The sequence below is a fragment of the Nocardia sp. NPDC004260 genome (assembly GCF_053603155.1).
In genome coordinates this window covers 262,814-378,156 of the sequence record NZ_JBSGEZ010000001.1, presented here as the reverse complement: position 1 = coordinate 378,156, position 115,343 = coordinate 262,814, and the positions used below count along the sequence as shown (strand labels likewise).

General features: G+C 70.2%; 69 protein-coding genes and 1 pseudogene (2 of these 70 running past the window's edge). 36 read left to right on the top strand and 34 right to left on the bottom strand.

Features of this window, described 5'->3' with window-relative positions; genetic code table 11:
• Together ACWEO7_RS01470 and ACWEO7_RS01465 are read right to left on the bottom strand one after the other, a co-directional pair.
• Positions 1 to 766, bottom strand: partial view of an MFS transporter gene (locus ACWEO7_RS01470; protein ID WP_452420012.1) — the 5' portion only. It extends 1,169 nt beyond the left edge of the window; only the first 766 of its 1,935 coding nucleotides appear in the window; it begins with the start codon at positions 764 to 766; the stop codon falls past the left edge of the window.
• 92 nt (positions 767 to 858) lie between these two features.
• Complete coding sequence (locus ACWEO7_RS01465) at positions 859 to 1,632, bottom strand: glutaminyl-peptide cyclotransferase (protein ID WP_452420011.1); 774 nt, start codon at positions 1,630 to 1,632, stop codon at positions 859 to 861.
• Positions 1,633 to 1,679: 47 nt separating this feature from the next.
• Here ACWEO7_RS01465 and ACWEO7_RS01460 point away from each other — a divergent pair.
• Both ACWEO7_RS01460 and ACWEO7_RS01455 read left to right on the top strand, forming a co-directional pair.
• A pseudogene (locus ACWEO7_RS01460) lies at positions 1,680 to 2,382 on the top strand (DUF3027 domain-containing protein); the annotation flags it as partial.
• 1,180 nt (positions 2,383 to 3,562) lie between these two features.
• Positions 3,563 to 6,412, top strand: coding sequence for a sacsin N-terminal ATP-binding-like domain-containing protein (locus ACWEO7_RS01455; RefSeq protein ID WP_452420010.1), 2,850 nt, complete (start codon positions 3,563 to 3,565; stop codon positions 6,410 to 6,412).
• A 6-nt stretch (positions 6,413 to 6,418) separates the two neighbouring features.
• Here the strand turns inward: ACWEO7_RS01455 and ACWEO7_RS01450 are convergent, their stop codons facing one another.
• A complete protein-coding gene (locus tag ACWEO7_RS01450) occupies positions 6,419 to 7,036 on the bottom strand; it encodes a TetR/AcrR family transcriptional regulator (protein WP_452420009.1) in 618 nt (205 codons plus the stop codon).
• 125 nt (positions 7,037 to 7,161) lie between these two features.
• Here ACWEO7_RS01450 and ACWEO7_RS01445 point away from each other — a divergent pair, with 125 nt between their 5' ends.
• Positions 7,162 to 9,222: a neutral/alkaline ceramidase gene (locus ACWEO7_RS01445; protein WP_452420008.1), complete on the top strand. Its 2,061-nt coding sequence runs from the start codon at positions 7,162 to 7,164 to the stop codon at positions 9,220 to 9,222.
• 9 nt (positions 9,223 to 9,231) lie between these two features.
• Here ACWEO7_RS01445 and ACWEO7_RS01440 read toward each other — a convergent pair whose 3' ends face one another.
• The gene (locus ACWEO7_RS01440; RefSeq protein WP_379250503.1) at positions 9,232 to 9,471 is read right to left on the bottom strand and encodes a DUF2530 domain-containing protein; all 240 of its coding nucleotides are present in this window, start codon (positions 9,469 to 9,471) and stop codon (positions 9,232 to 9,234) included.
• 116 nt (positions 9,472 to 9,587) lie between these two features.
• Between ACWEO7_RS01440 and ACWEO7_RS01435 the strand changes: the two genes are divergently transcribed.
• Positions 9,588 to 10,025, top strand: a complete 438-nt coding sequence (locus ACWEO7_RS01435; RefSeq protein ID WP_355074955.1) for a MarR family winged helix-turn-helix transcriptional regulator — start codon at positions 9,588 to 9,590, stop codon at positions 10,023 to 10,025.
• Positions 10,026 to 10,073: 48 nt separating this feature from the next.
• Here ACWEO7_RS01435 and ACWEO7_RS01430 read toward each other — a convergent pair whose 3' ends face one another.
• The 3 genes from ACWEO7_RS01430 to ACWEO7_RS01420 form a co-directional block, all read right to left on the bottom strand.
• Positions 10,074 to 10,301, bottom strand: coding sequence for a hypothetical protein (locus ACWEO7_RS01430; protein WP_450022335.1), 228 nt, complete (start codon positions 10,299 to 10,301; stop codon positions 10,074 to 10,076).
• 198 nt (positions 10,302 to 10,499) lie between these two features.
• Complete coding sequence (locus ACWEO7_RS01425; protein WP_452420007.1) at positions 10,500 to 10,901, bottom strand: YccF domain-containing protein; 402 nt, start codon at positions 10,899 to 10,901, stop codon at positions 10,500 to 10,502.
• A gap of 37 nt (positions 10,902 to 10,938) precedes the next feature.
• A complete protein-coding gene (locus ACWEO7_RS01420) occupies positions 10,939 to 12,141 on the bottom strand; it encodes a GNAT family N-acetyltransferase (protein ID WP_452420006.1) in 1,203 nt (400 codons plus the stop codon).
• 111 nt (positions 12,142 to 12,252) lie between these two features.
• Between ACWEO7_RS01420 and ACWEO7_RS01415 the strand changes: the two genes are divergently transcribed.
• Together ACWEO7_RS01415 and ACWEO7_RS01410 are read left to right on the top strand one after the other, a co-directional pair.
• Positions 12,253 to 13,056, top strand: a complete 804-nt coding sequence (locus ACWEO7_RS01415) for a TrmH family RNA methyltransferase (protein ID WP_452420005.1) — start codon at positions 12,253 to 12,255, stop codon at positions 13,054 to 13,056.
• On the top strand, positions 13,053 to 13,352 hold the full coding sequence (locus tag ACWEO7_RS01410; RefSeq protein WP_452420004.1) for a DUF2537 domain-containing protein: 300 nt from the start codon (positions 13,053 to 13,055) through the stop codon (positions 13,350 to 13,352). Before ACWEO7_RS01415 ends, ACWEO7_RS01410 begins: the two co-directional genes overlap by 4 nt.
• A 25-nt stretch (positions 13,353 to 13,377) precedes the next feature.
• On the opposite strand, the gene ACWEO7_RS01405 is transcribed toward ACWEO7_RS01410, so the two are convergent.
• The 3 genes from ACWEO7_RS01405 to serC all read right to left on the bottom strand — a co-directional run bounded on the left by ACWEO7_RS01405 (position 13,378) and on the right by serC (position 16,754).
• Positions 13,378 to 14,121, bottom strand: coding sequence for a DUF6928 family protein (locus ACWEO7_RS01405; RefSeq protein WP_452420003.1), 744 nt, complete (start codon positions 14,119 to 14,121; stop codon positions 13,378 to 13,380).
• Positions 14,122 to 14,381: 260 nt separating this feature from the next.
• Positions 14,382 to 15,419: a septation protein SepH gene (sepH, locus tag ACWEO7_RS01400; protein ID WP_452420002.1), complete on the bottom strand. Its 1,038-nt coding sequence runs from the start codon at positions 15,417 to 15,419 to the stop codon at positions 14,382 to 14,384.
• A gap of 210 nt (positions 15,420 to 15,629) precedes the next feature.
• Positions 15,630 to 16,754, bottom strand: coding sequence for a phosphoserine transaminase (gene serC, locus ACWEO7_RS01395; protein WP_452420001.1), 1,125 nt, complete (start codon positions 16,752 to 16,754; stop codon positions 15,630 to 15,632).
• A gap of 64 nt (positions 16,755 to 16,818) precedes the next feature.
• Between serC and ACWEO7_RS01390 the strand changes: the two genes are divergently transcribed.
• The gene (locus ACWEO7_RS01390) at positions 16,819 to 17,457 is read left to right on the top strand and encodes a hypothetical protein (protein ID WP_452420000.1); all 639 of its coding nucleotides are present in this window, start codon (positions 16,819 to 16,821) and stop codon (positions 17,455 to 17,457) included.
• 25 nt (positions 17,458 to 17,482) lie between these two features.
• On the opposite strand, the gene ACWEO7_RS01385 is transcribed toward ACWEO7_RS01390, so the two are convergent.
• The gene (locus ACWEO7_RS01385) at positions 17,483 to 18,355 is read right to left on the bottom strand and encodes a polysaccharide deacetylase family protein (RefSeq protein WP_452419999.1); all 873 of its coding nucleotides are present in this window, start codon (positions 18,353 to 18,355) and stop codon (positions 17,483 to 17,485) included.
• A gap of 111 nt (positions 18,356 to 18,466) precedes the next feature.
• Positions 18,467 to 19,615, bottom strand: a complete 1,149-nt coding sequence (locus ACWEO7_RS01380) for a citrate synthase 2 (protein ID WP_364424977.1) — start codon at positions 19,613 to 19,615, stop codon at positions 18,467 to 18,469.
• A gap of 121 nt (positions 19,616 to 19,736) precedes the next feature.
• On the opposite strand from ACWEO7_RS01380, the gene pdxH reads away from it, so the two are divergent.
• The 4 genes from pdxH (at position 19,737) to ACWEO7_RS01360 (ending at position 23,680) form a co-directional block, all read left to right on the top strand.
• Positions 19,737 to 20,429 (top strand): pyridoxamine 5'-phosphate oxidase, encoded by a 693-nt coding sequence (pdxH, locus tag ACWEO7_RS01375; protein WP_452419998.1) that lies wholly within the window; start codon positions 19,737 to 19,739, stop codon positions 20,427 to 20,429.
• A gap of 68 nt (positions 20,430 to 20,497) precedes the next feature.
• Positions 20,498 to 21,778, top strand: coding sequence for an MFS transporter (locus tag ACWEO7_RS01370; RefSeq protein ID WP_452419997.1), 1,281 nt, complete (start codon positions 20,498 to 20,500; stop codon positions 21,776 to 21,778).
• 191 nt (positions 21,779 to 21,969) lie between these two features.
• Complete coding sequence (locus tag ACWEO7_RS01365; RefSeq protein WP_452419996.1) at positions 21,970 to 23,283, top strand: citrate synthase; 1,314 nt, start codon at positions 21,970 to 21,972, stop codon at positions 23,281 to 23,283.
• A 37-nt stretch (positions 23,284 to 23,320) separates the two neighbouring features.
• Positions 23,321 to 23,680 carry an FKBP-type peptidyl-prolyl cis-trans isomerase gene (locus tag ACWEO7_RS01360; RefSeq protein WP_355074928.1) on the top strand — a complete coding sequence of 120 codons (360 nt, stop codon included), beginning with the start codon at positions 23,321 to 23,323 and terminating at the stop codon, positions 23,678 to 23,680.
• Between the two features lie 92 nt (positions 23,681 to 23,772).
• Here ACWEO7_RS01360 and ACWEO7_RS01355 read toward each other — a convergent pair whose 3' ends face one another.
• From ACWEO7_RS01355 to ACWEO7_RS01335, 5 genes are all read right to left on the bottom strand, one after another.
• Positions 23,773 to 24,942, bottom strand: coding sequence for a hypothetical protein (locus ACWEO7_RS01355; RefSeq protein WP_452419995.1), 1,170 nt, complete (start codon positions 24,940 to 24,942; stop codon positions 23,773 to 23,775).
• A gap of 57 nt (positions 24,943 to 24,999) precedes the next feature.
• Positions 25,000 to 26,376 carry a sensor histidine kinase gene (locus ACWEO7_RS01350; protein ID WP_452419994.1) on the bottom strand — a complete coding sequence of 459 codons (1,377 nt, stop codon included), beginning with the start codon at positions 26,374 to 26,376 and terminating at the stop codon, positions 25,000 to 25,002.
• A complete protein-coding gene (locus tag ACWEO7_RS01345; protein WP_452419993.1) occupies positions 26,373 to 27,086 on the bottom strand; it encodes a response regulator transcription factor in 714 nt (237 codons plus the stop codon). The genes ACWEO7_RS01350 and ACWEO7_RS01345 overlap by 4 nt, the downstream gene beginning before the upstream one ends.
• A gap of 122 nt (positions 27,087 to 27,208) precedes the next feature.
• Positions 27,209 to 27,595, bottom strand: a complete 387-nt coding sequence (locus tag ACWEO7_RS01340) for a hemophore-related protein (protein WP_355074921.1) — start codon at positions 27,593 to 27,595, stop codon at positions 27,209 to 27,211.
• A 118-nt stretch (positions 27,596 to 27,713) separates the two neighbouring features.
• A complete protein-coding gene (locus ACWEO7_RS01335) occupies positions 27,714 to 29,774 on the bottom strand; it encodes an AMP-binding protein (RefSeq protein ID WP_452419992.1) in 2,061 nt (686 codons plus the stop codon).
• A 320-nt stretch (positions 29,775 to 30,094) separates the two neighbouring features.
• Between ACWEO7_RS01335 and ACWEO7_RS01330 the strand changes: the two genes are divergently transcribed.
• The 6 genes from ACWEO7_RS01330 (at position 30,095) to ACWEO7_RS01305 (ending at position 37,934) form a co-directional block, all read left to right on the top strand.
• A complete protein-coding gene (locus ACWEO7_RS01330; protein WP_452419991.1) occupies positions 30,095 to 33,946 on the top strand; it encodes an ATP-binding protein in 3,852 nt (1,283 codons plus the stop codon).
• Positions 33,943 to 34,356 carry a roadblock/LC7 domain-containing protein gene (locus tag ACWEO7_RS01325; protein WP_011207200.1) on the top strand — a complete coding sequence of 138 codons (414 nt, stop codon included), beginning with the start codon at positions 33,943 to 33,945 and terminating at the stop codon, positions 34,354 to 34,356. Before ACWEO7_RS01330 ends, ACWEO7_RS01325 begins: the two co-directional genes overlap by 4 nt.
• A gap of 7 nt (positions 34,357 to 34,363) precedes the next feature.
• Complete coding sequence (locus ACWEO7_RS01320; RefSeq protein ID WP_452419990.1) at positions 34,364 to 34,738, top strand: DUF742 domain-containing protein; 375 nt, start codon at positions 34,364 to 34,366, stop codon at positions 34,736 to 34,738.
• Entirely contained in the window at positions 34,719 to 35,321 is a 603-nt protein-coding gene (locus ACWEO7_RS01315) for a GTP-binding protein (RefSeq protein WP_355074914.1), read from the top strand. The genes ACWEO7_RS01320 and ACWEO7_RS01315 overlap by 20 nt, the downstream gene beginning before the upstream one ends.
• 51 nt (positions 35,322 to 35,372) lie before the next feature.
• On the top strand, positions 35,373 to 36,962 hold the full coding sequence (locus tag ACWEO7_RS01310; protein WP_452419989.1) for a carboxyl transferase domain-containing protein: 1,590 nt from the start codon (positions 35,373 to 35,375) through the stop codon (positions 36,960 to 36,962).
• A gap of 114 nt (positions 36,963 to 37,076) precedes the next feature.
• Complete coding sequence (locus ACWEO7_RS01305) at positions 37,077 to 37,934, top strand: aldo/keto reductase (RefSeq protein ID WP_452419988.1); 858 nt, start codon at positions 37,077 to 37,079, stop codon at positions 37,932 to 37,934.
• A gap of 22 nt (positions 37,935 to 37,956) precedes the next feature.
• Here the strand turns inward: ACWEO7_RS01305 and ACWEO7_RS01300 are convergent, their stop codons facing one another.
• Positions 37,957 to 39,060, bottom strand: coding sequence for an NAD(P)-binding domain-containing protein (locus tag ACWEO7_RS01300; protein WP_452419987.1), 1,104 nt, complete (start codon positions 39,058 to 39,060; stop codon positions 37,957 to 37,959).
• A gap of 89 nt (positions 39,061 to 39,149) precedes the next feature.
• On the opposite strand from ACWEO7_RS01300, the gene ACWEO7_RS01295 reads away from it, so the two are divergent.
• Genes ACWEO7_RS01295 through ACWEO7_RS01275 form a run of 5 tightly spaced genes read left to right on the top strand, consistent with a single transcriptional unit; the run spans position 39,150 to position 43,834 of the window.
• Positions 39,150 to 39,878, top strand: coding sequence for an enoyl-CoA hydratase (locus ACWEO7_RS01295; RefSeq protein ID WP_452419986.1), 729 nt, complete (start codon positions 39,150 to 39,152; stop codon positions 39,876 to 39,878).
• Positions 39,878 to 41,020 (top strand): MBL fold metallo-hydrolase, encoded by a 1,143-nt coding sequence (locus ACWEO7_RS01290; RefSeq protein WP_452420030.1) that lies wholly within the window; start codon positions 39,878 to 39,880, stop codon positions 41,018 to 41,020. Before ACWEO7_RS01295 ends, ACWEO7_RS01290 begins: the two co-directional genes overlap by 1 nt.
• 38 nt (positions 41,021 to 41,058) lie before the next feature.
• Entirely contained in the window at positions 41,059 to 41,265 is a 207-nt protein-coding gene (locus ACWEO7_RS01285; RefSeq protein WP_450021020.1) for an antitoxin, read from the top strand.
• Positions 41,266 to 41,313: 48 nt separating this feature from the next.
• On the top strand, positions 41,314 to 43,614 hold the full coding sequence (locus ACWEO7_RS01280) for an ATP-dependent DNA ligase (RefSeq protein ID WP_452419985.1): 2,301 nt from the start codon (positions 41,314 to 41,316) through the stop codon (positions 43,612 to 43,614).
• A gap of 43 nt (positions 43,615 to 43,657) precedes the next feature.
• Positions 43,658 to 43,834, top strand: coding sequence for an antitoxin (locus tag ACWEO7_RS01275; RefSeq protein WP_452419984.1), 177 nt, complete (start codon positions 43,658 to 43,660; stop codon positions 43,832 to 43,834).
• A gap of 42 nt (positions 43,835 to 43,876) precedes the next feature.
• Here the strand turns inward: ACWEO7_RS01275 and ACWEO7_RS01270 are convergent, their stop codons facing one another.
• A complete protein-coding gene (locus ACWEO7_RS01270) occupies positions 43,877 to 44,521 on the bottom strand; it encodes a cysteine hydrolase family protein (RefSeq protein ID WP_452419983.1) in 645 nt (214 codons plus the stop codon).
• A gap of 251 nt (positions 44,522 to 44,772) precedes the next feature.
• Between ACWEO7_RS01270 and ACWEO7_RS01265 the strand changes: the two genes are divergently transcribed.
• On the top strand, positions 44,773 to 46,041 hold the full coding sequence (locus tag ACWEO7_RS01265) for a lipase family protein (protein ID WP_452419982.1): 1,269 nt from the start codon (positions 44,773 to 44,775) through the stop codon (positions 46,039 to 46,041).
• 163 nt (positions 46,042 to 46,204) lie between these two features.
• On the opposite strand, the gene ACWEO7_RS01260 is transcribed toward ACWEO7_RS01265, so the two are convergent.
• The 4 genes from ACWEO7_RS01260 to ACWEO7_RS01245 all read right to left on the bottom strand — a co-directional run bounded on the left by ACWEO7_RS01260 (position 46,205) and on the right by ACWEO7_RS01245 (position 51,935).
• Positions 46,205 to 46,858, bottom strand: coding sequence for an ammonium transporter (locus ACWEO7_RS01260; RefSeq protein ID WP_452419981.1), 654 nt, complete (start codon positions 46,856 to 46,858; stop codon positions 46,205 to 46,207).
• A gap of 668 nt (positions 46,859 to 47,526) precedes the next feature.
• Positions 47,527 to 48,264, bottom strand: coding sequence for an energy-coupling factor transporter transmembrane component T family protein (locus ACWEO7_RS01255; RefSeq protein ID WP_355074890.1), 738 nt, complete (start codon positions 48,262 to 48,264; stop codon positions 47,527 to 47,529).
• Positions 48,264 to 50,390, bottom strand: coding sequence for an ATP-binding cassette domain-containing protein (locus tag ACWEO7_RS01250; protein ID WP_452419980.1), 2,127 nt, complete (start codon positions 50,388 to 50,390; stop codon positions 48,264 to 48,266). Before ACWEO7_RS01250 ends, ACWEO7_RS01255 begins: the two co-directional genes overlap by 1 nt.
• 78 nt (positions 50,391 to 50,468) lie before the next feature.
• Positions 50,469 to 51,935 (bottom strand): flavin-containing monooxygenase, encoded by a 1,467-nt coding sequence (locus tag ACWEO7_RS01245; protein ID WP_452419979.1) that lies wholly within the window; start codon positions 51,933 to 51,935, stop codon positions 50,469 to 50,471.
• A gap of 85 nt (positions 51,936 to 52,020) precedes the next feature.
• On the opposite strand from ACWEO7_RS01245, the gene ACWEO7_RS01240 reads away from it, so the two are divergent.
• The gene (locus ACWEO7_RS01240) at positions 52,021 to 53,082 is read left to right on the top strand and encodes an AraC family transcriptional regulator (protein ID WP_452419978.1); all 1,062 of its coding nucleotides are present in this window, start codon (positions 52,021 to 52,023) and stop codon (positions 53,080 to 53,082) included.
• Here ACWEO7_RS01240 and ACWEO7_RS01235 read toward each other — a convergent pair.
• The 3 genes from ACWEO7_RS01235 to ACWEO7_RS01225 all read right to left on the bottom strand — a co-directional run bounded on the left by ACWEO7_RS01235 (position 53,079) and on the right by ACWEO7_RS01225 (position 55,218).
• On the bottom strand, positions 53,079 to 53,756 hold the full coding sequence (locus ACWEO7_RS01235; RefSeq protein ID WP_452419977.1) for a phosphodiesterase: 678 nt from the start codon (positions 53,754 to 53,756) through the stop codon (positions 53,079 to 53,081). The genes ACWEO7_RS01240 and ACWEO7_RS01235 overlap by 4 nt on opposite strands.
• 68 nt (positions 53,757 to 53,824) lie before the next feature.
• The gene (locus tag ACWEO7_RS01230; RefSeq protein ID WP_452419976.1) at positions 53,825 to 54,610 is read right to left on the bottom strand and encodes a metallophosphoesterase; all 786 of its coding nucleotides are present in this window, start codon (positions 54,608 to 54,610) and stop codon (positions 53,825 to 53,827) included.
• A 170-nt stretch (positions 54,611 to 54,780) separates the two neighbouring features.
• Positions 54,781 to 55,218: a MarR family winged helix-turn-helix transcriptional regulator gene (locus ACWEO7_RS01225; RefSeq protein WP_452419975.1), complete on the bottom strand. Its 438-nt coding sequence runs from the start codon at positions 55,216 to 55,218 to the stop codon at positions 54,781 to 54,783.
• A gap of 51 nt (positions 55,219 to 55,269) precedes the next feature.
• Between ACWEO7_RS01225 and ACWEO7_RS01220 the strand changes: the two genes are divergently transcribed.
• The gene (locus ACWEO7_RS01220; protein WP_452419974.1) at positions 55,270 to 55,872 is read left to right on the top strand and encodes a TIGR03086 family metal-binding protein; all 603 of its coding nucleotides are present in this window, start codon (positions 55,270 to 55,272) and stop codon (positions 55,870 to 55,872) included.
• A gap of 368 nt (positions 55,873 to 56,240) precedes the next feature.
• Here the strand turns inward: ACWEO7_RS01220 and ACWEO7_RS01215 are convergent, their stop codons facing one another.
• The 3 genes from ACWEO7_RS01215 to ACWEO7_RS01205 form a co-directional block, all read right to left on the bottom strand.
• Positions 56,241 to 57,008 carry an RluA family pseudouridine synthase gene (locus tag ACWEO7_RS01215; RefSeq protein WP_452419973.1) on the bottom strand — a complete coding sequence of 256 codons (768 nt, stop codon included), beginning with the start codon at positions 57,006 to 57,008 and terminating at the stop codon, positions 56,241 to 56,243.
• 44 nt (positions 57,009 to 57,052) lie between these two features.
• Positions 57,053 to 58,063 carry an adenylate/guanylate cyclase domain-containing protein gene (locus ACWEO7_RS01210; RefSeq protein WP_452419972.1) on the bottom strand — a complete coding sequence of 337 codons (1,011 nt, stop codon included), beginning with the start codon at positions 58,061 to 58,063 and terminating at the stop codon, positions 57,053 to 57,055.
• Between the two features lie 207 nt (positions 58,064 to 58,270).
• Complete coding sequence (locus ACWEO7_RS01205; RefSeq protein ID WP_452419971.1) at positions 58,271 to 59,539, bottom strand: epoxide hydrolase family protein; 1,269 nt, start codon at positions 59,537 to 59,539, stop codon at positions 58,271 to 58,273.
• A gap of 138 nt (positions 59,540 to 59,677) precedes the next feature.
• Between ACWEO7_RS01205 and ACWEO7_RS01200 the strand changes: the two genes are divergently transcribed.
• A complete protein-coding gene (locus tag ACWEO7_RS01200) occupies positions 59,678 to 60,496 on the top strand; it encodes an alpha/beta fold hydrolase (RefSeq protein WP_452419970.1) in 819 nt (272 codons plus the stop codon).
• Positions 60,497 to 60,584: 88 nt separating this feature from the next.
• Here ACWEO7_RS01200 and ACWEO7_RS01195 read toward each other — a convergent pair whose 3' ends face one another.
• The 3 genes from ACWEO7_RS01195 to ACWEO7_RS01185 all read right to left on the bottom strand — a co-directional run bounded on the left by ACWEO7_RS01195 (position 60,585) and on the right by ACWEO7_RS01185 (position 62,617).
• Positions 60,585 to 61,541, bottom strand: a complete 957-nt coding sequence (locus ACWEO7_RS01195; RefSeq protein ID WP_452419969.1) for a hypothetical protein — start codon at positions 61,539 to 61,541, stop codon at positions 60,585 to 60,587.
• Between the two features lie 90 nt (positions 61,542 to 61,631).
• Complete coding sequence (locus tag ACWEO7_RS01190) at positions 61,632 to 62,261, bottom strand: TetR/AcrR family transcriptional regulator (protein ID WP_452419968.1); 630 nt, start codon at positions 62,259 to 62,261, stop codon at positions 61,632 to 61,634.
• Positions 62,261 to 62,617 (bottom strand): SPW repeat domain-containing protein, encoded by a 357-nt coding sequence (locus ACWEO7_RS01185; protein WP_450020983.1) that lies wholly within the window; start codon positions 62,615 to 62,617, stop codon positions 62,261 to 62,263. Before ACWEO7_RS01185 ends, ACWEO7_RS01190 begins: the two co-directional genes overlap by 1 nt.
• A 216-nt stretch (positions 62,618 to 62,833) precedes the next feature.
• Between ACWEO7_RS01185 and ACWEO7_RS01180 the strand changes: the two genes are divergently transcribed.
• From ACWEO7_RS01180 to ACWEO7_RS01170, 3 genes are all read left to right on the top strand, one after another.
• Complete coding sequence (locus ACWEO7_RS01180) at positions 62,834 to 64,030, top strand: NAD(P)/FAD-dependent oxidoreductase (protein ID WP_452419967.1); 1,197 nt, start codon at positions 62,834 to 62,836, stop codon at positions 64,028 to 64,030.
• 169 nt (positions 64,031 to 64,199) lie between these two features.
• Positions 64,200 to 64,961, top strand: a complete 762-nt coding sequence (locus ACWEO7_RS01175; RefSeq protein WP_452419966.1) for a glutamate racemase — start codon at positions 64,200 to 64,202, stop codon at positions 64,959 to 64,961.
• A gap of 297 nt (positions 64,962 to 65,258) precedes the next feature.
• A complete protein-coding gene (locus ACWEO7_RS01170) occupies positions 65,259 to 65,996 on the top strand; it encodes a DNA alkylation repair protein (RefSeq protein WP_452419965.1) in 738 nt (245 codons plus the stop codon).
• Positions 65,997 to 66,036: 40 nt separating this feature from the next.
• On the opposite strand, the gene ACWEO7_RS01165 is transcribed toward ACWEO7_RS01170, so the two are convergent.
• A complete protein-coding gene (locus ACWEO7_RS01165) occupies positions 66,037 to 67,092 on the bottom strand; it encodes a 2Fe-2S iron-sulfur cluster-binding protein (RefSeq protein WP_452419964.1) in 1,056 nt (351 codons plus the stop codon).
• A 61-nt stretch (positions 67,093 to 67,153) separates the two neighbouring features.
• Entirely contained in the window at positions 67,154 to 67,792 is a 639-nt protein-coding gene (mftR2, locus tag ACWEO7_RS01160) for a mycofactocin system transcriptional regulator MftR2 (protein WP_450020973.1), read from the bottom strand.
• Positions 67,793 to 68,188: 396 nt separating this feature from the next.
• Between mftR2 and mftA the strand changes: the two genes are divergently transcribed.
• From mftA to ACWEO7_RS01125, 7 genes are all read left to right on the top strand, one after another.
• Complete coding sequence (gene mftA, locus ACWEO7_RS01155) at positions 68,189 to 68,287, top strand: mycofactocin precursor MftA (RefSeq protein WP_157170973.1); 99 nt, start codon at positions 68,189 to 68,191, stop codon at positions 68,285 to 68,287.
• A gap of 10 nt (positions 68,288 to 68,297) precedes the next feature.
• Entirely contained in the window at positions 68,298 to 69,860 is a 1,563-nt protein-coding gene (mftC, locus tag ACWEO7_RS01150) for a mycofactocin radical SAM maturase (protein WP_452419963.1), read from the top strand.
• Between the two features lie 231 nt (positions 69,861 to 70,091).
• Positions 70,092 to 71,492 carry a mycofactocin biosynthesis glycosyltransferase MftF gene (mftF, locus tag ACWEO7_RS01145; protein WP_450020971.1) on the top strand — a complete coding sequence of 467 codons (1,401 nt, stop codon included), beginning with the start codon at positions 70,092 to 70,094 and terminating at the stop codon, positions 71,490 to 71,492.
• A 100-nt stretch (positions 71,493 to 71,592) separates the two neighbouring features.
• Complete coding sequence (gene mftG / locus ACWEO7_RS01140; RefSeq protein WP_452419962.1) at positions 71,593 to 73,044, top strand: mycofactocin dehydrogenase MftG; 1,452 nt, start codon at positions 71,593 to 71,595, stop codon at positions 73,042 to 73,044.
• A gap of 125 nt (positions 73,045 to 73,169) precedes the next feature.
• A complete protein-coding gene (locus tag ACWEO7_RS01135; protein ID WP_452419961.1) occupies positions 73,170 to 74,540 on the top strand; it encodes a GAF domain-containing protein in 1,371 nt (456 codons plus the stop codon).
• A 389-nt stretch (positions 74,541 to 74,929) separates the two neighbouring features.
• The gene (locus ACWEO7_RS01130; RefSeq protein ID WP_452419960.1) at positions 74,930 to 92,716 is read left to right on the top strand and encodes a non-ribosomal peptide synthase/polyketide synthase; all 17,787 of its coding nucleotides are present in this window, start codon (positions 74,930 to 74,932) and stop codon (positions 92,714 to 92,716) included.
• On the top strand, positions 92,716 to 115,343 hold the 5' portion of the coding sequence (locus ACWEO7_RS01125) for a non-ribosomal peptide synthase/polyketide synthase (protein WP_452419959.1). 2,737 nt of this gene lie beyond the right edge of the window; the window shows 22,628 of its 25,365 coding nt (coding positions 1–22,628); its start codon is at positions 92,716 to 92,718; its stop codon lies off the right edge, out of view. The genes ACWEO7_RS01130 and ACWEO7_RS01125 overlap by 1 nt, the downstream gene beginning before the upstream one ends.

Sequence of the window (115,343 nt, the reverse complement as noted above, 5' to 3'; positions counted from 1 at the left end):
GCGCGAGGCGGCGACCGCGCTGCAGGCGATCGAGCAGCGGTCCGATCAGCGGGGCGATCACCGCGAACGGCGCGATCGTGATCAGCAGGTACAGCGCGACTTTCGTCTTGCTCTCCGCGGTGGCGCTGGCGAAGAACAAGGTGTTGGCCAGTGCCACCGCGATGGCGGCGTCCAAGGCGAAGTTCGCCATGGTGGCGTAGGTGAGCGCCGTGAGGCCGGACTTGTCCGCGCCGTCGGCCTTGGCCGCGCGCTGGAAGGTCGCGATGCCTTTCTCGGTGAGTTGCCTGCCGCGCATGGCGGCCACGCGGGTGACCGTGAGTTTGCGTGGCATCCGCCGCGCGCCGGCGGCATCGGGGCTCTCGGGTTGCTGGACCTGATCCTGCGCGGCGGTCTCGGGATAGTCGCGTTCGGCGGGGGCCGGTGTTTCGCTGTACCGGGGCGGCTCCGGACGGTGCGGGAAGACGTGCCGAGCCGCGCGGTCGGAGGCCCTCGGCTGCTCGGCGTCGGGCCCGACCGGGAGCGGCTTGGTGGGCGGAGGCTGCCCGGGCCGTGGCGGGTCGCGTCGCGGGCTCGTCGGCGGTCCCGGCTGGTCATGACGCTCAGCGGCGCGTCCGGATCCCGGTCCGAGCGGTGGTAGCGGCCTGCGGCGCCGCGGCCCGTTGGGTGGCGGATATCGGTCGAAACCGGGATGCCGATCGAACGGCGGGACCTCCTCGCCTTCCTGCCGATCACGGTCGGCACCGGAAGGTTCGCGGGGAGTAGTCACGACTCCAATTCTGGCGCACTCTCGGGCTGGGCGTTCACGCGCGCTCCGGGGTGGCGGCGGAAAGTGATCGTCGTCGCGACCCGCGATCGCGCTCAGGCGGGGGCGAAGCGGACCTCGAACATGGTCGGCCAGTTCTTGCCCGTGATCAGGAACCGGTCGGTGCCGGGCAGTTGGGCGATGCCGTTGAGGGCGTCGGCGTCTGCCCGTGCGGTCGCGGGGAGCAGACCGGCGGCGTCGGCGGTCGCCAGCACGGCGCCGGAGTCCGGGTCGATGCGCAGGATCGTGTCGGTGGGCCAGTCGTTGGCGTAGACCGACCCGTCCGCCGCGCATTCGAGCTCGTTGAGGCGTGCGCCGTGGTGACTGTCGAGCTCGACCGAGCCGGTAGGGGCGAAGGTGACCGGATCACGGAAGGTGAGGCGGTCGGTGCCGTCGCTCATCACCAGCCGTCCGTTTCCGGCGCACAGACCCCAGCCTTCGCCGTCGTAGCTCACCCGGCCGCGTTCGGCGAGCGTCGCCGGGTCACGGGCGATGGCCACGCCGTCGTGCCAGGTCAGCTGCCAGAGCGTGGCGCCGGCGAGGGTGATGCCCTCGCCGAAGTACGGGGCGGGCAACTCGGTCCTGGCCAACTCCTCCCCGGTCGTCAGCCGGGACGCGCGCACGCCGGACGCGCCGACCAGCCCGGTGCCCTCGTAGAGCACGTCGCCGTCGACCTCCAGGCCTTGGGTGAACGCCTTCGTATCGTGCGGCCGGGTGGCGATCACCTCGATGTTCATGCTGGGTGCCTGGTCCGCTACGCCGCCGCATCCACCCACGATGAGCAGACCGACCAGCACACTGATGGCCAACGCACGCCGATTGCGTTCCATACGGCAAAATGTAGGCCGTGAGCGCAGTTTCTGTTTCGGAGTCCGGCGTGCGGCCGATTCTGGCCGATGCCGTCGATTTGGCCCGCCGTGCGCTCCTGGAGTTGGAACCGTCGGCCGTCGGCGCACACCTCGGCGTGATCGCCGAGGACGAGAGTGCGGCGACCCACCGATTCGAGGCCACGCTCCCCGGTTACCGCGGGTGGCAGTGGGCGGTCGTGGTGGCCGCCCCGCCCGACGCCGACCACGCGACGGTGAGCGAGTCCGCGTTGCTGCCCGGGCCCGATGCCTTGGTCGCGCCCGAGTTCGTGCCCTGGGAGCAGCGCGTCCGCCCCGGGGATCTGGCGCCCGGTGACCTGCTCGCCCCGCCCGCCGACGACCCGCGCCTGGTGCCGGGCTACGTCGCGACCGGCGATCCGGTGGTGGACGAGGTGGCCTACGAGGTCGGTCTGGGCCGTACCAAGGTGATGAGCAGGGAAGGCCGCGCAGAGGCCGCCGAGCGGTGGTACACCGAACACGGACCCGACTCGGAGATGGCCAAGGCCGCGCCCGCCACCTGCGGGACCTGCGCCTTCTACCTGCCACTCGCCGGGTCGCTGGGCGCCGCGTTCGGTGTCTGCGGCAACGCCATGGGCGCGGACGGGCGCGTTGTCCACGTCGCCTACGGCTGCGGCGCGCACTCGGATACCGAGGTTCCAGCCGGTAACGGGTCGCCGCTGTTCGAGGCGTATGACGACGCGGCCATAGAGGTGATCTCGCTCGAAACCGCCGACTCTCGCGTGGCCCCGCGGGACGCCGACGAAGCGCCGACAACCGAGGACATCGATCCGCACGGTGCGGCCGCCGAGAATGTCGCGGTGGCCGTCGACCAGGGAGTCGCCGAAGGCGCAGCCGTGGCCGGGGATGCCGCTGCGCCTGCTGGAGACGTCTCGACTGGCGAGGATGCCGCGGTCGTCGAGAACCCAGTAGTCGCCCAAGATGCGGCCTTCGCCCAAGACGACGCTGCCGCGAACGCCGCCGTCGGCGAGCATTCCGGCATCACGGAAGAACTCGCGGCTGTCGAAGGTGAAAGCACCCCCGTCGAGGACTCGGGCGCGACGGCCCAGCCCGCGGGCAGCACGGCGGCTACGCACCGCGACGTGGCCGAGTTCGTCGAGGTCAGCGCCGCCGAGGTCGGCGAAATCGACGCCGCGGCCGCGTTCACCGAATCGAGCATCCCGCCCGCCGTGCGTGCGGCGCCGAGCGCGGACGATGCCGCCGAAGCACCGACCGGCCACGAGCCCGCCTCTGCCGACGCGGTCGCCGGGACGGTCGCGGATGAGCCGAATGTGGCGACGGACGACGCAGCCACCGGTCCGGCTCTCGGAACGGACGAAGCGGCGGACGCCGGTGAAAGCGGTTCGGATGCCGCACCGGTCGATCCGGAAGACGCCGATGCCGCCCCGCGTCCCGCGGTGGCGACCGATCGCGAGGCCGGTGCGGCGGAGTCCGAGTCGGCCGAAGCGGGCACGACGGGATCGCGTTCACCCGGGGTAACGAGCGGTGATGCGTCGCCGGGTACTGACGATCGGAATGCCGTCGACGCACGCGCGACCGAACCGGACGCTGTCGAGTCGAGCGAAGCAGCCGGATCGAGTGCCGCGACGACGGACGCCGCCGAGTCGGCCCCGGTGCAATCCATCGCAGCCGATCCGGATGTGGCCGAGGCTTCCGACGCCGTGTCGCAGGCGCACGAGGCCGCCCCGTCGTCCCAGGCGGACACGCCTGGCGCACCGGAATCCACCGCTACGCCGGTCGCCGATGACGCCGACGCGCGATCCGAGTCGGGTAGCGCCGACGCTCCGGGTTCCGAGGCACGGCCGGAGTTCCAGTCATCGCCGCGGAACTGAGCGACGCCGCCGACCCGTTCGGCACTTCGGCGCTGCGAGCGGCGGTGCTCGCCGCATGGCGTGATTCGCCGACGCGGTTGCGTGAGGACGCCGCTACCGAGAACGACCTGGTGCACGCGGGCTACCGGGATCGCTTGCTGACCGAGTTGGCGCAGAATGCCGCCGACGCCGCGCGCAAGGCGGGCGTGGACGGCGCCGTCGTGGTCTGGCTGGACGGTCGTGACCTGCACATCGGGAATACCGGTGCGCCGCTGGACGTCTCCGGCGTGCACGCGCTCACCGCCTTGCGCGCGTCGGGGAAGTCCGACGGCGGGACCGTCGGTCGATTCGGTGTCGGTTTCACCGCGGTGCTCGCGGTGAGCGACGACATCGAGCTGCGGTCGGTCTCCGGGTCGCTGTGGTTCTCGCGTGCCGAGACCCGGAACGCTCTGCACCGCGACGAGATCCGTTTACCCGCCGTCGATGTCGGCGAATTCGCCCCACCGGTGCTGCGGTTGGCCTGGCCGATCGAGGCGCGACCGGCGGACGGTCTCGACACCGAGGTGGTGCTGCGGCTGCGCGCGGACGTGGACGCCGACGCACTGCTGGCCGCTATGCGCGCCGAAGCCGTCGATCTGCTGCTGGAACTGCCCGCCCTGCACCGCATCCGGATCGGCACGGCCGAATTCGTCAGCAGTGCCGAGGACATGGGCGACGGCATGCACGAGGTCTATGTCGACGGTCCCGGCAGTGAACAGCGCACCTGGTGGCAGTACCGCGCGCCGCGTGCCCGCTGGTTGCTGCCGGTGCGTGACGGCAGGCCGGTGGCCGCCGCCCCCGATGTGCTGCGGGCGCCGACCAGATCGGACGAGGAACTGTCCCTGCCCGCCTTGCTCATCGCCGACATCCCGATGCAGCCGGATCGGCGCAGATTGCTGCCCGGCGCGCGGCTCGGCGAACTGGCCCGCGGTTACGCGGATTTCGCTCGTGCGCTTCCGCCACGTGACCGGCTCGTGCTGGTACCCACGCCCGGGTTCGCTCGCAGCGAGGCCGATGGTCTGCTGCGCGAAGCGCTGCTGCGCGAATTGCAGACGCGTCCTTGGCTGCCCGTAATCGCCACCCACCGGCACGCCTACCCGGAAGGCCTAGGCGACCCCGAGCACTCGACCGCGGACCACCTCGGGTCGGGCGCTCCCGCCTTTCCCGGCGCGGACGACGAACTGCGGGGCCGGGAATCGGGCGCCGTCGCCGACATCGAAGCGCGGAACATCGCCGTCCCCACCCGCGCCTACGTCTTAGCCGGTCTGACCGCGGAATTGGCCGAGCTGCTCGATGAAGTGGTCGGTCCCCTGGTGATCCCGGACCTCTCCGGGCGGTCGCACACCGAGGCCATGGGCGCGCTGGACGTGCACCGGCTCGGATTGGCTCGGCTGGCGGAGTTGTCCGGGGGCTTGGAGCGGCCGCCGAGTTGGTGGCGATCGTTCTACGCCGCGCTCGAACCGTTCGTGGTGGATCCGCTCGCGGCGGAGGAGTTGGGCGCGCTGGCGGTGCCGCTGGCCGACGGCCGACTCGTCACGGGGCCGCGCACCGTGGTGCTGGACGATCAGCTCGAGGTCGCGATCCCGCTGCACTGGGCCAGGCTCGCGCATCCGGAGGCCGCGCACCCCCTGCTGGCTCGGCTCGGCGCGCGGTCGGCCACCGCCGAGGATCTCCTGACCGACCCGGGCTTGCGCGCCGATCTGGAGGACCATCCGGGCGACCCCGACACCGCCGATGCCATCCTGCGTCTCGCCGCGCATGCCGACCGGGAGGCCCTGCCTTCCTGGCTGGGGCTGCTCGAATTGCCCGATACCGAAGGTGAATCGCGGCCCGCCGACGAACTGCTGCTGCCCGGCGCGCCGCTGCGCGAGCTGCTGGTGCCCGATGCGCCGTTCGGCACCGTCGACCCAGAACTGGTCGAACGCTACGGCGCGGACGCGCTGCGCGCCGTCGGCGTCGGCTGGGATTTCGGTCTGATCGTCGAAGCCGATCCGACCGGTCCGGACCACGATCTGGACGACGAGGAGCACTGGTGGTCCACGCTGCCGGACGATCCGCCCGAGCTGGTCGCCGTCCGTGACCTGGACCTGATCGATGACGCCGCCTGGCCGGAAGCGTTGCGGCAGTTGGCCGGGTCGCCGCGCACCCGCCGCCTGCTCACCGACGCCGACGGCTACACCGCGTGGTGGTTGCGCCGATACGCGCGGGTCGACGGCACTGCGCTGGGACTTCTGCGTCATCCCGCCGACACCGACTTCGACGGGCTGTTACCGGCGTTCGCCGTCGCCGGTGTCGACCCGGACGCTTGTCGCGCGGTTCTCGCGGACCCCGCGACGATCACCGACGAGTTGGCCGCCGCTTTGTTGGAGGCGCTCGCCGACACGTCGAGAACTCCCTCGCCGGAGGTCGTCTCCCGCACTCATGCCCGCTTGGCCGCCGCTGTCGCCGCCGGTCTGCTCGACCTCGCCGACCTGCGGCCACCCGATCGCGTGCGCGCGCTCACCGGCGCCGTGGTCGATCCGGAAGACGCGTTCGTCCTCGATCGACCGTGGTTCGGCCTGGCGGTGCCGCCGGATCGATTGGTGGCCGGCGATGCCGGAACGGCCTCGTCTCTGGCGGCTCTGCTCGATCTGCGGCTGGTGTCCGAGGCCGTCACCGGCGAGGTGGTGAGTGTCGGCCGTCGCACGACCTGGGCAGCGGAGCCGCTGGGAGTCGTGCTGCGGCAGCTGTTCGCTTTGCCGCCGCAAGCGGGCGAGCTGGTCGTACACCACGACCTGACGGTGCGGTTGAGCGGCGCGATCGAGGCCACGGTCGCGGTGCCCTGGTGGCAGACCGGCTCGGCCGTGCACGTCCGCGCGCCGCGGCGGGGTGGCTGAGCTCGGCTACTGCGCCGCGTACCCCGTGAGCATCTCGCTCAGCAGATCGAGCTGCCCGCGCACGCTCTCGCTGTCGTTGTCCACCAGCCAGCGCAGCACCACACCGTCGATGACGTTGAGCGTGAACCGGCTCAGTGTCTGCACCGGGACCGACCAGGTGTTGCCGGTCGCGTCGCGCGCGTGCTCCAGGATGTCGGCGACCGTGGAGTCGTTGAAGTTGTACTGCTCGCGCGCGATCGCGAGTTTCGCCGGGGTTTGTTCGCCCTCGCGCAACGCGTAAGTGGTCGTTTCGTAAGTGAGCAGCTGTCGTTCCGGAGTGGCTTCAATGTTCAGCCACATCAGTTCCAGGCCCGCGCGGATCAATTTTTGAAGGGCTTCTTTTCCACTTCCGACGTCCCGCCAAACCGTTTCGTTCGCGTCGACGGAATCGCGCAATTCCATCGACAACGCTTTGACCAGCTCGGTCATCAGCGCGTCCTTGTTTTCGAAACAGTAATGCACCACACCGAGCGAGACGCCGGCCGCCTGAGCGACATCACGCGTGGTCACGCCCGCAACACCCTTTTTCTCGGCAAGGCCGATCGCGGCCTCGATAAGGTGGGCCCGTCGTTCTTCGACGCTCAATCGGGAGGACACCCAAGGGAGTTAAGCGCCCACGGCTCGTGCAGTCAATTCAAGGGTGGAACAAATCTGGACTGGACGAGTGACCAGTTGTGTGGTTCGCTGCATCGGGACAGAAGGAGACGGGTATGCCGGTGTCACGCCGAACTGTTCTGACTCGGACGGCGATCGGGTCCGCCACGCTCGCGGCCGCGACGGTACCCGGGATGAGCGACGCACTCGGCGTTCCGGCGGCCGCAGCACCGGATTCCGGCGGTTACGAGATCGGTGTCGGACTCTCCGACATCACCGGCCCGGCCGCCGAATGCGGGATGATGGGCTACTCCCAGCTCGAGCAGCAGACCGCGGGCATCCACCTGCGCCCGCGGGCGCGGGCGTTCATCATCGGCGGCGCGGGGCGGCGGATCGTCTTCGTGGTCGCCGAGAACGGAATGATCTTCCAGTCCGTGCACCGCGGCGTGCTGACCGAACTTGCCCGGCGTTTCGGCGACCTGTACACCGAGCAGAACGTCCTGCTCACCTCGACCCATTCGCACGCGACCTGCGGCGGCTCCAGCAACGACTACGCCTACAACCTGTCCATCCTCGGTTTCCAGCAGCAGGTGTACGACGCCGAGGTGAACGGGATCGTCGAGGCGATCGCCGCCGCGCACGCCGATCTCGGCCCCGGCTCGCTGTCCCTCGGTCGCGCCGAGCTGCACAACGCGAGCGTGAATCGGTCGCGCGTGGCTTGGGAACTCAATCCGCCTGCGGACAAAGAGCATTTCCCGGATGCAATAGACCCCGCGGTGACCACTCTCGTCTTGCGCAAGGGCGGGCGAACGGCCGGGACCATCACCTGGTTCGCCACGCACAACACGTCCATGACCAACGCGAACCGGTTGATCAGCTCGGACAACAAGGGCTACGCCGCGTTCTCCGCCGAGCACATCGAACACGGCGTGCGCTACCTGGACGGCAAGCCCGCGTTCGTCGCTGCCTTCGCGCAGACCAACGCCGGTGACATGTCCCCGAATCTGAACCTGCGCCAAGGCTCCGGTCCCACCGAGGACGAGTTCGAGAACACCCGCATCCTCGGCGAGCGGCAGTACGCGGCGTCGAAAGAAGCGGCGGCCGAGGCCCGGTCGATCTCCGGCCCGGTCGACGGGACGCTCTGCTACATCGACCTGGCGGACATCGCCGTGGACGGCCGCTTCACGCCGGACGGCATGCCGCGCCGCACCGCACCGGCTGCGGCGGGGGTGTCGCTGATCGCGGGCAGCGTCGAGGACGGCCCAGGTCTGCCCGGCGGCCCGATCCCGGAGGGCGTGCGCAACCCGTTTCTCGAGGCGCTCGGCGATCCGGCCCAGCCCGCGCCGGCCTGGCTGGCGGACGCGCAGGCGCCGAAAGCGATCGCGGTGCCGCTGGGCCTGCTGCCTCCGGTGCCCTGGGTGCCGAATGTGGTGCCGATCCAGCTCGTTCGCATCGGCGAGCTCTATCTGGCCGCCGCGGGCGGCGAGTTCACCATCACGTCGGGCCTGCGCGTTCGCCGGGCTGTCGCCGCGGCGCTGAACGTCCCGCTGGAGCAGGTGCTCATGCAGGGATACGCGAACGCCTATCACGAATACGTCACCACGCCAGAGGAATACGACTCCCAGCAGTACGAGGGCGCTTCGACGTTGTTCGGCCGCTACACGCTGTGCGCCTATCAGCAGGAGTTCACCCGTCTGGCCACGGCATTCGCCGCCCGCGGGCCGGTGCCGCGCGGCCCGGCCCCGCGCGATGTGTCCCAGTCGCAGCCGAACTTCCAGCCGGGCGCGGGTCCGGACGCGGCCGCGCCGGGTCGCTATTTCGGTGACGTGCTCGTGCAACCGCACCCGTCCTACGGCCCCGGAGACCAAGTGCTGGCCGAATTCGTCTCGGCCCACCCGAAACACGACAATCGGCGTAACGGGACGTTCCTGGAAGTGCAGCGCAGGAATGCGTCCGGCGAATGGGTGCGGGTGGCCAACGAGGGCGAGTGGGCGGTGAAATACCACTGGAGCAAGCGCGGGCTCGCCGAATCGGTGGCCCGGTTCACCTGGGACATCCCTCTCGACGCCGAGCCGGGACGCTATCGCTTCCAGCACTACGCCACCCGTCTGGATCCCGGCGGCGCGCTCTACCCGCTCACCGGCACGACCGACGAATTCGAGCTGGTCCGAAGGTAACCAGGTCGGCTACAAGCCCGTCTGCGCGCCCTTGTCCCCGCGCCGCGCGCCGCGGCGCTGAACCAGATAGATGACCAGTCCGATCAGTCCGACCACCAGGCCCATCAGGCAGACCGGACGGGCTGACGCCCACCGGTCGCCGCCTGCCCACACCACCACGGTGGCGATCAGCCACAGCGCGCTGCCGACCGCGAGCACGGGGCGCGGGTCGGTCAGGCGCGGCGGAAGCTGCGGGACTTTTTGTGTCACGGCTCGAGCCTAATCGGCCCGGCCGGGAGGAGTCCGCCGCCCGCGCGAAGACGAGGTGGCCGCACCATGGCGGGAAGCCGCGACCGGCCGCCCTCGGTCCCGTATCGTTTGCCACTGTGACAACGCCATCGGATGTCAGAGCCCTTGCTGGTGAGCTCTCGCTGGCGGTCGTTCGACTGACGCGACACCTGCGCGGCCGTCGTGCCGACTCGCAGATTTCGCTGACTCAACTCTCCGCGCTCGCCACGCTGGCTCGCGAGGGCGCGATGACCCCGGGGGCACTCGCCGCCAAGGAACGCGTCCAGCCCCCGTCGATGACCCGCGTCATCGCGTCGCTCACCGACCTCGATCTGGTCGAGCGCAATCCGCATCCGACCGATGGCCGTCAGATCATCGTCTCGCTGTCCCCGGCGGGGCGCGCGCTCATCGCCGACGAAGCCAGCGCCCGCGAGGCATGGATGACCGAGCAGCTGTCGACGCTCACCGAGGACCAACTCGTCGTGCTCACCCGTGCCGTGGCGATCATGAAGCAGATCGTCGCGGAATCCGAGTAGCGCCACGGCCGCAACGGAGTTCGTCGCATACGCCGCCGAAGGCTCGGATCAGCGCTTGGCGCGGATGATTCCGGCGCCCCACCACAGCAGGCCGCCCGCGATGGTCAGGCACAGGACGAAGGCCGGATAGACCAGAACTCCGTAGTCGTCGGCCCATCGGGGCAGGCGAGTGAGCTGGGTGGCCGCGCCGATCAGCAGCAGCACTCCCAGAGTCACCGCGATCGGCGCGAGTGGCGCGGTGTCCGAGTCGGCCCGGCGGGCGGTTCGGTCGGTCATGGTGGAGCCCTCCCGTGCGGTCGGCTCGGCGTCCGCTGGGGACGCTGTGGCACTGGAAATAAATCAGTTACCTTCTAGCTAACCTTCGCACGGAGGTGTGATTTCGTTAACACACTGTGATGCGGATCACAGTGTCGTCGCGACATGGCGCAGCTCGTCTGCCACGGCGTCGAGCTGTCGAAACCGCGGTGGACCGGGCTATCGCGCGCCGAACGGCCGATCGCTGTCCACGATCTCCCGCCCCAGGGGGAACAGCGAGATCGGTATGAACTTCAGGTTCGCCCAGCCGAACGGAATGCCGATGATCGAGAGGAACAGCGGAATGCTGGTGAGCAGATGCCCGAGCGCGAGCCACCACCCCGCGACGATGAACCAGATGATGTTGCCGATCAGCGAGCCCGCGCCCGCGCCGGGCTTCTCCACGGTGGTCCGGCCGAACGGCCACAGCACGTAGGCGGCGATCCGGAACGACGCGATGCCGAAGGGAATCGTGATGATCAGGATGAAGCAGATGATCCCCGCCGCGATGTAGCCGAGCGCCAGCCAGAATCCAGCGAAGACGAGCCACAGGATGTTGAGGATCAACTGAATCGGCTTCATGAGACCAGCATGCCAGTCCGCGGCCCGCCGCGCGTCGTCAGAAGAACCAACCCAGCATCGCGTCCCGCTCCGCGCGGAAGGCGTCGTCGAAGGCGCGCAGCCGCGCGGCGTCTTTCGCCCGCAACCGGTTCGCCGCGGCGAACACTCGCGCGGGATACGCGCCGAGATACATGCTGCCGAGCACGTCGATGCCGAGTTCGATATCGGCCGCGCGATCGGTCGGCTCGCATTCGGCCGCTCCGTTCCGCACGCGCAGTGCGAACGTGCCGCCCGCGTTCCGGAAGGGATCGGCCACCTCGAGCGTCACGTCCAAGTCGCTCGCGTAAGCCCGTGCTGTCAGTGCCGCCGGGACGTCCATCAGGCGCAGCCACAGCCCGTCGTAGCGGGCGGTGGTGCGCACCAAGCGAGGATCGGTCAGCAGATAGGGCAGCGGGTCGTGGTCGGTGAGCACGGCATCCACCCGTCGCACCAGATCGAGTCCGAGCAGGGCCCGCCACAGGGCCGCGTGTGCCTCGGCCGTGACCGTCCGCATCTCGGCGACTTCCACCGTCCGTGCCCTGCCGTCCGAGTGGTACCGATACAGCGCGTAGCCATCGGCGTGCAGGAGTCCGAACAGGGTGGTGCCGCCCTCCCGGTAGCGTTGCGGATCATCGAACACGATGTCCCAGGCCGCCGCAGGACGTACCTGCGCGCCGGGCACCAGCCTGCGCCACCGGTCGTAGATCGCCTCCGCCGTCGCGCGCAGCTCGCCCGGCGGGCGCAGCGTCACACCGCCGGGGTCGGGTGCCGAGGGGAGGAATTCGGCGAAGCGCCGCTCGATGCTCACCGCGTTCTCCCGTGTCGCGGGACCGTAACCGAACCGGCCGTAGATGCCGCCCTCGCTCGCGGTGAACATGGTCAGCGGCAAGCCGTCGGCCTCGACGCGCCGATGCAGTTCGATGTACATGGCGCGGAGGATGCCGCGCCGCCGGTGCGTCGGTGCGACGCCGACGCCCGCGATGCCGCACACCCGCACGGTCCGCTCGCCGGGCACGGTCACCGTCATGGTGGTGGACTGCGTGTGCCCGACGACCTCTCCGCCCTCGACCGCGACGATCGAGTTCTCCGGTGGGAACAGCAGCGGATTCGGGTCCACCTCGGCCGGATCGTAGCGGGTGCCGAACGAGGTCTCGACCAGCGTCGTGATCGCGGCCGCGTCGTCCGCGGTGGCCGACCGAATGGTGATTCCCGGCAGGGTCATGCCTCGACCATCCCACGCCCGCGTACCTGCCCGCACCGCATTTTCGCCGTCCGCGACCGCGCGGCGAACACCGATTCGGACCCGGCCGCGGCGGCCCGGCAGGATGGAGCGGTGGCCGAAGTGATCGACATCGATGACCCCGCCGACCCACGGGTCGACGACTTCCGCGATCTCAAGTCGGCCGATCGCAGGCCCGATCTACCCGGGCGCAAAGGACTGGTGATCGCCGAGGGCGTCGTGGTGGTCCAGCGCATGCTCGATTCGCGTTTCGCGCCGACCGCCCTGCTCGGAGTGGAGCGCAGGCGCGCCGAACTCGCCGACGACTTGGTGACCGTCGACGTGCCGTACTATCGCGCCACCGCCGAGGTGATGGCCGAGGTGGTCGGATTCCACCTCAACCGCGGCGTGCTGGCCGTCGCTCGCCACCCCACCGATCTCGGCCTGGACGAGGTGATCGAGAAGGCGCGCACGGTCGCGGTGCTCGAAGGCGTCAACGACCACGAGAATCTCGGCGCCATGTTCCGCAACGCCGCCGGGCTCGGCGCCGACGCGATCCTGTTCGGCGACCGCTGCGCCGACCCGCTGTACCGCCGCGCCGTCCGGGTATCGATGGGACATGTGCTGCGCGTGCCGTTCGCGTCCGTGCCGAGTTGGCCGGATGGTCTGGATATACTGCGGCGCAAGGGATTCCAGATCATCGCCCTCACGCCCGACCCCGCGGCGGCGAATCTGGCCGCGGCGATGACGGGGGAGCGGGTGGCGTTGTTGCTCGGAGCCGAGGGGCCGGGACTGACGGAGGAGGCCATGCGGGCCACCGACGTTCGCGCGCGTATCCCGATGACGCCGGGCACCGATTCGCTGAATGTGGCGACCGCGGCCGCGATGGCGTTCTACGAGCGGGTGCGGACGGCGTGACCGGACCGTACCGGCCGTATCCGTCCTACCAGGACCCGACGCCCTGGGGTGCGGGCCTGGCCGTGGCGTTCCTGGTGGCGCTGCTGTCGGCGGTCGCGGTGTATGCCTTCGGGGCCGCGCTGGCCGAAGTGCATCCGTTACTCGCGGTGGCGGTGAATCTGGTCGCGGCCGGCGGCGCCGCGCCCACCGTATGGCGTTGGCGTTTCGCACCGGTGACACGGTGGGTGATCGGAGGCGGCGCGGCGGGCGTGCTGCTCGGATGGGTCGTGTTGCTGCTGGGTGGACTGTTCGGTTGACGAGGCCGGACCGCGGGGCGCGCGGCTAACCGACGGGGTCGTGTCCGCGCAGCCAGCCGAACAGGCCGCGCTTGCGCGAGGTCGTGTGCGCCCCGCCATCGCCTGGGCCGCGCAGCCCCGAGGTGGGCAACTTGCCCTTCGGGTGCAGTGCGAACTTGCAGATAGGTATGTCCGCCGGGCCGAGCGCGCCGGATGCGGCGGCCCCGCGGTAGTGGAAGCCGAGCCATTCGTTGTTGGCCGCGTCGGCGAAGTCGGGCGGATCGAACGGCAGCGACTGGGGATCGGGCAGCTCGCCCGCGCGCCAGCGCACCGGATGCTCGCCGGCCCAGTAGGACCGCTCCCATACCAGCGGAAGTCCCTCGTCCTCCAAGATGTATACCCGGGTCGAGCTGAACGACCTGCGGAACTCGCCGCGCTCCCAGTGAGCGAACGCCCCCCAGCCGTGCTCGACGTCGAACGACACCAGATAGGTGTGTTCCGAGGCCAGCGGGCGTACCAGCAACTCCGGGATCTCGGTCGGGTGGATGCGCGCGGCCTGGGCCGAGCACAGCACCGTCACGCCCGGAAAGCAGCCGATGCAGACCTCGTCGATCGCCGGGCCCGCGCAACCAGCCAGCGTGCCTGCCACGATCGGCCGCACGTCGCGGTCCTGGTGCAGTTGCTTCGCCAGTGCCAGTGCGGCTTGGGGGTCCGGGTTGTGGTTCGCGCGCAGTACCGTCAGGGGGTCCGGTGCGTCGACGTACCAGAGCGACCAAGCCTTGGACAGCATTCCGGCACCTCCCGATAGTCGCACGAATGGGCTCCGCGAACTTCGAGCAACGCGCAACGCGCCCGCTCGCCGCACTGCTGCGGTGACGTTGTTCCAGCGCTGAGGCCCGTTGTCGACCACACCGAAATTTACTCGCCTCGCACCGGCGTCGGTGCGGCTTCGCACTGTGAACACCGGTTCGTGACCGCTGATTTCGCGCGCGCACGCGTCGCTACCGTGCCCCGATCGGCACAACGAAGACTTGCGAGGACGGGCTGCGGTCAGTGACCCGAGCTGCGTACCCCGAGCAGTACGTCCTCCCAGGACGGCATCGGGGCCTTGCCGCGCTTGCTGCGCGTCGGCTTCGCCGGAGCCTTGGCCGCGGGCTTCGCGGGCTCCTCGGGCGCGGGGGGCGCGGGGGGCGTCGGCGCGGGGGTGTCCACGGTGGCGGCCGGTGGCGCGACGGCACCGGCGGTAGGCGTCGCGTTGGCGGCGGCCGCGGGAGGCGTGGCCGCGGCGGGCGCCGGCGCGTTGCCCGGCGGGATCGCGGCGGCGCTGCCACCGGCCGCGACGGCCCGCTGTTCGTAGTACTCGTCCAGCGTCGGCTGGCTCTGTCGGCTCGCGGTGCGCGCGGGCGGTGCGGCCGGGGCGGGACGCGGTTCGGCCACCGGCTCCGGCTGCGGCGGCGCGGGCTCGGGTTCCGGAGGCACGATCGTGGCCAGTCCGCGCAGCGCGCGGCCGAAATCCGGATCGATCAAATCGGAGGCCGGGTCGTCGAGCGGAGAAACCGAACCCCCATGGGCGTCGGGCTGGTAGCGCCAGTGCGCGGCGATCTCGGATCGTCCGTTCTGCCACTGCAACTGGGCGACCCAGTAGCCCTTCTCGTCCTTCCATGCGTCCCATTCGGCGCCCTCGATGTTGTGCCCGCGCGCGGTGAACGCGGCGGTGACCACATCGATGAGGATGTCGACGGCGGGACCGTCGGGACGGACCGGGTGGGCCTTCTGGGCGAGCTCGGCGGCGCGGGCTCGCTCCAGCAGAACCGGATAGGCGAATCGCTCGACGCGACTGGCCGGCATTCCGGATTCTTCGGTGACCTGTTCCACTGAGGCCCCTGCTCGAATACGGGCCTGGATATCGCGGGGACGCATAGTTGCTTCCATTTCGATCTCGATCTGGCCGAATCGGGCAAGGTCTCCGCGCGCGGCGGCTCGCAGTTTGTCGTCGGCGGGCAGCCGGAACTTCTGACCGGACTCGGTGTCGATACACACGATGTGCGTGGAGTCGGGCGTCACCCCGATCACTCGAAGTTCACGCACCGTTACCTCCTTATCGCGTCGACTCGCGACACCGCCCACTTTCCGAAACAGTAGTGCACATCTGAGATTCATGGGGCAGGACACGCGGCACGGAAATCTCCTCGGAGACGTCCGTGCCCCGCTAATCTGCTCTGTTCGTTCCGCTATGGCTAATTCCGCGGCGTGTCGATCCCGGGCGTGTTGCGTACTCCGGACCGAAATAGGCGGCGCTCAGCCGAGATTCTGCACGACCCAATCGATGGCGCGGGTCAGCTGGCTGACGTCGTCCGGATCGATCGCCGGGAACATGCCGATACGCAGCTGGTTGCGGCCCAGCTTGCGGTAGGGCTCGGTGTCCACGATGCCGTTGGCGCGCAGGATCTTCGCGACCGCGGCCGCGTCGACCGTGTCGGCGAAGTCGATGGTGCCGACCACCTGCGAGCGGTGCGCCGGGTCCGTGACGTACGGGGTGGCGTATTCGCTCGACTCCGCCCAGGAGTACAGGCGTGAGGAGGAGTCGAGCGTGCGCTTGACCGCCCAGTCCAGACCGCCGTTGTTGTTGAGCCACTCGATCTGGTCGGCGAACAGCAGCAGGGTGCCCAAGGCGGGGGTGTTGTAGGTCTGATCCTTGGTGCTGTTGTCGATCGCGATCGGCAGCGACAGGAAATCGGGCGTCCAGCGGCCCGACGCCTTGATCTCCTCGACCCGCGCCAGCGCGGCGGGGCTCATCAGCGCGACCCACAGGCCACCGTCGGAGGCGAAGCATTTCTGCGGTGCGAAGTAGTAGACGTCGGCGTCGGTGATGGTCACCGGGAGGCCGCCCGCGCCGGAGGTGGCGTCGATGGCGATGAGCGCGTGGTCCGAGCCCGCGGGACGCCGCACCGGAATGGAGACGCCGGTGGAGGTCTCATTGTGCGCCCAGCCGATCAGGTCCGCCGACGGGTCCGACACCGGCTCCGGCGCGCTGCCCGGCTCCGCCGAGACCACGATCGGGTCGCCGATGAACGGGTTGCCCTTGGTGACAGCGGCGAACTTCGAGCTGAACTCACCGTTGGTCAGGTGCAGCGAACGCTCCCGGACCAGGCCGAACGCCGCCGCGTCCCAGAAAGCGGTGGTGCCGCCGTTGCCGAGCACCACCTCGTAGCCCTCCGGCAGGCCGAACAGCTCGCGCAAGCCGGAGCGGACGCGCGCCACCACGTCCTTGACCGGCTTCTGCCGATGCGAGGTTCCGAACACCGAGGCGCCGACGTTCACCAGCGACTGCAGCTGCTCCGGGCGCACCTTGGAGGGGCCGCAGCCGAACCGTCCGTCGGCGGGCTTGAGGTCGTCGGGAATGGTCGGAAACGCAGAGGTCATGGCCAACAGGGTAGTCGGTGGTATCGCTGTGGCGACGCCCACACTCCGGCTAACGTAAGCGCCCATGAGCATGCCGTCAGCTAACTCGGGGTGGCGCCTGCGCCGGCGGGCGCGGAATTTCCGCCTGCGCGGCGCGACGGTCTCGGACGCGATGCGGCGGGAGTTGTTGATCCGCGGGGAAGCGGGAACCGCGACGATCCTCGGCGTGCGTCCGCGCCGTACCGAACCGGGACACGTGTTCTGGGTCCGCGTGCAGCTGGCCGGCGAGTTCCCCTACGAGAGCCGGGTGCGGCAGCGAATGCCGGACGCGGACCTGGAATGGATGCGGCCTGGTGACGTGGTGTGCTGCCGGGTGGACCCGCGCGACCGCGATCGCCTGGTCCTGTACGTGCCCGACCTCGAAGAAGCGGGCCGGGCGAGCATCGCGAAGATCCTCGCCGACGGCCGCCGCGCCGACGCCACCGTGCTCGCCGCCGCGCCGGTCGCGGCCGACTACTCCGGGCGTGACGATCCGGTGCTGCGGCTGGACCTCGAGCTGCGCGCCTGGGACGAACCCAAGCCGTGGCGGGTGCGGCTGGTCCAGCCGGTGCCGCTGCACGCCCTCCGGTTGGTCGACCTGGGCAGGCATCTGGAGGTCGCCTTCTTCGAAGTGGACCGCGGCGACACGGTCGCCGTCGACTGGGTCGCCTCGCTCGAGGAGTAAACCTCTGGCGAATACGGTCGCGCGGCTACAGGTGCACGAAGGTGAAACCCATGGCGCGAAGCTTCGGCAGCGCCGCGATCATCCCCGCTCCGGTTCCGGAGCGCGGCCGATGCATATGGGCCAGTGAAATAGCGCCGGGCGCGGCGGCATTCATCGCAGATTGCACTCGGGTGGCCGACGCGGTCGCGCCGAAATCGGCGTTGATACTGAAACCGACCGGGGTTTCGCCCAATTCGTTGACGATGGACACCGCGACGTCGTCGTAATGCGCGGTGCCCGCGCGGAAGAATCGCGGCGGCTTGCCGGTGATCGTGGTGAGCAACTCGTGGTTGGCCCACACTTCGTCGGCCGCCTCCCGCGCCGAGGCGGTTCCCGCGATGCCATAGGCTTCGCGGCCGTTCACCGACAGCGGTTTGTGCGCCACACCGTGATTGGCCAGTTCGAAGAGCGGATTCGCCGCCAACTGCGCGGTCCGCGCGCGGTTGGCATCGATCCAGCGTTTGTTGAGGAACAACGTCGCCGGAATTCGCTCGCTGATCAGGAAGTTCACCAGCGACTCGTCGATGTCGTTGTTGCCGGTCCCGCCGCAGGCGTCGAAAGTGAGCGCCATCTGTTTGCCCGCGGCGGTGAAAGTACTTGTGATTCCCGCCAGCTCGACGCCCCATTGCTTCGGCGAGATCCCGGCGTGCCTGGCGGCGACGGCGACCGGTGTGCCCGCGTCCGGGGACGCGGAGACCGGAGCGGCCCGCATCCCGGTGGTGGCGCCGGGCGCGACCGACGCGCGCGCCTGCGTGAGAGCCGTGTTCTGTGTGGTGCCGCACCCGGTGGCGGCGAATCCTGCGGCCAGAGCGGCGCCGACGCCGAGCATCCGCCGCCTCGATATTCCTTTGTCCAGCATCCCTCTAGTTCCTCTAGCTTCCCCTCCCGGATGCTACGCGAGCCGGACATGACGGCGGGGCAACAGCTTCCGCCGTGACGTCCGGCTCGCGGTCGTGACGCTGTGGTCGCGTTACGTGTGCGCGATCGTGGCCCAGCCCTCGACGTCCTCGGGCCGGCGAGGGGAGGGGCCGGTGTAGATGGCCGCCGGGCGGACCAACTTGCCCAGCTGCTTCTGCTCCAGGATGTGCGCGCACCAGCCCGCGGTGCGGCCGCAGGTGAACATGGCGGGCATCATGTGCGCGGGCACCTCGGCGAAGTCCAGGATCACCGCGGCCCAGAACTCCACGTTGGTCTCGATGGCGCGGTCCGGACGGCGTTCGCGCAGCTCCGCCAGGGCGGCCTGCTCCAGTGCAGCGGCGACTTCGTAGCGCGGCGCGGCCAGGCGCTTCGCGGTGGCGCGCAGCACGCGGGCGCGCGGGTCCTCGGCCCGGTAGACCCGGTGACCGAAGCCCATCAGCTTCTCCTTGCGGTCCAGGATGCCCTTGACCAGCGCACGCGCGTCGCCGGTGCGCTCGACCTCTTCGATCATCGGCAGCACGCGCGCGGGCGCGCCGCCGTGCAGCGGGCCGGACATGGCGCCGATCGCGCCGGACAGCGCCGCCGCGACGTCCGCCCCGGTAGACGCGATCACCCGGGCGGTGAAGGTGGAGGCGTTCATGCCGTGCTCGGCGGCGGAGACCCAGTAGGCGTCGATGGCCTCGGTGTGGCGCGGGTCCGGGTCGCCCTTCCAGCGGGTCATGAAGCGCTCGGTGACCGTGGTGCACTCGTCGATCTTCTTCTGCGGGACCGCGGGCTGGTAGATGCCGCGCGCCGACTGCGCGACGTAGGACAGGGCCATCACCGAGGCGCGGGCCAGATTCTCGCGAGCGGTCTCGTCGTCGATGTCCAGCAGCGGCTGGTAGCCCCAGATCGGCGCGAGCATGGCCAGCCCGGCCTGCACGTCGACGCGTACGTCACCGGTGTGCACCGGGAGCGGGAACGGCTCGGCGGGCGGTAGACCGCGCCCGAACGATCCGTCGACAAGTAGCGCCCACACGTCACCGAAGGTCACCCGGCTCCCGACCAGGTTCTCGATGTCGACTCCGCGGTAGCGCAGCGCGCCGCCGTCCTTGTCCGGTTCGGCGATGTCGGTGGTGAAAGCCACCACGCCCTCGAGGCCACTGACGAAATCGCTGGGAACGGTGGCCTGCCCACCGGAAACCGCGGGGCTGGTAGTCATGTCGCGACTCTCCTTGCACTTGGGTCGCATGTTCTCGTCGATGGGAAGGTGTCGGATTTGACGAGCACATGCCGATCATCAAAACCTTAGCTCCCCGCTACCGAGGAGTAACGTCTGCCCCATGCGTGACCTGGACAATTCATCGGATCTCGCGGCCATGCGGGTCGACTACGGCGGCCTTCCGCACGGCGGCAACGACGACGTCGACTTGGACGAGACCTGGCTCGCCGGCGGCTGGGAGCCGCTGCTGCGACATTGGATCGAACAGGCCACCGCGGTCGGCATCGCCGAACCCAACGCGATGGTGCTGGCCACGGTGTCGCTGGCGGACGGCACGCCGCGGCCGGTCGCGCGGACGGTGCTGTGCAAAGGGCTCTCCCCGAAGGGTGTGATCTTCTACACGAACTACGACTCCGCCAAGGGCGCTCAGTTGACCGCCCTCCCGTATGCCGCGGTCACCTTCGTCTGGCCCGCGCTGGGCAGACAGGTGCACCTGCGCGGCGCGGTCGAGCGGGTTTCCGCCGAGACGACGGTGGCCTACTGGCGTTCCCGGCCGCGCGACTCGCAGCTGGGCGCCTGGGCCTCGCGCCAGTCCCAGCCGATCGGCTCCCGGGCCGAACTGGATCGCACGCTGGCCGAGACGACCGCGCGATTCGCCGATACCGACGAGATCCCGGTGCCGCCGCACTGGGGCGGTTTCCTGGTCCGTCCCGACGAGGTCGAGTTCTGGCAGGGACGGCGGGGCCGGCTGCACAACCGCATCCGGGTGCGGATCCAGGACGCGGGGACCACGGTCGAGCGCTTGCAGCCCTGACCTATTCCCAGTGCCGGCGTGAGAATTCTCGCGTCGATCCGGAAGGGAGGACTGATTACGCTGCGGCGGTGAAACTGCTCGCCGACACCACTCCGCTGCGCAATCCGGACTTCCGACGCCTCTGGAGCTCGGGCATCGTCACCATGATCGGCGCGCAGTTGTCCGTGGTCGCGGTTCCGCAGCAGATCTTCCAGATCACCGGCAGTTCCGGTTACGTCGGCCTGGCCGGTCTGTTCGGCTTGGTGCCACTGATCGTGTTCGGCCTGTGGGGCGGCGCGCTCGCCGACGTGCTGGATCGGCGCAGGCTCCTGCTGATCACCAACTCGGGCACCGGCCTCACCGCCTTGGCCTTCTGGTTGCAAGCGGTGGCCGGGGCGGACAACGTGTGGCTCGTGCTCGGCCTGTTCGCCGTGCAGCAGGCGTTCTTCGCGGTGAACCAACCCACCCGCAGCGCCACCATCCCCCGCCTGTTGCCGGAAGGCCAACTGGCCGCCGCGAACTCGCTGAACATGACGGTGATGCAATTCGGCGCCATCGCGGGACCGGTGCTGGCCGGGGTGCTCATTCCCGTCGTCGGGCTCGCCACGCTCTACCTGATCGATGCGGTCGCGCTGCTGGCCACGTTGTGGGCGGTCTGGCGGCTGCCCGAGTTGCCGCCGACCGGAACGGTGCGCCGCGCTGGGTTCCGCACCGTGCTGGACGGTTTCGGCTACCTCGCCACGCAACGGGTGCTGCTGGCGTCGTTCGCGGTGGACGTGATCGCCATGGTGTTCGGCATGCCGCGCGCGCTGTTCCCGCAGATCGCGCACGAGACCTTCGGCGACCCGGCGACCGGTGGCGTCGCGCTGGGCCTGCTGTTCGCTTCGATGTCGGCGGGCGCGGTGCTCGGCGGCGTGTTCTCCGGGTGGATTCCGCGCATCCGCAGGCAGGGCTTCGCGGTGCTGGTCTGCATCGCACTGTGGGGGCTGGCCATGGTCGGCTTCGGCCTCGCCGTCGGGCTCACCGGCCACGGTCTCGGTCTCGGCGCCGGGCTGTGGATTGCCTTGGTGTGCGCGGCCTTCGGCGGCGCGGTGGACATGGTCTCGGCCGCGCTGCGCGTCACGATGCTGCAGACGGTGGCCACCGACGAGCTGCGCGGGCGGCTGCAAGGGGTGTTCACCGTGGTGGTCGCGGGCGGCCCGCGCATCGGTGATGTTGCCCACGGTTTCGCGGCAGCGAGCCTGGGTACCGCTGTAGCCGCGGCGGGCGGCGGTGCGCTCGTGGTGGTGGGTGTGCTGATCGCGGCGGTCGCGTTTCCGGCCTTCACTCGTTACCGTGTCGGTCGCGCTCATGCCGAAATCGCCGTGTGACGTGCAGTGCTAACCCTTGGCGACCGCGTTTCGCGGTAGCCACCGGACCTCACCGCGCCGGGACGTGTTTGTGAGCCGCCGCAGGACTACCCTCCGGTATTGTCCGCGTCGGCCAACGGCTAGCGTTGAGGCAAGCGCATCGTGCGCCACCGCGCCGGTGCCTGTGGTTCTAGCCTGAGAGGGATCCTTCCGTGCCCGCTGAGAACATCATCAACGTCGACGACGACGCCAAGCCGGTCCTTTCCTACCCCGGCGGCGAGTTCCCGATGACGGTCACCAGGGCCGCCGAGGGCAACGACGGGATCGAGCTGGGAAAGCTGCTGGCCAGCACCGGGTATGTGACGTACGACCCGGGCTTCATGAACACCGCCCCGACCAAGTCGGCGATCACCTACATCGACGGTGAGGCCGGCATCCTGCGCTACCGCGGCTACCCGATCGACCAGCTCGCGGCGGCCTCGACCTTCATCGAGGTCAGCTATCTGCTGATCTACGGCGAGCTGCCCACGCAGGCCCAGCTCGAGGGCTTCACCGACCGCATCCGCAGGCACACCCTGCTGCACGAGGACCTGAAGCGGTTCTTCGACGGCTTCCCGCGCAACGCGCACCCGATGCCGGTGCTGTCCTCGGCGGTGAACGCCCTGTCGGCCTACTACCAGGACTCGCTGGACCCGCGCGACCCCGAACAGGTCGAGCTGTCCACCATCCGGCTGCTGGCCAAGCTGCCCACCATCGCGGCCTACTCGTACAAGAAGTCGGTCGGCCAGCCCTTCCTCTACCCGGACAACTCGCTGAGCCTGGTGGAGAACTTCCTGCGGATGACCTTCGGCTTCCCGGCCGAGCCCTACGAGGTGGACCCCGAGGTCGCCGCGGCGCTGGACATGCTGCTCATCCTGCACGCCGACCACGAGCAGAACTGCTCCACCTCGACCGTGCGCCTGGTCGGCTCGTCCGACGCCAACCTGTTCACCTCGGTGTCCGGCGGCATCAACGCGCTGTGGGGCCCGCTGCACGGCGGCGCGAACCAGGCCGTGCTGGAGATGCTCGACGGCATCAAGGCCAGCGGCAGCGACGTCAAGGAGTTCATCCGCAAGGTCAAGAACAAGGAAGACGGGGTGAAGCTCATGGGCTTCGGTCACCGCGTCTACCGCAACTACGACCCGCGCGCCTCGATCGCCAAGAAGCACGCCGACGCCATCCTGAGCAAGCTCGGCGGCCACGACGAGCTGTTCGACATCGCCCAGGCCCTGGAAGAGGCCGCGCTCACCGACGACTACTTCATCGAGCGCCGCCTGTACCCGAACGTCGACTTCTACACCGGCGTCATCTACAAGGCGATGGGCTTCCCGACCCGCATGTTCACCGTGCTGTTCGCGATGGGCCGGCTCCCCGGCTGGATCGCGCACTGGCGCGAAATGCACAGCGAGCCGCTGAAGATCGGCCGTCCCCGGCAGATCTACACCGGCTACGGCGCTCGCGATTACCGCGAGATCAATAATCGTTGACGAAATCCATCCATCATCTATCGAAGGGGATAGCCGAATGACCAAACCGGAGATCGAGTTCCAGGCAGGGCCCGCGCCCACCGAGCTGGTGATCAAGGACATCATCGAGGGCGAGGGCAAAGAAGCCGTGCCCGGCGGCACCGTGGAAGTGCACTACGTGGGCGTCGAATTCGAATCCGGCGAAGAGTTCGACTCGTCGTGGAACCGCGGCGAGTCCATCACCTTCCCGCTGCGCGGCCTGATCCAGGGCTGGCAGGACGGCATTCCCGGAATGAAGGTCGGCGGTCGTCGTCAGCTGACCATCCCGCCGGAGCTGGCCTACGGCGGGGCGGGCGGCGGTCACCCCCTGTCCGGCAAGACGCTGGTCTTCGTGATCGACCTGCTGAACGCTAACTGATCTGGCGGCGCCTGCGGCGCCGCGTGTTCACGGCCCGCTTATGGCTCGCGTATGGCCCGTCTTCTGTAGAAGAAGACGGGCCATCGTCGTATCTACTTCCTGATGATCTCCACCGGGTCGGTCAGGGCCGCTGCCAGCGCTGCTTGCTGGGTGCCGCTGCGTTGCGGCAGCGCGGCCACCGCCTTGTCGGTTTGCGTGCTCAGGTTGCGCACGATGTTCTGTAACTGGCTCACGCCGCCGGTGAGCTGGCCGATGGCGTCGACCAGTTGGGCGCCGCCCTGTTCGGCGAGCTGCGGTAGGCCCTCAGCGAGTTTCGCGCCTTCGGACAGTTGCGCGCTCGCGCTGGTCAGGCGGTCGACGACGGTGCGGAGCAGGGTGCCGAGATCGGTGTCGGGGTCGACCGCGCCGCCGACGAGCGAGCCGAGGCCGGTCAGCTGGGATCCCGCCTGCGCGGACACGCCGCGCAGCGCTTCCAGCTTCCCGATGATGTCGGCGAGTGCCGGGTCGCTCGCGAACGGCAGCGCGCGCAGCAGCGGCAGGATCTGGTCGAGTCCGCCGCTCACCGTGTTCGCCGTTCGTTCCACCTGCGCGATCGTGATGCCGGTCGAATCGAGGGCCGCGGCGAGCCGGCCCGCTTGCGCGGCGGCGCCGTCGACGGTGGAGTTCAGCAACGCGATGGCCGAAGTGAGTTGCGCCGATCCGGATTTCGCGAACTCCAGGAAGCCGAGCAACTGATCGGCGCCGGAGCTGAACTGGTCGGCTCCCGCGGCGGCCGCCTCGACGCCCGCGTTGAGCAGCTGGGCACTGAACTGCACCTGCGACATCTGCGACCTGGCCTGCGCGACAGCGGTGAGCGCGGCGTCGACGCCTGCCGCGCCGATCCGGTGCGTCACCGCGGTCACCGCGCCGTGCACCAATTCGGCGTCGGCGTGTTCGTTGGTGTCCACGGTGACTTTGGCCCGCTTCGGTTCGGGCCCGGCCAAAGTGCCCATAGACGCCGTGAGGTCGGCGGGCAGCGTGATCACCGCGGCGTAGTCGTCGGTGCTCGCCGCACCCGCCGCCGCGGCGGTCCATTCGTAGCCGCCCGCGTCCTGCAACGCCGTGACCACTCGCGCTCCGGTCGGCCCGGTATCGGCATTGACCAGCGCGATCCCCGTCGGCCCCCGATCCGTCCCGGTCCATGCGGTGAGCCCGGCGCCGAGCGCTCCAGCTGCGACGAGGGCGACGACGAGAAGGCCACAGCGGGCGCGTTTTCCGATCACGCCGCAGACCATAAACGCGGGTTATGGCGCCCCCCTTGGCGTTTCTCTGAGAGTTGTCTAAGTTGCCGACCGCTCCGGTAAGTCCAGGACCAAGCGGATGCCGCCGAGGGTGCCCGCGTCGAAATATGCCCGGCCGCCGTGGAGTTGGGCCTGCTGAGCGACCAGAGCGAGACCGAGCCCGGAGCCGCCCTTGCTCGCCTGGCTGCCGCGGAAGAAGCGGTCGAAGACGGCCTCGCGCTCCTGCGGCGGGATGCCGCGGCCGTTGTCATCGATCGAGATGACGATGTGGCCGTCGGGCGCACGGTGCGCCGAGACAAGGGCCTCGGTCGCTCCGCCGTGCTTGACCGAGTTGGCCAGCGCGTTGTCCACCGCCAACCGCAGCCCGGCGGGCAGGCCGCGGGTGACCAGCTCGGCGTCGGAATCGATGCGCACGACCAGGCCGGGGAAGTGCCGCATGGCGTCGTGCGCGGCTTGGTCGCACAGGTCGCCGACATCGGTGGCGACGTGGTCGCGCTCATTGGTCAGGTCGCCGGTGGCCAGCCGCTCCAGCGCCGCGAGCGTGCTCTCCACCCGGCCCTGGCTGCGTTGCAGGTCGCTCAGAATCTCCGACCGCTGCGACTCGTCCAGGTCGAGTGTGCGCAGTACCTCGAGATCGGTGCGCATCGCGGTCAGCGGGGTGCGCAGTTCGTGGGCGGACACGGCGGCGAAGTCGCGGGCGGTCTCCAGTGCGGCGGCGGTCTGCGCCTGCGCCTGGTCCACCCGCTGCAACATGGTGTTCACCGCGTCGGCCAATTGCTCCGCCTCGTGCACGCCCGCGCCCTCCACCGGCGCCTGCGGATTGCTCGGATCGGGAAACGCGCTGCGTGCGCCCACTTGCCGGGTGAGCCGGACGATCGGGCGCACCGCAGCGCCCGCGAGCAACCAGCCGAGCCCGGCGGCGGCGGCGATGGCCAGCAGCGCGCCGCCGAGCACCCATCGTTGCTGTTCGGCGGTGGCCTCGGCCGCGTCCGCGGCGGGTATGCCGAGTGCCACCACGCGGCCCGCGGGCTGCTTCTCGGTGGTGGTCAGGATCCGGTAGGGGGTGCCGCCCACCGTCACGGTGCGGGAGCCGGTCGGCAACTCGGGTAGTTCGGTGGGCGTGCTCGCGACCACCTCGCCGTTGTCCCGGACGGTCACCGCCATGTTGTTGTTCAAGCCGGTCAGGCTGATGAACCGGACGGCGATCTGCGGCTCGATCAGCACGATTCGCGCCGCGACGTCGAGTTGCTGGTCGGATTGCCGCACGTTGTTGCGCTCGATGGCGCGGATGCTGATCAGGCTGATCAGCGTCACGATGATGATCGCGCCTGCGGCTGCCGCGCCCGCGACGCGGGTGCGCAGCGAAAACGATCGGCGCCGACGGGTTTTCGGCGGTGCGGCGGCGGGCACCGTCATTTCGGCGCTCGCAGCACGAACCCGACGCCGCGGATCGTGTGCAGCAGCCGGGGAGTGCCGTCCACCTCGAGCTTACGGCGCAGATAGCCGACGAAGACGTCCACCACATTGGTGTCGGCGGCGAAGTCGTAGCCCCACACCAGTTCCAGCAGCCGTTCCCGGCTCAGCACCACTCCGACGTTCCTGGCCAGCGTCGACAGCAGTTCGAATTCCCGCTTGGTGAGCTCGATCTCGCGGCCGCGCAGCAGCGCGCGGTAGCCGGCGACGTCCACCTCGAGCGGGCCGATGGTGACCGCTCCCGGGGTCGCGGGGGCTGGTACGTCCGACCGCCTGCGCAGCAGCGCCCTGATGCGGACCACCAGTTCCTTCAGCACGAATGGTTTGACCAGGTAGTCGTCGGCGCCGGACTCCAGCCCAGCGATGCGGTCGTCCACCGACGCGCGGGCGCTGAGCACACAGATCGGCACCTCGTTGCCCATCGCGCGCAAGGCGGTCACCACGCCCGCGCCGTCGAGCACCGGCATGTTCATATCCAGCACGATGGCGTCGGGCGCGTTCTCGTTCACACTGCGCAACGCCTGTGCGCCGTCCCTGGCCACCAGGACTCGGAAGCCGGACAAACGCAGCCCGCGCTCGACCGAGGCGAGCACGTCCTCGTCGTCGTCGACGACGAGAACCGTCGGGTTCGAGGTCGAGGTCACGTCGTCCATTCTGCTCCCCGCCTCCGTGAATCTTCGGTCGTGCGAGTCGGCGCGCGGACTCGCGTCCGGAACCCGGGGATGACCCGCCGGAATACGGAAATGCCCGGCGAGTCACCCGTGTTTCCGCGGGATCAGTAGTTGTGGCAGGTCTCCGCCACGACGCGGATGGTGTCGCGCAACTGCGCGGTCCGCGGGTCGTTCTCCGCCTGGCGCGCCGCGTCCGGGTTCTCGTCGATGGCCCGCCGCAATTCGGCCCTACGCTGCTCGACCGGCTGGTCGAACTTGCGCTGCAACTCGGCCTTCTGGTTCGGATTCGCGTCGAGCATCGCGGCCAGCTGCGGCGCCTTGTCGTGCAGGGCCGCGTCGACCTGAGCGAACGAGCAGTCCGAGGTCAGCAGGGGCTCGGCGTATTCCATCGGGCCCGCGGCGGCGATAGCGGGGCTCAGTAGCAACGTGACCGTGGCGATTCCACCTGCTGCCGCGGCGGCGACGGCGGGGCGGCCTACGGAACGTTTCATATCTCTGCCTCCAGATCATCGAGGGGTTTCGGGCGGTCTCGAGGCTATTTCGAACTGCTGGCACCGACATGAACATCCTCTGAGGAAACTCTGAGGACGTTAACGGCGGTGCGCAAACTCAGGACGGCGCAACCGGATCCACGTCCGGCGCCACCACGTCGTCGGTGTTCTCCGTGACGTGCGCCGCGTCCCGCCATTCGGGACGCGCCGTGCGGATCTGCTGCTCCAGCGCCACCAGCACCGCCGGATCCTCGATGGTGGAGGGCACCTCGAAAGTCTCGCCGGAGGTGATCTGCCGGATGGTCTTGCGCAAGATCTTGCCGGACCTGGTCTTGGGCAGCGCGGTCACGACGATGGCGTCGTGCAGCGTGGCGATCGCGCCGACGTGGGTGCGCACCCGCTCGATCAGTTCGTCGCGCAGCCGGTCGGGATCGATGTCGACGCCGGACTTGAGCACCACGTACGCCAGCGGCCGGTGCCCCTTGAGTTCGTCGGGCAGCCCGATGACGGCGCATTCGGCGACGGCCTCGTGCCCCGCGATGGCCGCCTCGATGCTGCCGGCGGAAAGCCGGTGCCCCGCCATGTTGATCACGTCGTCGCTGCGGCCGAGGACGTACAGGTAGCCGTCCTCGTCGAAGTAGCCGGAGTCGCCGGTGAGGTAGTGGCCGGGATACGCGGAGAGATAGGAGCGCTCGTACCGGGCCTCGTCCCGCCAGAGGCCGGTCAGCGTGCCGGGCGGCAGCGGCAGGCCGATGACGATGTTGCCCTCGGTGTTCGGCGCCACCGCGTTGCCGGAGGAGTCGAGTACGCGTAGTCGATAGCCGGGCACCGGTACCGAGGCCGAGCCCGGTTTGATCGGCAGCTGCTGGAGGCCGAGCGGGTTCGCACAGACCGGCCAGCCGGTCTCGGTCTGCCACCAGTGATCCACGACCGGGCAGTCCGAACGGCCCGCGAGCAGGGTTTCGTCGGCCCAGGCGTAGGTGGCCGGGTCCAGGCGCTCGCCCGCGCAGAACAGCGCGCGCAGGGAGGACAGGTCGTGGCGGTGGGCCAGCTCGGCCTCGGGGTCGGCCTTGCGGATGGCGCGTAGCGCGGTCGGGGCGGTGAACAGCACGTCGACCTTGTGCTTGTCCACCACCCGCCAGTACGCGCCTGCGTCCGGGGTGCCGACCGGCTTGCCTTCGTACAGCAGCGTGGTGGCTCCGACCAACAACGGCGCGTAGACGATGTAGGAGTGCCCGACCACCCAGCCCACGTCGGAGGCGGCCCACATCACCTGGCCCGCGTCGACGTCGTAGATGTTGCGCATCGACCAGGCCAGGGCGACCGCGTGCCCGCCGTTGTCGCGGACCACGCCCTTCGGCTTCCCGGTGGTGCCGGAGGTGTAGAGGATGTAGAGCGGATCGGTCGCGGCGACCGACACCGGGTCGGCCCGCGGCGCGTCGCGGACGGCGTCGTCCCAGTCGAGCCACTGCGCGGCCACGGTCTCCGCCGAACTCGGCAGGTACTCGGTGGCGGGCTGCGGCGCGGGAAAGTGGATCGTGTCGAACTGCGGCCGCTGTTTGACGATCACCGTGCGCGGCGCGGTCGTCCCGGCGAGATCCAGCGCTCGCAGCACGATGGGCGGGTATTCGATCTGCTTGCCCGGTTCCAGGCCACCGGACGCTGTGATGATCAACACCGGCTCGGCGTCATCGATGCGCGCGGCCAGCTCCGGGGCCGCGAAGCCGCCGAACACCACCGAGTGCACCGCGCCGATGCGGGCGCAGGCCAGCATCGCGATCACCGCTTCGGGGATCATCGGCAGGTAGATCACCACGCGATCGCCTGCGGCGACGCCCAGCCGCGCCATCACCCCCGCGAACCGCGACACCTCGTCGAGCAGCTCGGCGTAGGTGTAGACAACGGTGGCGTCGGTCATAGCCGACTCGTATATCAGTGCGGGCTGATCGGCGCGGCTCGGCGAATCGGGGGTGGTGGGGTGGACGTGGCGGTCGAGCGCGTTGAAGGAGGTGTTGAGCCGGGCACCGGAGAACCACCTGGCTACCGGGCGGGCGCCGCTGTCGACGATCTGCGTCGGCGGCACGTCCCAGTCGATGGCTTCGGCCGCGCCGGCCCAGAACTCGGCGGGATCCACCAAGCTGGTCTGGTAGGCCGGTCGGTACTCGTGCCGCACGTTCAACCCCGTGACTCCCTAGCCTCGCCTCGATGCCCGCCTCGATAGATCTGGTTGATTGTGGCAGACTTCACGCGACGCCCGGGTGGGTGCCGCTACCTTTGGTTTTGCCTGGAACTGGCAGGTCAATGATCGCGACATCACGCCCCGTCACCCAAGAAGTTATTGATCCGTTAGAATCTGATGTCACTTATTTGGGCCGTCGTAGACGCAATTTCTCGGCCAGCCGCAGCTCTCGGCCAGCTCCACCTGTCGAGCCAAGCACGCGATTGTGGAGGTTCGGTTGATGGCGCGTGGTAGAGGCCAGTTTGGAAAGTGAGTGGGAGATGCGTGACGCCGCTAGCTCCGGCAGTAGCCGCTGGGCGCTGGGCAACTGGGATCTGCGCTGGAAGGTGACGGCGGTGCTCGCCGTGCCTCTGGCGGTCGCGGTCGGCCTCGGCGTATCCAGGATCTCGTCGGAGTTCGCGGACTCGAACCGGCTCGCCGACATCTCGGAGAACGTCGCCGCCATCCCATCGGTCACCGCGCTCAGCGCGCAGACCGCCACCACCGCGGGCTCGCAGATGATCTCGCTGGGTTCCAACCAGTCCGTCGTGACCGACCAGAACCTCGCGGATCTGGACAAGGCGATCGCCAACGCCGAGAAGGCGGTCACCAAGCTCGACCGGGTGCCCGGCGCGCGCGCGGCCATCGACAGCATGCTCACCCAGGCCAAGGGCGTGCGCGCCCAGGGCAAGTCGGTCTCCACCGGCCCGCCGTCGGACACCCTGGCGCTGATCGACCGCGTCCGCAGCGACAGCGTCCGTATCGTCGAGACGACGGTCGGCCAGGTCAGCGACACCGCGGTGGACGAGGCCAAACTGCGGCTGGTCGACTCGCTCAACACCCGTGCCACGCTGCTCGGCGAGCTGGCTGGCTTTTCCGAGGTGCTGCGCGCCCAGCAGTCCGGCGTCCAGAACTTCCTGATCGCCTCCAACACCGAGCGCGCGCTGCTCAACGTGCTAGCGCATCGCTTCTCCGACGGCGATACCTCGATCGCCGACCTGCGCGCCGGCATCGACACCAGGATCGCGCTGTTGACCAGCCCGCAGTCGCAGGCGGGCCAGCTTCCGGTCGGTGACCTGAAGAAGTCGCTGACCGACAGCCTCGCGGTCTACGAGCACGTCGTCGGCAAGGCGACCAAGGACATCGACTCCGCGATGCAGTCGCTGGTGACCACCGCCCAGCGGGACGCGTGGACCTACACCGCGGTCGTCATCGCGACCATCCTCGCCGCGCTTCTGCTCGCGGTCTTCGTGGCCCGTTCGATGATCGTCCCGCTGCACCGGCTGCGGTTGGCCGCGCTGCGCGTGGCCGAGAGCGACCTGCCGCACGAGGTCGCCCAACTCCGCACCGGCGCCTCGCCGGAAGAGGTGCCGCTGGAGCCGATGCCGGTGCGTAGCACCGAGGAGATCGGTCAGCTCGCGCGCGCGGTCGACGACATCCACGGCCAGGCGCTGCGCCTGGCGAGTGACCAGGCGAAGATGCGTTCGCAGGTCAACGACATGTTCGAGACCTTGGCGCGGCGGTCGAAGTCGCTCGTCGACCATCAGCTCACGCTCATCGAGGCGATGGAGTACGACGAGAAGGACCCGCGCCTGCTGGAGAACTTGTTCCGGCTGGACCATCTCGCCGCCCGTATGCGCCGTAACGGCGATAACCTGCTGATTCTCGCGGGCACCAGGCAGCGCCGCGCCAAGTCCGCCCCGGTCGAGATCGCCGACGTGCTGCGCGCCGCGATCTCCGAGGTGGAGGACTACGAGCGCGTGAAGCTCGGAGCCACGCCGCGCGGTTCGCTGAAGGAACCCGCCGCCTCCGACCTCGCGCATCTGTTCGCCGAGCTGCTCGACAACGCGCTGCGCGCCTCGCCGCCGGAGACCGACGTCAAGTTCACGTTCGCGCAGGCGCACGATCAGGGACTGCTCATCGAGGTGGCCGACCGCGGCATCGGTATGCCGCCCGCCGAGATGGCAGATATCAACCGCCGTCTGGAGCAGACCGCCGAGCCGGGGCCGGACACGGCCCGGCACATGGGTCTGTTCGTGGTCGGCAGGCTCGCCGAGCGGCACGGTCTCACCGTGCGGCTGCGGCCGACCTTCGACACCGCGCGCGATCCGGGCGTGACGGTGACCGTGCACGTGCCCGTCGGACTCATCGTCGCGGGCAAACCGAGCGCGGGGCAGCCCGTCACCCCGCAGCCTTCGCCGCAGGCCGCCGCTCCACAGCGTCCGTCGGCGCCTTCGTCCATGCAGATGCGGGCCGTCCAGCGGACTCCTGGGGGCAATGTCGTGGTCACCGTCGATCCCGGGGTGAGCGGCCCGATTCCGGCCGTGAGCGCCAAGCCCACCGCTTCGTCCAGCGGACCGATCCCCACCGGACCGGGTGGACTGCCGCAGCGGCAGCCGGGTTCGGCGATGACGTCGTCCGGTATGCGCTCGGAGAACCAGGAGTCGGCTACGAGTCTGCGGCCCGCGCCGGGGCAGCCCGCGCCGAGTGGTCCGCAGCGTGGCAAGCTCGCCGCGGCCAGCCTGCCCAAGCGCAACCTCAGCCCCGGCGGTCCGCCGCCGCGCCAGCCCGGTGGGCCCGCCGAGTCGTCCGGAACCGGCCTGCCGTCGCGTGAGCCGAACTCGGGCGAGCTACCGGTGCGTCAGCCGGGCGCCAACGGCGTGCCGCAGCCGAGCGCCGGTCTGCCGCAGCGCCAGCCGGGTACCAACGGCGTGCCGCCGCGAGACGCTTCGAAGGGCATGCCGCAGCGGGAATCCGGTTTGGGCGGTCTACCCCAGCGTGAGTCCGCCTCCGGCGGTCTGCCGCAGCGTGAGTCGGCCGCGGGTGGTTTGTCACAGCGCGACGCCGGTTTGGGCGGCTTGTCGCAGCGCGACTCCGGTTTGGGTGGCCTGCCGCAGCGTGAGTCCGCATCTGGCGGCCTGCCGCAGCGTGATTCGGCGGCGGGTGGTCTGCCGCAGCGTGAGCCGGGTGTGACGCGTCTGCCGTCGCGTGAGCCGGGCGCCACCGGCCTACCGCAGCGGCAGCCGGGTTCGAACGGTGTGCCGCAGCGTGATTCGGCGGCGGGTGGTCTGCCGCAGCGTGAGCCGGGTGCCACGGGTCTGCCGTCGCGTGAGCCGGGCGCTACCGGTCTGCCGTCGCGTGAACCGTCCATCGGCCTGCCGTCGCGTGAGCCAGGTGCAACCGGCCTGCCGCAGCGTGAATCGGGCGCGACGGGTCTGCCGTCGCGTGACCTGGGCGCTACCGGTCTGCCGCAGCGTGAATCGGGTGCCACCGGCCTGCCATCGCGGCAGCCCACGCCTGGCCTGCCGCAGCGCGATGCGGCGCCCACCGGTCTGCCGCAGCGTGAACCCGGCAACGGTCTGCCGCAGCGGGATGCCGGTGCTCACCGTCTGCCGCAGCGGGATCCGGGCTCCGGCGCGCTGCCTGCCGTCGGCAACGGTCTGCCGCAACGCGATGCGACGGCGAGCGGTCTGCCGCAGCGGGACGCGGGCCCGGCCACCGGTCTGCCGCAGCGTCCGCCCGCGCCGTCGAGCCTTCCGCAGCGCGAGAGCGGGCTGACCGGTCTGCCGCAGCGGCAGCCGGGCGCCCAAGCGCCGCAGCGCCAGCCCGTGCCGCCGGGTATCGCGCTGCCGCAGCGCGATCACGGTGGCCAGCACGCCGCGAGCCCAGAGCAGCCCGCCGCCTCGCCGGGGCGCGATCCCGGTAAGCACAGCTTCCGGTCCAACCCGGCCAAGACGGCCTCGTTCTTCCAGACCAGGTTGCAGCCCGCGGACGAGTCGGGAGCGTCGATGGGCGGAACGCCGATCTTCGCCGAGATGATGTCGGCGTGGCTGTCGGATCCCAACACGGATAGGTCCCAGGTGGCTGCCTCCTTCGAATCGCCGGGTGACGAGGGTTGGCAAGCGGCTCGCCGGGCCAGCGAGGCGCAGCCGGAGACGAAAACGGCGGCGGGGTTGCCGCAACGCAATCCGGGCGGAAGGCTTGTCCCCGGCGGCGTCAGCGGTTCGGCGGATCGGGCGCCGCGCCGCGACCCAGAAACGATCAGGTCCAGCTTGAGTCGTCACCAGCAGGGCGTCCGGGATGGCCGCGCAATGAGAGCAATGAACCTAACCGGAGATAAAGGAGACCGATGAACCCCGATCTAGGTGGTACGAATCGTCAGCTGGATTGGCTGGTTTCGAACTTTGCCAACGAGGTTCCTGGCGTAGCCCATGCTGTCCTGGTTTCGGCTGACGGCCTGCTCATGGCCGCGAGTGCCCAACTGCCCGTCGACCGCGCCGAACAGCTTTCGGCCGTCACGGCCGGTCTGGCCAGCCTGTCAGTCGGCGTCTCGAACCTGTTCGAGGGCGGCACCGTGCTGCAGTCCGTCGTCGAGATGGAGCACGGTTACCTGCTACTCATGGCTGTCGGCGACGGTTCCTATCTCGCTGTGCTGACCAACACTTCGTGTGACATCGGTCAGGTCGGCTACGAGATGGCTCTGTTGGTCGAGCGGGTTGGCCAGACTGTTCAGGCCACACCACGCGTCACGATGGGTTCCTGATGGTGGGATGGACATAGAAGATCACCGCGTGGGAAGCGTCGAGCCCAGCCTCGTACGGCCGTACTCGCTGACCGCAGGCCGCACCAGGCCCGCGGTCGAGTTGGCGTTGGAGGCTCTCGTCGCATCGCATCCGGTCGCCCCGGAGCGGCAGTTCGAACTGACCAACATCGAGACGTCAATCGTGGAGTTGTGCAGAGAATCGCCGTCCGTTGCCGAGGTAGCAGCCCGATTGGGTATCCCTATCGGGGTGGCCCGTGTGCTCGTGGCCGATTTGATCGAGGCCGGGCACGTGCGCGTTTCGGCGACTTTGAAAGACGATTCCAGCGACGATGAGCGTCGCGAGCTGATCGAAAGGGTTCTCAGTGGACTCCGGCGTATTTGATTCGACGGCGCAGGTCGACACTCGTACCAGCAAGCCAACATCGGCGAAGATCGTGGTCGCGGGTGGCTTCGGCGTCGGGAAGACCACGTTGGTCGGTGCTGTCTCGGAGATCGTTCCGCTGCGCACCGAGGCATTGGTGACCAATGCCAGCGCCGGGATCGACAATCTGACCGGCATCCCGATGAAATCGACCACCACCGTGGCGATGGACTTCGGCCGGATCAGTCTCGCCGACGATCTCGTGTTGTACCTGTTCGGCACGCCCGGCCAGTACCGATTCTGGTTCATGTGGGACGACCTGATCCGGGGCGCCATCGGCGCCGTCGTACTGGTCGACACCCGCAGGCTGGAGGACAGCTTCGCGGCCGTCGACTACTTCGAAGCGCGCGGCCTACCCTTCCTGGTGGCGCTCAACGAATTCGACGACGCTCCGCGTTACCCGATCGAGGACATCCGGCAGGCGCTCGCCGTGCCTGCCGATGTGCCGATCATGTCCATCGACGCCCGTCGCCGGGAGCCGGCCAAGCAGGCCCTGGTCGCGCTCACCGAGTACGCGCTGCGCAAGGTGATGCAGGGCTACTGAGTGCTCGCGCGGCTCACCGGAGCACTGGGTAGGGCCGGATAGGCTCGCCCGGTGCGTACTTCGGCGCGAGAGTTACTCGGGCAACTGCTCGACAAGGACTCGTTCGTCAGCTGGGACCGGCCGCCGGTGACGGTGGCCGTTTCTCCGCGGTACCGCGATGCCTTGCGGAAGGCGGCCGTCGCGGCGGGCACCGACGAATCGGTGCTCACCGGCGAAGGGTTGCTGCGTGGTCGGCACGTGGCCGTGATCGCCTGCGAGTTCGGCTTTCTGGCCGGCTCGATCGGTGTCGCGGCGGCGGAGCGGATCGTCTCGGCGGTCGAGCGCGCCACCGAACTCGGGCTGCCTTTGATCGCTTCGCCGACCTCCGGCGGGACCAGGATGCAGGAGGGCACCGTCGCCTTTGTGCAGATGGTGAAGATCGCCGGTGCGGTGGCGGCGCACAAGTCGGCGGGGTATCCCTACGTCGTCTACCTTCGCAACCCGACGATGGGCGGCGTTTTCGCGTCGTGGGGTTCGTTGGGGCACATCACTTTCGCCGAACCCGGGGCGCTCATCGGGTTTCTCGGCCCTCGGGTCTATCAGGCCCTGTACGGCAGACCTTTCCCGGAAGGCGTGCAGACCGCGGAGAACCTGTATCGGCGCGGCGTAATCGACGGCGTTCTGACGATTCCGGTCTTCCGCCGTATCGCCCATCGCGCGTTGAGTGTGTTCAGCGGCATCGAATTGCCGGATTCGGCTGCTGGACGGCACTTTTCCGAACCGATCGCGGCATCGGAGTCACACCCGCCGGTATCTGCTCCGCATTCGAACGACGTTGCGGCAGAATCGATTCAGCCCGATGTCGAATGTGATCGCGCCGCGGGCGATCGGGTGTGGCGGTCGGTCCTCATCTCCCGCCGCCCGGAGCGCCCCGGCATCCGGGATCTCCTTCGTCATGTGACGCAACGAGTTCCGCTCAGCGGCACCGGTCAGGGCGAGTCCGATCGCACCGCCGTGCTCGCTCTGGGCCGTTTCCGTGGGCAGCCGTGTGTGGTGTTCGGGCACGATCGGCGAGGGCAGCAGGGTGAGAACACCATGGGTCCGGCCGCGCTGCGCGAGGCGCGGCGCAGTATGGCGCTTGCTCAGGAGTTGCGGTTGCCCTTGGTCCTGGTCATCGACACCGTAGGCGCGGCGCTGTCGAAGGAGGCCGAGGAACGCGGGCTGGCGCCCGAGATCGCTCGCTGCATAGCCGATCTGGTGACGTTGGATACCCCGACCGTGTCGGTGCTGCTCGGCCAGGGCACCGGCGGCGGCGCGCTGGCGCTACTGCCCGCCGACCGGGTGCTCGCCGCCACACATGCGTGGCTGGCCCCGCTGCCGCCGGAGGGGGCGAGCGCCATCGTCTTCCGTGACACCGATCATGCTGCGGAATTGGCTGCGGCGCAACGGATCAGCGCCCCTGACTTGCTGGCCGACGGCGTGGTCGACCGGATCGTGCCGGAATTGCCCGACGCGGCGGACGAGCCGGTGGACTTCGCCCGCCGGATGGTCGCCGCGATCGCGCACGAACTGGCGGCCTTGCGCGCCCGTCCGGAATCGGAGTTGCCGACGGCACGGCAGACGCGGTACCGGCGGCTCGGGTTGCCCGGCTCGACGAGCTGACCGCGGGTGAACGCGGAAAGTCCGCGGTCCGCGAGCCCCGTTCCCAGCAAATTACAAGCCAACACACCCGAGTGCGTGATTGACGGTTCGCCGCCACACTTCTACCGTCGGAATGTGACCTTCAAAAGCGAGACCAGCACCGTCCCCTCGATCGTGCTGAACGACGGGAACGTGATCCCGCAGCTCGGCTTCGGCGTGTTCCAAGTGCCCTCCGAGGACGTCTTCTCGGCCGTCACCACTGCGCTCGAGGTCGGCTATCGCAGTATCGATACGGCCGCGATCTACGGAAACGAAGAGGGCACCGGCCGTGCGATCAGGGAATCCGGCCTGCCCAGGGACGAGATCTACGTCACGACCAAGCTGTGGAATGCCGACCAGGGCTACGACTCCACGCTGCGCGCGTTCGACGCGAGCCTGCAACGGCTCGGCTTGGACTACCTCGACCTGTACCTCATCCACTGGCCGGTGGCCGAGGCCGACCGCTTCGTGGATACCTTCCGTGCCTTCCAGGCCCTGAAGTCGCATGGCCGGGTGCGGTCGATCGGCGTCTCGAACTTCACGGTCGCGAACATTCAACGGCTCATCGCCGAGACCGGTGAGATCCCGGTGGTGAACCAGGTCGAGCTGCACCCGAGGCTGGCACAACGCGAGCTGCGCGAGTACCACGCGGGTAACGCGATCGCCACCGAGGCGTGGAGCCCGCTCGGGCAGGGCACCTTGCTCGAGGAGAGGACCATCACGGCGGTGGCCGCCGAGGTCGGCCGCACCCCGGCACAGGTGATCATCCGCTGGCACCTGCAGTTGGGCAACATCGTCATTCCCAAGTCGGTCACACCGTCGCGGATCGCCGAGAACTTCGACGTATTCGGTTTCGAGCTGACGCCGGAGCAGATGGACGCGATCAACGGTCTGGATGCCGGTGCGCGCATCGGTCCGGACCCGGACCGGTTCACCTACGGCCTGATCGACTGACCGCGGGAATCGCCGGGGCCGGTCAGCGCAATCCGAGATATTCGGTGAGTTCGAGGGCCGCCGCGCGCCCCGCTCGATTGGCCCCGACCGTGCTGGCCGAGGGTCCGTATCCGATCAGGTGGATGCGCGGATCGGCGGACACACGGGTGGCCAGCCGTCCCGACATGGTGATGCCGCCGCCGGGACCGCGCAGTCGCAGCGGCGCGAGGTGGTCCAGCGCGCTGCGGAAGCCGGTGGCCCAGAGGATCACATCCGCTCGCTGAAAGGCTCCGTCGGCCCACCGCACCCCGTCGGGCTCGATGCGTTCGAACATCGGCAGGCGGATGAGCGCGCCGCGGGCCCGCGCCGCCCGTAGCCGGTCATCGAGCGGCAGCCCGGTGACCGAGACCACCGATCCCGGCGGCAGCCCACGCCGCACCCGGTCTTCGACCATCGCGACCGCGGCGCGGCCGGCCGCTTCGGTGAAGGTGTTCTCGCGGAAGCGCGGCGGTGTCCTCGTCACCCAGGTCGTCGTGGTGACTCGGGAGATCTCGTCGAGCAGCTGGACCGCCGAGATCCCGCCGCCCACGACCACGACGTGCTCGCCCGCGAACTCCTCGGCGGTGCGGTAGTCGTGGGTGTGCAGCTGGCGACCGGCGAAGGTCCGCGCCCCCGGGTAGTGCGGAACGAACGGACGCTCCCAGGTGCCGGTGCAGTTGATCAGGCCGCGTACCCGGATCGTGCCCGCCGTGTCGGTCTCCGCGTTGAGCACCGCACCCCGCTCGGCGGGGGCGCCTTCCTCGGTCCGGTCGCATACCACGGTGACCGATACCTGCCGGTGCACGCGCAGGTCGAATCGTTTCTCGTACAGCTCGTAGTAGTGCGGCACGGCGGTCGCGGCGGGCACGGACGACGAACCGGGCGGCAAGGTCTCCGAGAACGACATACCGGGCAGATCGTGCACGCGGTTGACCGTGTCCAGGGTGAGGGAGGGCCAGCGGAACTGCCACGCGCCGCCGGGGCCGGGCGACCGATCGACGAGCAGATAGTGCCGCTCGGGACGCAGTCCGAGGCGCTGGAGGTGGTATCCGGCCGAGAGTCCCGCCTGACCAGCGCCGATTACCAGGATGTCGAAGTCGGTCGGCACAGCCGGTGATCGTATCGCCCGGCGCGAAACGGGTAGTCCGCTGTGGCAGAGTGAAGAGAACAGACGGACCGTTCAGTCGGGGAGGTCGCATGCTCGGGGTCAGCCGCGATGGTGACGTGGTCACCATCGAACTTCAGCGGGAGGAGCGCCGCAACGCGCTCGATCACGAACTCGTGACACTGCTGCGCGAGGCAGTGCTCGCCGCGGTTGCCGACCAGGCCCGGGCCATCATATTGACCGGACGGGGCCCGGTGTTCAGCGCGGGCGCCGACTTGTCCGGGGTGTATTCGGGCGATTTCCTGTCCGGATTGCTGGAAATGTTGCACGCCATCGAATCGGCCCCGGTCCCGGTGATTTCGGCGATCAACGGCGCCGCGATCGGCGCCGGTGTGCAGCTGGCGCTCGCTTCCGACCTGCGGGTGATCGCGCCGGAGGCGTACATCGCGGTCCCCGCGGCGAAACTGGGCATCACCGTCGATAGGTGGACCGTGCGCAGGCTGGCCGCCTTGATCGGCGGCGGTCCGGCGCGGACGGTGTTGCTGGGAGCCGAACAGATATCGGCCGACGACGCCTACGCGTTCGGGTTCGCCAACCGGATCGGCACCGTGGCCGACGCGCAGGCTTGGGCCAAGCACATCGCGGCGCTGGCCCCGCTGTCCCTGCGGCACATGAAGCTGGTGCTCAATGACGACGGAACGCGCGATCCGGAAACCGCGCAGCAGCGCGCGGCACTGGAGGCCGCGTGGACGAGCGAGGATGCCAAGGAGGGTCGTTTGGCCAGGCAGGAAAAGCGCCCCGCGAAGTTTGTGGGGCGATGATGGACATCAGACGGATCGCGGGCGCCGCGGCAGGCGCGCTCGGCCTCACCTGGGTGGTACGGGCGGTGTGGGACATCCCATCGGCGATGGGCGCTTCGATCTCGGCGATCCAGCCGTACGCGGTGGGTGCGGCCACCTATCGCGATCGACAGTTCCACAACACCGAGCCCAGTAGCCAAGTGGTCGCCGGTTCCGCTCCCTCACTGCTGGTCTCGGCGCTGACCCAGCGCAACGTGGGCCGGCCGAGGGGCAGCATCCCATTGCGGACGCCGCAGCAACCGGACACGGCGGCCGCTCTCGCCGTCACCTGGTACGGCCACGCCACGACGTTGATCGAGGTCGACGGGTACCGGATCCTCACCGATCCGGTGTGGAGCGAGCGCGTTTCGCCGTCGCCGCTGGTCGGCCCGGCGCGCATGCATCCCGTGCCGCAGCCGCTGGCCGACCTGCCGCCGATCGACGCGGTACTCATCTCCCACGACCACTACGACCACCTGGACAAGGAGACCGTCCGGGAGTTGGTGGCCCGCCAGAGCGCACCGTTTCTGGTCCCGATCGGTATCGGCGCCCACTTGCGGCACTGGGGTGTCCCGGAGGATCGCATCGTCGAATTGGACTGGGGCGGTTCGGTGACGCTCGCCGAGCTCGGCCGGGACCGCGACGGCGTGGATCTGGCGATCACCTGCACGGAGGCACGGCATTTCTCCGGGCGCGGCCTGCTGCGCAACACGACGTTGTGGGCCTCGTGGTCGATCGCGGGGCCGACCCGGCGGGCCTACTTCGGCGGCGACACCGGCTTCACCAAGGCGTTCGCCGAGGCGGGTGCGGCGCTCGGCCCGTTCGATCTGACGCTGCTGCCGATCGGCGCCTACGACGAGCGCTGGCCGGATGTGCACATGAATCCCGAGGAAGCGGTCCGGGCACACGCCGACCTGTGCGGCGGGAATCCCGGCCACGGATTGCTGGTGCCCATTCACTGGGCCACCTTCAATCTCGCCTTCCACGGCTGGTCGGAGCCGGTCGCGCGCATGGTGGCCGCGGCGCGGGCAGCGGGCACCGATGTCGCGGTGCCGATGCCGGGGCAGCGTGTGGACCCGTCGAGCGCCCCACCCGCGGGTACGTGGTGGGAGAATATCGGCTGAACGACTCCGGACAATCGTTGACAGGAAGGATCACGGCGATGAGTTTCGCGGATACGGTCAAGGGCCTGGTCGACAAGGGGAAGGACGCGGCGGCCAAGAACGCGGGCAAGATCAATCACGCGGTCGACAAGGCCGGTGACTTCATCGATCAAAAGACGCACGGCAAGTACTCGGACCAGATCGCCAAGGGCAAAGAGGCCGCCAAGAAGGTGGTCCCGCCGGATCAGTCCGGACCGCACGCCTGAGCCCAGCGGCGGAGGCCGCACCGCGGCCTCCGCCGCTACACTTCGGATATGGCGGCCCGCCGCGAGTTCGGTGGTATCGAGGTTGACCTGAGCAACCTCGACAAGGTGCTGTACCCGGCCACCGGAACGACCAAAGGCGAAGTGATCGCCTATTATTCGGCGATCGCGCCCGCCATGCTTCCGCACATCGCGGGGCGGGCGGTCACCCGGAAACGCTGGCCCAACGGGGTGGACGAACCCTCCTTCTTCGAGAAGAACCTCCCGTCGCACGCGCCCTCCTGGATCGAGCGGCGCACCCTGCGCCATTCCGATCGCAAGGTCGTCTATCCGCTGATCGATTCCGAAGCGGGGCTGGCCTGGCTCGCGCAACAGGCCGCGCTGGAAGTCCATGTGCCGCAGTGGCGTTTCGACGACGACAGCATGGGCCCGGCGACCAGGTTGGTGTTCGACCTTGACCCGGGCAAGGGCGTCGGGCTCGCCGAATGCGCCGAGGTGGCGCTCGCGGTGCGCGAGCTGGTCGAGGGCATCGGGCTGCACGCCTTCCCGGTGACCAGCGGCAGCAAAGGAATTCACCTGTACGTGCCGTTGGATCGCGTGCTGAGCTCGGGTGGCGCCTCCACGGTGGCGAAACAGGTGGCCACGAATCTGCAACGGCTGCAACCGGACCTGGTCACGGCGACGATGGCGAAGGCGGCGCGCGGCGGAAAGGTCTTCCTGGACTGGAGCCAGAACAACCCTGCCAAGACCACCATCGCACCCTATTCGATGCGGGGACGGGCCGAGCCGAACGTCGCGGCCCCGCGCACGTGGAAAGAGATCGAGAACCGGAAGAAGCTGCGGCACCTGCGGTTCGACGAGGTGCTGGCCAGGTACCGGTCCGACGGCGATCTGCTCGCCGAGCTGGATCCGCGGATCGCGCGGGACGCCTCGTCCTCGCCCGACGCGTTGACCAAGTATCGGTCGATGCGCGATCCGTCCCGCACGCCCGAACCCGTACCCGCCGAGTCACCCGCTCCGGGGGCCGACAACCGCTACGTCGTGCAGGAACATCATGCGCGACGCCTGCACTGGGACGTGCGGCTGGAGCGCGACGGGGTCCTGGTGTCCTGGGCGGTGCCGAAAGGGCCGCCGATCTCCACCGACCAGAACCGTCTGGCCGTGCACACCGAGGACCATCCGATGGAGTATCTCGACTTCCACGGCGCCATCCCGAAAGGCGAGTACGGCGGCGGAGAGATGACGATCTGGGACTCCGGCACCTACGAGACCGAGAAGTGGCGCGACGACGAGGTCATCGTGCGATTCCACGGCAAGCGGCTCAACGGCCGGTACGCGCTGATCCAGACCAAGGGCAACCAGTGGCTGATGCATCTGATGCGCGCACGGAACGGCGCCGAACCGGGGGAGGAGCCGGACGAGCCGCCGGGCCGGATCATCCGTCCGTCGAACGGGCCCGCGACGCTTCCGCGCGGTCTGGCGCCGATGCTCGCGACGCACGGCGAGGTCGCCGAGCTCGGCGCCGACGAGTGGTGCTTCGAGACGAAGTGGGACGGCTTCCGGCTGATCGCCGAGATCGACAACGACGCGCTGACTTTGCGCAGCCGGGCGGGGAACGTGGTGACCGACCGCTATCCCGGTATCGCGGCGTTGCGGCGGGAACTGTCCGCACACCAGGTGGTGCTGGACGGCGAGGCCGTCGTCTTCGACGATCACGGCGTCGCGAATCTCGGTCTGCTGCAAGCCGACGCGGCGCGTGCGGTATTCGTCGCGTTCGACGTGTTGTACCTGGACGGTACGTCGCTGCTGCGCAAACGATATGCCGATCGCCGCAGGGTCTTGGAGGCGCTCGCGGCGAACGCGCCGTCGCTGGTGGTGCCGCCGCGACTGGACGGCTCGGGCGCCGATGCCCTGCGCTACAGCCAGGAGCACGGGCTGGAGGGCGTGGTCGCGAAGCGCAAGGACTCGGTGTACCTACCGGGCAAGCGCGGGCACGCCTGGGTGAAGCAGCGCAATTGGCGCACTCAGCGGGTGCTGATCGGCGGGTGGCGGCGCAGCGCGGCACGGGAGTTCAAGTCGCTGCTGATCGGCATTCCCCACGACGGTCTGCTGTACTACGTCGGCCGGGTCGGAACCGGGTTCAGCGAGCCGGACATGCGGGAGCTGGCCGCGCGGCTGCGCAAGCTGGAACGCAAGACCTCGCCGTTCGACAACGAACTCACCGCCGAAGAACGCAAGGAAGCGGTGTGGGTGACGCCGAAACTCGGTGGCACCGTGCGGTTCATGAACTGGACCGAAGCCGGACGGTTGTGGCATCCGGCGTGGCTCGGCCCCGCGCCCGGCGCTGGGTAGGGTTGGGGCGCGGTTGTTCCCAGCTCGAAACGAGGAGTGCGCGGTGGACTTCAAGAACCTGGCGGGTAAGGCGAGGGACCTGGCCCAGAAGAACGCGGACAAGCTGGACGCGGTCATCGACAAGGCGGGCGACCTCGTCGACGAGAAGACGGGCAACAAGTACTCCGGCCAGGTGGACGCCGCCCAGGACGCGGCCAAGAAAGCCTTGCGGGAGCAGTGATCGTCGAACGGGACCCGGCGCCGGCCGGGTCCCGTTCGCGGCTCAGCCTGCGCCCGTGAGCAGCGGGGTGATGGTCGCGATATCGGTGACGAGCGCGTGCCCCTGGAACTCGAAATCGTCGTAAGCCCGCGCCATGGCGTCCTTGTCCCGGCCGCCGACCGCGTCGCTGATCACCACGGGCACGAATCCGAGATCGGTGGAATGCGTGACCGTGGGCGCGATGCCGATCTCCAGCGCGACGCCCGCGATCGCGTAGGCGCCGATGCGCAGGTCACGCAGCATCGAGGCCAGCGGAGTGCCTTCGAAGGCCGACATCGACGTCTTGTCGAACACCACCTCGTCGGCGCGCGGCCGCAGTTCGGGCACGAGCTCGAAGGCGGGGGTGTCGCGCTGCAGGATGAAGCGCACCTTGTCCACCGAATCCACCTGCTGCCAGCTCATGGCCATGCGCAGCGCGAAGGTTCCGCTGAGCCGCTCGGGCAGGAAGAAATGGCGTAGGAAGACCACCGGGTAGCCGCCGGACCGCGCCGCGTCGACCACCCCCACCACCCGCTCGATGATCTCCGGGCCGTCCGGCAACTGGCTGAGCACACCGACCTGCATGTCGTAGACGATCACGGCCATCCGGTCCGGGGCGCACACATCGGCGAGTCCTGCGGGGATGTCCAGTCCGTTGCCATGCCGCATGCTTGGCTACTCCTCTTCGTTGCGCTCGCGCTGCGGGCGGGGTCGCGCCGGACAGCTATTCGCTTGCGCTGGGGGCGTTTTGGCCAACACTGTAACCAGCCGCACGGACAACGGCGGCGGTGGGTGTGACCTGCGATAGACCGTTGCCGGGTCGGCCGGCCCGGCAGTACCGTGGAAAGCCTGGAGGTCAGGTGAGCCGCCGCTGACCGCGCCGGGACATCTGCCGCCTCGCCGGAACTGGGGAGGCTCTGATGAAGGACGCCGATACAGTGCCTGTCATCGCGCAGGCGCGCGACCGATCTGTGTGCACGACGATCCCGCGGGTTCTGCTGGCCGCTTTGCTCGTGCTGGCAGCCTGTCTGGCCGCCGCACCCGCGGCACACGCCGAGCTACCACCGCCGGATCGAGACCCGTTCTACGCCGCCCCCGCGGATCTCGCGCGTTACCGCGACGGCGCCGTGCTGGATTCCCGGCCGATCGCGTTGTTCGGGTTGCCCCTGCCGATTTCGGCGTGGCAGGTGAAATACCGCAGCACCGACTCGAGCGAAGATCCCGTGGCCGATGTGGCGACCGTGCTGGTCCCGATGCTGCCGTGGCTCGGGCCCGGCTCCCGGCCGCTGCTGTCGTACCAGGTGGCCGAGGACAGTCTCGGCACGCGGTGCGCGCCGTCGTTCGCGCTGCGCGGCGGCTGGGATTCCGGCGCGGTGAACACGCTGATCGACACGCCGTTCATGGCGGAGGCGCTACGCCGCGGGTGGGCGGTGGTGGTCAGCGACTACGAGGGGCCGCGGTCCCGCTTCCTGGATGGAGTGAACTCCGGACGCGGCGTGCTGGACGGCATCCGGGCGGCCCGTGATCTCCCGCAAGCCGGGCTCGGGCCCGCGACGCCCATCGGCACTTGGGGCTACTCCGGCGGAGCGTTCGCCACGCTGTGGGCCGCGCAGCTGCAGCCGTGGTACGCACCGGACGTCCGGTTCGCGGGCATCACTTCCGGCGGGATTCCCGCGGATTGGCCCGCCATAGCCGCCGACGCGGACGGCACCATCCAGACCGGGCTCGCTTTGCTCATCCTGTTCGCGCTCGCCCGCAACGATCCTGCCGTGGGCGTGCTGGACTTGCTCAACGAGCAGGGGCGCGCGGCGCTCGCGGCGAACGGCGCGGCCTGCGGGTCCGATCTGGTGCCGATATACGCGGGCGCGCAGGTCGCCGACTTCGCCGCTGTGCCCGATGTGTTCTCGCACCCGGCATTTCGTGCCGCCACCGAAGCCCAGGAACTCGGCGGCAGTGCGCCGGAGGCGCCGATGTACCTGTACCACAGCCGCACCGACGACGTGATCCCCGTGGCGGGTTTCACCGACTTGGTCGGCCGGTACTGCGCCCTGGGCGCGACCGTCACCTCGGTGCACTCGATGCTGCCCACCCACAACCCGACGGCGATCGGTGAGGCGCCGGGCGCGATGAACTTCCTCGCCGACCGGTTCGCCGGTCTGCCTGCGGCTCCTGGGTGCCATGAGCGGTAGGTGGACGGCCGCCTCGAAGGTCGACCGCGGTACTCCCGGCGATGGAGCCGGATGCGTGATCGCGAGTAGCGGCAGCGCGTGCGGGCGGAGCCGACTGGTGCGCACAGACGAAAGCGCACCGAATCCCGGCCGATTCGGTGCGCGTCGTGCTCGCTGGGGTCGGTCAGTTCTGCGAACGCCCGGTGGTGTCCATCCACTTGGTGGTGCCGGGCTGGGCGGCCAGCGTGCTGATCAGATCGATGCCCGCGATGATCAGGGCCGGACCGCCGACGACGATCGTGCCGATGATGCCGCCGATGCCCGCACCGGCGACCACGGTGCCGATCCCGATGGGACCGCCGATGAGGCCGGTCAATCCGACGAGCGCGCCGATGACCGTGCCGATGAACCCGCCGACCGCGGTGGCGATGCCGAACTGCGACAGGAAGGCGTCCATCGCGCGCTGGTTCTCGAACGGCGACGCGACCGGCGTTGCCGCCGGGTGAGCCTGCGCCGCGTCCTTGACGACGGTCAGTTCCAGTACGCGGCCCGCGTCCCGCACGAGGTGGGGCATGGGGTATTCGAGCCCGTCCTGGCGGAAGGTGAGCGGCAGCGTGACCGCGACATTGCCTGCGGCGTCTTTGATGTCCACGGCGTCGCCGCGCACGTCGAACGTGCCGGCGGTGAGTGTCGTGACGATCTTGTCGCCGACCAGTTGGGCTTGATACCCGATATCCGGGACCGGTGCCGCAGCCGGTTCCGCGTGCGCGACGCCTGCCCCGACCGTGAGTGCGGCGACGAGTGGAGCGGCGGCGGCGGTGACTCTCCGGAGAATCATTCTCGGTTTCCAATCTTCATCAGGTTACAAGCATTAGAGAACGCGATACACGCCGAAATTCCTTCCCCCGCCGACGTGTCGATCCGTGATGTGATCCAAAAGACAGCTACTTCTGAGTGATAACTGTACTGTGGCCCTTGGGGTTTGGGACACGATTTCAGAGGGTAATCCTCCGACTTTTGCCACCTGATGAGCTATAGCTATCAGCTATTCACTCGTGCGGGTTCGGGGTGCTCTGATCGCGCCGGTCGGTTCCGCGCGGGTGGATGAAAGTGTGATGCCCCGAATCGGGGCGTCGATTCCGAGGCTTTCACATCGCGTGGCCCGATAGGTGTAAGCCGCAGTACCACAAGGTCTTTCGCGGGTGTCGCGCGGGTCGATGGCAGCCCGTCCTGGTCGTGGGGGTGCGACTGCGAACCGGGTAACACAGCCGGTGGTACTGATCGGTGCGCTGTGCTCCGTATCGGAACCGGCTGCCATGCGTTCGAGACGTATGCGTCATGTGCGAGGCGCATTCGGGGTCCCCTGCGGAGTCTTTTGGAGAGGTACCAGTCGGTCTGCAAATGGTCAGCGAATTGGCTCGCCGGAATTCCACCGGCGCCCATTAGGGGCCGCAACCGACTGGGATCCGGTTCGGGCCCCGCATTTGCGCACTCTTTCGCCCGCGCTCACAGCACCACGTGCAGCGCGATGGAACCGAGACAGACGCCGACTACCAGCACGAGCGCGACAGCGTCGCGCAGGCCGGGTGCGCTGGGACGGGCGGTGAGCTGCCCGGTGCCGCCGCGTGCGGTGATCGCCTCACCCAATTCACCAGCGCGGCGGGTGGATACCGCCATGGCGGCGGTGAGGATGTCGATGAGCGGGTTGTCGGCCGCGCGGGCGATCATGCCGTCCTTGGGGCGCAGCCTGCGAGCGGCACGTAGCACCCGGATCTCCTCCATGAGCAGCGGCAGACCGCGAAAGGTGAGCGCGACGACGACAGCCCATTCGTCCACCGGAATCCGGAGCCGGCGCAACGGCGCGCCCAGCTTGGCCAGGGCGGGCGCGATGTCGCCCATCGGCGTGGTCCACGCGATGAGGAAGGAGGCCGCCACCAGGATCAGGCCGAAGGCCAGAACCTGGGCATAGCGCAACACCGCCGTGCCGCCGACCGGCACGTTGATCAGGGCTCCCGCGCCGAGCAGCGCCCAGAACCACCACGGCAGCCGTGGCAGAGTGCCCAGTGGCAGCCGGGCGACCGCGCCCACGAAGACGAGGAACGCCGCCATCACACCGAGCACCGGCCAGGACGGCAGGAACATCAGCAGCAGGCTGATCAGGAACACCCCGATCATCTTGGTGCCCGCCCACAACCGGTGGACCGGACTGTCGACCGGGACCTGACGCAGCAGAACGGTGCTCATCATCGACCTCCGTGCTCGAGCCGCCATGCGGTCTCTCCGGGCGCGCGCACCGGGTTCGGGCCGGAATCGGCTCGCGTGACGGAGTCACTCGGCACCGGCGCGGTCTGCCGCGCCGACTCCGCGCCCAGAATGCGTCCCGACTGCAATCGCACCGTCCGGTCGCACACCGCCGCCATGTCGGCCACGTCGTGCGAGATGACGATCAGCGTCAACCCGGAATCCCGTAACCGCGCGAGCAGTTCCACGATGTCGGCCCGGCCCTCCGGGTCGAGACCGGCCAGCGGCTCGTCGAGCACGACCACTTGGGGATGGCTGGCCACGATCGCCGCGAGCACCACCCGCTTGGCCTGGCCGCCGCTGAGTTCCTCGACCGAGCGCGCGGCCAGCGAACGGTCCAGCCCGACCGCGTCCAGCGCGCGGCCGACCGCGCCCGAACCGGTGGCGCGGCCGCCCCAGTCCGCGATCTCCGCGCCGACGGTCTGCTTCTGCAGTTGCAGCCGGGAGTGCTGGAAGGCCAGCCCGACCCGGCCGATCTGCTTGCCGATCGGCTTTCCGCGCAGCTCGCACCGACCCGAACTCGGTTCGATCAGGCCCGCCATGATCCAGGCCAGGGTGGATTTGCCCGAGCCGTTCCCACCGACGATCAGCAGGGCCTCGCCCTGGCACACGGACAGGTCGACGCCGTGCAGGGCGGGCGCCTCCCACGGCGTCGCACGGTTGTAGGTGTGCCGGACGTCGCGCAGTTCGAGGATCGGCGCGCCCATCGGCCTGCGCCGCGTGTCCTGCGCCGGACGCGGCCACGCGGGCAGATGCGCCACGGTGCGTCCCCCGGCCAGGTGCACCACCCGGTCGGCGACCGCGGCGTCTGCCTCGTGGTGGGTCACCAGCACCACGGCCATCGAGTGTCGTTTCGGCAGCGAGGCAAGCAGCTCCACCAGTTCCCGCCGCCCGTCCGGATCGATCATCGAGGTCGCCTCGTCGGCGATCAGCAGCGCGGGCCGCCGGGCGAGCGCGGCGGCGACCGCCAACCGCTGTTGCTGTCCGCCCGAGAGCGTGGCGGTCTCCTTCGCCCCCATTCCGGCGAGCCCGACCTCGCCGAGCAGTGCGTCGACGTCCACCGCGGCGGCGAGATCGGCGGGCAATCCCCACACGACGTCATCGGCGACGAGCACGCCCAAGGTCTGGCTCTCCGGCCGCTGCAACACCAGCGCCGTCCCGCCGAGTTTGCCGAGCCCGGGCGACCCGGGCCGCTGCGCCGACCCCGAGGTGGGCGGCAGCCCGGCCAGCAAGCGGGTCAGCGTGGACTTGCCCGAACCGTTGTGCCCGACCACGGCGACGAATTCGCCGACCCGCACCGTCAGATCGATGCCGCTCAGCGCATCGCGTGCCGCTCCGGGATAGCGGAAACCCGCGTCGCGCAGCGTGACCGGAAGCGGATCGACGGGCCGGTCGTCTTGCGGCGCGTCGAGCCGGTCCCGGCCGGGCAGCCAGGCCAGCCGGTCCAGCACCGAGCCGAGCACGTACCAGGAGAAGACGCCGGTGGCCGCCATGCCGAGCGCGACGCTGCCGCCGACCCACGCCCACCACCACCGCAGCACCGAGTCGGTCAGGTCCGCGGCGAGCTGCCCGAGTGGGGCCAGCTGCTCTTGGCGCGCCGCGAGATCCTGGACGCCGCGCGACGCGTTGCGGATGTTGTCGAACAGCAGTTCGCGGGTGGTGGACAGCAGGGCAAGCGATCCGACGGCGAAAGCGGCCCAGGCCAGCCCGGCGAGCAAGGAGAGCCCGAACGCCGCGACGACGCCACCGCCACGCCGCTTCACGGCGCCGATGATCCCGCCCACGGTGGCCGAGGCGACCAGCGCCGTCGCGGACGCCATGCCCGCGGCGACGAAGGTGACCAGCGTCGCCGCGATCGTCGCGGTGACCAGGGCGCGCAGCCGGAAACGATGCGCGATCAGCCCGATCGGGACCGCGCCGACCAGCTGGAGCGCCGCGGCGAACGGGATGACCGATCCGATGGTCACCAGCCCGACGGCGGCCCCGCCCAGCACGGCGCCGGTGGCCAGCTCGATCGGACGCAGCGGACCGCGCACATCCGATCCGCCCGAACGGGCCAGTTCATCCACAGCACAAGTCTGCCAGCCCGGCGGGCGGTGGCGGGTCGAGGCGAATCCGGGCGGGCCCGCGCGCCGAGGCGCGCTCCGTCATGCGACAGGGGTGAGGGTGTAGGCGCTGGGGTCGAAGCGGCGGGTGCGGCGACGATAGCTCGTCTGCGATCCCGGCCAGTTGTTGGTGATGCGGCCCGCGGAGTTGCGGTACCAGCTCGAGCAAAAATTCCACGGAGTGCGGGCCAGACGCTGCTGGAGCGCGGTGTTGTAGTCCTCTTCGAGGTCGGCGCGGACCTCGGCGCAATGGCCGGGATGGTCGGCGAGCCATTGCACGGCCTGGCGGATGTAGCGGGCCTGCGACTCGATCATGTAGATGATCGAGCCGACGCCGAGATTGGTGTTCGGCCCGTAGACGAGGAAAAGATTCGGGAAGTCCGGCACCGTCATTCCGTAATACGCGTGCGCGCCGTCGGCCCATGCGTCGGCCAGCCTGCGCCCGCCACGGCCCCGGATCTCCATCGGCCAGAGGAACTCCGTGCCCTTGAAGCCGGTGCCGTAGATGATCACGTCGGCTTCGTGCGTCGTCCCGTCGGCGGTGCGTACGCCTTGCGGGGTGATCTCGGTGATGGCGGTGGTCTCCACCCGCACGTTGGGCTGGGTGAGCGCGGGGTAGTAGTCGTTGGAGAACAGCGCGCGCTTGCACCCGATGGGGTAGTCCGGGGTGAGTTTGGCTCGCAGCTGCGGGTCCTCGACCTGTTCGGCCAGGTGCCGGGATGCTATGCGGGCAATGAACCGGGCGATGGCGGGAACCTCGACCAGCCCGAGCGAGATGAACTCCGCGATCGACCACCACCCGAACCGCTCCACCAGCAGCGCGCCCGGCACCCGCGCGAACAGGTTGTGCTGGACCGGCGAGTAGTCGGTGTCGAACTTCGGGACCACCCAGGCCGGTGTGCGCTGGAACAGTGTCAACCGGTCGACTTCGCGCTGGATCTCCGGGATGTACTGAACGGCGCTCGCCCCGGTGCCGACGCAGGCGACGCGTTTGCCGTGGAGGTCGACCTCGTGGTCCCACTCGGCCGAATGGAACGACGGGCCAGCGAAGGTGTCGATCCCGGGTATGGCGGGCAGGGAAGGACGCGACAGCTGGCCCACCGCCGAGATCAGCACGTCGACGATCCAGCTCTTGCCGTCGGTGGTGCGTACGGTCCACCGGCCGGTGGCGTCGTCGAATTCGGCGTCGCTGACGCTGGTGCCGAAGCGGATCGCCGAGAGCACGCCGTGACGTTCGGCGACCGCGCGCAGGTAGGCGTGGATGGCGGTCCGTCCCGAGTACCGCTGCGGCCAGTCCGGCTTGGGTTCGAACGAATACGAGTACAGCGGTGAGGGGACGTCGCAGGCGGCGCCGGGGTAGGTGTTCTCCCGCCACACCCCGCCGATGTCGGCGGCCCGCTCCAGGATGGTGATGTCGTCGAAGCCGTTGCGGCGTAGCTCGATCGCCATGCCGATGCCGCCGAAGCCCGCGCCGATGATGAGTATCGATGGCCGATTGCGCGCTGTCATGTGAGACTCCTCACTGCGACCGTAGATGACTCCACTGTAGGAGCCGCCGTGCCGTCGTATAGAGAATTTCGGCCATAATGTCCGCGTGGAGCGGGTACAGGATCCGGATATCCGCGATTGGAACTTTCCGCGCGGCGTGGCCAGCGTGGCGCTGATGGTCGGATACGCGGCCGAATACGGCGTGCCCGCGGCGCGCATGCTGCACGGCACCGCGCTCGGCGAGCGGCAATTGCGCGATCCGGACGTCCAGATCGACGCGCATACCGAACTGGCGGTCATCCGCAATCTCGTCCGCGAACTCGGCGACCGGGCCGCGCTGGGTGTGGAGGTCGGTCGCCGCTACCGGATCACCACCTTCGGCATCTTCGGGTTCGCCTGCGTCAGCAGCCCGACACTCGGGGAGGCGATCAGCTTCGCGCTGCGTTATCTGGACCTCAGCTTCACCTTCTGCATCCCCGTGGCCGAGTGGGGCGCCAGCGAGTTCGTCGCGGTGGTGCGCGACGAGTCGGTGCCGACGGACGTGCGGCAGTTCCTGATCGAACGCGACGTCACCGCGATGCACCAGGTGATGAGCGATCTGCTCGGCACACGCCTGCCGCTGACCAGGGCGGAATTCCGTTTTCCCGATCCCGGCTACGCGGAGCGGATCGCCGAGGTGACTCTCGTGCCGCCGCGGTTCGGCATGCCGCACAACCTGTTCGCGATCGAACCGATGCTGCTGGAACAACCGTTGCCGCAGGCCAACGAGCAGACCTGGGCGATGTGCCTGGCGCAATGCCGGGAACTGGTGCACCGCCGCAGGGCGCGCACCGGCATCGCCGCCGAGGTGCGCGAACGTCTTGTGCCGCGCGGCGGCGCGGACGGATTCGCCGCTCCGCCCGGCATCGACGCCGTGGCGAACGATCTCAACATGAGCACCCGCACGCTGCGGCGGCACCTGGACGCCGCGGGTACCAGCTATCGCGCGCTGCTGGACGAAGTGCGTCGTGCGCTGGCGGAGGAAATGCTCACCGCCACACCGCTATCGGTGAGCGACGTCGCCATCCGTCTCGGCTACGCCGAAGCGTCGACCTTCATCTTCGCCTTCAAGCGCTGGACCGGTAACACCCCGGCGGCCTATCGCCGCGAACGCGCCGTCCGGCGTTAGCCCTCTTCGCCGCGGCCGCTCCTGCTGCCGATGTATGCCAACTCGCGAATCTTGCCGACAGCTTTGGGAAACAACTCCACCTCGGCCGGGTGATTGAGCATCGGATCGAAGTAATCCGTGCGGTACTCGGCGGATTCGGCGGGACGCAGGGTGAGTTCCGCGACTCGCCAGGTCGGCCCGCCGAGGCGGCCCGCGGTGAGGGTGAAGCTGACCAGATCCTCGTCGAGGTGGGCTTGCATCGCCTCCAGCGACGCGGACGCGGGCTGCACGCTGTCCGGCTCGGCGAAGAACCAGGTGGGCGGGGAGTTGCTGATCCGATAGGGCATCAGGCAGCCGTACCGGGCGCTGGCCCAACCGCGCGCGGGGGTGATCACCAACCGGCCCAGCGGTCCCCGGCCGGTGGTGGCCAGCGCGAAATCCCAAGGCTGCTCGTCGCGATCGAGCACGCGGAACGCCAGGCCGAGCACGTCGGGAAGGCCGTTCGGCAGCCCGATGCCCTTGGACACCCGCGCGATGACCGCGCGATCGCCGCTGCCGAACAGCGGCTCGAACTCGGGCTCCGCGTGCAGACGGCCGGCCAGGTGCAAGCCCGTGGGGTGGAATACCCGCGCGTGCCGGATCCGGGCTCCGGCCGCGAACGCGTTCTTCACTACTGCGGCTGGTAGATCGACCATGGCGGATCCTCCCGGTAGGCGTCGTGTGTGCCTCCCGATTGCCCCGGCGCGTGCCGGGTAAACCGCTGTCAGACCGGTTGCACGCCGATCCGGCCGCCCATCGGAACCGCCCGGAAATGGCTGGTCAGGCGGTGGTCGTCACCGATGACGTGCAGCGCCACCGCCGGGTCCGGCGCGTAGTCCATGACGTGGTCGGGCAGGTCGAGTTCCCACTCTCCGCTGAGCACCGACGCGGTGCTGGGGGCCACCAGCAGCGGGCGTCCCCCGAAGGTGGTCGTGGCGGCGGAGTGCGCGTGCCCGGTGAGTACGCCGACGATCCGGTCGTCTCCGGCCACGAGGTCGGCGAACCGTTGCGGATCGGCCAGGGAGATCACGTCGATGATCGGGCTGAACAGGTGCGCGGGCGGGTGGTGCAAGGCGAGCAGGATCGGCTTGCCAGCGGGCGCCGCGTCGAGGACGCCGCCGAGCCAGTCATAGGTCTCGTCCGCGAGTTGCCCGCCCGGCTGCCCCGGAACGCTCGAATCCAGCAGCGCGACGGTGAGATCGCCGATGCGATGCGCGTGGTTGATCGGGGCATCGGAGGGGGGCTCGTCGAGCAGGCCGGTGCGGAAGCCCGCGCGGTCGTCGTGATTGCCCGGGATCGCGTACACCGGGATCTGGCTGTCGAAAGCGGCCTTGGCCTCCGCGAACTGCTCCGGTTTGCCGGAATCGGTGACGTCGCCGGTCACCAGGATGGCGTCCGGCTTGCGGCGCAGCCCCGCGATGAAGTCCATCACTCGCCGCACACGCTGGGCGTTACGGGTGCCGAGATCGAAATGGGTGTCGCTGACCTGAGCAACCAGGATCATCGGCATTCGCTTTCGCTAGGGGTTCGCTGCATTGCGTCAGATTGCGCGCGCGTCGCGTCCGCTGCACGTCATAAGGCTAGTTGACCTGCGCATTACGCGTCGTCATGACGCTCGCCACCGTACGAGCGGCACTCCTCGTATTGCGAGTTGGATCACATTGCGTGGACTCGTCGGAGTCAAGTGGCGGGGCGGTCGGACACCGTGTCGGAGAGGGTGCGCAAAGCGTGCAGGAACGCGCTGCGATCCGGCGCGGGCAGCCGCTCGAGCAGTCGGTCCTCCCCGGCCTGGATGTCGCGCTGGGCGCGGTCGCGAAGGGCGCGGCCCGCGTCGGTGAGCGACAGCAGGTTCACCCGGCGGTCCGCGGGGTCCGGTTCCCGTGTGATCAGGCCGCGGCGCTGGAGTTCGTCGAGGACGCCGATGATGCGGGTCTTGTCCGCGCCGATCGCCTTGGCCAGCGCCGCCTGGGTGTAGACGGGTTCGGCGCCGAGGCCGAGCAATACGGCGTAGCCCCACATGGACAGTTCGTGCCGCTCCAGGATGGGCAGTTCGAGGGCCATGAGCGCCCGCCCGAGCGGCACGATCATCGCGGCGAGATCGGGGCGGGCGTTGGACATGGATCGACGATACTGCTTGGCAGAATGTAAGCCTTCGCATACGATAAGCTTATGCTTACTGAATCTGCCGAAGCATTGCGCGACCGGCATGCCCGTTCTGTCCGACTGAGCGTGGACGTCGTCGACCGCGTCCGTCCCGATGCGCTGGACGCCGAAACACCCTGCGCGGGTTGGCGTCTTCGTGACCTGCTGGAACACATGATCACGCAGAACCACGGCTTCGCCGCCGCCGCGCGGGGGAGCGAGGATCTCGATGTCTGGACCGTGCGCGCGTCGGCCGATCCGGTCGCCGACTATCGCGCCTCCGCCGACGACGTGCTCGCCGCCTTCGCCGCCGAGGATGTGCTCGAGCGCTCGCTGCTGCTTCCGGAAATTCTGCCCGACCAGGGGATTCCCGCTGTTCGCGTGATCGGCTTCCACCTCGTGGACAGTGTCGTGCACGCCTGGGATGTCGCGCGGTCGATCGGCGAGACCATCACACCCGATCTCGACGTGGCCGAGGCGGCGTTGTCCATCGCCCTCGCCGTCCCCGATGGTCCGGAGCGCACCGTCCCGGGCGCGGCTTTCGCACCGGCACTGTCCGTTCCGGAACACACGCCGACCCTCGACCGCATCCTTTTGCTCCTCGGCCGTTCGCCGAGCTGGCCGAACTGATCTGCTCGAGCGGCCCGGTAGACCGCTTCTGCTTGGTGCATCGGCTCTGTGCGCACGGGGCAGCCGCCTGGGATGACTGTGGATGAACAGCGAGCCGGTATCTGCCGCCGAGTGAGCGCGACGGAGCGGCGACGGTTTGCTTGCTTCGCGCTGGCGCCAGTGGTGGGCAGCGACCTCGATCACACTCGCGCGCTGTTCGCCGCTCTATGCGAGCGTGCTCCCTAGGCACACTGGCTGTGGGGCCGATTCCCGTACGGGCCTGGCCGGATTTCGGCGCGGTTGTCCTCGCGGGGCACAGTGTCGACGTTCTTCGCAGCGGTCGACGCACAAGGCAACGGGCTGTGCGAAGACCGCATCGGGCGGCCCGGCTAGTCGAAAGCCCGCAACAGGTCGCCTGCGCGTTCCAAGGCCGCCGGGTCGGCGGATTCGTGCAGCGGGCCCCAGAAGTCCGCGTCGGGCTCGGCGGCCAAGACCAATTCCGGTGGGGTGCGCCAGGAAGCGGTGAGGCCGAGACGCCAGGAATGCAGGTAGGTCCGCGAGTGTGCGCCGGAGCGGTCGAACAGGGGATCGCCGACTATCGGGTGGCCGGTCCAGGCCAAGTGGACGCGAATCTGGTGGCGACGGCCGGTCACCGGGCGCAGCGCGAGAACGGTATGCGCCGGACCACGCAGCACCGTCACGAACCGGGTGAGCGAGGGATAGTCCTTGGTGGGCAGCAGGTCGGCGTCGTCCACGAACCAGCGGCCCGCCTCCTGGCGGATGCTTTCGCGCGGCGCCGCGATCCGCACCCGGTTCTTGCGCCCCACGCTGAGCGGCAGATCGAATACGCCGGTATCGGGCAGGCCGGTGGCCGCGACGACGGCCAGGTACGCCTTGTCGGCGGTCTGCTTGTTGAACTGCCTGGTCAGCTCGCCGTGGGCGGACAGCTCCTTCGCGAAGAGGATCAAGCCGGAGGTCACCTTGTCGATCCGGTGCACCGGATACAGCGTTTCTCCCTCGGCCGCCGCCAGCTCGACGAGATCGGTGTCGTGGCGCTCGCCCATGACGGAGATCCCGGCGGGTTTGTGCAGGGCGAGAATCGCCGCGTCCTCCTCGACGAGGCAACGCGCGCGCAGCTGTGACCAGTCCTTGTCCACCGGACGAGCCTAGGGCGGGTGTCGGCGTCGGGCGGAGATCGGGGCTATCCGCCGTTCTTGCCGTTGTGGCGCAGCAGGTGCGGACGCAGGCGATTGAAGCCGCGCACCCGGACGCTGCGCAACTGCTTGATCGCGAATGCCGGGTCGCCGTTCAACTCCGTGGCGGCGTGGTCATCGATCAGGACTGTGCCCGGCCGCGCGACGCCGGTGAGCCGGGAGGCGATGTTCACCACCGAGCCGTACAGATCCCCGAACCGTTGCAGTACCGGGCCGTAAGCGAGGGCGACGCGCAACTCCGGCGTACCCCCGACCATCATGGTGGACTCTTGGATGGCCAGCGCTATGCGCGCGGCTTCGGCGGCGCTTTCCGCGGCGAACATGACTTCGTCGCCCACGTTCTTGATCACCCATCCGCCGTTCTCGGTGATGGCGGCGGTGGTGGTGGACTCGAACGCCTCGAGCAACATGGACAGCTCGTCGGGATGCAGATGCCTGGTCAGCCTGGTGTAGCCGACCATGTCGGCGAAACCGACGGCCAGTTCGCGCACCGACTCGCCCGCGCTCGTCCCCGGGTCGAGCGACCGCGACAGCGACGCGGCCAGGTGCCGCCGCCAGGCATAGGTGTTCAGCTGCTCCAACGTGGCTATGGCGCCCTCGGTGGCGGTGCGCACCGTCTCCTCGGGGTCGGCGCCGGGATCGGCTCGGGCGATGCGCTCCTCGATCTCCGCGAGGACCAGGTCGACCTGCCATTCCGCCAGGCGCGCCATCCCTTGGCCGAGCGTGCGCGCGGTCGCCGACTGCTGCCGGGTGTCGGCCGAGGACAACACGGTCAGCTGCTCGAAGTTGCGCACCGCCGCGACGTCGGCGTCGGTGTAGTCCACCGCCTCGTCACCGATGCTCGACGGAAAACCGAGCGCCATCCACAATCGCCGGGTGAGCGCCGTCGTCGCCCCCGACTGTTCGGCGACCTCGGTGCGGTTGTACCGGCGCGCTCCGTCGAGCAAATAGGACTCGACGACCGATTGCACCAACTGGGACCTCTCGCTGGGCACCATGATCGGTACCTTACGGCCCGAATCCGACGGGGCGGCTTCTATTGGGCGAGTTCACATACCTCTCCTACGCCACGTCGATTGCGGTGCCGCGCCGAACATGCGCGCCCTCCGCGATCCAGCCGGACCGCCGTCGCCGTAACGCGCGGGTCCGGTCCGTCCGGCCGCGTTCGCATCCCGGCGAAGGCCGTCCGCGCAGCAAGTGGCTGCTCACCCGGCGGTGGACGGGGTGCGGCCGCGGAAGGTGCGGCGCAGATCGTCGACCCACTGGGCCGGAATCTCCCACGGGATGAAGTGACCACCGTGGTCGTGGGCGGTGAGGTTGACGTGGTTGTACCAATCGCCGCGGTCGCTGTCCCGGAACGCTTGCACGCGCCGGTCGGTGTCGACGCCCGGCGGGTTCTCGTAGCCGACGAAGGTGATGCCGGTCGGAGCCTCGATGGGCGGCTGCCGGTCGTGCGACGGCGTCCAGGGATAGCGATTGTTGTTGGCGTAGGTGCGGATGGACGTGCCGATGGAATTGGTGACCCAGAAGATCATCGCGTGGGTGAGCAGGTCGTCCTTGCCGAAGACCGACTCGATGTCGCCGCCGTTGTCGCTCCAGCTCACCCAGCGCTGCAAGATCCAGGCCAGCAACCCGGCGGGTGAGTCGGACAGCCCGTAGGCGAGAGTGCTCGGTTCGAGCACATGTGCGGTCAGGTGGACGGCGAAACGCCGTTCCAGTTGGAGGATCCGGTCGTGCACGGCGGCGGGCAGGCCCTCCGGGATGGGATTGCCGCCGGTGATGTCCCAGGCACGGTCGCCGCTGAACAGGGTCAGCTTCTGACCGGAGCCGATATGGATGCCGTACAGCTCGTCCGCGTACTTGTGCCCGAGCTGCCCGGTGACCAGCGCGCCGACGTCACAGCCCGCCGCGGCGTACTTCGCGTGGCCGAGGGTCTCGGTCATCAGGACGTGCCAGAGGTCGGCGACCTTCCAGAAGTTCATGTCCGGGTTCTTCGGCAGCGGACCGGAGAATCCGAATCCGGGGAACGACGGGACGATCACATCGAAGGCGTCGGCGGGGTCGCCGCCGAACGCCGCCGGGTCGGCCAGCGGGTCGATCACCTTGGCCCAATGCCAGAAGGTCCATGGCCAACCATGGGTGAGGATCAACGGCGTCGGGTCGGGTCCGACGCCCGGCTTCCGGAGGAAATGCACCGGCACCCCGTCGATCTCGACGAAGTAGTGGTCATAGGCGTTCAGTGCGGCCTCGGCCGCACGCCAGTCGTAATCGGTGCGCCAGTACTCGACCAGCTCCTGCAAATAGTCGCGGGACACGCCGTAGGACCAGTCCTCGTTGCCCGCGTCGACCGGCCAGCGGGTCAGTTCCAATCGCTGCCGCAGGTCGGCCAGCACGTCGTCGGATACATGAATAGGCGTGGGATCCAGCGGGAACGGCCGCGTCCCGGCTCCACGCGAAGAGGGCTCCTGACTCACCGGGCCAGTATGCTCCATGCGCTCTTCCGCGAGGCTGTGGAGAACATCACGGTGGGATTTGACCACCGAGGTAATCGCGGCTCGCGGCACGCTCCGCTAGCGTCGGGACGACGGACGGAGATCTGAGCGGAGGGCGCTGTGGTCGGGACCGGGCGGGCTGCGCGGCCCGAGATCACCGAAGGCGTGCTCGAGCACGGCCTGCCGTACTTCGCGATCGGTTCCGGTCGGCCACTGGTCTTTCTCCGGTGGTTCAGTCCCGACCACGCGAATCCCCGCGGTCGGATGCTCGACTCCGAGGTGCGAGTGCTGCGGCCGCTGGCGCGGAGCTTCCGGGTCTACGCGGTGGGCCGCGCGCCCGGCATGGCTCGGGGCATCACGATGGCGGAGATCGCGGCCGAGCACGCGGACGCGCTGCGCACCGAGTTCGGCGCGCCGGTCGACGTGCTCGGCATCTCCTCGGGCGGATCGGTGGCGTTGCAACTCGCCGCCGACCATCCCGAGGTCGTGCGCCGCCTCGTCGTCGCGTCGTCCGGATGCCGTTTGGATCCGGTCACGAAGGAAGGCCAGATGCGTTACGCCGAAGCGGTCCTGCGCGGGCGCCGCGCGATGCACCACCTGGCGTCGAGCAGCGTCTCCTCGCCCGCCGCCGCTCGTCTCGCGGGGGCCGCCATGTGGTTGCTGGACCCGTTGAGCCGCCCGCGTGACCCTGCCGACACGCACGCCTTTCTCCGCGCGGAGGACGAATTCGACCTCACCGAGCGCCTCGGTGAGATCCAGGCCCCGACGCTCGTCATCGGAGGCGAACGAGACGCCGCCTACAGCCTCGCCACCTTCCGCCGCACCGCTGACGGCATCCCCGATTCCCACCTCGTCATCTATCCGGGCGCGGGGCACGTGAGCGCGCTCAGGCACCCCCGCTTCGCCATCGACGTCGTCAACTTTCTCGATCAACCCTGACTCGCCACCGCTGTGCGCCCGGGTATTCGTCGGCTGTTCCTCTCGGCTCGGTCGACGGCCCGCGGGACGCTTATAGGGTTCGGCGCGTTCATGGTGCTGGGGTGGGAGTCCAGTAGCCGGCACGGTGGTGTTCCGCGGCCGTGCGGATCGCCGCGCGGAGACGATCGGTCAACTGGGCGGGAGCGGACAGATCGTCCCAAGTCCAGCGCACGACCACCCAGCCGAGTGCGCGGAGCCGATCCGCGCGGACGTTCTCCGCCGTGACCACCCGAGCGGTGGGCAGTGCACCGCGCGGCGCGGCGCGGAGGTGATCGCTTCCGTGGAATTCGCCGATCACACCGAGATCGGGGAACAGGAAATCGACACGGCCGATGCAGATCTCGTCATCGGAGAAGACGCGAGCTTGCACTTCGGGAGCCGGAAGACCCGCCCGGTGCAGCAGGATCCGGCTCAGCGATACGCCGACGTTCGCGCTGCGCCCGTCCAGGAGGTCCAGGACGAGGGCGGCACGGCGGCATCCGGGCCTGCGTCGCGCCCGGCGCAGGTGCTCCCGCAGTTCCGCCGTGGAGGTCAAGCCCTGGCGTAGCGCGGAATCCCCGAGGGCGACGGACTGTTCGAATCCTTCCGAGCGCGCGATGTCCAAGACCGTCCGCGCCGGGGTGGTCACCCGTATATCGTCGACCAAGGTGATCTCGTCGGGCTCCATCCGAGCCGAGTGGATCACCACCCTTCGGCTCAGCCGGCCGCCGTTGATCCGGTTCCTGGTCAGATGGACCCGGTCGAGCGGAATGCCCCAGGTCGTCATCCCGTGCAGCACCGCCGCCGAACAGTGGCTCGTGACGGCGGAGTCGGACGTGGACTCCGCGGTGGCCAGCGTCATCAGCAGATGCCTGCCGGTGGCGCCGAGACCGGAGCCCGGCGCGCTCAGATAGTGCCCGGCGCGCAGCCGCTGCCATTTCCCGGTTCTGCACAGCCGGTGCAGTGTCTTGTCGGACAGACCGGATGCCAGCGCCTGCTGACGCGAGATCAGTTGCGGTGCTTCCATACCGACGATCGTGATCGACCGGCGATGCAGGAACCCCCCCGCGCGGCGGCGCATGTGGACAACGCGCGGGCTGTGGACAACTGCGGGGAGTCAGCCCATCTGGGTCATTCCGGCCGCGACCACCTGGGCTATGTTCAGCACTTCATCGGCGGTGGGCAGCGGCACGCCGTCGAGCGCGTGCAGCCGGTCGGTGCTGGCGATCGCGAACATCGCCGAGACCCAGGCCGCGGCGCACGCGCGCAGGGTTCCAGGGCGGACCGGGCCGGGGGCGCTCGCCTGGAGCACCTTCGCGGTCACCTCCAGCATCTGGTCGCGCAGGCGGCGCAGTTGCCGCCGCACGTCGGGATGGGTGTCGGCCTCCCGCCACAGGATCACCCGCAGTACCGACGAGTGGTGGTCGCGCAGGTTCAGCGCAGCGTCGAGGTTGACCAGACTCGCCGCCGGATCTCCCGGCGTAACCACGGTGCCGATGTCGTCGATCGGCCGGGCGGGCACCCGCTCGGACATCAACGCGGACAGGATCGAGTCCTTGGTCGGGAAGTAGTAGAAGACGAGTCCTTTGGGGACGCCGGCCGCGGCGGCGATGGCAGCCGTCGCGGTGGCGTCGTATCCCTGTGCCGCGAAGAGGTCCTCCGCGGCGTCGAGGATCAACTGCCGAGCGTCGCCGTCGGCTTTCGCGCTGCGGCGGCGTCCGGCGCGCCGGGTTCCCGGTCGCTGCATCAGTGATGCGGAGCCATGTCGTGCAGCCGCCCCGACACCGTCGGCAGCGCCGCGACCGCGACCACCGCCGTCACCACTCCGACTACCCATGCGGTCCAGGATGCGCTGCGGTACTGGGTGAAGTCCATGACCCACGGCGAGACGAACAGCAGTACGCCGCACAGGCCCATCACGTAGTCCGCCGCCGCCATTTCGGGGCGGGCCATCTGTGCCAGGCCGGTGAGGGCGATGAGCACGCCGAGCACGATCAGCGACCACATGGCGTTGTTGTTGTGGTCGACCCACAAGGGGGACAGTGCGGCGAAGGCTCCGAGTATGACGGCCAGGAGATCCTGTGCGCGGCTCTCGGTGAACATGTGTACCTCCTCAGGCTGTGCGTATGTCCTGACCTCGGTCTAGTCCTGATTGACCGACCGATCAATATAGGAACGGACACAGTTGTGCGACGGTTGACCGGTCGCTCCACGTGATGGCCCGCACAGAGGAATGAACCAAGCAAAGGTTAGGGTGAGCTTCGTCGCCCCGCCGGTTCCGTGGAATCGGCGGCCGGATTCCAGTGAAGGGATGGCCGCATGACCGCGCCGATCGTGATCGTCGGAGCCGGCCTCGCCGGCCTGCGCACCGCGGACGAATTGCGCCGCGCGGGGTACGCCGGTGAACTCGTGCTCGTCGGTGACGAGTCGCGGTTGCCCTACGACCGGCCGCCGCTGTCCAAGCAGTTCGTGCGCGGCGAAACCGATGACACCACACTGCGTCCGAGCGAGTTCTACGCCGAGAAGCAGATCGATCTGCGCCTGAGCACCGAAGCCGTCGGGGTCGACACCGGTGCGCGCCGCGTCCGCCTCGCCGACGGCGCCACGCTGGACTATGACCAGCTGATCATCGCCACGGGTCTGCGCCCGCGCCGTCTGCCCGGCCTGCCCGAGCTGCGCGGCGTGCACGTCCTGCGCGGCCATGCCGACGCCGTCGCCCTGCGCGCCGATCTGAGCGGCGCGAGCACGGCGCTGGTCGTCGGCGCCGGCTTCATCGGCTGCGAACTCGCCGCGAGTTTCCGGGCGGCGGGAGTGGATGTCGTGCTGGTCGAACCGCAGGCGACGCCGCTGGCCTCGGTGCTCGGCGAAGCGGTGGGCGAACTGGTCGCGCGGATGCATCGCGCGGAAGGGGTGGATCTGCGCTGCGGCATCGGTGTGGACACCCTGTTCGGCGACGAGTCGGGGCGGGTGCGCGGTGCGCGACTGTCCGACGGTACCGAGATCGCCGCCGACCTCGTCGTGATCGGCGTGGGTTCGCGGCCGGTGACCGAATGGTTGAGCGACTCCGGAATCGCGCTGGCCGAACCGTCGGCCGGTGGCGGCGTGCTCGCCGACGAGGTGGGACGGACCTCCGCCGACGGCGTCTGGGCGGTCGGCGACGTGGCGGCCTGGCTGCACGAGACCGGACTCCGCAAGCGGGTCGAACACTGGACCAACGCCGGAGAACAGGCCAAATTGGTCGCCTGCGCGCTGCTGGGCGCCGAACCGCCCACGGCGGCGCGCGTCCCGTACTTCTGGAGCGACCAGTACGACGTCAAGATCCAGGCCCTCGGCACTCCCGGCGCGACCGACGAGGTGCACATTGCCTCCGACGACGGCCGCAAATTCCTCGCCTACTACGCCCAGGGCGGCAACCTCACCGGCGTCGTCGGCGCGGGCATGACGGCCCAGGTGATGAAGGCCCGCGCCAAGATCACGTCCGGTGCGCCGGTGACCGAGTTGCTCGCACCCAGCTGAGGGCGCGCCCGGCGGGAGCCGCGGAAGGGGCGGCTACGGCATCGGTACTGGTCGCCGAATCCTCAGCGACTATGGCCGCCGTGGCCCGCCTGCGCGCGCCGGTTGCGGAGCGTGCGCCGGGGCGCGCACGGCGTGTGGGGGCGTCATGGGGCTGTAATACGGTGGTGCGGTGATCGTCGCGCTCATCGACTCGGGTCTGGGGTTGCTGCCCACTGCCGCCTGGTTGCGCAAGTTACGGCCCGATGTGGATCTGCTGCTGCAGCTGGATCCGGACGGGGCGCCGTGGGGGCCGAAGCCGGAGGACTGGGTGGTCGAACGTGTGGTGAATGCCGCGCGGACCTCGCTTCGTTCGGGCGCGGAGGTGATCGTGCTGCCGTGCAACACCGCCAGCGTGACGGCGCTGGAGCACGTGCGCGCGGAGGTCGGGCCCGACGTGCCGGTGATCGGCACCGTGCCCGCGATCAAGCCCGCGGCGGCCGTGTGCCGGTCGGTGGCGGTCTGGGCCACCGCGGCGACCACGGCGAGCCGGTACCAGGCCGATCTGATCGCGAAATTCGGCGGCGACGCCGATGTGGTCGGGGTGGCGTGTCACGGGTTGGCGGACGCGATCGACCGTGGCGACCTGACCGCCGCCCACGAAGCGATCGTCAGCGCGGCGGAGCGGACGCCGCCCGGCGTGGAAGGCGTGGTGCTCGGCTGCACGCACTACCCGCTGGTGACCGACGCGATCGTGGCCGCGTTGCCCAGCGGCGTCCGGCTCTTCGACAGCGCGCAAGCCGTTGCCGCGCAGACCATTCGGCGCATCGAGGCGCTGGGCCGCCCCACCACGGGTACCGGGGTGATCCGGGTGCTCAACAGCGGTCGGCCCGGTGCGCTGCCCAGCAGCGCGGCCGCCTTCGATTCCGGCCGCGTGCTTGGCGCGCAAGGGTGAACCGCTGCCCGGCACCGTGCTGACGACCGGCACCACCGGGTGCGGGATCGATCTGGGTGGGGCAGTTGGGGCGCCATCCGGAGTGAACTCGGTATCGCGTACGAGTCGACTCGAGCATCGCGAGGGCCTTGTGCATCCGCCGCTTCCCGCGGATCGGCAGTTGTGGTGCCGCGTCGAAGCGCCGGTCGAAGGTTCAGGCGCCCACATCCTTACTGCCCGGCTGGTGGGTGCGTCGAAGATCGTCGTGGTGGACCGGACCGTAAAGCCGACAGCATTTCGGAACAGGAGCATGGTTCGATGACCGACTCGGTGACCGCGGCCGACGTGCGGGCGGCGTTGCGGGAACTGGCGAATCCGGCTGATGCGACGCAGCTACAGCGGTTCTTCAAGACCGGTCCCGGTGAATACGGCGAGGGTGACGTGTTCCTCGGCGTCCGGGTCCCGGCGAGCCGCCGGGTCGCCAAGCGCTTCGCGACACTTCCGCTCGACGAGATCGACCGGCTGCTCGACAGTGACGTGCACGAAGACCGGTTCGCCGCGCTGGTGATCTTGAACGCGCGATTCGCCAAGGCGTCCCAGCCGCGCTCCTTCGACGACGCCGCCCGCGCCGCCATGGTGCGGTTGTATCTGGCGGCCGTGCGCCGCGGACGGGTGAACAACTGGGATCTCGTGGACGTGTCGGCGGAGAATATCGTCGGCCCGTGGCTACTGGACAAACCGCGTGACCTGCTGTTCGAGCTGGCGGCCGCCGAGTCGCTGTGGGAGCGGCGGGTGGCGTTGCTGTCCACGTTCGCGTTCATCAAGGCGGGTGACGCCTCGACCACCTTCGCGCTGTGTGAACTGCTGCTCGACGACCGGCGCGACCTGATCCAGAAGGCGCTGGGCTGGATGCTGCGCGAAGTCGGCAAGCGCGTCGACCGCGGCCTGCTGACCGGATTCCTCGACCGGCACGCGCAGGCCATGGGACGCACCGCGTTGAGCTACGCGACCGAGCATCTGCCGCCCGAGGCTCGCGCGGAATACCGCGCGCGATAGGCGACGCAAACGATCGGCGAATTATCTCAGGCGAGCGCGCTCAGAACTGGATCTTCAGGTGGTCGGTCACCGGGTGCGCCTGGCAGCCGAGGATGTAACCGTTCTCGATATCCTCCGGGTCGAGAATTTCGGCGTTGTCCATTTCGACCTTGCCCTCCAGCACCGTGCACGCGCACGAGCCGCACTCGCCTTCCTGGCAGGAGTAGGGCACGTCCAAGCCCTTGGCCAGCATGATGTCCACCAGCGTCTGCCTGCGCGGCCACTTCAGTTCGTGCACTTCGCCGTCGAGTTCGACTTCCACGGTCGCCGCGTCGGCCGCCTCCTCGTCGGAGACCTCGACCGGCGCCTGATCGGCGAACGGGTCGCCGGCCAGTGAGTTGAACACCTCGGCGTGCGTGCGCGTGCGCGGCACGCCCAGTTGCCCGAGCGCGTCGTGCACCCGGTCCATGAACGGTTTCGGCCCGCACATGTACGCGTCGTAGCCGCGATACGGGGCGACGAGGGTGGCCAGCGCGTCGGCCGTCGGCAGGCCCTGCAGGTATTCCAGCCAGTGGATCACGGTGAGCCGCTGCGGGTGCTTGTCCGCCAGATCGCGCAGCTCACCGGCGAAGATCACGGACTCGTGGTCGCGGTTGGCGTAGACCAGCACGATGCGGCCGTTCCCGCGGGCCAGGGCCGACTTGAGGATGGACATGACCGGCGTGATGCCGCTGCCCGCGCCGAACAGCAGCAGGTCGTCGTCGAGATCCTTCGGGGTGAAGACGCCGGAGGGCGGCAGCACCTCGATCCGGTCGCCCTCTTTCACGTTGTCGCACACCCAGTTCGACCCGTAGCCGCCCTCGGTCCGCTTGACGGTCACCTTCGGACGGTCGTCGGTGTAGGGCGAGCTGGCCAGGGAGTAGCACCGCGCCACCGAGCCGGTCCGGTCGCTGGGGATGCGCAGGGTGAGGAACTGTCCCGGCTGGTAACGGAACTTCTCGGCCAGCTCGGCGGGAACGTCGAAGACCAGCGAGCGGGTGTCGGCCGTCTCGGCGATGACCGCGGACACCCGCAGCACGACCGAGCGCGAGCCGTGGGGAACCTCGACAGTGGTCATGTCGTCCTCTCGAACCTGGCACGGGCAACCCGCGACGCAAAAACTAGAACGTGTTTCAGTTTCATCGTACGTCGGTCGTCGCCTGGCGGACAAGCTGGGCTTCCAGACCGGCGATCAGCACCTCCATGCCGAAGTCGTAGGAGTAGCGTCCGCGCAGGTCACCGATGTACCGGGTGGCCCGTTCGACAACCGGTGGCAGCGTGACATCGGCCGGCGCGGAGCGGTCGCGCGGGTTCACCCGGCTGCGGCCGAACAGGTAGGTGTGGATGGTGGCGTAGGCGGCGAGGATATTGCGATCGCCGAACCCCGCGTCGTCGAGGATGTCCATGATCGCGGCGATCAGGTCCAGCTGTTTGCCCAGCATCTGCTCGATCAGGATGTCGCCGAGGCCGGGATGCTTGCGCAACTTCTCGTCGATCTGGTCGACGAGAGCGCGCAGCCGATGCTGCCACGTGCCGGATTCGGCCGGTGGCGTGCGCACTCCGGTGAGTGCCGCGCTCGCGACGAGGTCGAGCAGCTCGCGCTTGTCGGCGACGTAGTAATAGGGCGCCATCGGGGAGACGCCGAGTTCGCGGGACAGTCGCCGCATCGACAGTTTCTCCACGCCGTCCTCGCGGACGACGCGCAGCGCGGCCTCGACGATCTCGGACTCCGACAGTGTTCGATTCGTGGTGCTCGCGGGCCCTCCGTGGTTACGCAAGCTTCCGCCTCCGGGCCTGGTGCGCGCACCGCTGTGTGCCGCCGCCCCCGTTCGCCTGCATTCGTCCGACTCCCATGCCACCTCTACCACTGCGGGCGTGCTGCCCGTCACATTCTGTTCAGTTGCTTGCCACCCGCAGTCTAGAGCGCCGGGCGCAGGTCGCGTCGCCGCCTGTTCCACTCGGCTCGCGGTGGAATCGGCTCCTCGCTCGGCGCGCGCGGAGGCCGGGTACCTCGCGGATCGCCGGATAAGTGAAACCTGTTCTTTTGTCAGTTTATGACGTTATTGTGTGAGCACGAACTGCACCGGGCAGTTCGCACACGGATCGTCCTCGCGGAGGTAGCCATGCCGGAATACGGGTCCACCGGACACGCAGACACCGACAACACCGGACGGATGGAGGCCGCCGCCGCGCGGTCGGCCGAAGAAGCGCCGCTGGTCGAGGAGAGCCTCATCGAAGAGGTGTCCATCGACGGCATGTGCGGCGTCTACTGACGGGCGGTCGATGACGATGCTCGATCTCGATACCCGCTGGCAGCTGCATCCGCGAGTGGCGCTGCGTCCGGAGCCGTTCGGCGCGCTGCTCTACCACTTCGGCACGCGCAAGCTCTCCTTCCTGAAGAGTCCGCGGATCGTCGAGATCGTCCGGTCGCTGCCGGAGCACACGTCGGCGCGCACCGCCCTGCGCGCGGCGGGCGTGCCGGAGAAGAACGCCGCGGCTTACGTCAAAGCGCTGACACAGCTCGCCGAATCCGACATGATCATCGGTGCGCCGGCCGGCGCACCGACGGCGCCCTCCGTCGCGAGCGCGGCCACGGCGCCGCCGTCGACGGCGGGGGTGGTCCCGCCGTCGGACGCGGCGGTTCGCCTGGTGGACCGCTTCGAGTCCGGTCTCGCCGCGCCGATCTGTCTGACCTGGGAACTCACCTACGCCTGCAACCTGTCCTGCGTGCACTGCCTGTCGTCTTCGGGGCGCAGGGACCCGCGTGAGCTGAGCACCGAGCAGTGCAAGGCGCTGATCGACGAGTTCGAGCGTATGCAGGTGTTCTACGTGAACATCGGCGGTGGCGAGCCCACGGTGCGCCCGGACTTCTGGGAACTGGTCGATTACGCGACCGCGCACCATGTGGGCGTGAAGTTCTCCACCAACGGAGTCCGGATCACGCCCGAGGTCGCGGCCCGGCTGGCCGCCAGTGACTACGTCGACGTGCAGGTGTCGCTGGACGGCGCCGACGCCGAGGTCAACGACGCCGTGCGCGGCCCCGGCTCCTACGCCATGGCCATTCGCGCGCTGGAGAATCTCGCCGCGGCGGGTTTCCGGGACGCGAAGCTGTCGGTGGTGGCGACCAGGCACAACATCACGCAGCTCGACGAGTTCCGCGCCATCGCCGAAAGGTACGGCGCCACCTTGCGTTTGACCAGGTTGCGGCCGTCGGGCCGGGGTGCGGACGTGTGGGACGACTTGCATCCCACGCCCGATCAGCAGCGTGTCCTCTACGACTGGCTGCTGCGCAACGGGGAGGGCGTGCTCACCGGCGACTCGTTCTTCCACCTGTCGGCGTTCGGTGCGGCGCTGCCGGGGCTGAACATGTGCGGCGCGGGCCGGGTGGTCTGTCTGGTCGACCCGGTGGGTGACGTCTATGCCTGCCCGTTCGCCATCCACGACCGGTTCCACGCCGGAAACGTCGTGGCCGACGGCGGTTTCGGGGCCGTATGGCGGTCCTCGGAGTTGTTCGGGGAGCTGCGGGAGCCCAGTGGCGGCGGCGCGTGCGCGTCGTGCAGCCATTACGACGCCTGCCGCGGCGGCTGCATGGCGGCGAAGTTCTTCACCGGGCTGCCCGCCGACGGGCCTGATCCGGAGTGCGTCCAGGGGTACGGCGAAGCGGCACTGGCCGATACGGCGCGGATGATCCCGCGTTCGTCGGTCGACCATTCCCGCCGGGGCGCCCCGCGCGCGGGCGGGCGCAAGAGCGGACCGGTTCCGCTGACGCTGAGCGCGACGCGCCCGGCCGGATTCACGCCGGAACGCCGCCCGGCGCGGGCCTGCGACGAGAGCCCGCTGGCGTGAAGCCATGAAGTTTGCCAAAAGTATGCTGAGAGCAGGGGTGTGGCTATCGTCCGGCCGTCGACCGGGAGATAGCCGCCCTGTTGCCGGATGCTGGGAAACGGGTGCGAGCGAACACTCGGCATCGGGTGCGGCGCGCGACCGTTCCGGTGGCGGGCCGGTTTCGCCCGGAAATCTGCCGTTTTTTCCGGACTGTTGATGTCTACCCGCGAAACTCCGCCTAGCATGCCAGGAATGCGCCATGATCGCCTGCCCGATGGATTCGGGGTGCGGATCGATCCCCGGGTACGCGCATACTCCGGCGGGCGGGTTCTGATCGGCGGTTCGCCGGCCAGGTTGCTGCGACTTGCCCCGGAGGCCGCCGAGATGATCGGCGACGGGTACCTGGAGGTGACCGGCCCGAAGTCCGCTGTCGTTGCCAGACGGCTGCTCGACTCCGGGGTGGCCAACCCCCGCCCCCGGCTGCTGCCGTCGCCGGAGGACGTCACCGTCATCGTGCCGCTGCACAACAACGCCGAAGGACTGGCGCGGCTGCTCGCCGCGTTGCGCGGGCACAACGTCATCGTGGTCGACGACGGGTCCGACCAGCCGGTGCGGATACCGCGCAACCGTGGCACCCGGTGCCGGGTGACCGTGCTGCGGCACGACCGCAAGCAGGGGCCCGCGGCCGCGCGCAACGCCGGCTTGCGGGCGGCGACAACCGACTTCGTCGCATTCCTGGATTCCGACGTGGTGCCGCGCAGCGGATGGCTGGAAGTGATGCTCGGCCATTTCAGCGACCCCGGGGTGGCGCTGGTCGCCCCGCGGATCGTCGCGCTGGACCCGGAGTCCAACGCGCTGGCGCGCTACGAGCACACCCGCTCCTCACTCGACCTGGGCAGGCGCGAGGCGGCGGTGCACTCGCGCGGGCTGGTGTCCTACGTGCCGAGCGCGGCGCTGCTGGCGCGGCGCAGGGCGCTGCTGGAGCAAGGCGGCTTCGACGAGTCGATGCACGTCGCCGAGGACGTCGACCTGTGCTGGCGGCTGGAGCGGGCGGGCTGGCGGCTGCGCTACGAGCCCGCGGCCCACGTGGCGCACGACCACCGGGTGTGCTTCCGCGCGTGGTTCGGCCGAAAGCTGTTCTACGGCACCGGCGCGGCGCCGCTGGGCGAGCGGCACGCGGGAACGGTGTCCCCGTTGTCGGTGCCGTCCTGGACGCTGCTGGCCGCGTTCCTGTTCGCGACGCTCACCAAGTGGGGACTGTTCGGCGGCATCGTCACCCTGATCACCGCGCTGGCCCGGTTGCGCCGCGTCTTCGCCGGGCTGGACAACTCCACCCGGATCGCCGCGATCTATCTGGCGCGCGGCTTCTTCGCCGGACTGTGGCGTCTGGCCTCGGCGATGTGCAGGCATTACTGGCCGATCACGGTGCTGGCGATGTTCTTCTCCCGTCGGGTGCGGCGCATCGCGATCACCATGGCCGTCGCGGACGGATTGGCCGACTGGTTCACCCACCGCGACTCGGGCGGCCTCGATCCCGTCCGCTACACGGTCTACAAGCGTCTCGACGACATCGCCTACGGCACCGGCCTGTGGCTCGGCGCGTTCCGCGCGCGCAGCGTGGAAGCGCTGAAACCCACCACACCGTCCCATTGATCGACCTGAAGCACCCGCGATGACCTGGATCTTGCCCGCACCCTCGCCGCGCCGCCGTCCGGCGACGCGGACCGCGCCGAGATACTGAACGGGAGTCCGAATGGCCGACACGCTCATCGTCGGGGGCGGGACCGCCGGGTGTGTCCTCGCGGAGCGATTGAGCGCCGATCCCGCGCATACGGTGCGGCTGCTCGAAGCCGGTCGGATGTGGACCAGTCGCGACGCGATGCCCGCCGAATTGCTGGACGCCGCGTCGCTGCCGATCGGTCCGGAGGCCCCGTGGCTGTGGCGTTACGAGGTGATCCTCGCCGACGACCCGCCGGTGCCGGCAACCATTGTGCGGGGCAAGGTGATCGGCGGCTCGGGGGCGGTCAACGGCGGTTACTTCGTCCGCGCCACGGTGGCGGATTTCGACGCCTGGAGCCGGGTACTCGGCGACTCGGACAGCTGGTCGTTCGATTCCGTGCTTCCGCTCTACTGCCGGATCGAGCGCGACCTCGACTTCGGCGAACAGCCCTGGCATGGCGACCGCGGCCCGATTCCCGTGGTGCGCAGCTCGGATCCCGCACCGGTCAGCGCGGCGTTCACGGAGGCCTGCCTCGCGTCCGGGTTCGCCGAGGTGCCCGATCTCAATGCCCCAGAAAGCGGGGAGGGGGTGGGCGCGGTGCCGTGCAATTGCGACCGAGGCAGGCGCATCGGCCCGTCGATCGGCTATCTGCTGCCCGCGCTGGCCCGCCCCAATCTGACCGTCGCAGGGGAAACGGCGGTCACGCGCATCCGCTTCGACGGAACCCGTGCGGTCGGCGTGGAGTACGTACGCGATGGCGAGAGCGGCATCGAGTGGGCCGACCGGATCGTGCTCTGCGCGGGCGCGATCGAGTCGGCCACGCTGCTGTTGCGCTCCGGCATCGGCGACCCGGAACGGCTGCGCCCCCTCGGCATCCCGGTCGTGCACGCCGCCCCGGTGGGCTCCTGGCTCAGCGACCATCCGGAAGTGGGCATCTCCTATCTGCTGCACCTGGCCGAACCGCCGAGCGTGCCGCTGGAGACGGTGCTCGAGGTGGACGATGTCGAAATCCGGCCGTACGCCGTGTCGTTCACACCCGGGGTGCGCAGGCTCGGCGTCACGCTGATGCGGCCGCGATCCTCCGGCGTGCTCCGCCTGCGGTCGGCCGACCCCGGCGCCGCGCCGCTGATCGACTACCGCTACCTGACCGCCGACCAGGATCGCGCCCGATTACGGGACGCGGTGGCGACCGCGGGCGGCCTGCTGCGACGAATGAACGCGCGGCCGGTCGATCCGATTCCGCGGTCCGCGGATCTCGATGCCTGGTTACGCGCGAATCTCGCCACTTCGCAACATTTGTCCGGAACCTGTCGAATGGGCCGGGAAAACGATGCGGCCGCCGTGGTGGACGAGCGCTGCCGGGTGCACGGAGTTACCGGGTTGTCCGTGGTGGATCTGTCCGTGGTGCCGGTGCCGCTCGGTCGTGGACCGCAGGCCACGACCATGGTGATCGCGGAAAAGGCGGCCGCACACCTGTACTCGTGAAGTGAAAGACGGTTCGGTCACAATTTGCCGGGATACGCACCGGGTGTGACCTGGCGGACAAAGCCGAACATCGGCCGTTCCCGCCCTGAATGCGCCGGTACAGTTTGGGGCGGAAAGAAAGGCAAATGGTCAGCAACATCGCAGGTGGGCGACCCCCACGGCCGGGCGTGGAGCCGGGCGCCCAACTGGGTGCGCTCGAAGTCTACGCCGCGCAGGCGCACGGATATCTCGGCGCGGGTGGCGATCAACTTGCCCGCCTCGCCGGTCTGCTGCGTCCCGCCGTGCTGGAGTCCTGGCTGCGCAGCTTGCGCGGCGGGGTCGATCCGATGGACGCGGTCGACGGCCGCGGTCTGCGCGGCGCCGATCTGCAGCGCTATCTCCAGGCCCATCCGATCGCCGCGCTGATGCCGCTGATCGACACATTGCTCGTACAGGACACGGCCAGAACAGGTTTGATCGTCGTGGTGGCCGATCAGTTCGGCCGGGTGCTCTCGGTGCACGGTGGTGACGAACAGGTCGCGGCCGCCGCGGAGATCGGCCTGCGCGCCGGTGACGACCTGAGCGAGCGCCGCATCGGGACGAACGCGGTCGGCCTGGTGGTGCGTACCGGGCGCGCCGCGTGGATCCACGGCCCGGAGCACTTCCTGCACCGGATGCACCAGATCACCGGAGCCGCGGCCCCGGTGCACGATCCGGATGGCAGGCTGGTCGGAGTGCTGATGATTGCGGGCGGCGTCCGGGTGGCCAAGCCGGAGATTCTCGCCCTGATCAAAGCCACCGCCACGGCCGCGGAGATGGACCTGCTGCTCACCGCGATGCGCTCCGGCGAGCGTCGGACCGACGGTCGCGGCAGGCGTGACCCGGCGCAGCCGCACCCGGCGGGCAGGCTCGCGCTCGACGTGCTCGGCCTCGGTCAGCCGCAACTGAGCGTCGCGGATGATCGAGTGCCCCTGTCGCAGCGGCATGCCGAGATCCTGCTGCTGCTGGCCGAACATCCGGAGGGACTCGGCGCCGATCATCTCGCGCTATTGCTCGACGACACCGATCTGGACAACGGCACCATCCGCGCGGCCGTGTCCCGGTTGCGTGCGGTGGTCGGTCCGACCGTGTTCGGTTCGCGGCCTTACCGTTTGCGCGTTCCGGTCGCAACCGATGTGGAGGCGTTGCGCGCGGCGCTCGACTCCGGTGATGTCGATTCCGCATTACGGCTCTATGCCGGGCCGGTGCTGCCGCGTTCGACCGCGCCCGGCATCATCGACATTCGCGACGAACTGCGGGTTCGATTGCGCACCGCGGTGCTGGCTTCGGGCGACGTGGCGCTGCTGCGCCGGTGGACCGCGTGTCCGGAGGGGCGCGACGACGCCGCGGCGTGGGCGGCCTACCGGGCCACGGTTGACCGCGACTCGCCGCTGTATGCGCAGATCGAGGCCAAGATCCGGGTACTGGATCGCCGCCTCGGCGCCGATGCAACGCGAATGCAACGTTTCGGCTCATAGTCTGCACAGCCATCGGCGTCGCCGCGGTCGAATGTGATCGCGCATTACGCTTTGCCCTGGACTTCCGGCCCTGGTAGCCGCGTTGGACAAGCGTCCAGAAGTTTTTAGTGCAAATTGTTCCTTTTTATTAACGAAGCGCCTAATGTTCGCAATGCACGGATCACGACCGTGTGACGTAGCTGACATAGCCGTGGCGCCCGCTCCACGGCGATGACGTTGGAGGATTGGCGGCTTTCCGCGCGAGCGTGCCCGAGCACCGCTCGCGCTCTCATCGAATCGCACGTGGTGGTCGACGCCATGCGCCCGGGCTGGGCAGCCGGGTGCAGCGGCTTGTTCGTGCTGCTCGAAAGCGTTCGGACAGCCGTTGTTCCGCCGAGTAGGAGGCTCTGGTGCACGATACGGAGTTGGGTGGGTCCAGCGCGTTGCCGCCGCGTTCCGTCGAGCCGGAGTCGTCCCGGATCGCACCCGAACCGTTCGCTCTGGCGCCCGCGCAGCTCGGCGTCTGGTACGCGCAGCTGCTCGAACCGGACGCGCCGATCAACGTCGCGCAGTACGTGGACGTGCACGGCGAGTTGGATGCCGTTCTGCTGCAAGAGGTCACGGTGGAGGCGGCGCGCGAGTACGAGTCGGTGCTGGTGCGGCTGGGGGAATCCGGCGGCATCCCGCACCAGTACGTCGACTTCGGCCTCTCGGTCGACATTCCGCTGATCGACCTGCGCGACCAGGCCGACCCGGCGGCCGCGGCGCACGCCTGGATGCGCGCGGACGCGAGCGCTCCGGTCGACCTGCGCACCGACCGGCTGTTCGCGGGCGCCGTATTGCGCGTCGCCGAGCGACGGTACTTCTGGTACCTGCGAGCCCATCACATCGTGCTGGACGGCTACGGCGCGCTCACCAACACCACGCGGGTGGCCGAGCGGTACACAGCGCGGGTGCTCGGCACCGAACCCGAGGCCGTGCGACCGGGGACGCTCGCCTCGTTGACGCAGGCCGAACTCGCCTACCGCAGCAGCCCCCGGTTCGAGTCCGATCGCGCGCACTGGGCCGAGCGGGTGGCCGGGCTGGACGGCGCGACCAGCCTCGCCGGTCGCTCCGCGCCCCGTGGCGCAACCAACCTGATCGCCGGGCGAGCGCTCACGCCGGAACTCGTCGAACGGATGAACGCGCTTGCCGCGAGCCAGGATTCGACGCTCGCCGTGGTGCTGCTCGCGGCATTCGCCGCCTACCTCGGACGACTGACCGACCGGGACGAGGCGGTGCTGAGCCTGCCCGTGACCGCGCGCACCACCGCGGCGCTGCGGCGCTCGGCGGGCATGCTGTCGAACATCGTGCCGCTGCGGTTGCCGGTCGACGGCAGCTGGGGCGCGTTGCTGCGCGCCACCCGCGTCGAGGTCGCGGGGGCGCTGCGTCACCAGCGCTACCGTCACGAGGACATCCGGCGCGACACCGAGCGCGCCGCCGGTACGGCGCATCGCGGGCTGTTCGGCCCGCTGGCCAACATCATGCTGTTCCGCAGCGATCTCACCCTCGGCGCCACCGTGGGGCGATACCACGTGTTGTCCACCGGTCCGGTCGAGGACCTGAGTCTCAACGTCTACTACGGCGACCGGGATCGGGTGCACGTCGACTTCGAGGCCAATCCGCGCCTGTACACCGCCGACGACGTAGCCAGGCAGCACGCCCGGTTCCTCCGCTATCTGGAGCGCCTGGTCGCCACCGAGCCGGACATCGCGCTCGCCTCCGTGGAAGTCGCGACCGAGCTGGAACTCGAGGTCAGCACCCGGATCTGGAACGAGACGGGTTTCGACGTGGAAGCGCAGCTGCCGGGTCGCTCCGTGGCCTTCGCTCCCGTGGCGACGCTGGTGTCGATGTTCGAGGCGCAGGCGGCCCGCACGCCGAGCGCGGTGGCGCTGCGGGCCGCCGGTGCGCCGGACCTGACCTACCGCGAACTCGCCGCGCGCGCCAATCGGCTCGCCCGCACGCTGATCGCGCTCGGCGTCGGGCCCGAAACGCTGGTGGCGCTGCACCTGCCGCGCTCGCCGGAGCTGGTCGTCGCGATGTACGCGGTGCTCGCCGCGGGCGGCGCCTATCTGCCGCTGGATCCGGATCATCCGCCCGAGCGCACCGCGCACATCCTGGCCACGGCCCGTCCGGCCTGCGTGCTGATCGCCGGGGACGAGCGGCCGCCGGAACTGTCCGGTCTGCCGGTGGTGCGGGTGGACCGAGCCGACGAGACGGTCGGGGCGGGGCCGATATGGGACCGGGAACGAGTCGCGGCCTTGCGGCCGGAGCATCCGGCGTATGTGATCTTCACCTCCGGATCGACCGGTCTGCCCAAGGGCGTCGCCATTACCCACCGCGCGATCGTCAACCGGTTGGTGTGGATGCAGCAGACCTACCGACTATCGGCGGAAGACGTTGTGCTGCAGAAGACTCCGGCCACATTCGACGTGTCGGTGTGGGAATTCTTCTGGCCGCTGCAGATCGGCGCGACGCTGGTGCTCGCCCAGCCGGACGGGCACCGCGATCCCGCTTATCTGCGCCGGGTCATCGACGAATACGGCGTCACCACGACACATTTCGTGCCCTCGATGCTCGCGGCGTTCCTCGCCGATCGGCATGCCGCGTTCCGCACGCCGCTGCGCACGGTGTTCGCCTCCGGGGAGGCGCTGCCCGCCGCGCTCGCCCAGCGGCTGCGCGCCATGACCGGCGTTCGCCTGCACAATCTGTATGGTCCGACGGAAGCAGCGGTCGACGTCACCTTTCACGAAGTCGCCGACACCGATACCCTCTCGGTGCCGATCGGCGCGCCGGTGTTCAACACCAGGCTCCATGTTCTCGACTCGCGGCTTCGGCCGGTGCCGGTCGGGGCGCCGGGTGAGCTGTATCTGTCGGGGGTACAGCTCGCCCGGGGCTACGTGGCTCGACCGGAACTGACCGCGGCGCGGTTCGTGGCCGATCCGTTCGGCGGGCTCGCACAGGCGGGGAACCGGATGTATCGCACCGGTGACCTGGTGCGTTGGACCACGCAGGGCGAGCTGGAGTATCTCGGCCGCACGGACTTCCAGGTGAAGCTGCGCGGTCTGCGCATCGAACTCGGCGAGATCGAGGCCGTGCTCGCCAGGGTGGACGCGGTGGCCCGCGCGGTGGTCGTGGTGCGCGACGACGCGGGGGTCGGCGAGCAGTTGGTGGCCTACGTCGTGGCGGCGGAGCCCGGCGCGGTGCGTCCGGAGCGGCTGCGCGCCGCGGCGGCCGAGGCGCTGCCCGGGTACATGGTGCCCGCCGCCTACGTGGTGCTCGACACATTGCCGGTGAACGCGTCCGGAAAATTGGATCGCGCCGCTCTCCCTGCCCCGAGCAGGGCTTCGACGGGCTACACCGCGCCCGCCACCCCCGTGGAACGGGCGGTCGCGCGGGTGTTCGCCGAAGTGCTCGGTAACGCGCTGGTCGGTCGCGACGACGACTTCTTCGCACTCGGCGGAAACAGTCTGGTGGCCACGCAGGTCGCCGCGCGGCTGTCCGCCGACCTGAACTGCCCGCTCGGAGTCCGCGACGTGTTCGCCGCCTGCACGGTGGCCGAACTTGCCGGGCTCGTCGAGCGGGCCGGTGGATCCGGCGGCGCGTCCTTGGTCGCGCAGCTGCGGGCACGGCCACGGCCGCCGCTGGTTCCGCTTTCTCCGGCGCAGCAGCGCATCTGGTTTCTCAACCGGTTCGAGCGGGCCGGCGCGAGCTACAACATGCCGTTCGTGGTGCGGTTGCGCGGTGCGGTGGACGTCACCGCGCTGCGGCAGGCGCTCGATGATCTGGTTCTCCGGCACGAAGTGCTGCGCACGATCTTCCCCGCGCTGCTGCCCGGCGACGGCGCGGGGCTCGCGGCGCGGCAGGTCGTGTTGTCGGTGGCGCCGATCGCCGCCGCGCCGGAGGCGATCGGCGCCGCCGACCTCGACGAGCGGCTGCGCGCGTTCGCCGCCCGCGGTTTCGATCTGGAACGTGAGATCCCGATCCGGGCGCGGATCTTCGCGGTGGACGACGGCAGTCACGCCCTCGCGCTGGTCCTGCACCACGTCGCCGCGGACGGGCTGTCGCTGCGCGTGCTGGCCCGCGACGTGATGACCGCGTACGGGGCGCGCCGCGGCGGCAGCGCGCCCGCATGGGCCCCGCTGCCGGTGCAGTACGCCGACTACAGCCTCTGGCAGCACGAGTTGCTGGACTCCGCGGACGATTCGTTCGCGGCCGATCGGCTGTCGTTCTGGACCGACGCGCTGGCGGGCGCGCCCGACCAGCTCGACCTGCCCGCCGACCGGCCCCGCCCCGCGGTCGCCTCCGGCCGTGGCGCGGTGTTCGGTTTCGAGTTCCCCGGCGACCTGGTCGCCCGGATGAACGAACTCGCCCGCGCGCACGGCGTTTCGACCTTCATGCTGACGCACGCCGCACTGGCCGCGCTGCTGGCGCGGCTGTCCGGCACCGACGACATCGTGATCGGCACCCCGGTCGGGGGTCGGGGCGACCGCGCGCTCGACGACCTGATCGGCATGTTCGTCAACACCCTGGCACTGCGCACCCGGGTGGACGCCGCCGAGCCCTTCACCGCCTTGCTGGCGCGGGTCCGCGAGGATGACCTCGCCGCCTTCGGCCGTGCCGAATTGCCGTTCGAGCGGGTGGTCGCGGCGCTGGATCCGCCGCGCTCGCAGGCGCGTCACCCGTTGTTCCAGGTGCTGCTCGCCTTCGACAACGCCGAGGCAATCGCTTTCGAACTGCCCGAACTGTCGGTCGCCACCAGTACCCTGGATACCGGAGTGACCAAGCTGGATCTCCAGCTCACGGTCACCGAGAACGCCGCCGGTGCCGGACTCGGGGAAGGTTCGGCACCGGCGGGGGTTCCCGCGGAATTCACCTACGCCACCGATCTCTTCGACGAAGCCACCATCGCGGGTTACGCGGGCAGGCTGATCGGCTTCTTGTGGGCGATCACCGCCGATCCCGCGATCGCGGTGCGCGATCTGCCTCTCCTGGACCGCGACGAGCAAGCGCGCGCACTCGCGGCGGGGCAGGCCGTCGCGGGCGCACAGGACCCGGCGGAGACGTTGCTCACCGCCTTCGAGGCACAGGCGCGGCGCACCCCCGACGCGGTCGCGGTACTCGACGCCGAGCGGCGGCTGACCTACGCGGAGTTCGCGGGCGCGGTCAACCGGCTGGCGCGTCGGCTGATCGCCGCGGGGGTGGGGCCCGAGCGGTTGGTCGTGCTCGGCATGCCGCGTTCGGTCGATCTCGTGGTGGCCGCGTACGCGGTGCTGACCGCGGGCAGTGGGTACGTGCCGGTGGACCCGGACCAGCCTGCGGCCCGGATCGCGCAGGTGATCGCCGCGGCCCGCCCGGTGTGCGTAGTGACCCGATCCCGGGAGGAGGCGGGGGAATTCGCCGATCGATGCGCGCTCGCGGAGCTACCCGCGACGCCGGTGCTCACGGCCGACGCCCCTGAGGTCGCCGAATACTCCGCCGCGCCGGTCGGCGACGCGCATCGTCTCGCCCCCTTGCGCGCTTCCGGTACCGCGTACGTCATCTTCACCTCCGGTTCGACCGGCCGTCCCAAAGGCGTGGCGGTGCAGCATGACGCGGCGGTCAATCAGGTCAGGTGGATCGCGGACGAATACCGGATCGACGCGAACGACGTCGTGCTGTTCAAGACCCCCGCCACCTTCGACGTGTCGGTGTGGGAGCTGTTCGCGCCGCTCACCCGGGGCGCGCGGATCGTGGTCGCCGACCACGACGGGCACCGCGATCCCCGGTATCTCGCCGCGACCATCGCCGCGCACCGGGTGACGATGACCTCCTTCGTTCCGTCCATGCTCACGGTGTTCGCCGACGCCGCAGCGCCGGCCGCGATCGCGTCCCTGCGCACCGTGCTGGTCGCGGGGGAGGCGATGACCGGTGAGGCCGCCGCCACGTTCGCCGCGGTGAGCCCCGCGCGGCTGCACAACCTCTACGGGCCCACCGAATTCACCGTGCACGCCACGTACGCCCCGGTCGACCCGGCCGCGAGCGGTCCGGCGCCGATCGGGCGTCCGGTGCCGGGCAGCCGTGCCATGGTCCTGGACGACCGGTTGCGACCGGTTCCGGACGCCGTGGTCGGCGAGTTGTACTTGTCCGGCGTGCAACTGGCGCGCGGCTACCTCGGCCGGGCCGACCTGAGCGCGGAGCGTTTCGTCGCCGACCCGTACGGACCGACGGGCAGCCGGATGTACCGGACCGGGGATCTGGTGCGCCGCCGCCGCGACGGCGCGCTGGAGTACCTGGGCCGCGGCGACTTCCAGGTGAAGCTGCGTGGGCAGCGAATCGAGCTCGGCGAGATCGAGGCCGCCTTGCTCGCCATGGCCGACGTGCGGGCGGCGGCCGTGCGGGTCGTCGCGCAGCCCTCCGGCGAGACGCTGGCCGCCTACGTGGTCGGCGCGATCGCCCCCGATCGGCTCGCGGCGGAGCTGGAGCAGCGGCTGCGCCCGGTGCTGCCCTCGTACATGGTGCCCACCGCGTGCGTCCCGCTGACCGCGATGCCGCTGACTCCGTCGGGCAAGCTGGACCGCAAGGCGCTGCCCGACCCGGCGCCGGTCACGAAGACTTTCCGCGCGCCCCGCACGCCGGTGGAGCGGACCGTCGCCGCGGTGTTCGGGCGGGTTCTCGGCGTCGACCCGGTCGGCTCGGACGACGATTTCTTCGCGCTGGGCGGGAATTCGCTGGTCGCCACGCAGATCGCGGCCCGCTTGGCGGACGCGCTGGACACCGAAGTGCCGGTGCGGGCGCTGTTCGAGTTCCCGACCGTGGCGGCGCTGGCCGCGGACCTGTCCGGCGGCCGGGCGCGTAGACGGGCGCCGCTGGTCGCCGGGGCGCGCCCAACACTGATCCCGCTGTCCTACGCGCAGCAGCGCATGTGGTTCCTGAACCAGTTCGACGCGGCCTCGGTGGCGGACAATCTGGTCGCCGCCATCCGGTTGCGCGGCGCGCTCGATCAGACGGCCCTGGCGGACGCGGTGGTCGACGTGCTCGCCAGGCACGAGTCGCTGCGCACGGTCTACCCGGCGGCGGAGGGTATTCCGTATCAACTGGTGCTCCCAGTCGAGGAGGCGCCGGTCGGGCTGGTCGCGGAATCGGTCGACGAGCGGCGGCTGACGGAGCGGATTCGCGAACTGGTGGCCACGCCCTTCCTGGTCGATCGCGAGCCGCCGGTGCGCCTCGCCCTGCTGCGCCTCGGCGCGGAGCAGCACGTGCTCGTCGTCGCTTTGCATCACATCAGCGCCGACGGTTGGTCGTTGGCACCGCTCACCCGCGATCTCATGCGCGCCTACGACGCTCGCCGTGCGGGCGGCGCACCCGACTGGACGCCACTGACCGTCCACTACGCCGACTACGCGTTGTGGCAGCGGGAGGTCCTCGGCTCCGAGGACGACCCGGATGCGATGCTGGCCGAGCAGATCCGGTTCTGGCGGGGCGAATTGGCCGGTCTGCCGGACGTGACGACGCTGCCCGCCGATCGGCCGCGCCCGGCCGTCGCGTCGGGTCGCGGCGCGCGCCACGTCTTCACCATCGATGCCGCGACGCGGCGGCGGTTGCGCGAGATCGCGGACAGCGCGAACGCCTCGCTGTTCATGGTGCTGCACGCGGCGTTCACCACGCTGCTGGCCGGATTGACCGGGCAGCAGGACATCGTGATCGGCACCCCGGTGGCCGGTCGCGGCGAGCGTGCGCTCGATGAGCTCGTCGGCATGTTCGTCAACACCGTCGTGCTGCGCGCCGATGTGCGGCCCGAGTTGACGTTCACCGGCCTGGTCGCGGCGGTGCGCGAGCGCGACCTGGCCGCATTCGCCCACGCCGACGCGCCGTTCGAGCGTTTGGTCGAGGTGCTCGCGCCGGAGCGGTCGGCGGCCAGGCATCCGCTGTTCCAGGTGATGCTGGACTTGCAGAACACCGCGCGCACCGATCTCGAGCTGCCCGGCCTGACCGTTTCCGGACTCGACATCGACATGGGAACGGCGAAATTCGATCTGCACCTGTCGGTGACGGAGACGGCGGACGGTTCCGGTCTCGCCGCGGTCTTCGAATACGCGACCGATCTGTTCGATTCGGCTACCGTCGCGTCGTTCGCCCTGCGTTTGCGCCGGGTGCTCGACGCGGTGGCCGCCGACCCGAGAGTGCCCGTCGGCGCGATCGACCTGCTCAGCCCAGGGGAACGTGCCCGCATCCTGAGCGCCTGGAATGCCACCGGGCACCCGGTGGATCCGGCCGCGACGCTCGTGTCGCTGTTCGAGGCGCAGGCGGCGCGGACGCCCGAGGCGCTCGCGGTGACCTTCGACGGTGCCTCGCTCACCTACGCCGAGTTCGCGAGCCGGGTGCACCGGCTCGCCAGGCTGCTGGTGTCCGTCGGCGTGCGGCCGGACCAGCCGGTGGCGGTGGGCATGCGGCGGTCGGTCGATCTCGTGGTGGCCCTGTACGCGGTGCTGGCGGCCGGGGGAGTCTACGTTCCGATCGATCCGGAGCATCCGGCCGGGCGGATCGCCGACATGCTGCGGACGGTGCGGCCGGTGTGTGTGCTGAGCCGCTCCGAGGACGGGCTCGACCTGTCCGGGCGGGCCGCCGGGATGTGGGCGGTGCTGGACGTCGACCTGTTCGATACCGGGGACTATTCCGGCGAACCGCTGACCGACGCGGATCGTCTCGGGACGCTCACGCCGTCGAATGCGGCGTATGTGATCTTCACGTCGGGTTCGACGGGTCGTCCGAAGGGTGTGGTGGTTTCGCATGCGGCGATCGTGAACCGTCTGGTGTGGACGCAGACCGCCTACCAGCTGACTGGCGCGGATGTGGTGTTGCAGAAGACGCCTGCGACGTTCGATGTGTCGGTGTGGGAGTTCTTCTGGCCTTTGCAGGTCGGTGCGCGCCTGGTCGTCGCGAAGCCGGACGGTCATCGTGACCCGGCCTATCTGGCCGAGGTGATCAGTGCGGAGAAGGTGACCGTCACCCATTTCGTCCCCTCGATGTTGGCGGTGTTCATCGCGGATGCTGCTGCGGCGCGATGTGATTCGCTGCGGTTGGTGTTCGCATCCGGTGAGGCGTTGCCGCCCAAGCCCGCGCATCGTTTGCGGGAGTTGACCGGCGCGTCTCTGCACAACTTGTACGGCCCGACCGAAGCGGCGGTCGACGTCACTTTCCACGAGGTCGTGGATGCCGATGTCGAGTCGGTGCCGATCGGTGCGCCGGTGTTCAACACGCAGGTGTTGGTGTTGGACGCTCGGTTGCGTCCGGTGCCGGTGGGTGTCGCGGGTGAGCTGTATCTCGCGGGTGTCCAGCTCGCGCGGGGCTATGTGGCGCGTCCGGACCTGACCTCCGACCGGTTCGTCGCCAATCCGTTCGGGGAGCCAGGTGCGCGGATGTATCGCACGGGTGACTTGGCGGCGTGGACCGAGCATGGTGAGCTGGAGTATCTGGGCCGCACGGACTTCCAGGTGAAGTTGCGTGGTCTGCGTATCGAACTCGGTGAGATCGAGCAGGCGCTAACGAGTCTGGAGGAAGTCGCTCAGGCGGTAGTGGTCGTGCGCGACGACGCCGGGACCGGCGAGCGGCTCGTCGCCTACCTGGTCTCCGCGTCCGGCGCGGACCTCGATCTCGGTGCGCTCGAGGCGACGCTCACCCGGCGTCTCCCGGCGTACATGATCCCGTCGGCATACGTCGTGCTGCCCGAGTTCCCGGTCAACGCCTCCGGCAAGCTGGACCGCCGAGCGCTACCGGCGCCCGCGATCGAGCCCGCGCGGTTCCGTGCGCCCGCGACGCCCGTGCAGAAACTCGTCGCCGCGGCGTTCGGCGAGCTGCTCGGCGTCGACCGGGTGGGCCTGGACGACGATTTCTTCGCCCTCGGCGGCAACTCGCTCACCGCCGCCAGGGTGGCGGCCCGGCTCGACGCCGCGCTCGACACCCGGATTCCGGTGCGGGCGCTGTTCGACGCACCGACGGTCGCCGCGTTGGCGGCTCGCGCCGAAACGCATCGCGGCGACGGCGGTCGCGTCCCGCTGCGCCCCCGCCCGCGGCCCGAGCGCGTCCCGCTGTCGCCGGCCCAGCAGCGCGTCTGGTTCGTCAACCGCTTCCACGCCGACGAGCAGGCCGGGCCCGCCGCCGCGATCGACAACATCCCGGTCGCGCTGCGCCTCGCCGGTGAGCTCGACGTCGCGGCGATGACCATGGCGTTGGCCGACGTGGTGGCCCGGCACGAGATCCTGCGGACCGTCTACCCGGACGGCTCGGACGGGCCGGAACAACTGGTCCTGCCGCAGTCCGCGCCCGACCTCCCGGTCATACGTGTGGCCGAAACCGCACTGGCGGAACAGCTTCGGGAGCTGGCGGCCGCGCCTTTCGATCTGACCACGGAAACACCGCTGCGGGCAGCGCTGTTCGCGATCGACGGTGCGCCACAGGCGGAATACGCGCTCGCCCTGGTACTGCACCACATCGCAGCGGACGGTTTCTCCCTCGGTCCGCTGGCCGAGGATCTGATGACCGCCTACTCGGCGCGCCGGGCCGGGGCAGCGCCCGCGTGGGATCCGCTGCCGGTGCAGTACGCCGACTACACGCTCTGGCAGGCCGGTCTCGCCGACACCGAGCGGCAACTCGACTACTGGCGCGGCGCCCTGGACGGCCTGCCGGAGCAACTCGAACTGCCCACCGACCGTCCCCGTCCGGCGATCTCCTCCCATCGCGGTGCGACGCACCGCCTGCGGATCGATTCCGACCTGCACAGCGAGCTGGGCGAGCTGGCGCGCAAACGGGAGACCACGCTGTTCAGCACGGTGCACGCGGCCTTGGCGGTACTGCTGGCCCGGCTGTCGGGCGGCGCGGACATCGCGATCGGCACCCCGGTCGCGGGACGCGGTGACGCGGCGCTGGACCGGCTCGTCGGGATGTTCGTGAACACGCTGGTGCTGCGCACCGCCGTCGACTCCAGAGCCAGGTTCGAGACCGTGCTCGACGCGGTGCGCGACCAGGACCTCGACGCGCTCTCGCATGCCGACGCGCCGTTCGAGCGGCTCGTCGAGATGCTCGCTCCGACCCGCGCGCGCAACCGTCATCCGCTGTTCCAGGTGGCGCTGACCTTCCAGAACTTCGCCTTGCCCGAGCTCGAGCTGCCTGATCTACGGGTGCGCGCGCAGGAGTTCGACGCGCCGGTGGCCGAGTTCGACCTCCAGTTCACCGTGCTCGAGTCGAACGACCCGGACGGGCGCGCCGACGGCATGCAGGTCGAGATCCGGTATGCCACCGATCTTTTCGACGCGCCGTCGGTCACCGTTCTCGGCAGGCGGTTCACTCAGGTGCTCGCCGCCATCGCCGCCGATCCCACCGTGGTCGTGGGCGATATCCAGTTGCTCAGCGCCGAGGAGCAGCATCGCGCTTTGTACGAGTGGCCGGTCGGCGGCCCCGACGTCGCGGACGCCACCGGCAGTGTGGCCGAGCGTTTCGCGCGGGCCGCCGCGCTGGACCCGGCCGCTGTCGCGGTGCGCGACGGGGCACGGTCGCTGGCCTATGCCGAACTCGACGACTGGTCCAACCGATTGGCGCGGCGGCTGATCGCCGCGGGCGTCGGGCCGGAAACACTGGTGGCCGTCGCCCTGCCCCGCTCGGCGGAACTGGTGGTCGCCCTGCTCGCGGTGCTCAAAGCGGGCGGCGGATACCTGCCGATCGATCCGGCCTACCCGGACGACCGGATCGAATACGTCCTCGACGACGCCCGGCCGATCTGCGCGATCGCGGGGGCCGCCACCGAGTTGCCGCGCGGCTGGTTCGGTGGACCGGTGATCGACGTCGCCGCACCGAACCTCGTCGAGTTCGGCGGCGAGCCGGTCACCGATGTGGATCGGCGCACCCCGCTGCGCTCCGGTCACGTGGCCTACGTCATCTACACCTCCGGTTCCACCGGCAGGCCCAAAGGTGTTGTGGTGCCGCATCGCAACGTGCTGCGGCTGCTGGACAACACGCGGCGGCGCTTCGGCTTCGGCCCGGCGGACGTGTGGACCCTGTTCCACTCCTACGCCTTCGACTTCTCGGTCTGGGAAATGTGGGGACCGCTGCTGTCCGGCGCGACGGTGGTGGTGGTCGACTACTACACCTCGCGCTCGCCGCGGCAGTTCCGTGAGCTGCTGCTCGCCGAGCGGGTCACCGTGCTCAACCAGACACCGTCGGCGTTCTATCAGCTCGTCGCCGCCGATCTGGCCGAACCGGAACCCGCCGCGTTCGCGTTGCGGGTCGTCGTCTTCGGCGGCGAGGCGCTGGAGCCGCAGCGCCTCGGCGGTTGGCTCGCCCGCTACCCGGACGCGCCGCGCCTGGTGAACATGTACGGCATCACCGAGACCACGGTGCACGTGTCCTATCGGGAAATCGACGGGCACACCGGCTCGGCCGGCGTGATAGGCGCCGGGTTGCCCGGACTGACCGTTCGCCTGCTCGACGACCGGTTGCGGCCGGTCCCGGTCGGCGTGCCCGGCGAGATCTACGTCTCCGGGGGCCAATTGGCGCGCGGCTACTTGCGCCGTCCCGCACTGACCGCGGGCCGCTTCGTCGCGGACCCGTACGCGGGCGACGGAGCGCTCACCTACCGCTCCGGCGATCTGGCGCGCTGGACCGCCGACGGCGAGCTGGAGTATCTCGGGCGCGCGGACCAGCAGGTGAACCTGCGCGGCTTCCGCGTCGAACTCGGTGAGATCGAGGCCGCGCTGCTCGAGGCGTCCGAAGCGGTCCGGGAAGTGGCCGTGGTGGTGCGCACCGATCTGGTGGACGAACCGCGCATCGTCGCGTACGCGGTCGGCGCGGACGACTCCGTCGACACCGCCGCGCTGCGACAAGCCCTGGTGTATCGCCTGCCCGAGCACATGGTGCCCGCCGCGATCGTCCCGCTGCCGCGCATCCCGTTGACGGTCAACGGCAAGCTGGACCGCGCCGCGCTGCCCGCGCCACGGTTCCAATCGACCACCTACCGGGCGCCGTCCACGCCGAGCGAACGGGTCGTGGCGGAGGTGTTCGCCGAAGTGCTCGGCGCGGAGCGCGCCGTCGGCGCCGACGACGACTTCTTCGCGCTCGGCGGCAGCTCCCTGCTGGCCGCGAAAGCGGTCACCAGGATCGGCGCGGCGCTGGGCCGGACGGTCGGTGTGCGCGCGCTGTTCGAAGCTCCCAGGGTCGCGGACCTCGCGGCGGCGGCGAGCGCGGTGGCCATGGGAGGCACCCGGCCCGCGCTGGTGGCGGCGGCGCGCCCGGAGCGGGTCCCGCTCTCGCCCGCGCAGCAGCGCATGTGGTTCCTCAATCGGTTCGACCAGTCCTCCACCGCCTACAACATCCCGGTGGCCCTGCGGCTGTCCGGTCGGCTGGACGTGCCCGCGTTGCGCGCCGCCCTCGGTGACGTGGTCGCCCGGCACGAGGCGCTGCGCACTCGCTATCCGGAGATCGACGGCGAACCGGTGCAACTCGTCGAGCCCGCCACCGCTCCGGCGCTGCGGCCGATCGATGTCCCGGAAGGCGAACTACCGCGGCGGGTCCGGGAACTGGCGCAGACGACCTTCGACGTCACCGCCGAGATTCCGGTGCGGATGCGATTGTTCCGTGTGGTCCGCACGGGCGCGCGGCCGGAGTTCGTGCTCGCCGCGGTGCTGCACCACATAGCCGCCGACGGCTCGTCCATCGCACCGTTCGTGCGGGATCTGATGGTCGCCTACACCGCGCGCCGTGGTGGCGCTGCGCCGGACTGGACACCGCTGACCGTGCAGTACGCCGATTACGCACTGTGGCAACGCGATTTGCTCGGCGCCGAGGACGACGCCGAATCGGTGGCGGCCCGCGAGATCCGTTTCTGGACCCGGACACTCGCCGGACTGCCGGATCAGCTGGCGCTGCCGACCGACCGCCCCCGCCCCGCGAGGCAGACCCTGCGCGGGGACAAGGTTCCGCTGACGATCGGCGCGCGGCTGCACGCGGATCTGGCCGCCCTCGGCCGACGGCACGGCGCGACGCTGTTCATGGTGGTGCACACCGCTTTCGCCGTGCTGCTCGCGCGGTGGTCGGGCGCCGGTGACATCGCGATCGGCACGCCGGTCGCCGGACGCGGCGCCGCCGAACTGGACGACGTCATCGGGATGTTCGTCAACACTCTCGTCCTGCGCGTCGGGGTCGACGGCGGCGAGTCGTTCGCCGGGCTGCTGGCCCGGGCGCGGGCCGCCGACCTGGCGGCGCTGGAACACGCGACCGTGCCGTTCGAACGTCTGGTGGAAGTGCTCAACCCGGTGCGCTCCACCGCACGCCACCCGTTGTTCCAGGTCGGCTACTCGTTCCAGAACCATGAGCGGGGACAGCTGCGGCTGCCCGAACTCGAGATTCGCGAGTTCGAGTTCGACAACGGCGTAGCGCAATTCGACCTGCACCTGTTCGCGGTGGACGCCTACGACGCCGACGACGCGCCCGACGGCATCGAGCTGTCCCTCGGCTACGCCACCGATCTGTTCGAGCGCGCGACCGCGTTCCGGTTCGCCGCCCAACTGCGCCGGGTGCTGGAAACGATCGCGGCGCGGCCGGAACTGCCGGTGGGCGACATCGACCTGCTCGGGACCGACCGATCGCAGGTGCTCGCCGAATGGAACCGGACCCGGCGGCCGGTCCCGCGGGCCACGCTGGCGGATCTGTTCGACGCGCAGACCGCGCGCAGCCCGAGTGCGGTCGCGCTGGTAGACGCGACGACCGGCGAAGAGCTGCGCTACGCCGAGTTCGACGAACGGGTGAACCGGTTGGCGCGCAGGCTCATCACGTCCGGTGTCGGACCGGAGTCGACGGTCGTGCTGGCGATGCGCCGCTCGCTCGAACTGGTCGTCGCGATGTACGCCGTGGTGCGGGCGGGTGGCGCATATGTGCCCATCGATCCGGACCACCCGGCCGAGCGGATCGCCCACATCGTGGCCACCGCGGCGCCGGTCGTGGTCCTGACCACCTCGCGCGACGGGTTCCCGTTCGAAATCGACTGCACGGTTGTGGAAATCGATCGGCTCGACGTCGCCGGGCTCGCCGCGACGGCGATCACCGACGCGGACCGGGTCGGTCCGCTGCGTCCCGAGCATCCGGCGTACGTCGTCTTCACCTCCGGCTCCACGGGCGTGCCCAAGGGCGTGACGGTTCCGCACGCCGCGATCGTCAATCAGCTCGCCTGGCTGGCGGACAGATACGTCCTCGGCGCGAACGATCGCCTGCTGCTGAAGACGCCCGCGACCTTCGATCTGTCGGTGTGGGAGTTCTGGTCCGCGCTGGTCACCGGCGGGTCGCTGATCGTCACCGCGCCCGGCGCCGAACGTGACCCGGACCTGCTGCGGGCGTTGCTGCGCCGCCACGGCGTCACCGTGCTGTACGCGGTGCCCGCCCTGATCGGCATGCTGCTGGCGGCCGAGCCGGGCGCCGCGCTGCCGGAGACCCTGCGTCACGTGCTGGCCATCGGTGAGGCGCTGCCGTCGGCCACCGCCGTGGACTTCCTATGCCGTCATAGCGGAACCGCGCTGGACAACCTCTACGGCCCCACGGAGGCGGCGGTGTCGATCACCGCGTTCGCGCTCGACACTCAGCCGGAGCACACCGTCCCGATCGGGTCGCCCGCCTGGAACAGCCGGGTCTACGTGCTGGACGCGCGCTTGCGGCCCGCGCCGATCGGAGTGCCCGGCGAGCTGTACCTCGCGGGCGCGCAGCTGGCACGCGGCTACCGGCGCCGTCCGGCGCTGACCGCCGACCGCTTCGTGGCCGATCCGTTCGCGGTCGAACTCGGTGCGGCGGCCGGCGAGCGGATGTACCGCACCGGCGACATCGTGCGCTGGCGTCCCGACGGCACCCTGGAATACCTCGAGCGCGCCGACTTCCAGGTGCAGATCGGCGGCTTCCGCATCGAGCTCGGCGAGGTGGAGGCCGCGCTGCTGCGGCAACCCGGGGTGGCCGCGGCCGTCGCGGTGGCGAAGGCCGACGACCGCGCGGGAACACGGCTCATCGCGTATGCCGCAGTGCCGGAAGCCGATCCGGTCACGTACGCCGACCTGGCCGTGTCGCTGCGCGCCGTTGTGGCCGCGCGACTGCCCGGGTACATGACGCCCGCCGCCGTCGTCGTGCTGGCGGCGCTGCCGCTCACGGCCAACGGCAAGATCGATCGTTCGGCGCTGCCCGAGCCGCTGTTCGCCGAGGCGGCCTTCCGCGCGCCGTCCGGTGCGTTGGAGCGACTGGTCGCGGACGCGTTCGCGGAGGTCATCGGCGTGGACGTGGTGAGCGTGGACGACGACTTCTTCGCCAGGGGCGGCAACTCCCTGATGGCCACCCGGCTCGCGGCCCGGCTCGGCGCGGCACTCGGCGGCCATGTGGCGGTGGCCGCGGTGTTCGAAGCCCCGACGCCCGCCGCACTCGCCGAACGCATCGCGGCCACCGAGCGCGGCATGGCCCGGCCCGCTTTGGTCCGTCGCGCCGATACCGGGCCGGTGCCGCTCGCGCCCGCGCAGCAGCGCATCTGGGTGCTGGACCGGCTCACACCGGACTCGTCGGCCTATCACATTCCCACGGCGCTGCGGCTGCGCGGCCGGCTGGATGCGGCGGCGCTGGCGGCGGCGCTCGGCGATGTGCTCGACCGGCACGAGACGCTGCGCACCAGGTACCCGGACACCGAGGACGGACCTGTCCAGGAGGTCGTGCCCGCGTCCCCGGTCGACCTGACATCGATTCCGGTGAGCCGATCGGAAATGAACACGCGGATAGCGGACTTCGTGTCTCCCGCCTTCGATCTCGCTTCCGCGCCGCCGGTGCGCGCCGCCCTGTTCACCCTGGCCGCCGACGAACACGTCCTGGTGGTCGTGCTGCACCACATCGGTGCGGATGGATACTCGATCGCACCGTTGACCGCTGACCTGGTGCGCGCCTACCTGGCCAGATCCACCGGACAGGCGCCGGACTCGGCCCCGCCCGCGATCCGTTACCGCGACTACAGCGCCTGGCAGCACGAGCTGCTCGGCGACGGCGCCGACCCCGACAGCCTGCTGGCGCGCCAACTCGCCTTCTGGCGCACCGAATTGACCGGTGCGCCGGAACTGCTCGCCCTGCCCACCGATCGACCGCGACCGGCCAGGCGAAGCATGCAGGGGGCAAGCGTTATCCGGGAGATCGACGCCGAGCGCACCGTCCGCCTGGAGCGACTGGCCCGCGAACACGGCGGCACACTGTTCACCCTGGTGCACAGCGCGCTCGCGGTGCTGCTGGCGAAACTGTCCGGCGCGGGTGATGTCACGGTCGGCGTGCCGGTCGCCGGGCGCGGTGTCCGCGAGCTGGACGAGCTGGTCGGCATGTTCGTCAACACCGTGGCGTTGCGCACCGAGGTCGATCCCCGTGCGAGTTTCGGCGAGCTGCTGCGCCAGGTCACCCGGCGGGATCTGGCGGCGTTCTCGCACGCCGACGTCCCGTTCGATCAGGTGGTCGAGGCGCTGGGCGTCACCCGTTCGGGCTCGTACGCGCCGCTGTTTCAAGTACTGCTCACCTTTCAGAACTTGCCGCGGGCGGAGGTAGAACTGCCCGGCCTCGCGGTCGAGGCGGTCGACCTGACGTCGGCGGAGGCGAAGTTCGACCTCCAGGTGACCGTGCTGGAGCAGTTCGCCGCCGACGGTGTGCGCGCCGGTATGGAGCTGTGCGTCGGCTACGCGACCGACCTCTTCGACGAACCGACGGCGCACGCGTTCGGTGACCGTTTGCTGCGGGTGCTGGAGGCGGTGGCCGCGGATCCGGCGGTGGCCATTCGCGCGATCGACATCCGTTCCGCGGCCGAACGGCTGCCCCGGCCCAGCGCGTCGGTGGCGGACCTGCCCGCGCTGATCGTCCGGACGGCACGGGCCGTCCCCGCCGCCACCGCGTTCGAGCACGGCGATCGGCTGGTCTCCTTCGGTGAGCTCGACGCGAAGCTCGCGTCCGTCGCCAAGGCGATGGGCCCGGCGGCCAAACCCGAAGCCCTGATCCATGTCTCGCTCGCCGGGCTGGTTCCCGGTCTGCTCGCCGCACTCGGCGGCAGCGGTCTTGCGGCCTTGCTGCGGACCCTCTCCGCCACCGCCGAGGCGCTGCTCGCCGACTCGGCGGCGGCAATCGATTCGGAAGGAAACCGCTGATGACCCACGCAGACGCCGTGCGCCGCGGCTACGGCATCGACGACCTGCCCGATCTCATCGCGATTGTTGCCGGGCTGGACCCGCAGCGCGTGGCGTTGCGGCATGGGCAACTCACCGTCACCTACGCGGCGCTGGCCGACGAACTCGCGGCCCTGTCCGAAGCCATGGGCGCGGGGGTGGGCGCGGAGGCGCTGGTTCCGGTGGTGGTCTCCGGTCGACTGCCCGCGCTGCTGGAATCCGGTGACGGCGCGCTCGGTGCGGTGCTGGACGCGCTGCTCGACGACGCGCTCGCGGCCGCGCCGGATCTCCCGGCGACCACCACCGCGCCGGTCGAGACACTGGTGAGCCTGTTCGAGGAGCAGGTGTGGCGGACTCCGGACGCGATCGCCGTCGAATACGCGGGAATCACCCTCACCTACGCCGAATTCGACGGCCGGGTCAACGCGCTGGCCCACCACTTGGTCGAACTCGGCGTGCGGCGGGACTCGCTGGTGGGCTTGGCCGTGCGGCGCTCGATCGACCTGCTGGTCGGCATGTACGCGATCCTGCGGGCGGGCGGCGCGTACCTGCCGATCGACCCGGATCATCCGGCCGACCGCATCGGTTACGTGGTCGCGGTCGCCGAGCCGGTGCTCGTGCTGACCACCATGCGCGACGAGCCCGACTTCGGCGGTGCGGTCGCACCGCTGCGGATCGACGAATTCGCGGGCTCGCCCACGCCGGATGCGCCCGCGGTCGCCCGGTCGGCCGACGACCTCGCCTACGTGATCTTCACGTCCGGCTCGACCGGCAGGCCGAAGGGCGTCGCCGTCTCGCACCGCGCGATCGTGGCGAATCTGCGCTGGCGGCAACGGATGTACCGGCTGCGCGCCGACGACGTGGTGTTGCAGAAGACGCCGTTCACCTTCGACGTGTCGGTGTGGGAGTTCTTCTGGCCGTTGCAGGTCGGCGCCCGGCTGGTCGTCGCGGAACCGGACGGTCATCGGGACCCGGCGTACTTGGCGCGCGTGATCGCCGAAAGCGGGGTCACGGTAGCGCATTTCGTGCCGTCCATGCTCGCGGTCTTCGTTGCCGAGTCGGTCGCGGTGGACTCGCTGCGGCTGGTCTTCGCCTCGGGTGAGGCGCTTGCGGCCGCCACCGCCGCGGCATTCCGCGACGTCTGCGGGGCGACGTTGCACAACCTGTACGGGCCCACCGAGGCGGCGGTCGACGTGACCGCGCACGAGGTGACCGGCGCGGACGTGGCGGGCGTGCCGATCGGCGTCGCCGCCGACGACACCGAGTTGCTGGTGCTCGACGACAGCCTGCGTCCGGTGGCGCGCGGCGTCGTCGGCGAGTTGTACCTGGCAGGCGTGCAACTGGCCCGCGGTTATGTGGCCCGGCCGGGCCTGACCGCCGAGCGATTCGTGGCGAACCCCGAGGGACCGGCCGGGGAGCGGATGTACCGCACCGGCGACCTGGTGCGCTGGGCGCCCGGGGTGGAGGGCGGGCCGGAGGAACTGGAATATCTGGGCCGCACGGACTTCCAGGTGAAGTTGCGCGGCCTGCGGATCGAACTCGGCGAAATCGAGGCGGCGCTGCTGCGCCACCCGCGCGTCACCCAGGCGGCGGTGGTGCTGCACCGGCACGCGAGCGGCGATCATCTGATCGGCTACGTGGTCGGCGACGCGGTCGAGACCGCCGAGGTCCTGGACTCCGTCCGCGGCGAGCTGCCCGAGTACATGGTGCCGACGCTGCTGGTCGCGCTGGCGGCGATGCCGTTGAACGCCAACGGCAAGCTGGACCGCAGAGCGCTTCCTGAGCCGCGATTCGATTCCGGGACAACGGCTTATCGGGCGCCGGAGACCGAGGCGGAGACGGCGGTCGCCGCGATTTTCGCCGAGCTGCTGGACGTGCCGCGCGTGGGCGCGGACGACGACTTCTTCGCGCTGGGCGGCAATTCGCTGCTCGCCACCCGCGCTATCGCCCGGATCGCCGCGGCCATCGGCGCGACCGTGGACGTGCGCGATTTCTTCGATCGTCCCACTGTTGCCGCGGTGGCCGCGTCGGCGCATCCGGCCGCGGCGCGTCCGCCGCTGGTGGCCGGTCCGCGCCCGGAGCATGTTCCGCTCTCGCCCGCCCAGCGGCGCATGTGGTTCCTCAACCGGTTCGGCGCCGACACCGATCAGGCCCGCGAGCTGGGCGCCGCCGCCGTGGACAACATCCCGGTGGCGCTGCGCTTGCGCGGCCCGCTGGACGTCGCCGCGCTGTCGGCGGCGATCACCGATCTGGTGGCCAGGCACGAAGTGCTGCGCACCGTGTATCCGCAGACCGCCGACGGGCCTGCGCAATCGGTGCGACGCGTACACGCGGTGTTCGACCTGACGCCCGCCGAAGTGCCGCGGGAGCGGTTGGCCGCGGCGATCCGCCGGGCGGCGAGCCAGGGCTTCGACGTGGCGGAGGAGATCCCGGTGCGGGTGCGCCTGCTGCGCTGCGAACCCGAGGACCACACGCTCGTGCTCGTCGTCCACCACATCGCGGCCGACGGCGTCTCGCTCGTGCCCCTGATGCGCGACCTGGCCACGGCCTATGCCGCCCGGCGCGACGGCCGCGGGCCGGAGTGGACTCCGCTGGCCGTGCAGTACGCGGACTACGCGCTGTGGCAGCGACGGGTCCTCGGCGCGGAGACCGACGCGGAGTCCGTGGCAGCGCGCCAGCTCGCCTTCTGGCGCGCCGAATTGGCCGAGCTGCCCGCGCAATTGGATCTGCCCGCCGATCGGCCGCGTCCGGCCGCGCCCTCGTATCAGGGCGCTACCTACGAGTTCGCCGTCGACGCCGCGCTGCGCTCCGGCGTCGAGACGATCGCGGCACGCGTTCGCGCGACGCCGTTCATGGTGCTGCACGCGGCGCTGGCCGCCCTGCTGGCCCGGTTGTCCGGCACCGAGGACATCGCTATCGGCACACCGGTCGCCGGCCGGGGCGAGGCCGCGCTCGACGATCTGGTCGGCATGTTCGTCAACACCCTCGTGCTGCGCACCGAAGTGGACGCCGCGCGCGGTTTCGCCGACTTGGTGGCGCACGCCGCCGACCGCGACCTGCGCGCCTTCGCGCACGCCGACATCCCGTTCGAGCAGTTGGTGGAGGCGCTGAACCCGGCGCGTTCGGCCGCCCGGCATCCGCTGTTCCAGGTCGCGCTGTTCATGCAGAACATCGGGCCGATCGCGCTGACCATGCCCGGTCTCGACACCGAGCAGGTCGACTTCGACTCCGGTTTCGCGAAGTTCGACCTCCAGCTCACGGTGTCCGAAGTCGCCGACAGCTACCGCGCCGAATTCACCTACGCCACCGACCTGTTCGACGCCGCGACGGTGCGAGAGTTCGCCGCGAAGTTCGTCCGGCTGTTGCGTGCGGCAGTGGACGACCCGAACGCGCCGGTCGGGGATCTCCCGCTGCTGGACGCGGGCGAGCTGGACTACGTCACCGCGAGCTGGAACGCCAGCGGACACCGAGTGCCCGACCGGTTCCTGCACGAGGGTTTCGACGCGCAGGTGCGCCGTACCCCGGATGCCGTCGCGGTGGTCACCGACGGCGAGCGGCTGACCTACGCCGAGCTGTCCGACCGCGCCGACCGGCTGGCCAGGATGCTGATCGGGATCGGCGTCGGCCCGGAAGCGCTGGTCGTGCTGGCCCTGCCGCGCTCGGTGGAACTGGTCGTCGCCATGTACGCGGTGGCGCGGGCGGGCGGCGCGTACGTCCCGGTGGACCCAGGGCATCCGGCTGAACGCATCGGCCACATCCTCGGCACCGCGCGACCGCATGCCGTCCTGACCACGAGCGATAGCGGTTTCGACGCGGCCGCGCCGGTTTCCGTTCCGGTGTATCAGCTGGATGAACTCGATCTTTCCGCCTATCCCTCCGGCAAGATCGGCGACCGCGAACGCCACGGCGCGCTGCACCCGCAGCATCCCGCCTACGTGATCTTCACTTCCGGGTCCACCGGAAAGCCGAAGGGCGTGGCGGTCAGTCACCAGGCGATCGCCAACCAGCTGGCCTGGATGCAGGCGGAGTACGGTCCGCGGACCGGCGATGTCTACTTGCAGAAGACCGCGAGCACTTTCGACGTCTCGCTGTGGGGCTACTTCCTGCCGCTACGAGCGGGCGCGACCATGCTGCTGGCCGCACCGGACGGACATCGCGATCCGCGCTACCTCGCCGAGACCGTCGCCCGCTATGGCGTCACACTCACCGACTTCGTGCCATCGATGCTCGCGGTGTTCGCCGCGCACGCCGCGCCGGGCGAACTCGACTCGCTGCGCGACGTGTTCGTCATCGGCGAGGCGCTGCCGCCGGAGACCGTCGCCGCGTTCCGGCAGGTGTGCGACGCGGGCCTGCACAACCTCTACGGCCCCACCGAGGCGGCGGTGTCCATCACCAGCCGCGAGGTCACCGAGGTGGACTCGCCGCAAGTGCCGATCGGCGAGCCGGAGTGGAACTCGCAGGTCTACGTGCTGGACGGACGGTTGCGGCCCGCGCCGATCGGCGTGCAGGGCGAGCTGTACCTGGCGGGAGCGCAGCTGGCGCGCGGCTACCACGGCCGCGTCGACCTCACCGCCGATCGTTTCGTCGCCAATCCCTTCGGCGCGCCGGGCGCCCGCATGTACCGCACCGGCGACCTGGTGCGCTGGAGCCGCGACGGCGAGCTGATCTATCTGGGCCGCAGCGACTTCCAGGTGAAGTTCCGCGGCCGGCGCGTCGAACTCGCCGAAATCGAGACAGCGCTGCTGGCGGCGGCCGGGGTCGGCCAGGCCGCGGCGCGGCTGGTCACCGGACCGGCGGGGGAGTTCCTAACGGGCTATGTGATCGCAGCGCCCGGTGCGACGCTCGACCTCGATGCGGTGAAATCGTCCGTCGCTCAGCGTCTTCCCAGCTACCTGGTACCGACCGCAGTGGTCGAGCTGAACGAATTCCCCCGCAACACCAGCGGCAAGCTCGATCGCTCCGCCCTGCCGATCCCGGTGCTCGCGGCCGAGCGCTTCCGTCCGCCGGTGAGCGCCGCGCAACGTCTGGTCGCCGCGGTGGTCGCGGAGGTACTGGGGGTCGAGCGGGCCGGGCTGGACGACGATTTCTTCGCTCTCGGCGGCAGCTCGCTGGACGCCACTCAGGTCAGCGCCCGCACGGGTGAGGCGATGGGAGTACGCGTTCCGGTGCGCGCGCTGTTCGACGCGCCCACGGTGGAGGGCTTCGCCGCCGCCGTCGAGCGGCTCGGTGCCGCCGGGGCGCCGCGACTCCCGCTGGTCCGCCGTGCACGGCCCGAGCGGGTGCCGCTCTCGCCCGCACAGCAGCGCCTGTGGTTCCTCAACCGCGTCGAGAGCCAGGACGGCGCCGACAGCGTCTACAATTTGCCGATCGTGCTGCGGCTGACCGGCCGCCTCGACGTGACGGCGCTGGAGCGCGCCGTACTCGACGTGCTCGCCCGGCACGAGACGCTGCGCACCACCTTCCCCGAAACCGACGACGGGCCTTGCCAATCCGTTCGCGACGCCGCCGACATCGGCCTGAGCCTGCATCCGGTGCCGATCGACCGCTCCGCGCTGGAGGACGCGGTGGCAGGCATCGTCGGCGCCGGGTTCGACGTGACCGCCGAGTTGCCGTGCCGGGTCGCGCTGCTCGCGGTGGACCGGGTCGACGAGGCGCGCGGCGTCACCGGCGACGAATACGTGCTGGTGTTCGTGGTGCACCACATCGCCGCCGACGCCTTGTCGATGGTCCCGCTGGTCACCGACCTGGTCGGGGCCTACCTCGCGCGCCTGACCGGTCGGCGGCCGGACTGGGAGCCGCTGGCGGTGCAGTACGCCGACTACAGCCTCTGGCATCGGGAACTGCTCGGCGCCGAGGACGTCCCCGGTGATCTCGCCTACCAGCAGCTGCGCTTCTGGCGCGACGTGCTGAGCGGCGCGCCGCCGCAACTGTCCCTCCCGGTCGATCATCCACGGCCCGCGATGCCCTCGCACGAGGGAGCGGGCGTCGATTTCGTGATCGAGCCCGAGGTCGTCGCCGGCTTGCGCGCGCTGGCCCGGCGCGGCGGCGCGACGTTGTTCATGACGCTGCACGCGGCCTTCGCCGCAACCCTGGCCCGGTTGAGCGGCAGCGCCGACATCGTGATCGGCTCGCCCGTCGGCGGACGCGGAGAGCGGGCGCTGGACGCACTCGTCGGCATGTTCGTCAACACCCTGGCGTTGCGCACCCGAGTAGCCGCCGACGCCTCGTTCGCCGCGCTGCTGAGCGAGGTGCGCGAGGCCGATCTGGCCGCGTTCGCCAACGCCGACCTGCCGTTCGAGCGCCTGGTGGACGTCATGGCCGTGGATCGCTCCGTGGGCGCGCATCCGCTGTTCCAGGTGATGTTCAGTTTCGAGACCGCGACGCCCGCATTCGGCGGGAAAGCCGTTGAGGTGCCGTGGCTGTCGGTGCACCCGGTCGAGATCCCCGACAACGGCGCGAAATTCGACCTGCACCTGGTGGTGGCGGAGCGCGCGGATTCGGCGGGACTGTCGGGCACCCTGCGCTACGCGACCGACCTGTTCGACGCCGCGACCGTCGAGTCGTTCGCCGACCGCTTCCAGCGGATGCTGGCCGCCGTCGCGGTCGACGCCGGTGCGCGGATCGGTGACATCGAACTGCTTTCGGACGCCGAACGCACACGGGTGTTGCGGGTGTGGAATGCCACCGACCGCCCGTTCCCCGAATCCGACACGCTCGCCTCGCTGTTCGCCGCGCAAGTCGAACGCACACCGGACGCGCCCGCGGTCACCTTCGAGGAGTCCTCAGCGGCTGGCTCTGCGGCGCTGGCCCACCCGTCACCCGACCAGGACCTCTCAGCGGGTGGCTCCGCTGCCCTGCTTCAGCTGTTGCCCGGCCACAACTCCTCGGCGGGTAGCTCCGCGGCGATCGTCCACCCGTCACCCGGCGACCCCTCAACGAGTCGCTCCGCGACGCTGGCGTATTCGGAATTCGCCGGGCGGGTCAATCGGCTGGCGCGGTGGCTCGTCGCCCAGGGCGTCGGCCCGGAAACGCTGGTGGCGCTCGGTATGCGCCGGTCCCTCGACCTGGTGGTGGGCATGTACGCGGTCACCGTCGCGGGCGGCGGGTACGTGCCACTCGATCCCGACCACCCCGCCGAACGCACCGCCCACATCCTGGCCACCGCCGCTCCGGTGTGCGTACTGACCGCCGGCGCGGACCTGAACTGCGGCGTGCCCGAGACGCGGATCGACCGGCTGGACCTGTCCGCTTACCCGGACACTCCGCTCACCGACGCCGACCGGCGCGCTCCGCTGCGCCCGGCGAACACCGCCTACGTGCTGTTCACCTCGGGCTCCACGGGCAAGCCGAAGGGTGTCGCGATGAGCCACCGCGGCATCGTGAACCGGTTGTGCTGGATGCAGTCCGCGTACGCCGCGCTCGGGCCGGGCGATGTGCTGTTGCAGAAGACGCCCGCCACCTTCGACGTCTCGGTGCCGGAGTTCTTCTGGCCGTTGCAGGTCGGCGCGCGCATGGTGCTGGCGCGGCCGGACGGGCATCGCGACCCGGCGTATCTGGCCCGCCTCATCCGCGCCGAGGGCGTCACCGCGACGCACTTCGTGCCGTCCATGCTGGCCGTCTTCGTCGCGGGCGAGTTCGACGTGCCGTCGCTGCGTGAGGTGTTCTGCTCCGGCGAGGCGCTACCCGTCGGCGTGGCCCAGCGGATGCGCGAACTCACCGGCGCGCGGGTGCACAACGGCTACGGCCCCACGGAGGCCGCGGTGGAGGTGACCTTCCACGAGGTGCGCGATACCGATTTCGAGACCGTGCCGATGGGCGAACCGATCTGGAACACCAGAACGTATGTGCTCGACGCGCGACTGCGCCCGGTGCCTGCGGGTGTGCCGGGGGAGTTGTATCTCGCGGGCGTGCAACTGGCGCGCGGCTATCTGGACCGCCCCGGCCGCACCGGCGACCGGTTCGTCGCCGACCCGTTCGGCCCGCCCGGTGAACGGATGTACCGCACCGGCGACCTGGTGCGGTGGAACGCTTCGGGAGAGCTGGAGTTCCTCGGCCGCACCGACTTCCAGGTCAAGATCCGCGGCCTGCGCGTCGAACTCGGCGAGATCGAGTCGGTGCTGCTCGCGACGCCCGCCGTGACCCAGGCCGCCGTGCTGGTCCGCGACGATCGCGGCGTGGGCGAGCGCCTGGTCGCCTATTTGGTTACGGACGGACCGGTCGAGATCGCGGCGGTGCGCGACGCGGTGGCCCAACGGCTTCCGGGCTACATGGTGCCGCAGGCGTTCGTGGTGCTGGACCGGTTCCCGGTGAACGCGTCCGGGAAGCTGGACCGATCCGCGCTGCCCGCGCCCGTGATCGCCGGCGTGGTGTTCGAGGCGCCGAGCGGCGCGGCGGAAGAACTCGTCGCCGAGACATTCTCGGCTCTGCTCGGGGTGGACGAGGTCGGCGCCGAGGACGATTTCTTCGCCCTGGGCGGCAATTCGCTCAGCGCCACCCAGCTCGCCGCGCGGCTGGGCAAAGCCACCGGCGGGGAAGTGGCGGTGCGCACGATCTTCGACGCGCCCACGGTGCGGGCGCTGGCGCGGCGGATCACGGTCGACGCTCCGGCCGAGACCGGGCCGGTCGCGCTGCCGCCGCTCACGCCGCAGGAGCGCGGCGGGTCGATCCCGCTGTCGATCGCCCAGCAGCGCATGTGGTTCCTGAACCGGTTCGACACCACCAGCGGCGCGTACAACATCCCGTTCGCGCTGCGCCTCACCGGAGCGCTGAACGTGCCGGCCCTGGAGGCGGCGATCGCCGACGTGATCGCCCGGCACGAAACCTTGCGCACGATCTACCCCGAGCAGGACGGCGGTGCGACGCAGCTGGTACTGCCCGCGGGGACGAAGCTGGTCGAGCTGGTCGCACGGCCGGTTCCCGCGCCGCAGGTGCCCGAACTCGTCGCCGCCGCCGCGCGAGCCGGGTTCGACGTGACCGCCGAGGTTCCGCTGCGCGTGCGCCTGCTGCGCGTGGAGGACGACGCCGCAGCCGGCAGCCACCAGGTGCACGTCCTGCTGTTCGTCGTGCACCACATCGCCGCCGACGGTTGGTCGTTCGCGCCGCTCACCCGGGATTTGGCCAACGCTTACGTCGCGCGGTGCGCGGACACGGCTCCCGCGCCGGGAGCGTTGCCGGTGCAGTACGCCGACTTCGCGATCTGGCAGCGCACCGCGCTGGGTTCCGCCGCCGACCCGGCCTCGGTGCTGGCACGCCAACTGTCCTACTGGACCGACCGGCTGGCCGGGCTGCCGGAGGTGCTGACACTCCCGTCCGACCGGCCCCGCCCCGCGGTCGCCACCAACCGGGGCGGCGCGCTGACCGGACGGCTGGACGCCGCACTGCACGAGCAGATCCAGGAACTGGCCGCCGCGCACCGGGCGACCCCGTTCATGGTGCTGCACACCGCGCTGGCCGTGCTGTTGAGCCGCTACGGCGCGGGCCGGGACGTCGTGATCGGCGCGCCGGTCGCCGGGCGCGGCGATGAAGCGCTGGACGAGCTGGTCGGCATGTTCGTCAACACGCTGGTGCTGCGCACCGAGGTTCGCCCGGACGCGACTCTGGCCGAGTTGCTGGAGACCGTGCGCGCGGCCGACCTGGCCGCCTTCGATCACGCCGCGGTGCCGTTCGAGCAGTTGGTCGAGGTGGTGAACCCGGTTCGCTCACAGGCGCACGCCCCGCTGTACCAGGTCGCGCTGACCCTGCAGAACCAGACCGCGCCGGAGTTCCGGCTGCACCGGCTGGCCATCGCGGCGCTGGAGATCGGCGCGGCGCCGATCCAGCTCGACCTGGACTGGACGCTGACCGACCGCTACGCCGCCGACGGCGCGCCCGACGGCATCGACGTGCACCTGCACTACGCGCTCGACCTGTTCGACGAACCGACCGCCGCCGGTTTCCTCGCCGCCTTCGACCGCGTGCTGCGCGCCCTGGTGCGCGACGCCCGCACCAGGGTCGGCACGGTCGAGCTGATGTCGTTGGCCGAACGCGGCCTGCTGCTGTCGGACCGCAACGCCACCGCGCACCCGTTGCCCGCCGAGACGCTGGACGACCTGCTCACCGCCCGCGTCGCGGCCACGCCCGACCGTGTCGGCGTGCGTTATGAGAACGAAGCGGTGACCTACGCGGAGTTCGCCTCTCGTGTGAACCGTCTGGCCCGCAAGCTGATCCGGACAGGTGTGGGCCCGGAGGACATCGTCGGCCTGGCCGCGGCGCGCTCGATCGACATGCTCGTGGCGATGTACGCGATCGTGCGCGCGGGCGCGGCGTATCTGCCGATCGATCCGGCGCATCCGGCCGAACGCCTGGCGCAGGTCGTCGCGAGCGCGGAGCCCCGGTTGGTGCTGACCGCCGGTGACGTGCCGCTGCACCCGCTCGACGGCGTCCCCGTGCTCGAGCTCGACGCTCTCGACCTCGATGGCTTCGCCGACGGACCGGTGGCCGACGCCGAGCGGATCACCGCGCTGCGCCAGGACAACACGGCCTACGTGCTGTTCACCTCCGGCTCCACGGGGCGGCCGAAGGGCGTCGCGGTGACCCACCGCGCGATCATGAACCAGCTGCGCTGGCTGGAATTCCGTTACCAGGTCACGGCGTCCGACCGCATTCTGCAACGGGCGCCGCTCACCTTCGACGTGTCGGTGTGGGAATGCTTCCTGCCGATCGCCGTCGGCGCGCCGCTGGTGATCGCCCGGCCCGGCGGGCACCTGGACCTGGCCTACTTCGCGGATCTGCTGCGCGAACACCGGATCACCATCGCGGAGTATGTGCCCTCGGTGCTGGCCGCGCTGATCGGCGAGGGCATGGGCGACGCGCTGCGGTCGTTCCGGCATCTGCACTGCGGCGGCGAGGCGCTCACCCCGGACCTGCTCGCCGCGCTGCGCGGCAGCTTCGACGGCGCGGTGCACAACGCCTACGGCCCGACCGAGGCGGCGATCTCGGCGATCTACCACGAATTCACCGACAGCGACGCCGAAGCCGGGCGGGACGTCGCCATCGGCCGTCCGTGCTGGAACACCAGGGCCTATGTGCTGGACGACCGGTTGCGCCCGGTGCCGATCGGCGTCACGGGCGAGCTGTATCTCGCGGGCGACCAGCTGGCGCGCGGCTATCACGCCCGCCCCGGACTGACCGCCGAGCGGTTCGTCGCCGATCCGTTCGGCGTGCCCGGCCGCATGATGTACCGGACCGGCGACCTGGTGCGCTGGAACCGCGACGGCGATCTGGTGTATCTGGGCCGCAACGATTCGCAGGTCAAGCTGCGCGGCCAGCGGATCGAGCTGGGCGAGATCGAGGCCGTCCTCGCCGCCGCGACCGGCGTGACCAACGCGGCGGTGCTCGTGGCTCGCGACAACGTGGGACAGGAATGCCTCGTCGGTTACGTCACCGGAGCCGACCCGACGCCCGATGCGGTGCTCGGCGAGGCGCGAGCACAACTGCCCGCGTATATGGTGCCCGCCCACATCGTCGTGCTCGACCAGATGCCACTGACCACTGTGGGCAAGCTCGATCGGTCGGCACTGCCCGGCGTCGAGTTCACCGGCGCCACGGGAGACTTCCGCGCACCGCGGGAGGGGACCGAGGCGGTGCTCGCCACCCTGGTCGCCGACCTGACCGGCGCGGAGCGGATCGGCGCGGACGACGACTTCTTCGCCCGCGGCGGCAACTCGCTGCTGGCCATGCGGCTGGTCGCCCGGGTCAACGCGGCCTTCGGGTGCGCGCTGACGGTGCGCGAGGTGTTCGAAGCGCCGACCGTGGCCGGACTCGCCCTGCGAGTAGCGGGATCGGAACCGCCGGACGCCACCCGGCCCGCGCTCGTTCCCCGCGAACGGCCGGAGCGGATCCCGTTGTCCCTGGCACAGACCCGGATGTGGCTGCTGCACCGACTCGATCCGGATTCGGCGGTCTATCACATCCCGATCACGATCCGGCTCACCGGCGCGTTGGACCTCGCGGCATTGCGCGCGGCCGTGCGCGACGTGATCGATCGGCACGAATCGCTGCGCACCGTCTTCCCCGCCGACGCCGACGGCCCCGCCCAAGTCGTTCGCACCGGCGTGGATGTGCCCGAACTGCCACTGCATCCGATCGAGGTGACCGAGCCGAACCTGCGGGACGCGGTGCTCGCGTCGATCGGCGAGAGCTTCGACCTGCGCAGTCGTATCCCGCTGCGGGCGAGCGTGTTCCGCGTCGCACCCGAAGAACATGTGCTGGCCGTGGTGGTCCATCACATCGCCGCCGACGGCGTCTCCACCGCACCGCTGGCCCGCGACCTCATGACGGCCTATACCGCGCGCGTCGCGGGGGAGCAGCCGCCGTGGCCGCCGCTGCCCGTGCAGTACGCGGACTTCACCCTCTGGCAGCGCGAGGCCCTCGGCTGCGCGGATGATCCGGACTCGCCGCTGTCGAACCAGATCGCCTACTGGCGATCGGAACTCGACGGACTCGCCCCGCTGCTGGAACTGCCCGCCGACCGTCCCCGCCCGGCGGTGGCCTCGGGTCGCGGCGCCACCGTCGAGTTCGCGATTCCCGCCGACCTCACCGGCTCGATCGCGGAACTCGCCCGGCGGCGCGGCGTCTCGATGTTCATGGTGTTGCACGCCGCCTACGCCGCGCTGCTCGCCCGGCTCGCCGGAGTCGGCGACGTCGCCATCGGCACCCCCGTCGCGGGACGCGGCGAACAAGCGCTGGACGACTTGGTCGGCATGTTCGTCAACACCCTCGTGCTGCGCACGCCGATCACGCCGGACGCGTCGTTCGCCGCATTTCTCGGCCGCGTCCGGGAGATCGACGTGCGGGCTTTCGCCCACGCCGACCTGCCGTTCGAGCGCTTGGTCGAGGAGCTGAACCCGGTTCGCTCGCAGTCTCATTCGCCGCTGGTGCAGACACTGCTCACCTTCGAGCAGCACGACGACACCGTGCTGCGCCTGCCCGGCCTGACGGTGTCGGGCTATCCGCTGGACAACCGCGTCGCGCAGTTCGACCTGGCGGTGGAACTGACCGAACACCGCGTGGCGACCGGTTACGCGCTGCGCGGCGTGCTGCGGTATGCCACGGACCTGTTCGACCGAGCTACCGTCGAGACGTTCGGGGCTCGCTTCACGCGCGTGCTGCGGGCCGCGGTGGCCGACCCCTCGGTGCGGGTCGGCGACCTCGAAATCCTGGACGACGCGGAACGGGCACTGGTGCTCAACCGCTGGAACGACACCGCCGTCCCCGTCGACCCGGCCGCCACGCTGATCTCGTTGTTCGAGGCGCAGGTCGCGCGGACCCCGGACGCGCCAGCGGTCACGGTCGACGGGCGCACCCTGTCCTACGCCGAGTTCGCCGCGCGGGCGCGGCGGCTGGCGCGCTGGCTGGTCGGTCAGGGCGTCGGCCCGGACGCGCCGGTCGCGCTCGGCATGCGACGGTCGCTGGAGCTGGTGGTCGGCATCTATGCGGTCACCCTCGCGGGCGGCGCGTACGTCCCGCTCGACCCCGACCATCCGGCCGAGCGGCTGGAGTACGTGCTGTCGACCGCCCGGCCGGTGTGCGTGCTCACCTCGGGCCCGGACCTGGACGCGGGCGCGGCGCGGCAGGTCCGCGTCGACCGGCTCGACCTGACCCGATACTCCGCCGATCCGCTCACCGCCGTAGACCGGCTCGGTGCGCCCGCCCCTGGCCACACCGCGTATGTGATCTTCACCTCTGGATCGACCGGTCGCCCGAAGGGCGTGGCCGTCACCCACGCGGCGATCGTGAATCGCCTCACCTGGATGCAGTCGGCCTATCCGCTGGTCACGGACGATGTGGTGCTGCAGAAGACCCCCGCCACCTTCGACGTCTCGGTCTGGGAATTTTTCTGGCCCTTGGCTTTCGGCGCTCGCCTGGTGGTCGCACGTCCAGATGGGCATCGCGACCCCGCCTATCTGGCCCGCCTGATCGTCGAGCAACGCGTCACGACGGTGCACTTCGTACCCGCCGTGCTGGCGGTTTTCCTGGCGGATCCGCGCGCAGAAAAGTGCATTACGCTGCGCAACGTCTTCGCATCGGGCGAGGCATTGCCCGCGGTTGCCGCGCAGCGGGCGCGAGAGGTGATCGGAGCGCGGGTGCACAACCTGTACGGCCCTACCGAGGCCGCCGTCGACGTCACCTATCACGAGGTGACCGATGAGGACCTGGTGTCCGTGCCGATCGGCAGACCGGTGGCCAACACCCGCCTGCTGGTGCTGGACGCCCGGATGCGGCCGGTCCCCGTCGGCGTTCCGGGGGAGCTGTACCTCGCCGGTGCACAGCTGGCCCAAGGTTACGTGGCGCGCCCGGGATTGACCGCCGACCGGTTCGTGGCCGACCCCTACGGACCCGCCGGGGCGCGGATGTACCGCACCGGTGACCTCGTCTCCTGGACCGGCAAGGGCGAGCTGGAGTATCTCGGCCGCACGGACTTCCAGGTGAAGCTGCGCGGTCTGCGTATCGAGCCGGGCGAGATCGAGTCGGCGCTGTCGGCGCTGGACACGGTTGCCCAGGCCGTGGTGCTGGTCCGTTCGGACGAGCGGTCGGGCGATCAGCTGGTCGCCTACCTGGTTGCCTCGGGCCGCCACCCGATCGACATCGAGGACGTGCGGGCCGCGCTGAGCGCCGAACTGCCCGCGTACATGGTGCCCACCTCGTTCGTCCTGCTCGAGCGGTTCCCGGTCAACGCCTCCGGCAAGCTCGACCGCGCCGCGCTGCCCGCGCCGCAGTTCGCGACCGTGGGGTACCGGGCTCCGGCCACCCGCACCGAGGCGACCGTCGCGGGGATCGTCGCGGCTCTGCTCGGCGTCGAGCGCGTGGGGGCGGACGACGATTTCTTCGCCCTCGGCGGAAACTCGCTGCTCGCGACCCAGGTCGCCGCCCGGCTCGGCGCCGAACTGGACGCCGGGATCCCGGTGCGCCTGCTGTTCGAGGCGCCGACCGTGACCAAGCTGGCCGCGCGGGCCGAACGGCTCGCGGGGACGGGCGCCAAACCGGCGCTCGCGCCGCGCCCACGCCCGGAGCGCATCCCGCTCTCGCCCGCGCAGCAGCGCATGTGGTTCCTCAACCGCTTCGATCCCGCCGAAACCGTGCACAACATCGCGGTGGTGGTCCGCCTCACCGGCTACCTGGACCCGGACACCCTCGCCGCCGCCGTCGGCGACGTGGTCGGCAGGCACGAAACGCTGCGCACCGTGTACCCCGACCACGCGGGCGTCGGGTATCAGCGCATCCTCGACGTCGATCAGGCGCCCGCGATCCGAATGCTGGAAGCGACGGGCGCGCTGCGGGAGTTCGTCGCCGCCCCGTTCGACCTGACCGCCGAAGTGCCGCTGCGCGTCGGCCTGGTCACCCGGTCCGATCGCGACCACCTGCTGGCGCTGGTGGTGCACCACATCGCGGCCGACGGCTTCTCGATGGGCCCGCTGGCCCGCGATCTCGCCGCCGCCTACGCGGCGCGCGCGACGCGCAGCGCCCCGGACTGGACCGAACTCGACCTGCAATACGCCGATTACGCGCTCTGGCAGCGCGAGGTGCTCGGCGCCGAGGACGACCCGGACTCGGTGGCCGCACGCCAGCTCGCGTACTGGCGCGAGACGCTGCGCGCCCTACCCGCCCAGCTCGACCTGCCCGCCGACCGGCCGCGCCCCGCCGTCGCCTCGCACATGGCGGCGAGCACGACCGTCACTGTCCCGCAGGAGATCGGCGCGGGCATCGCCGACGTGGCCGCGCGCTACGAGGCCACACCGTTCATGGTCGTGCACGCCGCGCTGGCCACCCTGCTGGCCAGGCTGTCCGGCACGGAGGACATCGCGATCGGCGCGCCCGTCGCGGGGCGCGGTGACGCGGCGCTGGACGAGCTGGTCGGCATGTTCGTCAACACCCTGGTGCTGCGCGCGCAGGTCCCCGGCTCGGACACCTTCGCCGCCGTGCTGCGCCGGGTGCGTGAGCGCGACCTCGACGCCTTCGCCCATGCCGACGTGCCGTTCGAGCGCCTGGTCGAGCTGCTCGACCCGCCGCGCTCGCAGGCCAGGCACCCGCTGTTCCAGATCGCGCTGTTCTTCCAGAACCTCGCGCCGGTCACCCTGGACATGGCAGGCGTCGCCGTGGCGGAGCACGACTTCGATTACGAGACCACACCCTTCGACCTCCAGCTCACCGTCACCGGTGACGCGCTGCGCTTCACCTACGCCACCGACCTGTTCGACGACTCCACCGTGGCGACGTTCGGCGCGCGCTTCACCCGCCTGCTCGCCGCGGTCACCGCCGACCCGGAACAGGTGGTCGGCGACATCGACCTGTTCGGCGCGGGCGAACTGCGCCGCGTGGTCACCGAGTGGAACGACTCCACGCACACCGCCCTGGCCGACGAACTGCTGCTCGACGAATTCGAGGCGCAGGCCGCCGCGACGCCCGACGATCCCGCGCTGGTGTTCGTGCCCGACAGCGCGATGCCTCCCGTCACCGTGACCTACGACGAGCTGGACCGGCGCGCCAACCGGCTGGCCCGCCACCTGATCGCGACGGGCGTCGGCCCGGAAGCGCTGGTGGCGCTGGCGATCCGGCGCTCACCGGAGCTGGTGGTCGCGATGTACGCGGTGCTCAAGGCGGGCGGGGCGTATGTGCCGATCGACCCGGACCACCCCGCGCGGCGCATCGCCCACATCCTCGACACCGCCACGCCCGTGGTCGTACTCACCACGGCGGCCGACCGGATCGACGTCGGCGATTCCGTCGCCACCGTCCTGGTCGACGCCGTCGCGCTGGACGATTACGCCGACGACCCGATCGCGGCCGACGAACGTCGCGCGCCGATCCACCCGGGCAGCCCGGCGTACGTGATCTTCACCAGCGGCTCCACCGGGAAACCCAAGGGCGTCAGCGTGTCGCACGCCGCGATCGTCAACCAGATGACCTGGATGCAGTCGCGGTACGGTCTCACCGCCGACGACGTCTACCTGCAGAAGACGGCGACCACGTTCGACGTGTCGCTGTGGGGCTACTTCCTGCCGCTGCGGGTCGGCGCCACCCTCGTGCTGGCGGCTCCGGACGGCCATCGCGACCCGGCCTATCTCACCGGCGTGATCACCGAAAGACAAGTCACCGTCACCGATTTCGTGCCGTCGATGCTGAGCGTCTTCGCCGGGCACGTCGCCGCAGCGGGGCGCGGCGCCGCACTCGCGTCGCTGCGCACGGTGTTCGTGATCGGCGAGGCGCTGCCCGCCGGGACCGTGCGGGCATTCGGCGCGGTGAGCGCCGCACGGGTGCACAACCTGTACGGCCCCACCGAGGCGGCGGTGAGCATCACCCACCGCGACGTGACGGGCGAGAGCGACCGCACCGCGCTGCCGATCGGCAATCCGGCATGGAACAGCCGGGTCTACGTGCTGGATTCGCGGCTGCGCCCGACGCTGCCCGGCGTCGCGGGCGAGCTGTATCTCGCGGGCGTCCAGCTCGCGCGCGGCTACCACGGCAGGCCGGACCTCAGCGCGGACCGGTTCGTGGCCAATCCGTTCGGCGCGCAAGGGAAGCGGATGTACCGCACCGGCGACCTGGTGTGCTGGGAGACCCGAGGGGACACCGCCGAATTGGTGTACCTGGGCCGCACCGACTTCCAGGTGAAGTTCCGTGGCCAGCGCGTCGAACTCGGCGAGATCGAGGCCGCGCTCGCGGCCGCGCCCGGGGTGGCGCGGGCGGCGGCCCGGGTGGTCACCACCGTCACCGGCGACGATCACCTGGTCGGCTACGTCACCACCGAGCCGGGCACGGTGCCTGCCGATGCCGAGGTGCTGCGCGCCGCCGCGCGCACGCTGCCGTCGTACATGCTTCCCTCGGCGCTGGTCACGCTCGACGCCTTCCCGCTCAACGCCTCCGGCAAGCTGGACCGGAAAGCGCTGCCGGATCCGGTTTTCGACCGCGCCGCCTATCTCGCCCCCGTCACCCTGGCCGAGCGCGTAGTGGTCGATGCCTTCGAAACGGTGCTGGGCAATGGGCCGATCGGCGTCGACGACCACTTCTTCGCCCTCGGCGGCAACTCGCTCAGCGCCACCCGGGTCGCGGCCCGGCTGGCCGACCGGCTCGGTCGCCGCGTCCCGGTGCGGCTGCTGTTCGAAGCGCCGACGGCAGGCGCGCTGGCCGCGCTGCTCACCGCGGAGGCCGCCGCGACCCAACAGGCGGTGCCCTTGGTGGCCGGACCGCGACCGGAACGGATTCCGCTCGCGCCGGTCCAGCGTGGCATGTGGTTCCTCAACCGGCTCGATCCGGCGTCTGCCGCGCACAACATCCCGGTCGCGCTGCGCATCGAGGGCGAGCTGAACACCGACGCCATGATCGCCGCGTTCGCCGACGTCGTGGCCAGGCACGAGACCTTGCGCACGGTGTATCCGGCCGACGCGACCGGCGCGGGTCATCAGGTGATCCTGCCCGCGGACGGCGCTTCGGTGCGCTTGACGGTCGAAGCGCTGGACGGTCGCGCCGCCGACGACCGGATCGCCGAGTTCCTCGACGCCGGCTTCGACGTCACCGCCGCCGTTCCGGTGCGCGCTGCGCTGCTGCGGGAGCACGCCACCAGCCACGTGCTGGTCGCGGTGGTGCACCACATCGCGGCCGACGGTTACTCGATGAGCCCGTTGCTGCGCGATCTGCTGACGGCCTATCTCTCCCGCGTACTCGGCGCCGAACCGGTCTGGCCCGCGCTCGCCGCCCAGTACGCCGACTACGCCCTGTGGCAGGATGCCCAGCGGGAAAACGCTGCCGTGCAACATCTCTCGTATTGGGCCGAGACGCTGCGCGACCTGCCGGGCGAGCTGGAGCTGCCCGCCGACCGTTCGCGTCCCGCCGTCGCGAGCAAGCGCGGCGCGAACGTGCGGGCCAGGATCGGCGACGGTGTCGCGGCGCGGGTCCGCGAACTGGCGCTGCGTCACGACGCGACGCCGTTCATGGTGGTGCACGCCGCCCTCGCCGTCCTGCTGTCCCGGTTGTCGGGTTCCGGCGACGTACCGATCGGCACCCCGGTGGCCGGACGCGGCGCGGCGGCCCTGGACGACCTGGTCGGCATGTTCGTCAACACCGTGGTGCTGCGCGCCGAAGTGCACGCCGACGAGCCCTTCACCGACCTGCTCACCCGGATCAGGGCCATCGATCTCACGGCATTCGAGCACGCGAGCGTGCCGTTCGATCGGGTGGTCGACGAACTCGGCGTCGAGCGTTCCCAGGATCGGCATCCGCTGTTCACCGTGGCGCTGAGCTACCTGAACGCCGCCGCCGACGCCTTCACCGTGCCCGGCCTCGAACTCACCGCCGTCGCATTCGACGAACAGGTGGCGCGTTTCGACCTGCAATTCACCGTCGCCGCCGAGCCCGACGCCGACGGCCACCTCGCGGTCGAACTGGACTACGCCACAGACCTCTTCGACGCCGCCACCGCGCGCGCTCTGCTGCGCCGCTTCGGCAGGCTGCTCGGCACGCTCACCGCGCGACCCGACGCGCCGATCGCCGCCGCCGATCTACTCGCCCCCGCCGAACGCGCCGACCTGCTCGGCCGCCGGGGCGACGCGCCGGTGCCGCCGCGCACGCTTGCCGAACTGATGGCCGCCGCCGTCGCGTTCGACCCCGGCGCGGTCGCGCTGGTCGGCGGCGAACGGCAGCTGACCTACCGGATGCTGGACGACCAGTCGTCGCGGCTGGCGCGCATGCTCATCGGCCACGGTCTCGGCGCGGAGGACGTGGTGGCCGTCGCGGCGCCGCGCTCGATCACCTCCGTGCTCGCGGTGTGGGCGGTGGCCAAGACCGGCGCCGCGTTCGTTCCGGTCGACCCGACCTATCCGGCCGAGCGGATCGCGCACATGCTGACCGATTCCGGTGCGGTGCTGGGCCTGACGATCGCCACCTGCCGCGCGGCGCTGCCCGGTGACGTCGACTGGCTGGTGCTGGACGCCCCGTCCACGGCCGCGCGGACGCGCCGCAACAGCACGGCGCCGATCGACCCCGCCGAACTCGTCCGTCCCGTGCGATGCGAGAACCCGGCCTGGATGATCTACACCTCCGGCTCGACCGGGACGCCCAAGGGCGTGGTCGCCACGCACGGTGGCCTCGCCGGAGTGGCCCTCGCCCAGCGGGACCGGTACCTGGTCACCGCGGACGCGCGCGTGCTGCACGTGGCCTCGCCAAGCTTCGACGCGTCCATGCTGGAACTGCTGCTGGCTCTGTCCGCCGGCGCGGCGTTGGTGATCGCGCCCCCTGGCGTCTACGGCGGCGCGGAACTCACCGCGCTCATCCGTGACCAGCGGGTGACGCACGCGTTCCTCACCCCGGCCGTCCTGCCCACGCTCGACCCGGCCGAGCTGGACTGTCTACGGCAACTCACCGTCGGCGGCGAGTCCTACGGCCCGGATGCGGTGCGCCGCTGGGCTCCCGGCCGGTCGTTCCACAACACCTACGGCCCGACCGAGACCACCGTCATCGCGACGATCAGCGCCGCGCTGCGGCCCGGCGATCCGCTCGACCTGGGCACGCCGATCCACGGCATGTCGGCGGCGGTGCTGGACGGCAGGCTGCGGCCCGTGCCGGTCGGCGTCACCGGCGAGCTGTACCTGCGCGGTCCAGGTCTGGCCCGGGGATACCATGCGCGACCGGGGCTTTCGGCCGCACGGTTCGTCGCCGACCCTTACGGTCCCGAGGGTGGACGGCTGTACCGGGCCGGTGATCTGGTGCGCTGGACCGGATCCGGCGCACTGCGCTATGTCGGGCGTTCCGACCATCAGGTGAAGGTGCGCGGCCTGCGCATCGAACTCGGTGAGATCGACGCCGTGCTCGCGGCGCACGAGACGGTGCGCACGGCCGTCACCGTCGGCCACACCGATGCCTCGGGTGCGGTGTCGCTGGTCGCCTACGTGGTCGCGGCGGCAGGCCACACGATCGACGCCGCCGACCTGCTGGCTCATGCCGCGCGCTCGCTCGCCGCGTACATGGTGCCGAGCTGCGTGCTGGCGCTCGACGAGCTGCCCCTGACCCCGGTCGGCAAGCTGGACCGTAAAGCACTGCCGCAACCCGAGTTTCACGCTGCGCCGTTCCGCGTGCCGCGTACCGAGACCGAGCGGGCGGTGACGCAGACGGTCGCGGAGGTGCTCGGACTCGACGGCGGCGTGGGCCTGGACGACGATTTCTTCGCCCGAGGCGGCAACTCGCTGACCGCGACCCAGCTGGCCGCGCGGCTCGGTGACCGGCTTTCGGTCGCCGTCGGCGTCCGCGCGGTGTTCGAGCACTCGACCGTCGCCGCGCTGGCCCGCGCGCTGGACGACGCCTCAGGTGGGTCCGCGCGTCCCGCGCTCACCCGGCGCGCGGTGACCGGTCCCGTGCCGCTCTCGCTCGCGCAGCAGCGCATGTGGTTCCTCAACCGCCTCGATCGGCAGTCCACCGCCTACAACATCCCGCTGGCGGTGCGCCTGACCGGCGAGCTGGACGTGGCGGCGTTGAACGCCGCGATCGGGGACGTGGTGGCTCGCCACGACGTGCTGCGCACCGTCTACCCGCTGCACGCGTCCGGACCGGTGCAGGTCGTGTTGCCCGTCGCGGACAGCACCCCGGTGCTCGCGCCCATCGCCGTCCCGGCCGACGACCTGGCCGCGGCGGTGGCCGATTTCGTCGGCGGCGGCTTCGACGTCGCCGAGACCGTCCCGGTCCGCGCCCGGTTGTTCGCGCCGGTCGACGGCGACGCGGTGGGGACCGAACACGTGCTCGTGGTGGTGGTGCATCACATCGCCGCGGATGGCTCGTCGCTGGCGCCGCTGGCGCGTGACGTCATGTCCGCCTACGCCGCACGCAAACGCGGCGTCGCACCGGACTGGCCACCGCTTCCCGTGCAGTACACCGATTTCAGCGTGTGGCAGCGTGAACTGCTCGGCGCGGAGGACGATCCCGCCTCGCTGCTGGCGCGGCAGATCCGATTCTGGACCGAGACGCTGGCCGAGCTGCCCGCGCAGCTGAGCCTGCCCACCGATCGCCCGCGTCCCGCCGTCGTCTCCACGCGCGGCAGGCACGTCGACTTCGCGATCACCCCGGACGTGCAGACGCGGCTGGCCGATCTCGGCCGGTCCTGCGGCGCCACGCTGTTCATGGTGCTGCACGCGGCGTTCACGGTGCTGCTGGCCCGCCTGTCGGGCACCTCGGACATCGCGGTGGGCACCCCGGTGGCCGGGCGCGGCGCCGCCGAACTCGACGACGTCGTCGGCATGTTCGTCAACACGCTGGTGCTGCGCGCGCGGGTGGACGCGGGCGAGGGCTTCACCGACCTGCTCGCGCGCGTGCGCGCCGCCGACGTCGCGGCCTTCGCGCACGCCGACGTGCCGTTCGAGCGTCTGGTGGAGGTGCTCAACCCGGAGCGCTCCACCGCTCGTCACCCGCTGTTCCAGGTCGGCTTCTCCTTTCACAACCAGGCGGAGGCCGATTTCTCGCTGGACGGATTGACCGCCACCGCCGCCGATTTCGAATCCGAAGTCGCCCAGTTCGACCTGCATTTGATCGTCACCGATCGCTACGGCCCCGACGGAACCCCGGCTGGCATGGCGGCTTCGATCACCTATGC

Excerpts from the sequence above, each read along its gene's own strand:
- ACWEO7_RS01285 (WP_450021020.1), top strand. The coding sequence starts at position 41,059 with ATGAGTTTCGCGGATACGGTCAAGGGCCTGGTCGACAAGGGGAAGGAC.
- ACWEO7_RS01320 (WP_452419990.1), top strand. The coding sequence starts at position 34,364 with ATGGACATAGAAGATCACCGCGTGGGAAGCGTCGAGCCCAGCCTCGTA.
- ACWEO7_RS01340 (WP_355074921.1), bottom strand. The coding sequence starts at position 27,595 with ATGAAACGTTCCGTAGGCCGCCCCGCCGTCGCCGCCGCGGCAGCAGGT.
- mftF (WP_450020971.1), top strand. The coding sequence starts at position 70,092 with ATGCGCCATGATCGCCTGCCCGATGGATTCGGGGTGCGGATCGATCCC.
- ACWEO7_RS01425 (WP_452420007.1), bottom strand. The coding sequence starts at position 10,901 with ATGAAGCCGATTCAGTTGATCCTCAACATCCTGTGGCTCGTCTTCGCT.
- ACWEO7_RS01170 (WP_452419965.1), top strand. The coding sequence starts at position 65,259 with ATGACCGACTCGGTGACCGCGGCCGACGTGCGGGCGGCGTTGCGGGAA.
- ACWEO7_RS01235 (WP_452419977.1), bottom strand. The coding sequence starts at position 53,756 with ATGGTCGATCTACCAGCCGCAGTAGTGAAGAACGCGTTCGCGGCCGGA.
- ACWEO7_RS01180 (WP_452419967.1), top strand. The coding sequence starts at position 62,834 with ATGACCGCGCCGATCGTGATCGTCGGAGCCGGCCTCGCCGGCCTGCGC.
- ACWEO7_RS01330 (WP_452419991.1), top strand. The coding sequence starts at position 30,095 with ATGCGTGACGCCGCTAGCTCCGGCAGTAGCCGCTGGGCGCTGGGCAAC.
- ACWEO7_RS01380 (WP_364424977.1), bottom strand. The coding sequence starts at position 19,615 with ATGACTACCAGCCCCGCGGTTTCCGGTGGGCAGGCCACCGTTCCCAGC.
- ACWEO7_RS01280 (WP_452419985.1), top strand. The coding sequence starts at position 41,314 with ATGGCGGCCCGCCGCGAGTTCGGTGGTATCGAGGTTGACCTGAGCAAC.
- ACWEO7_RS01255 (WP_355074890.1), bottom strand. The coding sequence starts at position 48,264 with ATGAGCACCGTTCTGCTGCGTCAGGTCCCGGTCGACAGTCCGGTCCAC.
- ACWEO7_RS01350 (WP_452419994.1), bottom strand. The coding sequence starts at position 26,376 with ATGACGGTGCCCGCCGCCGCACCGCCGAAAACCCGTCGGCGCCGATCG.
- ACWEO7_RS01465 (WP_452420011.1), bottom strand. The coding sequence starts at position 1,632 with ATGGAACGCAATCGGCGTGCGTTGGCCATCAGTGTGCTGGTCGGTCTG.
- ACWEO7_RS01190 (WP_452419968.1), bottom strand. The coding sequence starts at position 62,261 with ATGCAGCGACCGGGAACCCGGCGCGCCGGACGCCGCCGCAGCGCGAAA.
- pdxH (WP_452419998.1), top strand. The coding sequence starts at position 19,737 with ATGCGTGACCTGGACAATTCATCGGATCTCGCGGCCATGCGGGTCGAC.
- ACWEO7_RS01325 (WP_011207200.1), top strand. The coding sequence starts at position 33,943 with ATGAACCCCGATCTAGGTGGTACGAATCGTCAGCTGGATTGGCTGGTT.
- ACWEO7_RS01225 (WP_452419975.1), bottom strand. The coding sequence starts at position 55,218 with ATGTCCAACGCCCGCCCCGATCTCGCCGCGATGATCGTGCCGCTCGGG.
- serC (WP_452420001.1), bottom strand. The coding sequence starts at position 16,754 with ATGACCTCTGCGTTTCCGACCATTCCCGACGACCTCAAGCCCGCCGAC.
- ACWEO7_RS01245 (WP_452419979.1), bottom strand. The coding sequence starts at position 51,935 with ATGACAGCGCGCAATCGGCCATCGATACTCATCATCGGCGCGGGCTTC.
- mftA (WP_157170973.1), top strand. The coding sequence starts at position 68,189 with ATGGAGGCCGCCGCCGCGCGGTCGGCCGAAGAAGCGCCGCTGGTCGAG.
- ACWEO7_RS01135 (WP_452419961.1), top strand. The coding sequence starts at position 73,170 with ATGGTCAGCAACATCGCAGGTGGGCGACCCCCACGGCCGGGCGTGGAG.
- ACWEO7_RS01445 (WP_452420008.1), top strand. The coding sequence starts at position 7,162 with ATGCCGGTGTCACGCCGAACTGTTCTGACTCGGACGGCGATCGGGTCC.
- mftG (WP_452419962.1), top strand. The coding sequence starts at position 71,593 with ATGGCCGACACGCTCATCGTCGGGGGCGGGACCGCCGGGTGTGTCCTC.
- ACWEO7_RS01405 (WP_452420003.1), bottom strand. The coding sequence starts at position 14,121 with ATGCTGTCCAAGGCTTGGTCGCTCTGGTACGTCGACGCACCGGACCCC.
- ACWEO7_RS01295 (WP_452419986.1), top strand. The coding sequence starts at position 39,150 with ATGCTCGGGGTCAGCCGCGATGGTGACGTGGTCACCATCGAACTTCAG.
- ACWEO7_RS01430 (WP_450022335.1), bottom strand. The coding sequence starts at position 10,301 with ATGACCGACCGAACCGCCCGCCGGGCCGACTCGGACACCGCGCCACTC.
- ACWEO7_RS01260 (WP_452419981.1), bottom strand. The coding sequence starts at position 46,858 with ATGATTCTCCGGAGAGTCACCGCCGCCGCCGCTCCACTCGTCGCCGCA.
- ACWEO7_RS01420 (WP_452420006.1), bottom strand. The coding sequence starts at position 12,141 with ATGACCCTGCCGGGAATCACCATTCGGTCGGCCACCGCGGACGACGCG.
- ACWEO7_RS01270 (WP_452419983.1), bottom strand. The coding sequence starts at position 44,521 with ATGCGGCATGGCAACGGACTGGACATCCCCGCAGGACTCGCCGATGTG.
- ACWEO7_RS01290 (WP_452420030.1), top strand. The coding sequence starts at position 39,878 with ATGGACATCAGACGGATCGCGGGCGCCGCGGCAGGCGCGCTCGGCCTC.
- mftC (WP_452419963.1), top strand. The coding sequence starts at position 68,298 with ATGACGATGCTCGATCTCGATACCCGCTGGCAGCTGCATCCGCGAGTG.
- ACWEO7_RS01210 (WP_452419972.1), bottom strand. The coding sequence starts at position 58,063 with ATGGTGCCCAGCGAGAGGTCCCAGTTGGTGCAATCGGTCGTCGAGTCC.
- ACWEO7_RS01265 (WP_452419982.1), top strand. The coding sequence starts at position 44,773 with ATGAAGGACGCCGATACAGTGCCTGTCATCGCGCAGGCGCGCGACCGA.
- ACWEO7_RS01390 (WP_452420000.1), top strand. The coding sequence starts at position 16,819 with ATGAGCATGCCGTCAGCTAACTCGGGGTGGCGCCTGCGCCGGCGGGCG.
- ACWEO7_RS01185 (WP_450020983.1), bottom strand. The coding sequence starts at position 62,617 with ATGTTCACCGAGAGCCGCGCACAGGATCTCCTGGCCGTCATACTCGGA.
- ACWEO7_RS01165 (WP_452419964.1), bottom strand. The coding sequence starts at position 67,092 with ATGACCACTGTCGAGGTTCCCCACGGCTCGCGCTCGGTCGTGCTGCGG.
- ACWEO7_RS01360 (WP_355074928.1), top strand. The coding sequence starts at position 23,321 with ATGACCAAACCGGAGATCGAGTTCCAGGCAGGGCCCGCGCCCACCGAG.
- ACWEO7_RS01220 (WP_452419974.1), top strand. The coding sequence starts at position 55,270 with ATGCTTACTGAATCTGCCGAAGCATTGCGCGACCGGCATGCCCGTTCT.
- ACWEO7_RS01195 (WP_452419969.1), bottom strand. The coding sequence starts at position 61,541 with ATGGAAGCACCGCAACTGATCTCGCGTCAGCAGGCGCTGGCATCCGGT.
- ACWEO7_RS01385 (WP_452419999.1), bottom strand. The coding sequence starts at position 18,355 with ATGCTGGACAAAGGAATATCGAGGCGGCGGATGCTCGGCGTCGGCGCC.
- ACWEO7_RS01230 (WP_452419976.1), bottom strand. The coding sequence starts at position 54,610 with ATGCCGATGATCCTGGTTGCTCAGGTCAGCGACACCCATTTCGATCTC.
- ACWEO7_RS01345 (WP_452419993.1), bottom strand. The coding sequence starts at position 27,086 with ATGGACGACGTGACCTCGACCTCGAACCCGACGGTTCTCGTCGTCGAC.